The sequence below is a fragment of the Bifidobacterium longum subsp. infantis ATCC 15697 = JCM 1222 = DSM 20088 genome, from assembly GCF_000269965.1.
Taxonomy (GTDB): Bacteria; Actinomycetota; Actinomycetes; order Actinomycetales; family Bifidobacteriaceae; genus Bifidobacterium; species Bifidobacterium infantis.
Window position 1 is genome coordinate 691,406 of record NC_017219.1, and the last position, 115,343, is coordinate 806,748.

General features: G+C 59.1%; 93 protein-coding genes and 10 pseudogenes (2 of these 103 running past the window's edge). 69 read left to right on the plus strand and 34 right to left on the minus strand.

The annotated features are described in order from the left end of the window. A protein-coding gene (locus BLIJ_RS03105) for a hypothetical protein (RefSeq protein ID WP_012577009.1) crosses the window boundary here: on the plus strand, positions 1-475 show its 3' end. The gene continues 698 nt to the left of window position 1, outside the view; the window shows 475 of its 1,173 coding nt (coding positions 699-1,173); its start codon lies off the left edge, out of view; its stop codon occupies positions 473-475. A 19-nt stretch (positions 476-494) separates the two neighbouring features. Here BLIJ_RS03105 and BLIJ_RS03110 read toward each other — a convergent pair whose 3' ends face one another. Beyond that, positions 495-797: an exodeoxyribonuclease VII small subunit gene (locus tag BLIJ_RS03110; RefSeq protein ID WP_012577010.1), complete on the minus strand. Its 303-nt coding sequence runs from the start codon at positions 795-797 to the stop codon at positions 495-497. 51 nt (positions 798-848) lie between these two features. After that, positions 849-2,219, minus strand: a complete 1,371-nt coding sequence (gene xseA, locus BLIJ_RS03115; RefSeq protein WP_041981736.1) for an exodeoxyribonuclease VII large subunit — start codon at positions 2,217-2,219, stop codon at positions 849-851. 466 nt (positions 2,220-2,685) lie between these two features. Between xseA and nrdD the strand changes: the two genes are divergently transcribed. From nrdD to BLIJ_RS14555, 12 genes and pseudogenes are all read left to right on the plus strand, one after another. Continuing rightward, a complete protein-coding gene (gene nrdD, locus BLIJ_RS03120; RefSeq protein ID WP_012577012.1) occupies positions 2,686-5,094 on the plus strand; it encodes an anaerobic ribonucleoside-triphosphate reductase in 2,409 nt (802 codons plus the stop codon). A gap of 154 nt (positions 5,095-5,248) precedes the next feature. Further along, the gene (nrdG, locus tag BLIJ_RS03125) at positions 5,249-5,977 is read left to right on the plus strand and encodes an anaerobic ribonucleoside-triphosphate reductase activating protein (protein WP_012577013.1); all 729 of its coding nucleotides are present in this window, start codon (positions 5,249-5,251) and stop codon (positions 5,975-5,977) included. A 228-nt stretch (positions 5,978-6,205) separates the two neighbouring features. Beyond that, a complete protein-coding gene (locus tag BLIJ_RS03130; RefSeq protein WP_012577014.1) occupies positions 6,206-11,320 on the plus strand; it encodes an acyl-CoA dehydratase activase-related protein in 5,115 nt (1,704 codons plus the stop codon). Positions 11,321-11,532: 212 nt separating this feature from the next. Further along, positions 11,533-12,120: an IS607 family transposase gene (locus BLIJ_RS03135; RefSeq protein ID WP_012577015.1), complete on the plus strand. Its 588-nt coding sequence runs from the start codon at positions 11,533-11,535 to the stop codon at positions 12,118-12,120. Beyond that, on the plus strand, positions 12,113-13,417 hold the full coding sequence (tnpB, locus tag BLIJ_RS03140; RefSeq protein WP_012577016.1) for an IS607 family element RNA-guided endonuclease TnpB: 1,305 nt from the start codon (positions 12,113-12,115) through the stop codon (positions 13,415-13,417). Before BLIJ_RS03135 ends, tnpB begins: the two co-directional genes overlap by 8 nt. Positions 13,418-13,554: 137 nt before the next feature. Continuing rightward, a complete protein-coding gene (locus BLIJ_RS03145; protein ID WP_012577017.1) occupies positions 13,555-14,832 on the plus strand; it encodes a glutamate-cysteine ligase family protein in 1,278 nt (425 codons plus the stop codon). 138 nt (positions 14,833-14,970) lie between these two features. Further along, a pseudogene (locus BLIJ_RS03150) lies at positions 14,971-15,385 on the plus strand (glycoside hydrolase family 3 C-terminal domain-containing protein); the annotation flags it as partial. Between the two features lie 112 nt (positions 15,386-15,497). Beyond that, positions 15,498-15,785 carry a nucleotidyltransferase family protein gene (locus BLIJ_RS03155; protein WP_012577018.1) on the plus strand — a complete coding sequence of 96 codons (288 nt, stop codon included), beginning with the start codon at positions 15,498-15,500 and terminating at the stop codon, positions 15,783-15,785. Next, positions 15,772-16,173, plus strand: a complete 402-nt coding sequence (locus tag BLIJ_RS03160) for a nucleotidyltransferase substrate binding protein (RefSeq protein ID WP_012577019.1) — start codon at positions 15,772-15,774, stop codon at positions 16,171-16,173. Before BLIJ_RS03155 ends, BLIJ_RS03160 begins: the two co-directional genes overlap by 14 nt. Positions 16,174-16,183: 10 nt before the next feature. Beyond that, the gene (locus BLIJ_RS03165) at positions 16,184-17,389 is read left to right on the plus strand and encodes a glycoside hydrolase family 5 protein (RefSeq protein WP_012577020.1); all 1,206 of its coding nucleotides are present in this window, start codon (positions 16,184-16,186) and stop codon (positions 17,387-17,389) included. A gap of 527 nt (positions 17,390-17,916) precedes the next feature. Then, positions 17,917-19,272, plus strand: a complete 1,356-nt coding sequence (locus BLIJ_RS03170; protein ID WP_012576493.1) for an IS3-like element ISBlo11 family transposase — start codon at positions 17,917-17,919, stop codon at positions 19,270-19,272. A 42-nt stretch (positions 19,273-19,314) separates the two neighbouring features. Beyond that, a pseudogene (locus tag BLIJ_RS14555) lies at positions 19,315-19,695 on the plus strand (hypothetical protein); the annotation flags it as partial. Positions 19,696-20,025: 330 nt separating this feature from the next. Here BLIJ_RS14555 and BLIJ_RS03175 read toward each other — a convergent pair. Further along, positions 20,026-20,613 carry a TetR/AcrR family transcriptional regulator gene (locus tag BLIJ_RS03175; RefSeq protein ID WP_012577022.1) on the minus strand — a complete coding sequence of 196 codons (588 nt, stop codon included), beginning with the start codon at positions 20,611-20,613 and terminating at the stop codon, positions 20,026-20,028. A 216-nt stretch (positions 20,614-20,829) separates the two neighbouring features. On the opposite strand from BLIJ_RS03175, the gene BLIJ_RS03180 reads away from it, so the two are divergent. From BLIJ_RS03180 to BLIJ_RS03280, 24 genes and pseudogenes are all read left to right on the plus strand, one after another. Next, the gene (locus BLIJ_RS03180; RefSeq protein WP_012577023.1) at positions 20,830-23,100 is read left to right on the plus strand and encodes an exo-alpha-(1->6)-L-arabinopyranosidase; all 2,271 of its coding nucleotides are present in this window, start codon (positions 20,830-20,832) and stop codon (positions 23,098-23,100) included. A gap of 258 nt (positions 23,101-23,358) precedes the next feature. Then, positions 23,359-25,584: an NAD-dependent epimerase/dehydratase family protein gene (locus tag BLIJ_RS03185; protein ID WP_014484650.1), complete on the plus strand. Its 2,226-nt coding sequence runs from the start codon at positions 23,359-23,361 to the stop codon at positions 25,582-25,584. Then, positions 25,581-26,495: a hypothetical protein gene (locus BLIJ_RS03190; protein ID WP_012577025.1), complete on the plus strand. Its 915-nt coding sequence runs from the start codon at positions 25,581-25,583 to the stop codon at positions 26,493-26,495. The genes BLIJ_RS03185 and BLIJ_RS03190 overlap by 4 nt, the downstream gene beginning before the upstream one ends. 80 nt (positions 26,496-26,575) lie before the next feature. Next, on the plus strand, positions 26,576-28,369 hold the full coding sequence (locus tag BLIJ_RS03195; RefSeq protein WP_231837858.1) for a DUF2194 domain-containing protein: 1,794 nt from the start codon (positions 26,576-26,578) through the stop codon (positions 28,367-28,369). Beyond that, positions 28,366-29,784 (plus strand): GT4 family glycosyltransferase PelF, encoded by a 1,419-nt coding sequence (pelF, locus tag BLIJ_RS03200; protein ID WP_012577027.1) that lies wholly within the window; start codon positions 28,366-28,368, stop codon positions 29,782-29,784. Before BLIJ_RS03195 ends, pelF begins: the two co-directional genes overlap by 4 nt. Before the next feature lies 1 nt (position 29,785). After that, positions 29,786-31,324, plus strand: a complete 1,539-nt coding sequence (gene pelG, locus BLIJ_RS03205; RefSeq protein ID WP_014484651.1) for an exopolysaccharide Pel transporter PelG — start codon at positions 29,786-29,788, stop codon at positions 31,322-31,324. 8 nt (positions 31,325-31,332) lie between these two features. Beyond that, on the plus strand, positions 31,333-31,491 hold the full coding sequence (locus BLIJ_RS14935) for a hypothetical protein (protein ID WP_231837859.1): 159 nt from the start codon (positions 31,333-31,335) through the stop codon (positions 31,489-31,491). 43 nt (positions 31,492-31,534) lie between these two features. Beyond that, positions 31,535-33,139, plus strand: coding sequence for a CotH kinase family protein (locus BLIJ_RS03210; protein WP_231837860.1), 1,605 nt, complete (start codon positions 31,535-31,537; stop codon positions 33,137-33,139). After that, positions 33,132-33,956 carry a polyphosphate polymerase domain-containing protein gene (locus tag BLIJ_RS03215; protein ID WP_012577030.1) on the plus strand — a complete coding sequence of 275 codons (825 nt, stop codon included), beginning with the start codon at positions 33,132-33,134 and terminating at the stop codon, positions 33,954-33,956. The genes BLIJ_RS03210 and BLIJ_RS03215 overlap by 8 nt, the downstream gene beginning before the upstream one ends. A 92-nt stretch (positions 33,957-34,048) precedes the next feature. Continuing rightward, positions 34,049-34,714, plus strand: a complete 666-nt coding sequence (locus BLIJ_RS03220) for a DUF4956 domain-containing protein (RefSeq protein ID WP_012577031.1) — start codon at positions 34,049-34,051, stop codon at positions 34,712-34,714. 33 nt (positions 34,715-34,747) lie between these two features. Continuing rightward, positions 34,748-36,916: a GGDEF domain-containing protein gene (locus tag BLIJ_RS03225; RefSeq protein ID WP_012577032.1), complete on the plus strand. Its 2,169-nt coding sequence runs from the start codon at positions 34,748-34,750 to the stop codon at positions 36,914-36,916. A 210-nt stretch (positions 36,917-37,126) separates the two neighbouring features. Next, a pseudogene (locus tag BLIJ_RS14190) lies at positions 37,127-37,225 on the plus strand (MarR family winged helix-turn-helix transcriptional regulator); the annotation flags it as partial. Next, complete coding sequence (locus BLIJ_RS03230) at positions 37,222-39,180, plus strand: ABC transporter ATP-binding protein (protein WP_012577033.1); 1,959 nt, start codon at positions 37,222-37,224, stop codon at positions 39,178-39,180. The pseudogene BLIJ_RS14190 and the gene BLIJ_RS03230, both read left to right, overlap by 4 nt. After that, positions 39,177-41,192 (plus strand): ABC transporter ATP-binding protein, encoded by a 2,016-nt coding sequence (locus BLIJ_RS03235; RefSeq protein ID WP_012577034.1) that lies wholly within the window; start codon positions 39,177-39,179, stop codon positions 41,190-41,192. The genes BLIJ_RS03230 and BLIJ_RS03235 overlap by 4 nt, the downstream gene beginning before the upstream one ends. A 179-nt stretch (positions 41,193-41,371) precedes the next feature. Continuing rightward, the gene (locus BLIJ_RS03240; RefSeq protein WP_012577035.1) at positions 41,372-42,412 is read left to right on the plus strand and encodes a LacI family DNA-binding transcriptional regulator; all 1,041 of its coding nucleotides are present in this window, start codon (positions 41,372-41,374) and stop codon (positions 42,410-42,412) included. Positions 42,413-42,580: 168 nt separating this feature from the next. Further along, on the plus strand, positions 42,581-43,519 hold the full coding sequence (gene uriH / locus BLIJ_RS03245) for a uridine-preferring nucleoside hydrolase UriH (protein WP_012577036.1): 939 nt from the start codon (positions 42,581-42,583) through the stop codon (positions 43,517-43,519). A gap of 39 nt (positions 43,520-43,558) precedes the next feature. After that, positions 43,559-44,974, plus strand: a complete 1,416-nt coding sequence (gene uriT, locus BLIJ_RS03250) for a uridine transporter UriT (RefSeq protein ID WP_012577037.1) — start codon at positions 43,559-43,561, stop codon at positions 44,972-44,974. A 2-nt stretch (positions 44,975-44,976) separates the two neighbouring features. Further along, positions 44,977-45,171, plus strand: a pseudogene (locus BLIJ_RS15350) (ribokinase); the annotation flags it as partial. Positions 45,172-45,240: 69 nt separating this feature from the next. Next, a complete protein-coding gene (locus BLIJ_RS03255; RefSeq protein WP_012577038.1) occupies positions 45,241-46,221 on the plus strand; it encodes a ribokinase in 981 nt (326 codons plus the stop codon). A gap of 251 nt (positions 46,222-46,472) precedes the next feature. After that, complete coding sequence (locus BLIJ_RS03260) at positions 46,473-47,483, plus strand: LacI family DNA-binding transcriptional regulator (protein ID WP_012577039.1); 1,011 nt, start codon at positions 46,473-46,475, stop codon at positions 47,481-47,483. Between the two features lie 272 nt (positions 47,484-47,755). Next, entirely contained in the window at positions 47,756-48,490 is a 735-nt protein-coding gene (locus BLIJ_RS03265; RefSeq protein ID WP_231837878.1) for a FadR/GntR family transcriptional regulator, read from the plus strand. Positions 48,491-48,630: 140 nt separating this feature from the next. After that, a complete protein-coding gene (locus BLIJ_RS03270) occupies positions 48,631-49,542 on the plus strand; it encodes a DUF4862 family protein (RefSeq protein WP_012577041.1) in 912 nt (303 codons plus the stop codon). Further along, positions 49,539-50,483, plus strand: coding sequence for an ROK family protein (locus BLIJ_RS03275; RefSeq protein WP_012577042.1), 945 nt, complete (start codon positions 49,539-49,541; stop codon positions 50,481-50,483). Before BLIJ_RS03270 ends, BLIJ_RS03275 begins: the two co-directional genes overlap by 4 nt. Before the next feature lie 59 nt (positions 50,484-50,542). Then, the gene (locus BLIJ_RS03280; protein ID WP_012577043.1) at positions 50,543-51,226 is read left to right on the plus strand and encodes an N-acetylmannosamine-6-phosphate 2-epimerase; all 684 of its coding nucleotides are present in this window, start codon (positions 50,543-50,545) and stop codon (positions 51,224-51,226) included. Positions 51,227-51,283: 57 nt separating this feature from the next. Here the strand turns inward: BLIJ_RS03280 and BLIJ_RS03285 are convergent, their stop codons facing one another. Then, positions 51,284-53,566 (minus strand): sialidase family protein, encoded by a 2,283-nt coding sequence (locus BLIJ_RS03285; protein WP_012577044.1) that lies wholly within the window; start codon positions 53,564-53,566, stop codon positions 51,284-51,286. Positions 53,567-53,897: 331 nt separating this feature from the next. On the opposite strand from BLIJ_RS03285, the gene BLIJ_RS03290 reads away from it, so the two are divergent. The 5 genes from BLIJ_RS03290 (at position 53,898) to BLIJ_RS03310 (ending at position 60,686) form a co-directional block, all read left to right on the plus strand. Further along, positions 53,898-55,466 (plus strand): ABC transporter substrate-binding protein, encoded by a 1,569-nt coding sequence (locus BLIJ_RS03290; protein WP_012577045.1) that lies wholly within the window; start codon positions 53,898-53,900, stop codon positions 55,464-55,466. A 151-nt stretch (positions 55,467-55,617) separates the two neighbouring features. Then, the gene (locus BLIJ_RS03295; protein WP_012577046.1) at positions 55,618-56,574 is read left to right on the plus strand and encodes an ABC transporter permease; all 957 of its coding nucleotides are present in this window, start codon (positions 55,618-55,620) and stop codon (positions 56,572-56,574) included. A gap of 1 nt (position 56,575) precedes the next feature. Beyond that, the gene (locus BLIJ_RS03300) at positions 56,576-58,720 is read left to right on the plus strand and encodes a dipeptide/oligopeptide/nickel ABC transporter permease/ATP-binding protein (RefSeq protein ID WP_012577047.1); all 2,145 of its coding nucleotides are present in this window, start codon (positions 56,576-56,578) and stop codon (positions 58,718-58,720) included. After that, on the plus strand, positions 58,717-59,571 hold the full coding sequence (locus BLIJ_RS03305; RefSeq protein ID WP_012577048.1) for an ABC transporter ATP-binding protein: 855 nt from the start codon (positions 58,717-58,719) through the stop codon (positions 59,569-59,571). The genes BLIJ_RS03300 and BLIJ_RS03305 overlap by 4 nt, the downstream gene beginning before the upstream one ends. Before the next feature lie 146 nt (positions 59,572-59,717). Next, the gene (locus BLIJ_RS03310) at positions 59,718-60,686 is read left to right on the plus strand and encodes a dihydrodipicolinate synthase family protein (RefSeq protein WP_012577049.1); all 969 of its coding nucleotides are present in this window, start codon (positions 59,718-59,720) and stop codon (positions 60,684-60,686) included. 68 nt (positions 60,687-60,754) lie between these two features. Here BLIJ_RS03310 and BLIJ_RS03315 read toward each other — a convergent pair whose 3' ends face one another. After that, on the minus strand, positions 60,755-61,966 hold the full coding sequence (locus BLIJ_RS03315; protein ID WP_012577050.1) for a MalY/PatB family protein: 1,212 nt from the start codon (positions 61,964-61,966) through the stop codon (positions 60,755-60,757). A 516-nt stretch (positions 61,967-62,482) separates the two neighbouring features. Here BLIJ_RS03315 and ileS point away from each other — a divergent pair. From ileS to BLIJ_RS13420, 5 genes are all read left to right on the plus strand, one after another. Then, positions 62,483-65,794 carry a mupirocin-resistant isoleucine--tRNA ligase gene (ileS, locus tag BLIJ_RS03320; protein ID WP_012577051.1) on the plus strand — a complete coding sequence of 1,104 codons (3,312 nt, stop codon included), beginning with the start codon at positions 62,483-62,485 and terminating at the stop codon, positions 65,792-65,794. A 448-nt stretch (positions 65,795-66,242) separates the two neighbouring features. After that, the gene (locus BLIJ_RS03325) at positions 66,243-66,608 is read left to right on the plus strand and encodes an ABC transporter permease subunit (RefSeq protein ID WP_012577052.1); all 366 of its coding nucleotides are present in this window, start codon (positions 66,243-66,245) and stop codon (positions 66,606-66,608) included. Beyond that, positions 66,596-67,522, plus strand: a complete 927-nt coding sequence (locus BLIJ_RS03330) for an ABC transporter permease (RefSeq protein WP_012577053.1) — start codon at positions 66,596-66,598, stop codon at positions 67,520-67,522. The genes BLIJ_RS03325 and BLIJ_RS03330 overlap by 13 nt, the downstream gene beginning before the upstream one ends. After that, positions 67,519-68,637 (plus strand): ABC transporter ATP-binding protein, encoded by a 1,119-nt coding sequence (locus BLIJ_RS03335; RefSeq protein WP_012577054.1) that lies wholly within the window; start codon positions 67,519-67,521, stop codon positions 68,635-68,637. Before BLIJ_RS03330 ends, BLIJ_RS03335 begins: the two co-directional genes overlap by 4 nt. Before the next feature lie 70 nt (positions 68,638-68,707). Then, complete coding sequence (locus tag BLIJ_RS13420) at positions 68,708-69,535, plus strand: alkaline phosphatase family protein (protein ID WP_012577055.1); 828 nt, start codon at positions 68,708-68,710, stop codon at positions 69,533-69,535. A gap of 135 nt (positions 69,536-69,670) precedes the next feature. Here the strand turns inward: BLIJ_RS13420 and BLIJ_RS03340 are convergent. The 4 genes and pseudogenes from BLIJ_RS03340 to BLIJ_RS03355 form a co-directional block, all read right to left on the minus strand. Further along, positions 69,671-70,045: pseudogene (locus BLIJ_RS03340) on the minus strand (transposase); the annotation flags it as partial. A 121-nt stretch (positions 70,046-70,166) separates the two neighbouring features. Beyond that, positions 70,167-70,655 (minus strand): helix-turn-helix domain-containing protein, encoded by a 489-nt coding sequence (locus BLIJ_RS03345; protein WP_012577057.1) that lies wholly within the window; start codon positions 70,653-70,655, stop codon positions 70,167-70,169. Positions 70,656-70,741: 86 nt separating this feature from the next. Continuing rightward, positions 70,742-70,971 (minus strand): annotated as a pseudogene (locus tag BLIJ_RS15355) (IS3 family transposase); the annotation flags it as partial. A 165-nt stretch (positions 70,972-71,136) separates the two neighbouring features. Then, positions 71,137-72,597, minus strand: a complete 1,461-nt coding sequence (locus BLIJ_RS03355) for an MFS transporter (RefSeq protein ID WP_014484664.1) — start codon at positions 72,595-72,597, stop codon at positions 71,137-71,139. A 580-nt stretch (positions 72,598-73,177) separates the two neighbouring features. Between BLIJ_RS03355 and BLIJ_RS13005 the strand changes: the two genes are divergently transcribed. From BLIJ_RS13005 to BLIJ_RS03365, 3 genes and pseudogenes are all read left to right on the plus strand, one after another. Continuing rightward, positions 73,178-73,423: a hypothetical protein gene (locus BLIJ_RS13005; RefSeq protein ID WP_014484666.1), complete on the plus strand. Its 246-nt coding sequence runs from the start codon at positions 73,178-73,180 to the stop codon at positions 73,421-73,423. Positions 73,424-73,438: 15 nt separating this feature from the next. Next, positions 73,439-74,446 (plus strand): annotated as a pseudogene (locus BLIJ_RS13430) (MFS transporter); the annotation flags it as partial. A 222-nt stretch (positions 74,447-74,668) separates the two neighbouring features. Further along, a complete protein-coding gene (locus tag BLIJ_RS03365; protein ID WP_012577061.1) occupies positions 74,669-75,688 on the plus strand; it encodes a LacI family DNA-binding transcriptional regulator in 1,020 nt (339 codons plus the stop codon). Positions 75,689-75,698: 10 nt separating this feature from the next. Here the strand turns inward: BLIJ_RS03365 and BLIJ_RS03370 are convergent, their stop codons facing one another. From BLIJ_RS03370 to BLIJ_RS03400, 7 genes and pseudogenes are all read right to left on the minus strand, one after another. Further along, positions 75,699-76,712: a LacI family DNA-binding transcriptional regulator gene (locus BLIJ_RS03370; RefSeq protein WP_012577062.1), complete on the minus strand. Its 1,014-nt coding sequence runs from the start codon at positions 76,710-76,712 to the stop codon at positions 75,699-75,701. A gap of 179 nt (positions 76,713-76,891) precedes the next feature. Then, positions 76,892-78,337, minus strand: coding sequence for an NADP-dependent phosphogluconate dehydrogenase (gene gnd / locus BLIJ_RS03375; RefSeq protein ID WP_197535190.1), 1,446 nt, complete (start codon positions 78,335-78,337; stop codon positions 76,892-76,894). Positions 78,338-78,421: 84 nt separating this feature from the next. Then, a pseudogene (locus BLIJ_RS14825) lies at positions 78,422-78,901 on the minus strand (gluconokinase); the annotation flags it as partial. 74 nt (positions 78,902-78,975) lie between these two features. Next, positions 78,976-80,223: a D-mannonate dehydratase ManD gene (gene manD / locus BLIJ_RS03385; protein ID WP_012577064.1), complete on the minus strand. Its 1,248-nt coding sequence runs from the start codon at positions 80,221-80,223 to the stop codon at positions 78,976-78,978. A 102-nt stretch (positions 80,224-80,325) separates the two neighbouring features. Continuing rightward, positions 80,326-81,720 (minus strand): mannitol dehydrogenase family protein, encoded by a 1,395-nt coding sequence (locus tag BLIJ_RS03390; RefSeq protein WP_012577065.1) that lies wholly within the window; start codon positions 81,718-81,720, stop codon positions 80,326-80,328. 35 nt (positions 81,721-81,755) lie between these two features. Next, entirely contained in the window at positions 81,756-83,186 is a 1,431-nt protein-coding gene (uxaC, locus tag BLIJ_RS03395; RefSeq protein ID WP_012577066.1) for a glucuronate isomerase, read from the minus strand. Positions 83,187-83,215: 29 nt separating this feature from the next. Beyond that, entirely contained in the window at positions 83,216-83,689 is a 474-nt protein-coding gene (locus BLIJ_RS03400) for an HIT family protein (RefSeq protein WP_227485082.1), read from the minus strand. A 211-nt stretch (positions 83,690-83,900) separates the two neighbouring features. Here BLIJ_RS03400 and BLIJ_RS14195 point away from each other — a divergent pair. The 7 genes and pseudogenes from BLIJ_RS14195 to istB form a co-directional block, all read left to right on the plus strand. Continuing rightward, positions 83,901-84,026: pseudogene (locus tag BLIJ_RS14195) on the plus strand (transposase-like zinc-binding domain-containing protein); the annotation flags it as partial. A 66-nt stretch (positions 84,027-84,092) separates the two neighbouring features. Next, positions 84,093-84,380, plus strand: a complete 288-nt coding sequence (locus BLIJ_RS14940; protein ID WP_012577068.1) for a transposase — start codon at positions 84,093-84,095, stop codon at positions 84,378-84,380. A gap of 51 nt (positions 84,381-84,431) precedes the next feature. After that, the gene (locus BLIJ_RS14945) at positions 84,432-84,689 is read left to right on the plus strand and encodes a hypothetical protein (protein ID WP_231837861.1); all 258 of its coding nucleotides are present in this window, start codon (positions 84,432-84,434) and stop codon (positions 84,687-84,689) included. Next, positions 84,637-85,218 carry an integrase core domain-containing protein gene (locus tag BLIJ_RS14950; RefSeq protein WP_014484670.1) on the plus strand — a complete coding sequence of 194 codons (582 nt, stop codon included), beginning with the start codon at positions 84,637-84,639 and terminating at the stop codon, positions 85,216-85,218. Before BLIJ_RS14945 ends, BLIJ_RS14950 begins: the two co-directional genes overlap by 53 nt. A gap of 57 nt (positions 85,219-85,275) precedes the next feature. Continuing rightward, positions 85,276-85,587 (plus strand): hypothetical protein, encoded by a 312-nt coding sequence (locus tag BLIJ_RS14830; RefSeq protein WP_179106685.1) that lies wholly within the window; start codon positions 85,276-85,278, stop codon positions 85,585-85,587. Between the two features lie 14 nt (positions 85,588-85,601). Continuing rightward, the gene (locus tag BLIJ_RS14835; RefSeq protein WP_014484672.1) at positions 85,602-86,234 is read left to right on the plus strand and encodes a Mu transposase domain-containing protein; all 633 of its coding nucleotides are present in this window, start codon (positions 85,602-85,604) and stop codon (positions 86,232-86,234) included. After that, positions 86,231-87,013 carry an IS21-like element helper ATPase IstB gene (gene istB / locus BLIJ_RS03425; RefSeq protein WP_012577071.1) on the plus strand — a complete coding sequence of 261 codons (783 nt, stop codon included), beginning with the start codon at positions 86,231-86,233 and terminating at the stop codon, positions 87,011-87,013. The genes BLIJ_RS14835 and istB overlap by 4 nt, the downstream gene beginning before the upstream one ends. A 254-nt stretch (positions 87,014-87,267) precedes the next feature. Here istB and BLIJ_RS03430 read toward each other — a convergent pair whose 3' ends face one another. From BLIJ_RS03430 to BLIJ_RS03435, 3 genes are all read right to left on the minus strand, one after another. Then, the gene (locus tag BLIJ_RS03430; RefSeq protein WP_012577072.1) at positions 87,268-87,702 is read right to left on the minus strand and encodes a hypothetical protein; all 435 of its coding nucleotides are present in this window, start codon (positions 87,700-87,702) and stop codon (positions 87,268-87,270) included. A gap of 257 nt (positions 87,703-87,959) precedes the next feature. Further along, entirely contained in the window at positions 87,960-88,070 is a 111-nt protein-coding gene (locus BLIJ_RS13440; RefSeq protein WP_227485085.1) for an arsenate reductase/protein-tyrosine-phosphatase family protein, read from the minus strand. A gap of 181 nt (positions 88,071-88,251) precedes the next feature. After that, positions 88,252-88,635 carry a hypothetical protein gene (locus BLIJ_RS03435; protein ID WP_012577073.1) on the minus strand — a complete coding sequence of 128 codons (384 nt, stop codon included), beginning with the start codon at positions 88,633-88,635 and terminating at the stop codon, positions 88,252-88,254. Positions 88,636-88,657: 22 nt separating this feature from the next. Here BLIJ_RS03435 and BLIJ_RS14955 point away from each other — a divergent pair, with 22 nt between their 5' ends. Both BLIJ_RS14955 and BLIJ_RS14960 read left to right on the plus strand, forming a co-directional pair. Continuing rightward, a complete protein-coding gene (locus BLIJ_RS14955) occupies positions 88,658-89,017 on the plus strand; it encodes a hypothetical protein (protein WP_014484675.1) in 360 nt (119 codons plus the stop codon). 39 nt (positions 89,018-89,056) lie between these two features. After that, positions 89,057-89,272 (plus strand): hypothetical protein, encoded by a 216-nt coding sequence (locus BLIJ_RS14960; RefSeq protein WP_049756433.1) that lies wholly within the window; start codon positions 89,057-89,059, stop codon positions 89,270-89,272. 117 nt (positions 89,273-89,389) lie between these two features. Here the strand turns inward: BLIJ_RS14960 and BLIJ_RS03445 are convergent, their stop codons facing one another. The 3 genes from BLIJ_RS03445 to purB form a co-directional block, all read right to left on the minus strand. Continuing rightward, positions 89,390-89,671 carry an HU family DNA-binding protein gene (locus BLIJ_RS03445; RefSeq protein ID WP_007053170.1) on the minus strand — a complete coding sequence of 94 codons (282 nt, stop codon included), beginning with the start codon at positions 89,669-89,671 and terminating at the stop codon, positions 89,390-89,392. A 154-nt stretch (positions 89,672-89,825) separates the two neighbouring features. Beyond that, the gene (locus BLIJ_RS03450; RefSeq protein ID WP_012577074.1) at positions 89,826-92,387 is read right to left on the minus strand and encodes a lysylphosphatidylglycerol synthase transmembrane domain-containing protein; all 2,562 of its coding nucleotides are present in this window, start codon (positions 92,385-92,387) and stop codon (positions 89,826-89,828) included. A 113-nt stretch (positions 92,388-92,500) separates the two neighbouring features. After that, complete coding sequence (gene purB / locus BLIJ_RS03455) at positions 92,501-93,937, minus strand: adenylosuccinate lyase (RefSeq protein WP_012577075.1); 1,437 nt, start codon at positions 93,935-93,937, stop codon at positions 92,501-92,503. 74 nt (positions 93,938-94,011) lie between these two features. Here purB and BLIJ_RS14200 point away from each other — a divergent pair. Further along, positions 94,012-94,104: pseudogene (locus tag BLIJ_RS14200) on the plus strand (ECF transporter S component); the annotation flags it as partial. A 135-nt stretch (positions 94,105-94,239) separates the two neighbouring features. On the opposite strand, the gene BLIJ_RS03460 reads toward BLIJ_RS14200, so the two are convergent. The 10 genes from BLIJ_RS03460 to BLIJ_RS03510 form a co-directional block, all read right to left on the minus strand. Then, on the minus strand, positions 94,240-94,605 hold the full coding sequence (locus tag BLIJ_RS03460; RefSeq protein WP_012577076.1) for a hypothetical protein: 366 nt from the start codon (positions 94,603-94,605) through the stop codon (positions 94,240-94,242). Positions 94,606-94,925: 320 nt separating this feature from the next. Next, the gene (locus tag BLIJ_RS03470; protein ID WP_012577077.1) at positions 94,926-96,473 is read right to left on the minus strand and encodes an alpha/beta fold hydrolase; all 1,548 of its coding nucleotides are present in this window, start codon (positions 96,471-96,473) and stop codon (positions 94,926-94,928) included. Further along, complete coding sequence (locus tag BLIJ_RS03475) at positions 96,470-96,790, minus strand: hypothetical protein (RefSeq protein WP_014484677.1); 321 nt, start codon at positions 96,788-96,790, stop codon at positions 96,470-96,472. Before BLIJ_RS03475 ends, BLIJ_RS03470 begins: the two co-directional genes overlap by 4 nt. A gap of 268 nt (positions 96,791-97,058) precedes the next feature. Next, the gene (locus BLIJ_RS03480; protein ID WP_042988585.1) at positions 97,059-97,556 is read right to left on the minus strand and encodes a DUF6466 family protein; all 498 of its coding nucleotides are present in this window, start codon (positions 97,554-97,556) and stop codon (positions 97,059-97,061) included. 101 nt (positions 97,557-97,657) lie between these two features. After that, positions 97,658-98,689, minus strand: a complete 1,032-nt coding sequence (locus tag BLIJ_RS03485; RefSeq protein WP_012577080.1) for a vWA domain-containing protein — start codon at positions 98,687-98,689, stop codon at positions 97,658-97,660. Further along, positions 98,686-99,744 carry a vWA domain-containing protein gene (locus BLIJ_RS03490; protein ID WP_012577081.1) on the minus strand — a complete coding sequence of 353 codons (1,059 nt, stop codon included), beginning with the start codon at positions 99,742-99,744 and terminating at the stop codon, positions 98,686-98,688. Before BLIJ_RS03490 ends, BLIJ_RS03485 begins: the two co-directional genes overlap by 4 nt. Beyond that, complete coding sequence (locus tag BLIJ_RS03495; protein WP_014484679.1) at positions 99,741-100,295, minus strand: hypothetical protein; 555 nt, start codon at positions 100,293-100,295, stop codon at positions 99,741-99,743. The genes BLIJ_RS03490 and BLIJ_RS03495 overlap by 4 nt, the downstream gene beginning before the upstream one ends. Further along, positions 100,292-101,242: a DUF58 domain-containing protein gene (locus tag BLIJ_RS03500; protein WP_012577083.1), complete on the minus strand. Its 951-nt coding sequence runs from the start codon at positions 101,240-101,242 to the stop codon at positions 100,292-100,294. The genes BLIJ_RS03495 and BLIJ_RS03500 overlap by 4 nt, the downstream gene beginning before the upstream one ends. Further along, positions 101,239-102,318 carry an AAA family ATPase gene (locus BLIJ_RS03505; protein ID WP_012577084.1) on the minus strand — a complete coding sequence of 360 codons (1,080 nt, stop codon included), beginning with the start codon at positions 102,316-102,318 and terminating at the stop codon, positions 101,239-101,241. Before BLIJ_RS03505 ends, BLIJ_RS03500 begins: the two co-directional genes overlap by 4 nt. A 38-nt stretch (positions 102,319-102,356) precedes the next feature. Then, on the minus strand, positions 102,357-103,046 hold the full coding sequence (locus BLIJ_RS03510; protein ID WP_012577085.1) for a uracil-DNA glycosylase: 690 nt from the start codon (positions 103,044-103,046) through the stop codon (positions 102,357-102,359). 115 nt (positions 103,047-103,161) lie between these two features. On the opposite strand from BLIJ_RS03510, the gene BLIJ_RS03515 reads away from it, so the two are divergent. The 3 genes from BLIJ_RS03515 (at position 103,162) to groL (ending at position 106,177) form a co-directional block, all read left to right on the plus strand. Then, positions 103,162-103,845, plus strand: a complete 684-nt coding sequence (locus BLIJ_RS03515) for a LytR C-terminal domain-containing protein (protein ID WP_012577086.1) — start codon at positions 103,162-103,164, stop codon at positions 103,843-103,845. Between the two features lie 229 nt (positions 103,846-104,074). After that, a complete protein-coding gene (locus BLIJ_RS03520) occupies positions 104,075-104,314 on the plus strand; it encodes a cold-shock protein (RefSeq protein WP_007053186.1) in 240 nt (79 codons plus the stop codon). 237 nt (positions 104,315-104,551) lie between these two features. After that, on the plus strand, positions 104,552-106,177 hold the full coding sequence (gene groL / locus BLIJ_RS03525; RefSeq protein WP_012577087.1) for a chaperonin GroEL: 1,626 nt from the start codon (positions 104,552-104,554) through the stop codon (positions 106,175-106,177). Positions 106,178-106,366: 189 nt separating this feature from the next. Here groL and BLIJ_RS03530 read toward each other — a convergent pair whose 3' ends face one another. Next, positions 106,367-106,657 carry a WXG100 family type VII secretion target gene (locus BLIJ_RS03530; protein ID WP_007053189.1) on the minus strand — a complete coding sequence of 97 codons (291 nt, stop codon included), beginning with the start codon at positions 106,655-106,657 and terminating at the stop codon, positions 106,367-106,369. 215 nt (positions 106,658-106,872) lie between these two features. Between BLIJ_RS03530 and BLIJ_RS03535 the strand changes: the two genes are divergently transcribed. The 5 genes from BLIJ_RS03535 (at position 106,873) to BLIJ_RS03555 (ending at position 111,938) form a co-directional block, all read left to right on the plus strand. Then, on the plus strand, positions 106,873-107,538 hold the full coding sequence (locus BLIJ_RS03535; protein ID WP_014484680.1) for a TPM domain-containing protein: 666 nt from the start codon (positions 106,873-106,875) through the stop codon (positions 107,536-107,538). Beyond that, the gene (locus BLIJ_RS03540) at positions 107,531-108,262 is read left to right on the plus strand and encodes a response regulator transcription factor (protein ID WP_012577089.1); all 732 of its coding nucleotides are present in this window, start codon (positions 107,531-107,533) and stop codon (positions 108,260-108,262) included. The genes BLIJ_RS03535 and BLIJ_RS03540 overlap by 8 nt, the downstream gene beginning before the upstream one ends. 29 nt (positions 108,263-108,291) lie before the next feature. Continuing rightward, entirely contained in the window at positions 108,292-110,283 is a 1,992-nt protein-coding gene (locus tag BLIJ_RS03545; RefSeq protein ID WP_012577090.1) for a HAMP domain-containing sensor histidine kinase, read from the plus strand. Between the two features lie 69 nt (positions 110,284-110,352). After that, entirely contained in the window at positions 110,353-110,742 is a 390-nt protein-coding gene (locus BLIJ_RS03550; protein ID WP_007058573.1) for a cold-shock protein, read from the plus strand. A gap of 8 nt (positions 110,743-110,750) precedes the next feature. After that, positions 110,751-111,938, plus strand: a complete 1,188-nt coding sequence (locus tag BLIJ_RS03555) for a DUF3027 domain-containing protein (protein ID WP_012577091.1) — start codon at positions 110,751-110,753, stop codon at positions 111,936-111,938. A 174-nt stretch (positions 111,939-112,112) separates the two neighbouring features. On the opposite strand, the gene BLIJ_RS03560 is transcribed toward BLIJ_RS03555, so the two are convergent. Then, positions 112,113-113,078, minus strand: a complete 966-nt coding sequence (locus BLIJ_RS03560; RefSeq protein ID WP_012577092.1) for a universal stress protein — start codon at positions 113,076-113,078, stop codon at positions 112,113-112,115. A gap of 149 nt (positions 113,079-113,227) precedes the next feature. Between BLIJ_RS03560 and BLIJ_RS03565 the strand changes: the two genes are divergently transcribed. Next, positions 113,228-115,343, plus strand: the 5' portion of a protein-coding gene (locus BLIJ_RS03565; protein WP_012577093.1) for an ATP-dependent Clp protease ATP-binding subunit. The gene runs 470 nt beyond the window's last position; only the first 2,116 of its 2,586 coding nucleotides appear in the window; it begins with the start codon at positions 113,228-113,230; its stop codon lies off the right edge, out of view.

Consider the following 115,343-nt stretch of genomic DNA (forward strand, 5'->3'; position numbering starts at 1 on the left):
CACCGAACGCAAGATGATATGGCTGGACGCATGTCAGCAACTCGGCGTAAGTCGTGATATGGCAAATGCGGCGACCAACGATTTTCTGTTCCTTGATTTTCTTCTGCGCAACACCGACCGGCATTACAACAACTTCGGTCTCATCCGTGACGTCGAATCATTCGAGATTCGCCCGTCCCCGATTTTTGACAGCGGCGCCAGCCTGTGGAACGGCATGGACCCCGAAGCCATCACCAACGAAGACTACCCGGCGAAGCCGTTCTGGCTCGACGACTACGGCGATGCGGACAACGCCTACTGGCAGTTGGGACTTATCGACGATTGGGACCGTTATGATTTGGGGATGCTCGACGAGGTGCCTGAACTGATACGGGCACAGCTCGCCACCAACCGCCGGCTGTCCGCTGATGTGATTGACGCCATCTGCTCCGCCATGCAGGAGCGCATCGGCATCATCCGCAAGCTTGCACGATGATGCCGCGCCGGGAGGCAACTCAGTCGAGGTTGGACTGCGTGCCTGCGGTGGCTTCGTTGGCGGCTTGCTCGGCTTGTGCCTGGTCGAGCTTGGCGCGGACGTCGTTGAGCAGACCCTGGGCGCGCTTGGCCAAGGCCTCGCCGATTTCCCATTGACGCATCGACTGGTCAAGATTGAGGCCGCCGGTTTCCAGTGCCTGGACAGCCTGAATCAGCTTGTCGCGCGCCTCTTCATATGGCATCTGGGCGATGAGCTCGCGTTCCTTGTCCGCCAGGGACGAGGCGGGGTTGTTCTTGTCGGTGGATGCGGCGTTTTCGGTCATGATGTTCTCCTTATATATATATGGTATATATGCGTGGCTGCGTATGGAGTGTCACGCGGTTGCGGATGTGGTGGTTGCGGTAATGACACCCTTCTTCAAGGTGACGGTGATGTCATCCCCAGGGCTTACCTGCGAAGCATCGTCTAGTACGTGGCCATCGGAGGACTGCACCACCGCATAGCCTCGGTTCAATGTGGATTGCGGGCTGAGTGCGGTCAGTGAGGCGTGAGCTCGCTCGACGGTGAGCTGGGCATCGTCCACGATGCGTCGCAGGCCGATGTCAAGCCGCTGCAGGGAATCGTCGATTAGCCGCTGATGCGGTTCGAGCATGGTATGCGGTTGGGTCAGGCTTGGCCGGTTCGCATATCCCTCGATAAGTCGAATCTCGTTCTCCACGCGCGAACGGACCCGCAGTCGCATACGGTCGATGGCACCTTCGATGAGCTGCGACTGCTCACGCACATCCGGTACCACGCGCTTGGCCGCATCGGTGGGGGTGGAGGCTCTAAGATCGGCGACCAGATCCAGCAACGTCCAGTCATCCTCATGCCCGATGGAGGAGATTAATGGTGTGGTGCAGGCATACGCCGCACGAACCACACGCTCATCCGAGAAACCGATGAGATCCTCAAACGAGCCGCCGCCACGGGCCACGATGATCACATCCACGCTCGGGTCGGCATCGAGTTGTGCAATGGCCTGAACCACTTCGGCCGGGCATTGCTCGCCCTGAACATGCACATGGACCACCTTGAAGGTTACGGAAGGCCAACGAAGGTTCACATTGGTGATCACATCGCCTTCCGCACGTGCCTGAGGTGCGCAAATCAGGCCAATAGTCTTCGGAAACTCCGGGAGAGGCAGTTTGTGATCGGCATCGAACAGGCCCTCGCCCTTAAGCTGCTTGCGCAATTCGTCGATCATGGCCTTGAGGCTGCCACCGGCTCCGACCTTGAGAATCGTGTCCCCGCGCAACGACAGCGAAGTGCGCTTCATCCACAGGTTCGGTTTGCCATGAATCACCACGCGGTCGCCCTGAACGAACTGGCTGGCCGCGGCCGCGAACCTGCCGAAGCCATTGACTTCCATGGCGATATCCTCGAAGTCGTCGCGCAGCGTGATGTAGGCCGAGCCGGCGCGACGGGTATTGATCTGCGTGATCTGGCCGGTGACCCACGCGGACGGCCATCGTTCCACGGCACCGTAGAACTTCTGGCTCAGCACACTTACCGGCCACGGATTTTGCGCGCTGGTTTCAGCGGCGCGTGCAGGCAGCTGATCGATAGGGCGAGGCTCATTCGGCAGATTGATGGTGCCCTGATCAGGCGCGAAAGTGCCTTGACCCGGCTCAAAGCCAGCCGAGGCCAGTGAAGCGGCGGTCGGTGGACGGCCGGTAGATGGGTAGCCCATTGCAGTAGTCATGCACTCCACTATAAGTGCGTTGGTTGATGACGGTAAATATTTACCGTCGCCTGAAAACGGTGTGATGATGAATGCGAGAACCGTACGAAGCGATGTATCAGCCGATGATGGAGATGGTCTGGTGCATCAGAAGAAAGGAGTCATTATGGCGAAGAAACGGGTGCTATGAAGAGGAGTGAGATATGCGTTGCGCTGACGATTGAGAGTCGTCAGTGAGCTCGCTGTGCGACACGCGAGCAGAAAACAGTTACGCTAATCACACACTTGTGGTTTTGGCGGAAAATAGCCGAAAACCCTATAAATAGTTCGACACACCACTGTTGAGCACTAGATATAGTGGTGGGGATGCCGTATTCTTCTAGAGGTTCAAGAAAACGACATCAATGTAATTTCGTGTGGCCCACGTCGAGTGCGGCCAAAATGCGGAACTCAGGAGAGTGTTCGCCTTATAGGAAAGGGGTGCCCGATGGGTGCACAGGTGTTGGAGGAAATCGTCACCGATAACGAGACCAAGGTGGCCGCCAAGGCCTCCACCGTGCTCGTTGAGAAGCGTGATGGTCGTGTGGTCGACTTCGACCCCATCAACATCATCTCTGCGGTCAAGTCTGCTTTCGGTGACCTGAACAAGGAAGTCGGCCCCGAAGAAGATGCCATGATCCGTGGTTTCGCCAACCAAGTCGAAGGCGAAATCAAGGGGCGTTACGCCGGCCCCGCCAAGATCGAGGACATCCAGAACCTCGTGGAGCACGCCCTCATTGACGCCCACCTGTACGATGTGGCTCGCGCCTACACCAACTACCGTCTCGACAAGGACATTCAGCGTGCCAAGGCCACTGATGTCAACGAGGCCGTTTCCCGCTTCATCAACCACGACCCGACCCTGATTCACGAGAACGCGAACAAGGATTCCAACGTCTACTCCACCCAGCGTGATCTGCTGGCCGGTGCCGTGTCCAAGGCCGCCGCGTTCAACATGCTGCCGCCGGCGGTGTCCAACGCCCACATGAAGGGCGACATTCACTTCCACGATGCCGACTACTCGCCGTTCACTGCCCAGTCCAACTGCTCCTTGCCGAACTTCTGGGACATGTTGGCCAATGGCTTCACTCTTGGCAACGCTCCGATGGCTTCCCCGAAGTCCATCGCCATTGCGGCCACCCAGATTACCCAGATCATGAAGGACGTGGCCTCCAGCCAGTATGGTGGCCAGACCGCCAACCGTGCTGACGAGCATCTTGCCCAGTATGCCAAGAAGGATTACGAGAAGTTCCTCGAGGAAGCTCGTGAGACCATCCCCGACGGCATGCCGGTTGAATTCGCCCGTCGTCAGGTCGAGAGCGCCAAGAGGAACGAGCCCGCCAAGCTGCATTTCGGTTCCCGCGAACCGCTGCCGATGGACACCCCGTTCCACACCGATGTTGACGAACTTGAGCAGGAGCGTGAAATCCTCGCCAAGATTCGTACCCGCAAGGCCATCTATGATGCCATGCAGACCATGGAATACCAGATCAACTCCAACCGTGTGTCCAACGGCCAGACCCCGTTCGTGACTGTCGGCTTTGGTCTCGGCACCGACTGGTTCTCTCGTGAAGTGCAGCGCGCAATCCTGCTGAACCGTATTCGCGGCCTCGGCAAGGAACACCACACCGCCATCTTCCCGAAGCTCGTCTTTACTGTGCAGCACGGCGTGAACGCCGACCCGGGTGACCCGAACTACGATTTGAAGCAGCTCGCCCTCGAGTCCGCCACCAAGCGCATGTACCCGGATGTGGTGTTCTACGAGAACATCGTCAAGATCACAGGCTCCTTCAAGGCTCCGATGGGTTGCCGCTCCTTCCTGCAGGGTTGGATCAACCCGGAGACCGGCAAGGACGAGGAGGATGGCCGTATGAACCTCGGCGTGGTCACCGTCAATGTGCCGCGTATCGCCATCGAATCCCACGGTGACAAGGCTCGCTTCTGGAAGCTGTTCGAGGAGCGTATGGAAGTCGCCCATCAGGCCCTCCAGTTCCGCATCATGCGCTGCAAGGAAGCCACCCCGGTCAACGCCCCGACCCTGTTCCGCTTCGGTGCGTTCGGTCGTCTCGGTGCCAACGACAACGTGGACCAGCTGTTCAAGAACGAGCGTGCCACCGTGTCGCTCGGCTACATCGGCCTTGCCGAGACCACCGCGGTCTTCTACGGCAAGAACTGGATTCGCGACCACGGCTGGGATCCGGAAGGCAAGGAGTTCGCGCTGTCCATCGTCAAGCGCATGAACGAGCTGTGCAAGCAGTGGAGCAAAGCGGAGGGCTACCACTATTCCGTGTACTCCACTCCGGCTGAATCCCTGACCGACCGCTTCAACCGCATGGACCGTGAAAAGTTCGGCCGTATCGAAGGCGTGACTGACCACGACTTCTACACCAACTCCTTCCACTACCCGGTGTGGTTGCAGCCCACCCCGATGGAGAAGCTCAGCTACGAGAAGGACTTCCCGTACTACGCCTCCGGCGGCTTCATCAACTACTGCGAGTACCCGTGCCTGCAGGACAACCCGAAGGCGCTCGAAGCCGTGTGGGATTACGCCTACAACATCGGCATCGGCTACCTGGGCACCAACACCCCGATCGACCACTGCTTCGTGTGCGGCTTCCAGGGCGACTTTGAGCCGACCGAGGAAGGCTTCAAGTGCCCGGAGTGCGGTAACTCCAACCCGGACAAGTGCAACGTCACCAAGCGCACCTGCGGCTACCTCGGCAGCCCGGTCCAGCGCCCGATGGTGCATGGCCGTCACGAGGAGATCGCCCACCGAGTCAAGCACATGAGCGGCGAAACCGGTCGTGTGACGCTGGACGACGGCACCACTCGCGAGTGGTTCGAAGAGGCCAAGTAGGGTTATTCGTGAGTGGGCTCCCCTCTCTGAGGGGAGCTGTCAGCAAAGCTGACTGAGGGGAGTCCGAGGAGCTATTCCGAAGCTCCCCTCAGTCGCCTACGACGACAGCTCCCCCTCAAAGAGGGGAGCTAATGCTTTCCGCAAGGAGGGAATCATGCCGGAGTTGCATACGACCAAGCCCGAACCCAAGCGCCATGACTTTGCGGCCAGCGAGACCGGGCGTGGCCCCTCCGTACCCTCCAACGGTCTTGCCAACGATCCGAAAGCCGGTCAATGGGATGGCCGGCGCATGTCCAAGCGGATGATCGCCGACTACAAAACCTTCATTGTCACCGACGGAGAAGGCGTGCGCAACTCCCTTTACGTCTCCGGGTGCCCCTTCCACTGCGTCGACTGCTTCAACGCCTCCATCTGGGATTTCCAAGCCGGCCACGAATACACGCAAAAACTTGAAGACAAAATCATCGAAGATCTGAAAGCCCCATGGGTGCAAGGCATTACGTTCCTTGGCGGCGAGCCATTCCTCAACACTCCCGTGCTGGTGCCGCTCGCACAACGTATCCGCCAGGAATTCGGTCATACCAAAGATATCTGGTCGTGGACCGGCTACACATGGGAAGAACTCATGCGCCCCGGAGAAACCCCAGACAAGCTTGAATTGCTACATCTCATCGACATTCTCGTCGACGGCCGCTACCTCAGAGACCAGAAGGACTCGCTGCTGCAATTCCGCGGCTCCAGAAACCAGCGCATCCTCGATGTGCCCAAGTCTCTGGAAGCCGGCGAACCGGTCATCTGGGCCAAGCTCCACGATCAAGAACGAGATATCCCCGAAATCTATTTGAAAGACCGCGAAGCCGGCGAAGGCCAACAGGCCTCGTAGTAGCAGTTCTGGAATGCCGCACTCAGCAATATCGTTGGAACTGTTGGGGGAAAGGCCTTCCCGTGAGCGAAATCACTTCGCCTCGTGCCATGTTGGGCAGGTAATCGGACTAATATTCCAGAAGAAGTAGCCGGTCGAAGCCGTCCGCAGGGTATCTGCCAGCCGTCCCGAAACGGTTTCTGATGCCTCGTGGCGTGCACTCCCGGAAGTCGGAATTAAGAGGAACACATGGTTGACATCGTCACTGACGCGAGCGCAACGCCCGCCTCACAACTGAAGCCGCTGCGTGTGGGATTGGATATCGGCTCCACCACCGTCAAGGCCGTGGTGCTTGATCAGTCCGATTCCCTGAAAGACACCCTATTTTCCGATTACCGACGTCACCATGCCAATGTGCGTGCCACCGTTGCCGGTCTGCTCGTGGACATTCATAAAGAGCTCGTGGAACTAGGTCGAGGCGACGAGCCGATTCGCCTGTCCATCACCGGTTCCGGCGGCTTGGCGCTCGCCGATAACCTGCATGTGCCCTTCATCCAGGAGGTCATCGCCGAAACCGAGGCGATCGACAAGGAATACCCTCAGGCCGACGTCATCATCGAGCTCGGCGGCGAGGACGCCAAGATCACCTACCTGAAGCCCACGCCCGAACAGCGTATGAATGGTTCGTGCGCAGGCGGCACCGGCGCGTTCATCGACCAGATGTCCACGCTGCTTGACACCGACGCCGCAGGCCTCAACGAGATGGCCAAGAGCTACGAGAACCTGTATCCGATCGCCTCGCGTTGCGGCGTGTTCGCCAAAACCGATCTGCAGCCGCTGATCAACGACGGTGCGGCCAAGCCTGATCTCGCCGCCTCCATCTTCACCGCAGTGGCCACGCAGACCATTGCCGGCCTGGCTGCTGGCCGCCCGATCCACGGTACCGTCATCTTCCTCGGTGGCCCGCTGTTCTTCATGTCCGAACTGCGCGCCGCCTTCCAGCGTGCCCTTGAAGGCAAGGTCGACAAGTTCATCGTGCCGACCGACGCCCACCTGTATGTGGCCTACGGTTCGGCATTGCAGGCCGACATGGATTCCGACGATCAGGGCCACCATTTCGAGGCCCACACCTGCGATGAGATCCTCATGCGTCTGGACGAGCTGAAGAACCTGCCCTCCAACACACCCACCATGCCGCCGCTGTTCCCCACCGAGGCCGACCGCGAGGACTTCAACAAGCGCCACCACAAGGAACACATCCACATCGGCACCCTCGAAGGCGCGCATGGCCCGCACTTCCTGGGCATCGACGCCGGTTCCACCACCATCAAGGCCACGCTCGTCAATGACGACCGTGAAATCGTCTGGTCCAGCTACGCCAACAACGAAGGCAGCCCGCTGACCGCCGCCATCAACATCGTCAAGAAGATCCAATCCGAGCTGCCCGAAGGCGCATGGATCGCACGCTCCTGCGCCACCGGTTACGGCGAAGGCCTCATCACCACCGGCCTGCACCTGGACGAGGGCGTGGTGGAGACCATGGCCCACTATCGTGGTGCCGAAATGGTCAGCCCCGGCGTCACCGCCGTCATCGACATCGGCGGCCAGGATATGAAATATCTGGCCATCACTGACGGCGTCATCGACTCGATCGCCGTCAACGAAGCCTGCTCGTCCGGCTGCGGCTCGTTCCTGCAGACCTTCGCCATGTCCATGGGCCTGACGATTCAGGAATTCACGCAAAAGGCTCTGGCTTCCACCCATCCGGTGGACCTCGGTTCGCGCTGCACCGTGTTCATGAACTCCTCGGTCAAGCAGGCGCAGAAGGAAGGCGCCTCCATCGAGGACATCGCTGCCGGCCTATGCTACTCCGTGGTGCGCAACGCCCTGTACAAGGTCATCAAGTTGCGTGATTCCGGCGAACTCGGCGACACTGTGGTGGTCCAGGGCGGTACGTTCCTCAACGACGCCGTGCTGCGCGCCTTCGAGCTGCTCACCGAACGTCAGGTCACCCGCCCGAACATCGCCGGCCTCATGGGCGCGTTCGGCGCCGCCCTGACCGCCCGCATGCACTATCAGGATGAGGCCGACCACTTGGACGTGGTGGTTAAGGCCGATGGGTCCGAGGAACAGTCCGAGGCCGAGCCCGCACCCAAGTCCGAGCCCAAGGCCGCGGCCTTCAAGAAGACCGAGCCGGCCAAGCCCGAAGCCCATGTCGTTGTCGTGGACGGTGTGACTCACACCGCCAGCTCCATTCTGACCGGCGAAGCGCTCGACAACATGAGCATGACCGCCGAGCGTGACGTGTGCAAGCTGTGCCAGAACCACTGCAAGCTCACCATCACCACATTCTCCGACGGCTCGCGCTTCGTGACCGGCAACCGCTGCGAACGCGGCGGCGACGCCAAGAAGAAGCGTTCCGACCGTCCGAACCTGTACGACTACAAGTACAAGCGTTGCTTCGCCTACCGCCGTTTGACCGACAAGAAGGCCACTCGTGGCGAGATCGGCATTCCGCGCGCCCTCAATATGTACGAGAACTACCCGTTCTGGTTCACGCTGCTCACCACGCTGGGCTTCAAGGTGATGATCTCCGGCCGCAGCTCCCACGAGCTGTTCGAGACCGGCATCGAATCCATCGCCTCCGAAAACATCTGCTACCCGGCCAAGCTGGTGCACGGCCATATCAAGTGGCTGATCAACAAGGGCATCAAGACCATCTTCTACCCGTGCGTGAGCTACGAGGAGAACCTCGTGCCCAACACGGACAATCATTACAACTGCCCGGTTGTGGCCAACTATCCGCTCGTCGTCGGCGCCAACGTGCCTGAGCTGCGTGAAGACGGCGTGCGCTACATGCACCCGTACTTCAACCTCGCCAACCATGAGCTCATGGTTGACCGCATCGTCGAAGAGTTTGCGTGGGCCAACGTGACCCGCGAAGAGGCCGAAACCGCGGTCAAGGCCGCCTATGCCGAAGACAAGGTCTTCAAGCATGACGTGCAGCAGGAAGGTTTGACCGCGCTCGCCTATATGAAAGAGCACAACTGCCGAGGCATCGTGCTCGCCGGCCGTCCCTACCACATCGACCCCGAAATCAACCACGGCATCCCCGAAACCATCTGCTCGCTGGGCATGGTGGTACTCTCCGAGGATTCCATCTGCGAACTGCATCCGGGGGAGAAGCTCAACCTCACCGAATTCCGCTCGGAAGGCGAAGCCGACCCGCGTTCCAAGAACGCCGCCAGATTCCGCCATGTAGGCGACCGCACGGTCACCAAGATGCCGTTGCGCGTCACCAACCAGTGGGCCTACCACTCCCGTCTGTACGCGGCCGCACACTTCGTGGCCTCCTACCCGGGCCTCGAACTTGTGCAGCTCAATTCCTTCGGCTGTGGCCTTGACGCCATCACCACCGATCAGGTGGCCGAAATCCTGGCAGACAAGGCGGACGTGTACACGCTGCTGAAGATTGACGAGGTCTCCAACCTGGGTGCCGCCAAGATTCGACTGCGCTCGCTCAAGGCCGCCGTCGAGGAACGCGAAGCCAACAAGGCCCGCGAAGCCGCCGCGGCCAAGGCCATGGAAGACCAGCAGGCCGCCGCCGAACGCGCCGCCGAGGAAGCCAAGGTCAAGGCCGAGTCCGATTTGGAAGCTGCCAAGGCCGCGCTTGCCGAGGCTCAGGCCGCCGTCGAAGCCGCTCAGAAGAAGGTCGACGCCGAAGCGCAGGCCGTACACGATGCCGTCAAGGCATCTCAGGCCAGCACTGCGAAGGCCGTGCAAGGTCCCAAGCCCACCGGCTTCCGCAAGACCGGCCCCACCGCTCCCACCCCCGGCCGCCAGATTCTGCTCGACAGCACCATGGCCGCCAATCCGAAGCTCACCAAGGCCATGCGCGAGGCCTCCAAGCGTGCCGCCGAACGCGACCTGCAGGCCGCAGCCGCCAACAAGAACGGCACTTCGGACGGCACCACCGGCGTGACGAACGCCAAGAATGCCAAGAAGTCCGGCCACAACAACGCCACCATGTCCCGATACGCGCATCGTGAGAAGTTCGTCAAGGACATGAAGAAAAACTATACGATTGTTGGCCCTCAGATGAGCCCGATTCATATGTCCTTGGTCGAAGCGGTGATTCGTTCCGGTGGGTACAAGTTCGACATCCTGAAGCATGCGAGCCGTGGCGATGTGGAAACCGGCCTCAAATACGTGAACAATGACGCCTGCTACCCGGCCATCATGGTCGTCGGCCAGCTCATCGACGCGATTCTGGAAGGCAAATACGATCCCGAACATGTAGCGCTCGCCATCACCCAGACCGGCGGCATGTGCCGTGCGACCAACTATTTCGGCCTGATCCGCAAGGCCTTGGTCGATGCCGGCTACCCGCAGATTCCGGTCATCGCCATTTCTACCCAGGGCCTCGAAGACAACCCCGGCTTCAAGGCCACCCTGCCCCTGCTGCACCGTGCCATCAAGGCGCTGGTTCTGGGCGACTTGCTCATGAAGTGCCTCTACCGCGTACGCCCGTATGAGGTGGAGAAAGGTTCGGCCAACAAGCTGTACGAGCTGTGGGACGCCATCGTGCGTGAGACCATCGAGCATCACGGCTATTCCAAGACCGCAGCCAAGACGCCGAGCATCAAGAAGGGCTATCTGCCGTATAACGTGCTGGCCAAGGAGATCGTGAAGTCCTTCGACAATCTGCCGCTGCGTGATATTCCGCGCAAGGTGCGAGTCGGCGTGGTCGGCGAGATCCTCGTCAAGTACCAGCCGGACGCGAACAACCACGTGGTCGACGTCATCGAATCCCAGGATTGCGAGGCCGTAGTGCCCGGCATCATGGAATTCATGACCACCCGCCCCTACATCACCGACTGGAACGAGAAGAACCTCGGCATGGGTGGCAACAAGACGCTCTACGCCTTGATGCGCAAGGGTCTTGACCTGTACAACGCGCCTATCAAGGCCGCACTGGTCACCTCGCACGGCAAGTTCAAGCAGGACGAGCCGATGCCCGAACTGGTCAAGAAGGCTGCCGAGGTCACTTCCATCGGCGTGCAGGCCGGTGAGGGCTGGCTGCTGACGGCCGAGATTCTGGAGCTTATCGAACAAGGTTGCCCGAATGTGATTTGCGCGCAGCCGTTCGCCTGCCTGCCCAACCATGTGACCGGCCGTGGCATGTTCGGCAAGATTCGCCGCCTGCATCCGGAAGCCAACATCGTCTCCATCGATTACGATCCGGGTGCCTCCGAGGCCAATCAGCTCAACCGTATCAAGCTGATGATCGCCGCTGCCAAGAAGGCTCACAACGCCAAGTTCGCCGAGGCCGGCGAGCCGCAGGGCTTCACCTCCGCGGACTGATTTATGCTCTGGCTCGTCCGCAATTAAGGACGAGCTTCGCTCGCGACATGCTGGTTCGCCTATCGGCTCACCCTCGCCTACGGACAGCCCGCAGGGCTGTCCGCTTTACGGCTCGGCCTCTGTGAGGGGAGCTGTCGCGCAGCGACTGAGGGGTTATAGCCTGCTAGATTGATTATCTGCTTTAGTTTGTTTTCGTGTGATATAATTAAGTCATGCGTGTCAGGGAATGGGCGAGGCGTGAGGGCTTCAACGAGCAGACGGTGTGGCAGTGGTGTCGCGAGAACCGTATGCCCGTCCCGTTCGAGCGCATGAACACGGGCACGATTATCATCCACGACCCGAAATACGAGAACCAGCCCGCCGCCCCCACAGCGAACGGCAGGACGGTGTGTTACGCGCGTGTCAGCTCGTCCGACCAAAAGGACGATTTGCAACGTCAGGCCGACCGGTTGAAGGCGTTCGCCATCAACATGGGCGTCAAGAGCCCCGAGGTGGTCATGGAGACCGGTTCGGGCATGAACGACAAACGGCGCAAGCTCAACCGGCTATTGGCCGACCCGACCGTGGGCACGCTGATCGTGGAGCGCAGGGACAGGCTCGCCCGCATGAACGCGGGACTGGTGGAGAGCGCGTTGAAGGCGCAGGGACGCCGAATCATCGTGGTGGACGACACGGAGCTGGACGACGACTTGGTGCGCGACATGACCGAGGTGCTGACCTCGTTCTGCGCACGACTGTACGGGCGTCGTGCCGCCAAGCATAAGACGGATGCGGCGTTGAGGGCGGCGCGTGATGCTTGAGGCGGTCAAGGTGGCGCTCGACCCGACGCCACGGCAGGAACGACTCTTGGAGTCCCATGCCGGTGCGGCGCGGTTCGCGTACAACGCGGGACTGGCGCACGTCAAGGACATGCTTGAACGGCAGGAGAAGCCGGAATGGTCGTACTACGCGCTGCGCAGGTGGTGGAACGCCAACAAGGACGCCCTCGCCGTCAGCATGGAGACCGGCAAGCCGTGGTGGCCGGAGAACAGCAAGGAGTCGTACAACAGCGGCCTCGAATCATTGGCCGACGCGCTGAAGAACTTCTCCAAGTCCCGCAAGGGGCAGCGGAAAGGCCGCAGGATGGGCTTCCCACGTTTCAAATCCAAGGACAAGGCGGTTCCCGGATTCGCGTACACGACGGGCTCGTTTGGTCTCATTGACTGTGACCCTTATGCGCTGCGGCTCCCGAAGATAGGCCGCGTGCATTGCATGGAGAACGTATCCAAGCGGGTGGATGGCGCGAAGGTGCTGCGCATGAGCGTATCCCGGCATGCGGGACGCTGGATGGCGAGTTTGACCGTCGAGCGCAAGGATGGTCCGATGCCCACGCCGCTGAAAGGTGGTAGTGTCGGCATCGATTTGGGTGTGAAACAGCTCGCCACACTGTCAGACGGCACCATCATCCGCAATCCACGCGCGTTGGACTCGAACCTCAGACGATTGAGGCGGGAACAGAAGAATCTGAGCCGCAAACGGAAAGGCTCCAACCGCCGCCGCGAGGCGAGAACGAGGGTCGCGCGTCTGCACGCCCGCGTGGCGGACCTACGCCGCGACCTACTGGACAAGACCACCACCATGCTCGCCCGCACCTACGCGGACATCAGCATCGAGGACTTGAACGTGGCGGGCATGGTGAGAAACCATAGGCTCGCCCGCTCGGTAGAGGACGCCGCGTTCGCGGAGTTCCGCCGACAGCTCGAATACAAGACCGCACGCACCGGCGCGAGGCTCCACGTCATCGACCGCTGGTATCCAAGCAGCAAGACATGCTCGAACTGCGGGACGGTGAAAGCCAAACTGTCCCTGTCCGAACGTGTCTACCATTGCGAGGAGTGCGGGCTTGTCATCGACCGCGATCTGAACGCGGCCATCAACATCCAAGTCGCCGGGAGTGCCCCGGAGACGTTAAACGCGCGTGGAGGAAGCGGAAGACGGGCTGACGCATCGCGTCGGGCAACGCGGCATCCTGTGAAACGCGAACCAAGCGGCGGCGTAAGCCGTGTGAGGCTTGGAGCTGGCCTCGGCAATGAGGCCATGCAGATGACTTCGCTCTAGCGACAAGCTAAAACAAAGTCATCTACAACGGAGTCTCTAGAGCGAGAAACCGGGCCGGAGCCTGCTATCGGTTTTTCGTATAGCGTATTGCGGGCTTTCGGGCACGCGCGCCGGCCGGCTCGAATACGATACAAAGCATGGTTACTCCCCGAATCAGTTACGCGCACCTGCTCGCCAAGCCGAACCCCAAGCACGTCGAAAGCCTACTCAAGTTCTTTGAGAACGGTCGCTCCCAGCGTGGCGCCGGTGGCTTCGGTGTGGAGATCGAGCACCTGCCCGTGCACAACAGCGACGACACTGCCGTAAGCTACTACGAGCCGAATGGCATCGAGGCATTGCTCAAACGCCTGGCTCCGTACTACGACGAGGAGAAGGAATACTGGGAGAACGGCCATCTGGTGGGTCTCGGCCGTTCCGGCGTCGCCGTTTCTCTCGAGCCCGGCGGACAGGTGGAAACCTCGATCGGCATTTTGAAGAAGCCGAGCGACCTAAGTACGCTGTACTCCAAGTTTCGTCGAGAGCTCGCCCCGATTCTTGACGATCTCGACTTCCGACTGGTCAACTACGGTTACCAGCCCAAATCCAGCTTTGCGGATGTGCCGGTCAACCCCAAGGATCGCTACGATGCAATGACCGACTACCTCGGCCGCGTGGGTCAGTTCGGCCCATGCATGATGCGTTGCTCCGCCTCCACTCAGGTCAGCATCGACTACGTGGACGAGCGCGATTCCATCGAAAAACTGCGGTTGGGCACCGTCATCGGTCCGATTCTGGCGTACTTCTTCCGCAACACCCCGTATTTTGAGGGTGAGACGAACCCATGGCCGTTGCTGCGCCAGCGCATGTGGGATTATCTCGACTTCCAGCGCACCAATGTGCTGCCGGGCCTGTTCGACCCGCGCTATGGGTGGGAGGATTACGCCATCGACGTGCTGTCCACGCCGCTCATGTTCGCTGACCTGACCCATACCCCTGAAGCTGTGGCTTCTGGAGCAAGCCCCAAGGAACTGCATCGCCCGGCGTTCCGTGAGAACGCGGGGGAGGTGTACCCGGACCGCGAACTCAACCCGTACGAGATCAACCACATCATCTCCACGCACTTCAATGACGTACGTCTGAAGAACTTCATCGAACTGCGTCACTGGGATTCACTGCCGATTGAGCGTGCCGAGCGTCTGACGGAGATTGTGTCCTCTCTGTTCTACGTGCCTGAGCACCGTGAACGTCTGGAAAGCTACTTCGAGGGCATCAGCGAGGAAGAGGTGTTCGAAGCCAAGGCCAACATCCAGGCCCACGGTCGCGAGGCTTCGCCATACGGCCAGCCGCTCGATTTCTGGAAGGAATTCCTGGGGCTCGAAGGCCTTTTGTCCGACATTCCCGGCGATCTGAAGCACCCCGACGTGTTCCAGGAGTAAGCGAAGAAGCATATACAGAAAAATCTATTGCGCGATATCGGTGTCGAAGGCATGACAGAATGTTATGTTTTGGCACCGTTTTGCATATCCGGCCAAGGATATTGGATGTGGTTGCGCATGGGAGTGAGGAGAATGCGGATAGATGGACAGCCTCGAGACATGATTACCACCGTGCTCGACGGCCTGATCCAGCTCGCCGCCGACGATTGCGAGGTCGTCTACTCGCGCGGCGCGAACGTCATCGACCTCGTGCCCGACCCCGCAGGCGAGTTCTACTCGGACGGCCAGCCCCGCCCGAAAATCGGCGTTTCCGCCGCCGTTGATCAAGCAATGATCGACGAAGCCGTGGCCAACGCTCCCCAGTCCGATCTGATCGTGGCCGTGGTCGGCGACGTGGTCCAGCTGGTCGGCGAAACCTGCTCCACCGCCACGCTCGAACTACTCGGTGGCCAGAACGCCTTGCTCGACGCGTTCGCCGCTGTGTCTGAAAGAAACCGGCAAGTCGATGGTCACCGTGCTCATCAGCTCCAAGCCGCAGGTGTTGCCCGCCTCCCGCAACTGCGTCGCCGCGTTCGGGTGGTTCGGGCTCCGTGCGGTGAGTGGGCCGCGGCCGTATGATGGAAGCGCGGGTGGTCCGGGATTTTCTGCATACGGCGGGAGGCGTCATGGTTTCTATCGAGAACGTGTACGAACAGATTCGTACATTCGCCGCTGATGCCGGCGCTCGCAAGGTCGTGCTGTTCGGTTCTCGAGCAAAGGGTGTGAACCGGCCTAAAAGCGATATCGATCTTGCCGTGGCCGGTTGCCCCGATTTCAATCGCTTGGAGCAGAACCTTCAGGACAATCTGTGGTCACTGCTTAAAGTTGATGTCATTAATCTGGATGAGCCGATTTCTTCATCGCTGAGGGCGGAGATTGAGCGTAGCGGAAAGGTATTGTATGAAAAAATATGAGAATTACGTTTCCGCACTGAAGTCGCTGCGCAAGGCTCCCGAACAGGATCTCAGCAATGATTTCATCCAGAGCGGCATTATTGACAAGTTCGGGTTGCAGTTCGAGCTTGGTTGGAAACTGTTCAAGGCGCTGCTGGCTTATGAGGGAGACCCTGTTTCCGCTTCCGGCTCTCCGCGAGATGTGCTCAAAACCGCTTTTCAATACTATGATTTCATGGACGAATCGTTGTGGCTGCGCATGCTGCGCGATCGCAATGATTCTGCTCATATCTATGATGAAGAACGAGATCGGCGTCTTGTGGACGCCATCATCGCTGATTACATCCCCGAGTTTGAGCGTGCAAATCAGGGGTTGGTCGCTCGCTACGGTGAAGCATTGAACGATTAGCGTGACAGGTATGGCATCGGGCGCGCTGGGTGTTGGCGAACGAATTAATGGGGTGAACCTCGGCAATTGGCTGGTGCTGGAGCGGTGGATGAAGCCGGGGATTTTTGCCGCCAGCGGCGAGGCGGACGAGATCTGGCTGCATCGGGCTACGAAGTCGGCTGAGCTGGAGGCTTTGCTGACGCGGCATCGCGACACGTATATTACCGAGGCCGATTTCCGGAACATTGCCGCACATGGCTGCAATCTGGTGCGTATTCCAGTGCCGTATTTCGTGTTCGGGGATGTGCCCGGTCACCCGGGCTGTACCGAGTATCTGGACAGAGCGTTCGACTGGGCCGAGCGGGCCGGGCTCAAGATTCTTATCGACCTGCACACGGTGCCCGGCTCGCAGAACGGATTCGATAACGGCGGCCTCACCGGCGTGGTGCGCTGGCATCGTAGCCTGCGAGCGGTCGCCTATGCGCTGGATGTGCTGGTCCGTCTGGCTCGCCGGTATCGCGACCACGCGGCGCTGTTCGGTATCGAAGTGCTGAATGAGCCGATTGACTGGCTGACGTATGCCATGTCACCATCGAGCAGGCAGGCGAAAGACCGGTCCGAAGCGCGAGGAAGCGGGCCTATTCCGATGGCGTTCCTCAAGCGTTTCTACCGCGAGACATACCACCGGTTGCGCCCGATTCTGGCAGGGAATCAAGTCATCGTGTTCCATGACGGCTTCCGACTGGGCCGTTGGCGGGACTGGTTCGTGCGCGAGGGCATGCGGGGCGTCATGCTCGATACGCATGTCTATATGGTCATGGCCGAGCAATTCCCGCTGTTCCGTCTGATCCCGGATCGGTGGCTGATGGGCTGGTATCGCTTGTTTGTGCGCTGGAACGAACGCCGCATCCGCCGGGCCGCGCGCTATGCGCCGGTGATTGTAGGGGAGTGGTGCGTGGCTAATGGTCTGGTAAATCGGGTGGTCGATAAGCGTACAGGCGATGGTGGCCGCTCCAAGGAAAACGCCATGCACAGTGCATCTATCAGAGGCTCTATTTACCGCGAGGTCGCCGCCATGCAACGCAAGGCATGGAACGTGTCCGCCGGGCAAATCTATTGGAGCTACCAATTACGTGGTAATCGTGATTTCTTGCCTACCATCGACCCGCAATCCGACACGTCACGCCTCGACCCCTGGGATCTCACTCACGTTTGGCACGCCGGTTGGATGGCGTAATGAGAACGAAATCGCTCTCTGAGGGCATGATTCGAAACAATTGTGTAAGGTAGAGAGTGAGCTTCGTGACCCGGCCTATCCTTTGCGGCGGGGTGGGTTGCGGGTTCGAGATGAGAGGTCAGCTGCCGCTGGCACCTGATTCGTCTGCGCAGACGAATACCGCGAGAGCAGGGTGCCTAGCCCAGTGACTGGGTGATACGGTTAGGCCAACCGAAGTCGCTACTGATTCCACTTCGCTGGAAGTGGATGATAGTCATGCAGAAGACTGTAAAACATGGCTTTTCATCTCAGGGGGGACATCTGGCTCAGATGTCCCCCCTTATTTTTCGGCAAAGGGGGAGCCGTGAATATAACAAAGATGAAAGAGTATGCATTGGCGCAAGCTCATGCTGCGGCTCTCCTGTACCATGAACGACTTGAAGGTCGGGCAACAAGAATTCACTGCGAAGATGGTTTGGCTCTTGTCATAGTTTGGGAGGGGATGCGGACGGAAAGTTGGACGCTTGGGCGTCCGGATTGGAGTCCGCATGTTTTCGATGGAGGATCGGCGCAGGGCCGTTGACCTGTATTTCACGGAGGGCATGACCATCAGGAAGGTCATTGCCGAGCTTGGTTACCCGTCCGAGGGCGCGCTGGTGAAATGGGTTCGCGAGGACCCGCGTTACACGGGCGCGTGCAGGCGTTCGTATACGCTGGAATGCAAGACGAATGCGGCCAGACGCGCGCTCGAGGGCGAGCCCCTCGCCCGCGTGGCGCGCGACGCGGGTTGCACGCCGACGAGCGTGTACCAGTGGATGCGCCGCTACCGGAGCGAGGGGATACTGGGACTGATGGACAGGAGAAACGCGCCGATGCCGGCCGAACCGATGCCCGCGGCCGGCGATGACGTGGAGGAGCTGCGCCGGCAGGTGGAGGTCCTGCGGCTGGAGAACGCGGTGATGCGGGAGACGATCGATGTTTTAAAAGCCGACGACCCGCGCCTCGACCCGTCCATGCTGACGAACAGGGAGAGGACGCGGGTCGTCGACGCGATCAGGGGTGAATTCGGCCTGGCGGCCTGTCTGAAGGCCGTGGGGCTGAAACGCAGCACCTACTATTACGAGCGCGGCGCGATCGCCGCGGGCGACAGGTACGCCGTGCTGCGGGCCCGCGTCGCCGGCCTGTTCGAGCAGGGTGGGCGCGCATGGGGATACCGGACCATCCACCGCATGCTGCGCCTTGACGAGTCCGACCCGATCGTCGTCTCGGAGAAGGTCGTCAGGCGGATCATGCGCGAGGGGGCCATGCGGCCCGTGTACCTGAAGCGGCCGAAGCGGTGGAGCTCCTACGCCGGCGAGATCGGCGAGGCCCCGGCGAACCTCGTGGAGCGGGACTTCCACGCCGACGCGCCGAACATGCTGTGGGTCACGGACGTCACCCAGTTCACCATGGACGGGTACAAGTGCTGGCTTTCCCCGGTGGTCGACTGCTTCGACGGGATGGTGGTCTCCTGGACCTTGTCGCGCTCCCCGAACGCCGACATGGCGAACCGGATGCTCCTTGACGCGGTCGCCACGCTCAGGGACGGGGAACATCCAATCATCCATTCCGACCGCGGCTGCCACTACCGGTGGGACGAATGGATCCGCATCTGCGAGGAGCACGGGCTGATCCGGTCGATGAGCGCCAAGGGATGCAGCCCGGACAACGCGGCCGCCGAGGGGTTCTTCGGCAGGCTCAAGAACGAGTTATTCTACGGGCGGGACTGGAGGGGCGTGGGCTACGAGGAGTTCCGCGAACGCCTGGCCGCCTACCTGACCCACTACAATGAAACCAGGATCAAGAAGTCACTGGACTGGATGAGCCCCGTGCAATACCGCAGAAGTCTTGGACTGGCCGCCTGACCGTCCAAAAAAACATCCGCACCCCCGGATGAGGGAAATTTTGCTCATTTATGTGGCTTGGATTATTATCTGGATGATTCCAAGCGACGCCGTCTTCCTCCTAGAAAGCTCTATGAGGATTTGCTTAAGGGACGCAGAATCTCACCTAAGCGAGTGAGTCCTCATGGTGATGTGCAATGGTTGAAGAAGAAGGCAGATGTCCTGACTGATGCCATGGATATGTCAAAGGTGACACATGTCGTAGTGTCAGGCAATAGCAGAATCGTGTTGTATGCAGGCAATGAGGTCTGGTGCATCGGTCTTGGTCGTATGCGTGATGAACGGTATTATCCGCAATCATTGATAAAGAAATCCTTCGATGAAGTGCGAAAAACAGGTACTATCGCACATACCGTGGCCGCAGTCGAAACGTTGAAGCTCTGAATAATTGCGACGCTGCGCTGTGCCGAACCGGTGTTTGGCGACGCTAAGTTGCCAAGCCCTGGCAAGATGGCGACGCTGGCGGGATTCCAGCGTCGCCAAACTGCCGGTTCTTGGCAGGTTGACGCCACTGAATGGCGTCTGTACGGTGCTAGTCTGCCAAGGACTGGCAGCTTGGCGCAATTACTGGTGCTGAGTGATGCCAAACTGCCAGCGTTTGGCAGATTGGCACCGCTCGGGACAGCGGCAGTCGTGGTTACAGCCGCATTTACTTGATCGCGGCAAACCATCATCGCTGATCCGGAGCGTCCTCTGACATCGCAGCCGCACCAATTAGCGATATCCCTCCCAAAGGGGCAAAGGCATCAGAACATCCTCGCAATCGGCCCACATGGTATTGAGATCTTGGCCGGGGGCGCGCAGCCAGCGCAGCTGGAGGCCGTCCATCATCGAGAATCCGGCCTGCAGCACATGTCCGACATTGACGCCTTCCGGCACGGCCCAGTTGATGTTGAGCGCCGTGGTGACCGTGCGGCGCTCGCGGTCGGCGAAATAATCGTGCGCGGGGTGGGCCGGGTCGAGCGCCTCGGCGCTCAGCGTGGAGAACATATGCACCAACGCGGGCCTCTTGTTGTTCACAGCCACCACCTGACGCCACATATCCGCGATAAGCGGGCGCTCCTGGGCGACCATCGCGGCGTTGATCGATTCGGTGATCCGGTCGTATTTCTCGGTCAGCGCCAGCTTGAGCAGTCCCTCCTTGCTGCCCACGTAATGCAGCACGCCGGCCTTGGTGAGTCCCACTTCGGTGGCGATGCGTTGCAGAGACGTGCCGTAATAGCCAAGTTTGCCAAACGATTTGACGGCGGCGTCGAGAATCGCGGTACGGCGATCGGTGTCTGTGTGAGAGGGGTCGTTCATACAGGCAACCTTACGGTCGGTTAGTAGTGATTCCAAATGATTTCGGTGTGTTGTGACACAGATTTTGATAATCTACCTACCAGCCGGTTGGTCGAGAGAAAACGGCAGTCGAGATTCGTGGAGGAACCTCGAACAACAGCCAGACAGTCCGGCCGAATCGGAGCCAACGCATATCGGACAACCGCACAACTCAAGAAACTCAAGGAAAGAGGAATCATGAGCGAGTCCACCTACCCGTCCGTCAAGGATTTGACTCTTGAAGAGAAGGCATCCCTCACCTCGGGCGGCGACTCCTGGCATCTGCAGGGCGTGGAGTCCAAAGGCATCCCAGGCTACATGATCACTGACGGCCCCCACGGCCTCAGGAAATCCCTGGCCTCCAGCACCGGCGAAACCGATCTGAACAACTCCGTGCCCGCCACCTGCTTCCCGCCGGCGGCCGGCCTGTCCAGCTCCTGGAATCCGGAACTCATCCACAAGGTCGGCGAGGCGATGGCCGAGGAGTGCATCCAGGAAAAGGTGGCTGTGATTCTTGGCCCCGGCGTCAATATCAAGCGCAACCCGCTCGGCGGTCGCTGTTTCGAGTACTGGTCCGAAGACCCGTATCTCGCCGGCCATGAGGCGGTCGGCATCGTCGCCGGCGTGCAGTCCAAGGGCGTGGGCACCTCGCTCAAGCACTTCGCCGCCAACAACCAGGAGACCGACCGTCTGCGCGTCGATGCCCGCATCAGCCAGCGCGCCCTGCGTGAGATCTACCTGCCGGCCTTCGAACACATCGTCAAGACCGCCCAGCCGTGGACCATCATGTGCTCCTACAACCGTATCAACGGCGTGCACTCCGCCCAGAATCACTGGCTGCTGACCGACGTGCTGCGCGACGAATGGGGCTTCGAGGGCATCGTCATGTCCGACTGGGGCGCCGACCATGACCGCGTGGCCTCCCTGAACGCCGGCCTCAACCTGGAAATGCCGCCGAGCTACACCGACGACCAGATTGTCTACGCCGCCCGCGACGGCCGCATCGCCCCCGCCCAGCTCGACCGCATGGCCCAGGGCATGATCGACCTCATCAACAAGGCCTGCGCCGCGATGAGCATCGACGGCTACCGTTTCGACGTGGACGCGCACGACGAAGTGGCCCACCAGGCCGCCATCGAATCCATCGTCCTGCTCAAGAACGACGATGCGATTCTTCCGTTGAACGCCGACCCTGCCGCGGCCCGGAAGATCGCCGTCATCGGCGAATTCGCCCGCACCCCGCGCTACCAGGGCGGCGGCTCCTCCCATATCACCCCCACCAAGATGACCAGCTTCCTCGACACGCTCGCCGAACGCGGCATCAAGGCCGACTTCGCCCCCGGCTTCACGCTCGATCTGGAACCGGCCGACCCGGCCCTCGAATCCGAAGCCGTGGAAACCGCCAAGAACGCCGACGTGGTCCTCATGTTCCTGGGCCTGCCGGAAGCCGCGGAATCCGAGGGCTTCGACCGCGACACCCTCGACATGCCCGCCAAGCAGATCGCCCTGCTCGAACAGGTCGCCGCCGCGAACCAGAACGTCGTGGTCGTGCTGTCCAACGGCTCCGTGGTCTCCGTGGCCCCGTGGGCCAAGAACGCCAAGGGTATCCTCGAATCCTGGCTGCTCGGCCAGTCCGGTGGCCCGGCGCTCGCCGATGTGATCTTCGGCCAGGTCAGCCCGTCCGGCAAGCTCGCCCAGTCGATTCCGCTGGACATCAACGATGACCCGAGCATGCTGAACTGGCCGGGCGAGGAAGGCCACGTCGACTACGGCGAGGGCGTGTTCGTCGGCTACCGCTACTACGACACCTACGGCAAGTCTGTGGACTACCCGTTCGGCTACGGCCTGAGCTACGCCACATTCGAGATCGCTGACGTCGCCGCCGCCAAGACCGGCGCGAACACCGCCACCGTGACCGCCACCGTGACCGCCACCGTGACCAACACCTCCGATGTGGACGCCGCCGAAACCGTGCAGGTGTATGTGGCTCCGGGCAAGGCCGACGTGGCCCGCCCGAAGCATGAACTCAAGGGCTTCACCAAGGTGTTCCTCAAGGCCGGCGAATCCAAGAGTGTGACCATCGACCTCGATGAACGCGCGTTCGCCTACTGGTCTGAGAAGTACAACGACTGGCACGTGGAGTCCGGCGAATACGCCATCGAAGTGGGCGTGAGCTCCCGCGACATTGCCGACACCGTTGTCGTGACCCTCGAAGGCGATGGCAAGAGCCAGCCGCTCACCGAATGGTCCACCTACGGCGAATGGGAGGCTGATCCGTTCGGTGCCAAGATCGTGGCCGCCGTGGCCGCCGCCGGCGAGGCCGGCGAGCTGACGAAGCTGCCCGACAACGCCATGATGCGCATATTCCTCAACTCCATGCCGATCAACTCGCTGTCCACCCTGCTGGGCGAAGGCGGCAAGAAGATCGCCAAGTTCATGGTCGACGAGTACGCCAAGCTCGCGAAGTAAGGGCTGAAGCGAGGCAATCGCACGGCGTAAGAAACCCCCGTTGAGGGGGATTTTGTCTGTTAACGGATTACACTGGAATACCGTAAGGCAGGGACAATGGAGGGTTTGTGGACAGAACTATGCCATACCCCCGTTTAGGGAAGTATTCACGGGGGGGGGCGTTCCCGGCGACAACACCCCCGGATCATCAACGACAGGGCAGGAAAGTCATACCAGGACCGGCGACCCGGCCCCGACCATCGAGGCGGCCTACCAAACATGGTAATGGGGTGGCAGCATGAAGTGCTTTTGGTCGGTGATACCGATTTCATTACCCAACAGTGGATTCAGCATGCCTTTCCCCGAGACCATGTGGTGATAGCGGAACGAGAAGGTACCGTAGGCGGCAATGACCGTCTCAGAATCGTCAACATGTCTGGCGCCAACACCCTTGCCGAAACCATTACTACATACGAATTTGATCGCATCGTATTCTTTTCCGAAAATCTGACCCCACGCAGTGACCGGGACGGCGATCTGGGAGCATTGCGAAGACTTCTGCATGCCATTCGCAACAGGCAAACGCAAATGCTGATGGTCAGCGGCCCCGAATCTGAATTCATCTATCCGGAAAACGCCGACGTACGCGATACCAGCAAAAGCCAGATGTCTCGAGCGTTGGAAGAACTCTGCCTGTACTACGCACGCACCTACCGTCTGGAAGCGAAAATCATTCGCTGCCCATACCTGTATGCACCCGAACGCAATGGGGCAACCGCATATTTCGGCAGGCTGTTCGAACAGGCGTCAGCAGGGTCGATCTCATTCCGTGAACGCGAACAGCAGCAGACATGCTTTCTCTGCGCCGACGATCTTGCCGAACTGATCTACCGCATGTTCGACGATTGGACCGCCGAAAGCGAAGTATTCCACGTGCCCAACGTGTTCAACTTCACATACGGTGATTTGGCTGATGTGATCAGCGCGGCATTTCCCGGATTGTCGGTGACTTTTGGCGAAGACAGGCCCCAAAGTTACCCGGCAGACGACCATGCGCTGCGCTTGCGTTATGGCTGGTCGCCACGATACTCGCTCAAACAGGATCTTCCCCTGGTGCTGCAACGCTGGAAAGAGGCGCGTGCGCGGGAACAGTCCGAAAAGCACCCGATCTGGGATTTTCTGCGTAACCATTCGAAACCATGGATCGTATTCGAAATCTGCGTCACGTTCATACTGGAGGAACTGCTTCGCACCGCGGTACACGGCGACAGTCAGCTGGGAACCGTGGATTTGCGCCTGTTTTTCGTGGTGATCGTCGGCACGATGTACGGAATGAACGCAGGCGTGTTCGCGGCCGCGCTCGCATGTGCCGGCATGGCGTTGTCGTACGCGTCGAACGGCGCGTCATTCGCTCCACTGTTTTACGACACGTCGAACTGGCTTGCGTTCGTAGTGTATTTCGTTGCCGGCGCAGTATGCGGATACGTGCAGATGCGCAATCGCGAAAACCTGCGATTCATGCGTGACGAAAACAGTTTGCTGCGTGAACGACTCGCGTTCCTGCGTGACCTGTACCACGATGTGCTTGATGATCGTCGTATGCTGCGCGGACAGATTATCGGCAGGCGCGACAGTTTCGGCAAAATGTATGCGATGACCCGTGAATTGGACGAAGTGCTGCCTCGAAAGCTGTATCACGCGGCCATTCGCATTATGCAAGATACGTTGGGCGGCGATAGTTTCGGTATTTACCGAATCGATAATGGTGGTCGTTTCGCACGTTTGGTGGCCGCGAGTCCGCAGGCCGAATCCTTATTCAGTAAATCGGTGCTGCTTGAGAATTATGCCAACATTGTCACGGCCTTGGATCATGACGGATTGTGGGTAAACCGCAATCTTGAACAAAACCTTCCAATGTATGCGGCGGGCGTGCATGCCGATGGCAAGCTGGCCGTGGTGATTGTGCTTGCCAAAGCGCAGCCCGACCAAATGAACCTGTACTTCCAGAACCTGTTCACCATCATGTGCGGCTTGGTGCAATCCGCGATGGTGCGTGCCTTCGATTATGAGAATGTTGCGCGGCAGACGATGCTGGTGCCCGGCACGGAATTCTTGAACACTCAGGCGTTCCTGCCCAAAGTGCTGGCTGCAAACGAGCTCAAGTACGATCATATGAGCAATCATCTGCTGTTGCGTGTGGAAGGCGCCTGGCAAGACGATGGTAGCCGCCTGAGGGGAGCCCTTCGTCAAACGGATGAGGCCGGTGTACTGCAGGACGGCAATGTGTATGTGCTCATGAATCAGGTCAGCGAGCATGAGCTGCCGATCATCAACGGTCGTTTGACCCAGGCTGGATTGCATGCGAAGTTGGTTTCAGTCCACGAGGAAGATTCGTTGCTGGCTGAGGCTTCGGAACAAGTAGCTGCCGAGTCGCAAGCGGATGAAACGCCGCGCAGTGACGCTGCGCCGAATGACTCCGCATCGCATGAAGGTGGCGCAGCATGAATGCGACGGTGATGGCGATGCTGCTTATCGCCGTGCATGTAATGATATGCGTGCTGCTGTGCGTATTGTCTCGTGTTGGCGTGCTTCGTGTGGAGGGGCGACTGCTTCCTTTCATGCTGCTGGTGCCATTGTGGGGGCCGTTATGTGTGCTGTTGCTGCATGCGAGCACGCTGATTCGCTCTGGCGAGCACACGGTTCCGGGGCTTGAGCAAATGCGTGTGGATGATGAGGAGCGTCGAAGCATTCTCGTTGGGGAACGAGCCGATTTCGCCAATACAGTGCCGTTGGAAGAGGCGTTGATCGTCAATGATTCGAGTCAGCGGCGCAGTCTGGTGATGTCCATTCTCAACGATAATCCCAGCCGTTATATCGATGTGCTGTCGCAGGCCCGACTGAATGAGGATGTGGAAGTCGTGCATTACGCGGCTACCGCCTTGGCGCAGATCAGTGCCAAGGAAGATCTTGCATTGCAGCGCTGCCGTAACGATTATCTGCAGCATCGAAATTCCGAAACGATGTTGGAACGGTATTGCGATGCGCTGGAACGATATGTCAATTCCGGTATTGCGCAAGGATACGCTTTGCAGTTGCAGAAACAACGATATGCCGAAGTGTTGCAGGAACGACTTCGCCAACATGGCGATTATCACGTTGCGTGCCGTCTTGCGCAAATGCAGATTGATCTTGGACTTTTTGATGATGCCGCACACACCGTTGACGGCGCTATGGAACGGTGGCCGGATCAAGGCGATGTATGGCTGATGCGTCTGCGACTCGATGCCGCACGCAATGATGGCGATGCGTTGCATCAAACCGTTCAGCAGATCGAAAGCAAACATATTTATCTCGGTGGCCAGGGAAGACGAGCTCTGCGGTTCTGGACTGGAACCAAGGAGGTTGAACGCGCATGACCAGAGGATTCCTGTCAGACGTGTTGGCCAAGTGGAAGCGATTCCGCTGGCAAGGTCTGGTCAAAGTCTGGGCCATGTTCATGGCCATCGCTTTGGTGTTGCTGGTGGAGAGCCTGGGCGTGCATTACGGTGCAACGCGGTTCGACATCACCTACTTGGATCGAGACAAAGCCATTCCAGCAGCCGACGCCATCGCTGGCGAAAAAGCCACGAACCTTTTGGTGATCGACAGTTCGCAGGAGGGTGTCTCCGATGCTGAAAGCATGCTTGACCGTGTGCTTCTTGACATGAAAGTGCCCACTGTCACCGTCGATCTTGCGCAAGGTGACGAGATTCCTACGTTGAAGCAGTATCAGACGATGGTGATTGCCATGCCCGACTTGGATCCGTTGGGCGAACATGTGCTGCAGATCATGCAATGGGTCAAAAAGGGCGGCGGCGTCATGTTCGCCATGACCCCGGAGAAAACCGGCTATCTGGATGTGATCGGCCCGCAGATCGGCATTGAATCGTCCGCATACAAATATGTGGTGACTGAGGGCATCACACCGTCCAAGGATTTTATGTTGGGTGGCGGTCAGACATACATGTTCAGTGACCCGTTCAAATCGTCGCTGAGCGTCACGTTGAATGATCGTGCACAGGTGGAGGCGGTCAGCAGCAATGGCAGAACGCCATTGGTGTGGAGGAGCTCGGTGGAGTCAGGAACGGCTGTGATGTGCAATATCGGCATTTACGTCAAGATGGTTCGAGGATTTTACGCTTCGGCGTTCAGTCTGCTCAGTTCCGCCATGGCCTATCCGGTGATTAACAGCGCGGCTTTCTACCTGGACGATTTTCCGTCTCCAGTACCGTCTGGCAATGGCAAATACATCAAACGTGACTACAACATGAGCATTTCCGAATTCTATTCTCAAGTATGGTGGCCAGATTTGGTGCGTCTTGCGGAACGGTACGGTATTCGTTTCACCGGTGTGATGATTGAGAATTACGGCGATGACACCAAGAATGATCCTGTACGGCAGACGGACAACACACAATTCGAGTATTACGGAGGATTGCTGCTTCGGCAAAACGGCGAAATCGGATATCACGGGTACAACCATCAGCCGTTGGTGTTGCCGAATACGGATTACGGCAACGAATACACGTACGTGCAATGGCCGAATCGTAAAGCCATCGTCGATTCGTTGAACGAACTGATTGCCTTTCAAAAGACAGTGCTTCCCGCTGCGACATCGTCGGTCTATGTGCCGCCGTCCAATATTCTTTCCAGTGAAGGCCGCCAAATCATCGGTGAGGATGTGCCTCAGATTCGTGCCATCGCCAGCATGGCCTTTCCTCCCGACAGTTCTCTGGAGTATGTGCAGGAGTTCGGCGTGGCAGCCGATGGTGTGGTTGAAGCTCCCCGTATTGTGTCGGGAAGCATGGTGAATAATTCATACATGCGTCTTGCCGCGGTTTCCGAACTGAACATGCACTATGTGAGCACGCACTTCATGCATCCCGACGATCTGCTTGATGAAGATCGTGGCGCGAAAGAAGGTTGGGAAACCTATCGCAAGGGATTAGAAGATTATTTGGATTGGTTGGAACAGTCGGCTCCGTCCATTCGTATGCAGACTGGAACGGAATGCGCTGCGGCGGTGCAGCGATTCTCAGGATTGACGGTTTCGATGGCAACGTCCGATGATAGTTGGGATTTGCATCTTGGCAACCTTATCGATCAGGGCTGGCTCATGTTCCGTGCGAACAATGGCACGCCTGGCAGGGTTCGTGGCGGAAGCCTCACCAAGCTGACCGGGAATCTGTATCTGCTCAAAGCCACGAGCGCCACGGTTCATATCGAACGCAAGACCGGGGGAGAGGCATGAGAATCTGCCTGGTTTTGGAAGGATGCTACCCGTACGTGCATGGTGGCGTGTCCACGTGGATGCATAGTTATATCGAAGCGATGAAAGAGCACGAGTTCGTATTGTGGGTGATCGGCGCCAAAGCCGAAGACCGCGGCAAATTCGTATATGACCTGCCCGGCAATGTGGTGGAAGTGCATGAGGTGTTCCTCGACGACGCCTTGCGTCTGAGCGGTGAACGAGCGCAAGTGTCGTTCACCGAGGGGGAATTGCGGTCATTGCGCGAACTGGTGAATCTTGGCAGCCCGGACTGGGATGTGCTTTTCAACCTGTTCCACACAAGAGGCGTGCATCCGCTTTCGTTCCTGCAAAGCCGTGAATTCATCGACCTGTTTACGCAAATCTGCATGGAAGAATATCCGTATGTGGCCTATGCCGACGCTTTCCATACTGTGCGCTCCATGTTGCTGCCGGTGTTGTACTTGATGGGCGGCGAAGTGCCGGAAGCGCAGATATACCATGCGATTTCCACCGGATATGGCGGATTGCTGGCTTGTTTGGGCGGTTCCATCAACCATGCGCCGGTATTGCTTACGGAACATGGCATTTATACGCGCGAACGTGAAGAGGAGATTATTTCCGCCGAATGGGTGTTGCCGGCTTTCCGTCCGCGTTGGATTCGTTTCTTCTACATGCTTTCAGAACATATCTACCAGCGTGCATGGCGTGTCACTAGTTTGTTCGGTCGTGCCCGTCTTATCCAAATCGGTATGGGTGCTCCCGCCGATGCCTGCCAGGTTATTCCCAATGGCATTCAATACGAACGTTTTTGTGATATTCCCCTGAAGCCCGATGACGGTTGGGTCGATATCGGTGCGGTGGTGCGCATGGCTCCCATCAAAGACGTGAAGACCCTGATTCACGCGTTTCATGGGCTTTCATCTCGTGTTGACAACGTTCGCCTGCATATTCTCGGCGGTGTTGACGATCAGGAGTATGCCGACGAATGCCATGAGCTTGTGGAGCAGTTGGGTGTGCGCAATCTTGAGTTCACAGGACGTGTGAACGTGGTCGAATACATGCGCAAGCTTGATTTCACCGTGTTGACCAGCATTTCCGAAGGCCAACCATTGTCGGTGTTGGAATCGTTCGCAGCCGCACGCCCGTGCGTGACCACTGATGTTGGCTGTTGCCGTGAGCTTTTGGAAGGCGAGGATGGCGACGATTTCGGCACTGCCGGCTTTTATGTGCCTCCCATGTACCGCGAAGGCTTAAGCGGGGCGATGGAACGCATGTGTTCCAGCCGTACGTTGCGTGAAACCATGGGGCAGATCGGCCGCAATCGTGTGAACGCCTATTACCGTCATGAGCGCATGCTTGACGATTATCGCAAGCTGTATGCCGATACCGCGGATCAGTTCGGATTGGAACGCTGATATGGCCGGTATTGGATTTGAACTGAAGAAACTGTTCCATCGTAGGGGCTTGATGGCGATGCTGCGAGCCTACGGCTATGCCGGCGTGATTTGCGCCGGCCCGATGCTGCTGGGCGTGCTTCTGCAGTTTGGCGTGCTGATCGTGAGCAGTTGGTGGCAGGTGGGCCGCCCCGACCGTGATCTGCTTGTATGCATGATCACATACACATTGCTCTCCTCGTTGGTATTGACAAGTTTTCTGTCGATGCCGGTCACACGTTTTTTGGCAGATATGCTGTTTGATCACGATGAGAAGATGATTCTGCCGTCGTTTGGGGGGTCTACCGGCATCATGTTGGTAGCGGGCGCGGTGTTGTACACGGTGTTTCTGCTGTTTTCTGGAGCCACGCTGATGCAGGGTGTGTTGTGTTTGTGGCTGTTTCTTGAAATGGTCGTCAACTGGAATGCGATGAGTTATTTGACGGCCATTAAAGATTACAAAAGCATTCTGTATTCTTTTGTTGCGGCGGTGCTGGTGGCGTTCGTCACGTCATGCGTGTTGCTTGCGTTGGCATGCCCTCCTGTGGAGTCGCTGTTGTTCGCAGTGGTGCTTGGCTATGGTGTGATGCTGGTGTGGGATGTACTCTTGTTGCATCGTTATTTTCCGCAAAGTCGTGAGCATCCGTGGCTGTTTCTGCAGTGGGTCGATCAGTTTCTGCCGTTGGCGTTGACCGGATTGTTCACCACTATCGGCCTGTTCGCCCATTTGGTGATCACTTGGTGTGGACCTCTTGGTATCAAGGTGAAGGGTTTGTTTTATGGTGCGCCATATTACGATGTGCCCGCCATGCTGGCGTTTTTGACGATTCTGATCACCACGGTGAATTTTGTGGTGTCGGTGGAGGTCAATTTCTACCCAACATATCGGTCGTATTACAGTTTGTTGAATGATGGAGGCACGGTCAAAGACATTACCGTCGCCGAAAACGAAATGCTGGCTGTGCTCAATCGAGAATTGCATTACACGGCATTGAAGCAATTGCTGGTGACCGCTGCCGTGATTTCGTTGGAAAAAACAGTGCTGAACGCGCTTCCTTTGGGTTTCAACGATGTGATGCACGGATATTTCCGTGTGCTCTGCGTGGGGTATGCCCTTTATGCGGTCGGCAACACCGTGATGCTGATTCTGCTGTATTTCACCGATTATTCCGGTGCGTTGACGGCATCGGCATTGTTTGCCGTTTCAACGGTTGTGTTCACGGTGATCAGTCAGTTTTTCACTACGACACTGTTCGGTTTCGGTTTCCTGATGGGCGCTTCGTTGTTTGCCATATACGCGACTTTCCGTCTCGCCTCATATACCGACAATCTTCCGTACCGAGTATTGGGGCAGCAGCCGATTGTGGCGCAAACAAAGCGGGGACGTTTCACGGAATTGGGCATACTGCTTGAACGTGGCGAACAGCGGATCGACCAATCATTGCATCGTCCAAGGCATGCACGGTCTTCTAACAAGGCGAATAATGCAGAAAACGGATGGCATAATCGGGAGGAATCGTAAATCATGACATGGTGGAATCGACGCAGCGCAAAAGCCATTACCGCGCTTGTCAAGCGGATAGCGGCATTGATGGCAATACTGACGGTGCTTTCCTGCGCCGGATGCGCGACCTCGACACCTGGCGAAAGCGGGCAATCGCAATCATCGGATTCGTCGCAGACGCATGAGCAAGTCAAGAAAAGCGCTGAACAAAGCATCGACGGCGCACACTTGCGTGACAACGAATCGTTATACAAGGTGTATGACGATAGCGGCGTGGAAACCATGTATTTGACGGTATCGCGCGGTAATTCGTCGGAAGGCACCGACCATAGCTGGAGTGAAATCAACCAATACTCCGCAGATGACTATACGGCCATGGGCGTTGAACGCTACAAGGTCAATGGTCTGCTGCAGGTGGGCGATGAGCAGGGTCCCGTCTCCGGCGAACTCGGCTTCGGCGAAAGCGCGCCGAACGCCACCGTGCAGATACGAGGCCAATCGTCAAGTAAATTTCAGCAGAAAAACTACAAGATCGAGTTGAAAAGCGGCAAAGGCAAGTGGCGTGGACAGCGCACCATCGCATTGAACAAACATGTGAACGATGGCTTGCGTTTCCGCAACAAAATGGCGTACGACCTTATCAAGGGCATTGACCAGATGATGGGCCTGCGCACGCAATTCGTGCACTTGTATGTGAAAGACGAGACCAGCGGATCGGATTCCTTCGACGATTACGGCCTGTACACGCAAGTCGAACAACTCAACAAAACCGCATTGCAGGCGCACGGACTCGACAAAAACGGCCAGTTGTACAAAGTCAATGATTTTGAATTCTATCGAGACGAAGATGTGATCAAACTTGCCGACGATCCCGACTACGATCAGACGAAATTTGAGAAAAAACTCGAAATCAAAGGCGACAACGACCATACCAAACTGATCGCCATGCTGAATGATCTCAATGATTATTCCGTGCCGATGAGCGAAATCCTCGGCAAATATTTCGATACCGAAAACATCGCATATTGGATGGCATTCCAATTGTTGACCGGCAATATCGACACGCAAAACCGTAATGTGTACCTATATAGTCCTACGAATTCGCATACTTTTTACCTGCTTGACTGGGACAACGACGGTATGCTCATGCGCAAGGAATATGAGATCAGGCAACGTGCCGACGGCCAAAGCTGGGAAAACGGCATCAGCAACTATTGGGGCAACATACTGTTACGACGTTGCCTGCAGACCAAGTCGTTCCGCACCGCGCTCGATAAAGCCGTCAACGACGAATACAAATACATGAGCGCCGGTCGCATCAATTCCATGGTGCGGCAGTATCGTTCCATCGTTGAGCCATACGTGCAGAAGATGCCCGACTCCATGCATGAGCCCCTGACGTCAAGCCAATACGACACGGTGGCAGACCAATTGCACAGCGAAATCGAGCAGAATTACCAGACGTACCAAACCGGATTCAACAAGCCCATGCCGTTCTATATCGGCAAGCCGACTCCCGCCAACGGCAAGCTTAGGCTCAACTGGGATGTGGCCTACGATTTCAACGATGAGGATCTGCGTTACGCCGTCACCGTGTCCAAGGACTATGCGGGCGACGACGTAGTGTTCTCGCAAAGAGATGTCGTGCTGCCGGAAGCCGTGATGGACATGCCTGACGAAGGCCAGTACTTCATCAAGGTGAGCGTGAGCAACGCGTCAGGCTACACACAAGACGCGTTCGACCATTACATCACCGACGGCAACAAGATTTACGGCACCAAATGCTTCTATGTGAAAGCCGACGGCAGCATTGTGGAGGATGCCAATGAGTAGCGGCCGCGGCAACCATGGCACGTCGCTGCTCGGCCGCATCGCGAACCGTGTCGGCGAAGAGCTTTCCGTTCCGCCGCGCACGGCCAAGGAACGGTTCCGTCATGAGCTCAAATATCTGATCTCATACGCGCAAAAAGCCGATTTGAATGTGCGCATGGCACCGCTGCTTGGCCTTGACAAGCATGCGGGTAATGGCGGCTATATGATTCGCAGCCTGTACTTCGACGATTATTGGAACACCGCGTATCAGGAAAAAGTCGACGGTGTGCTGCTGCGCAAGAAATACCGTATTCGCATCTACGATTACAGCGACCGCGTGATCAAACTGGAACGCAAACGCAAAAGCGACAGTTGGATTTACAAGGAGGATGCGCCGCTCACCCATGAGCAGTTCGACCGCATTCTTGCCGGCGATTACGAGTTTTTGCGCGACAGCGAGCATCAATTGTGCCGCGAGTTTTATGTGGAATGCATGTGCAATGTGTTGCGTCCGCGTGTGATCGTCGATTATGAGCGCGAACCGTGGATTCTTGACGCTGGTACCGTGCGTGTCACTTTCGATATGAATGTGCGTGCGGCGGTTGGAGGATTCGATATTTTCGACTCCACACTGCCGGTATTGCCCGTGCTTGAGCCTGGAAAACTGGTGATGGAAGTCAAATTCACTGAATTCCTGCCGCAGATGGTACGCGATCTGTTGCCGGGCAAAGCTCAGGAGTTGACGTCGGCTTCGAAATACGTGCTCTGTTATGACAAAGCCTCGTATTTGCGGGGATTCGGCTACTGGCAGGAAGGTTGGAGCGTGCCGAGCCTGTAAAGCCGAGCCTGTAATCAGCTGACATTTCGGCTGGCGTATCCCGAAACAATACACGTTACGAATCAAGGAAGTAACAGAGAAAGAGCAGCGTTATGAGCGTTAATGACATGATCAAAAAGTCGGTGCTGAAATCCTTCACCCAATACAATGTGCCCAAAATGGCGTTGGCATTGCTGGTGGCGTTGATCGTCGGCATCATCATCTACTACGTGTACCGCCGTTTCTACACGGGCGTGGTGTATTCGCGCAGTTTCGCGGTCACATTGGTGGGCATGTCCGTGCTCACCTGCATGGTCACGTTGTCCATCAGTACGAATATCGTGATTTCCCTAGGTATGGTCGGTGCGTTGTCGATTGTGCGTTACCGTACCGCGGTCAAGGATCCGATGGATTTGCTGTATTTGTTCTGGTCGATTACTTCAGGTATTGCGGCGGGTGCTGGCATGTATGTGCTGGTGATTGTGGCCGGATTGGTGATGATCGGCATGTTGGCGTTGTTCTATTCGCATCAGGACAAGGGTCGCGTGTACATTGCGGTGATCCATTATGTGGGCGATATGGTTGGCGATGAGATCACGCGCGCGTTCGGACGTACCAAATTCTTCGTCAAATCCAAAACCATGCGTAGCGAACGCACGGAAATGGCCGTTGAAGTGTTTTGCGACGACAAGGATATGACGTTCGCCGAACGTATCCGTGCGATTGACGGCGTCGAGGACGTCACACTGATACAGTACAACGGCGAATACCACGGATAGTTTTTTCGACGAGGGGAGGACCGAGTGACCGACATGCCAGAAATGGGCGGAATGCCGTCCGACAACGAGCTGGTGCCTTTCTTCACATTCGAAGACATCGATCATGCGCTCGAAAACGGCGAATTCTGCTGTTATCTGCAGCCTAAATGCAATGCGGAGACAGGAACCATTGTAGGAGCTGAGGCGTTGGTGCGCTGGAATCACCCCAAATATGGCGTGATTCCCCCAAGATGGTTCGTCCCGGTATTGGAAAGAGCCGGGCGTATCTGCCATGTGGATATGTTCGTATGGCGCTTCGTGGTTGAGATGCTGGGCAGATGGGAGCGTGAAGGACGCAATCTGGTACCGGTTTCCGTGAACGTGTCCATGATGGATATCGACCAGATGGATGTGGCCGACATGATCGGCGGACTGTTGAACGAATATGACGTCGACGCGCGTCTGTTGCGGGTGGAAATCACCGAAAGCACCGTGGCGAAAAACCTGTCCATGGTGAAGGACACCATCCGTAAACTGCATGCGAGAGGCATCGTGGTGCTGATGGATGATTTCGGTTCGGCATATTCCTCGCTGAACATGCTCAAAGACATTAATGTCGATATGATCAAACTGGACACGAAGTTCATCGAGCTGAGCAAGGAGAATGCCGGTAAAGGCGTGAAAATCATCCAATCCATAATTGTGATGGCTAAGAAGCTGCATCTGATGGTCATCGCCGAGGGCGCCCAGACCAAGGAACAGGTCGATTGGCTGGAAGCAGTCGGATGCGGATACATCCAAGGGTATTATTTCTACCCTCCACTGCCGGTGAAACGGATGGAAACGCTGTTGGCCGAGCGTGCCGACGGTCGGCACTATTGGGATATGCCGTGCGATTACCTGGATCGCGGTCATGTGACCGTCAACGGCCGGGTGCTGTTGGGAGTCTCCGCGTTGGCGGCCGACGCCTTTGAAATCCTGGCTGATGGTCTGGCGGAAATATCTCGGTTGAATGTGGCGACAGGCGAATACCGTGCCATCAAACGAGATGGGGTGATTCCCGATCCGGAAGTCGACGAATTCGGCGCCTACATGCGTGCGGTGACCGCCAGCCGGGTGGTGCATCCTGACGATGTCGGACGATTTCTCGCCGATCTGAATTTGTCTTCGATCCGGGAACGGCTATACAGGCAGGAAACCGTGCTGGGGATATACCGCAGCGAGATATTGGCCAAAACCGGCGTAGTCACATTCGCGGCGGTTCCCACTCACGCATGCTCCCCATCCGACCCTTGGGCTGTGGTGCTGGTCGGACGGAATCTGCCCATGGGACTATTGGCATGCAGTGATGCCGATAATTACCGCAGGGACTCGCTTACGGGACTACTCAACCGCAATGCCTACGATAACGATTTGGAGTGCATCCAGGCCCCGCATGACAAGCCGTTGACGGTGGTGTACGTCGACATGAATGGACTGCATGAAATCAACAACCATTTGGGACATGCCAAGGGCGATTCAGTGTTGTGCTGCCTTGCGAATGCGATGCGTGCCTGCTTCGGGGACGACAGGATCTACCGCATCGGAGGTGATGAGTTCGTGATTATCAGCTGCAACCATACAGTGAGCCAAAGTATGCGTCGGATGGCGCGTATGCGTCGGGATTTTCTGAAAGGTGATTGGGATATATCCGTAGGCATGGCCGAATCCGATGATGGAGGGGATCTTCCAGACCTCATCAAGCAGGCGGAAATCCGTATGCGCCAGGACAAGAAACAGCATTACGTCAATGGTGGAGGCAAACGCCAGCTCCGCATGCTCAACAACCAGCTTGAGAATATTCTGGTGCGCAATGGGGATGTGAGAATGCTGCTTGAATATCTGAATGTACGTTATCCGGTGTCATTTATCGTCAATCTGAATACCGATACGCAGCGTTCGATCATGGTGCCCGATTTCTTTCAGCGTATGCTTGATGGTCATGGCGGTTCCTTCCGCGAAGCATTACGTGAGTTTTGCTGTGTGAGGGTTGTTCCCGAATATCAAGAAGGTCTCCTGCGACTGCTTGACTACGATGTCGTCCGTAGCCGGCTCAAGTCGGAAGGTGCAGTGCAATGCGGTTACGTGAGGAACGACGGTGAGCGGTTCATGTTGACGATTCTTACCGACAGCAGATCCGCGGACGAGACCATGTGGGTGTTCGAACATAAGGTGCTGCCGTAGCGGAAGGCTCGAGACCCTCAGAGGCATAGCCCTGGGATTCCGCAACCTCGACACCACCATCACCAGAAGCCTGCTGCACGCCGGCGGCTTCAGGCACGCCATCCAAACCCGCCTCTGACACATGCCCCTACACGCCAAAATCGGAAAAGCTGGAAATACTACAACGCGCCGATTGTTGTATGTGCAACTTTTGTATATGGGTCTCTTGATTATGAATTTGAACATCAAACGCTCCCTCAGTCACCTGTGGTGATGGCTCCCGATCAAGACGGAGCGGAGGTTGCTGACACGAAGGAGGAGAACGAATGAGCGATACCGCAGAGGCAATCGCGCAGGCGCGCAAAGCCGTCGAACCGGACAAGCCCAAACATGTACTGCGCACGCTGGGCCATTCGATTCGTGAATACAAGAAAGCCAGCATCCTGGCTCCGGTGTTCGTGGCGGTCGAAGGTATTCTGGAAATCCTGATTCCGACCATCATGGCTTCGCTGATCGATGAGGGTATCACCGGTGGCAGCATGCCGGCCACCGTCAAGTTCGGCGTGATTCTGCTGGTGTGCGCGATGGTTTCGCTGGGTGCCGGCTTCCTGTCCGGAAAGTACGCGGCTGTGGCCGGCGCGGGCTTCGCCAAGAACCTGCGCAAGGACCAGTTCGAGAAGGTGCAGGGCTTCAGCTTCACCAACATCGACCGGTTCTCCACCGGTTCGATCGTGACCCGACTGACCACCGACGTGACGAACCTGCAGAACGCCTACATGATGATCATTCGTCTGGGCGTGCGTGCCCCGATCATGGTGGTCGTAGCCTGGCTGTTCTCGTTCCGTATCTCCCCGTCGATTTCCATGGTGTTCCTGGCCTGCATCCCGATTCTGGCCATCGGCCTGTGCGGTCTGGTCGTGCTCGTGCACCCCGTGTTCGAGCGCGTGTTTCACACCTACGATGCGTTGAACAACGTGGTCGACGAGAACCTGCAGGGCATCCGCGTGGTCAAGTCCTATAACCGCGAATCCTTCGAGGTCTCCAAGTTCGGCCGCATCTCCCAGCGCATCTTCAAGGACTTCACCAAGGCCGAACGCATCATGAGCTTCAACATGCCGATCATGATGGTGTGCGTCTACGCCTCGATGATTCTCATCGCATGGATGGGCGCGCGGCAGATCGTCGCTTCCGGCAATAATGCGGCGTTGGGCCTGTCCACCGGCGAGCTGACTTCGCTGGTCACCTATGCCATGCAGATTCTTATGGCCATAATGATGCTGTCCATGATTTTCGTCATGGTGATTATTTCTCAGGCTTCTGCCGAGCGTATCTGCCAGGTGCTGCAGGAGGAAAGCACGGTGCAGAACCCGGCTCACCCGGTGACTGACATGGCCGACGGCTCCATCGAATTCGACCACGTCACCTTCCGCTACTCCGACAGTTCCGAAAAGCCCGTGCTTGACGACATCAACCTGAAGATTCGTTCCGGCATGACCATCGGCATCGTCGGCGGTACTGGTTCGGCAAAGTCGTCTCTGGTACAGCTGGTGCCGCGACTGTACGACGTGAGCTCTGGCTCGCTCAAGGTCGGCGGCGTGGACGTGCGCGACTATGACATTGAGGCGCTGCGCGATCAGGTGGCCATGGTGTTGCAGAAGAACGTGCTGTTCTCCGGCACTATTGCCGAAAACCTCAGGTGGGGCGACCCGAATGCCACCGATGAGGAGATTCGCCATGCCGCGCAGCTCGCGCAGGCCGATGGATTCGTTCAGGAATTCCCCGATAAGTACGACACGTACATCGAGCAGGGCGGCGCCAATGTGTCCGGCGGACAGCGCCAGCGCCTGTGCATCGCCCGTGCGCTGCTGAAGAAGCCGAAGATTCTGATTCTCGACGATTCGACCAGCGCCGTCGATACCAAGACGGACAAGCTGATCCGCGCCGCATTCCACAACGAGATTCCGGACACCACGAAGATCATCATTGCCCAGCGCGTGGCCTCCGTGCAGGAATCCGACATGATTCTGGTGATGGATTCCGGCCGTATCATGGCCTCCGGCACGCACGAGGAACTGCTCACCACTTGTGATGAATACCGTTCCATTTACGAATCCCAGACCAAGAACCAGGCTAAGACCGAAGAACTGGCCGCTGCCGAACAGGCTGCTGAGTCATCTACCGCTGAGCCGTCCGAAACCGTGACGGTGACAGTGACCATGCCCACGGCCGATACCAGCGCAGTTGATACCAATGCAGCCGATACCCAGGAAGGAGAAGCACGATGAGCAACGACCAGAGTTTCAAGAATCGCGAGCCCGCCATGGGCAAAGCCGACCCCGGAACCATCAAGCGCATCTTCGGCTACATCTTCCAATACAAATTGCGCGTTATCGCCATCGTGGTGTGCATTTTGGTCGGTGCCGCCGCGCAGGCCGGATCCGCGCTGTTCCTCCAATCGCTGATTGACACTTACATCCTGCCGATGGTGGGGGAATCGAACCCCGACTGGGCTCCGTTGCTGCGCGCCATCAGTCTGATGGGCTGCCTGTATGTGGCTGGTATCGTGACATCCTGGGCTTGGCAGTGGCTGATCATCACCGTTGAACAGGGCACGCTCAAGAAGATTCGTGACGATATGTTCGCCCATCAGCAGAAGCTGCCGATTCGCTACTTCGACAGCCACGAGCACGGCGACATCATGAGCCACTACACCAACGACACCGATACGCTGCGCCAGGCCATCTCGCAGTCGTTCCCGCAGATGTTCTCCTCGATTATCTCCGCGGCCGCGGCGCTGCTGTCCATGCTGTGGCTGTCCATTCCGTTCACCGCGTTCGTAATCGTGTTCACCGTTCTGCTCTACTTCATCGTGCGCAAGATCGTGAGCCGCTCCGGCCGCTACTTCGTCAAGCAGCAGCAGTGGATCGGCGACGTGAACGCCTTCGTGGAGGAATCCGTCAACGGCCAGAAGGTCATCAAGGTCTTCAACCATGAGGACGCCACCCAGAAGACATTTGACGAAAAGAACGAGGAACTCTTCGAGGCGTCCGCCGAAGCGAACACCTGGGGCAACGCCACCATGCCGGTCGTCGGCAACATGGGCTACCTGCTCTACATCCTGCTCGCCATCGTCGGTGCCGCCGTCTCGCTGGCCGGCGTCAACGACATCGGCCTGACCGGCGTCAAGCCGCTCACCCTCGGCACGCTCGTCTCCCTGCTGACCCTATCCCGCTCGTTCATCAACCCGATCGGCCAGGTCTCCCAGCAGCTGACCATGGTGATGATGGCGCTCGCCGGCGCCTCCCGTATCTTCAAGCTGATGGACGAACCCATCGAGGAAGACAAGGGCACCGTGACGCTCGTCAACGTGGAACTTGGCGAGGATGGCCGCACCATGACCGAAGTCGACCACGAGACCGGCCACTGGGCATGGAAGCGTGAGGTCGGCGACGACGGTACGAGGTCTCTGAAGGCCGCAGAAAAGCTGCGCGGTTCCGCCTGCGAGGTGGCGATGAAGGCCAAGGAGCAGGCGATCACCTCGCCTGATGGGCGTTATACGCTGCTGCGCGGCGACGTGCGCTTCACCAACGTGACCTTCGGCTACAACCCGGACAAGCCGGTGCTGCACGACATCACCTGGTTCGCCAAGCCCGGCCAGAAGATCGCGCTCGTCGGCGCCACCGGTGCCGGCAAGACCACCGTGACCAACCTCATCAACCGGTTCTACGACATCCAGCAAGGTCAGATTCTATATGATGGCATCTCCGTGGCCGGCATCAAGAAGCCTGATTTGCGCAGGTCTTTGGGCATTGTGCTGCAGGACGTGAACCTGTTCACCGGTACCGTGATGGACAACATCCGTTACGGCCGCCTGAACGCCACCGATGAGGAATGCATCGAGGCCGCGCGTCTGGTCAATGCGGACAGCTTCATCCGCATGCTGCCCGAGGGATACAACACGGTGCTCGAAGGCGACGGTTCCGGCCTGTCCCAGGGCCAGCGCCAGCTGATTTCCATTGCCCGTGCGGCGGTGGCCGATCCGCCCGCGCTGATCCTTGACGAGGCCACGTCCTCGATTGATACGCGCACTGAAGAGGTTGTGCAAGCTGGTATGGATAACCTGATGAAGGGCCGTACGGTCTTCGTCATCGCCCACCGCCTGTCCACCGTGCGCAACTCCGATGTGATCATGGTGCTCGACCATGGCAACATCATCGAGCGCGGCTCGCATGACGAGCTGATCGCGCAGAAGGGCGAGTACTACCAGCTGTACACCGGCGCGGTGGAACTGGAGTAGCCGGTACGCCAGCAAAAACCGCACCTCGATTATCGGGTTGAAGCAATTCTCATCCGGTGGTTGAGGTGCGGTTTTCTATGTTGAGAGCCGTGTGTTGGCGCAGGATTACGAATATTGGCGGTGAAAAGAGTACATTTGAATTGTTGCTTTGACGATGTATCGGCCGCAAGGAGGGGACTATGGCGTTCGTGACGTTGAAGGATGTTGCTCAACGTGCCGGTGTGTCGGCTGCTGCTGTTTCCCAGATACTTCACAATAAAGGCCGCTTTTCTAGCGATACGCGACAGTTGGTGCTGAAAACTGTTGAGGAAATGGGGTATGTGCCCGATCAACGTGCTCGCTCCATGCGCTCGTCGGATACTAAGACTGTTGGCCTGCTGGTTCCTGATTTGCGCAATCCGTATTTCGCCGATCTGGTTGCTTCGATGGAGGATGAACTCTACCGGCATGGGGTCTCCACTCTGATTGGCACGTCTTCGGAAAGCGTGGAACGCCAGGATGTGTTTATCGAGAATCTTTTGGGCCAACGTATTGATGGGGCTATCGTCGTACCGCAGGGTGTGAAATCCCCCGGAGTGCAATCGTTGATACAACGAGACTTGCCGTTGGTGTTCGTTGATCGTCGCGTTCCCGGTGTCGAGTCGGTGCCGTTTGTGGTTTCTGATCCATATACGGGAATTCGTGAGGCTCTTGAAGAACTGGTGCGTCTGGGCCATCGACATGTGGGCTATATGTCTCATCCTTCGCTCGAATCGTTCAGTATTGACGAACGAGAGACCGCATTTCGGGAAGCTGCCGCCGATGTGCTTGCTGACGGCGATGGCGTTGTCGCAGCTTGCGACTCCACTTATGAATCGCGTGCCGCTGCGGTAGAGATGCTGCTGGGTGCAGGGGTGAGCGCAATATTGTGCGCATATTCGCCGGATGCGTTCACGGTGATTGGACTGCTGCATGACCGCGGGGTGGCGATTGGCGAACGCATGTCGTTGGTGTCGTTCGATGATATTTCGGCGTTTACCGTGATGACGCCGCGCATCGCCGTGATTTCCCAACAGGCGGATTTGATGGGGAAGCAGGGTGTGGAGCTATTGCTGCAACTCATCCGTTCGGGATCCATGGATGGCGGCATCACGCATTCCGTGCCCACGATGTTCATCAAACGCGAATCTGTGGGTGAGGTTAGTTCCGCGTCCGTCGCCAATCAATCAGCGGAAGTGTGATTCAAGCGGCTTCGAGAGGAATGCGCGGATACCTTTGACGCGCAGGTAGATGAGGCATTGACAATAGTGATTTAACGTCTTATCATCAAATAAGCTGATGATGAAACGTTAAATCATCAGAAGTCAGAGATGACCCAGCGGCTGTTATGGAAGCAAAGGAGCACTTTGATGGAAAAAATTATTCTGGATTGCGATCCCGGTCATGATGATGCCATGGCCATCATGCTTGCTGTAGGCAACCCCAAAATTGACCTAGTGGGTGTGACCACGGTGGGTGGCAATCAGAGCCTTGAAAAGGTGACGTACAACGCCCGGTCCGTTCTGGAAATGGCGAAGGCCACGGACATCCCGGTGCACGCCGGTTGCGATAGGCCCCTCGTCCGCAAGCAGGAGGTCGCCGCATCGATTCACGGCGAGACCGGTTTGGATGGCGTTGAATTGCCGGTTCCCACCCGTCCACTGGATTCCGGCCATGCCGTGAACTGGATTATCGATACGATTATGGCCAGCGAGCCGGGAACAATCACGCTTGTGCCGACCGGCCCTCTGACCAACATCGCCATGGCCGCCCGTATGGAGCCGCGCATCGTAGACCGCGTCAAGGAAGTCGTCCTGATGGGCGGCGGATACCACGTCGGCAATTGGAGCGCCGTAGCGGAATTCAACATCAAGGTGGATCCCGAGGCCGCGCACATCGTGTTCAACGAGCCGTGGAAGCTAACCATGGTTGGCCTTGATCTGACCCATCAGGCGCTGTGCACTCCGGAGGTTCAGCATCGCATTGATGCCATCGGCACTGATTCGTCGCACTTCGCCAGCGGACTTATGGACTTCTTCCGCAAGACCTATCGGGATAATCAGGACTTCATCGATCCGCCGGTGCATGATCCCTGCACGGTCGCCTATCTGATTGATCCGAGCGTGGTGTCGACTCGCCGTTGCCCGCTGGATGTCGAAATCCACGGTGACCTGACACTGGGCATGACCGTTGCCGACCTGCGTGGCCCGGAACCGTCCGCCGAGGAATGCCATACGCAGGTCGCGGTGAAACTCGACTTCGATAAGTTCTGGGATCTCATTGTCGATGCCATCGTTGCTATCGGCTGACGGGCGAAGAGGAATGCGTAAAAGGACAAGGGAATAGTCATGTCGACAGTCAGATCCGAAAAAATGCTTGATGAGGGCGGCAAGTCCATTGTCGCTTTGATGGCTGCGCTGATGGCGTCGGTCTTCGCTTTTCAGCTCAACGCTTCCATGCTTTCGCCGGCGCTTACCACTATGGAGCGCGGGCTGAACACCAGCAGTTCACAGATCAGTCTCACCCAGACGGTCTTCTTCACCGCATGTGCGCTGTTCTCACTGTTCCTGCCTCGACTGGGCGATCTCGCAGGCCGCAAGAAAGTATTGCTGGGCATGCTGAGCATCACCGCCATCGGCTGTGTGGTCTCGGCGTTGGCCGTGAATGTGCCCATGCTGATGGTCGGTCGCGTGATGCAGGGCGTATGCGGACCGGTGGTGCCGATGACGCTCATCATGCTGCACGCCAAGGTGACTGAGGACGCCAAATATGCGCGACTGATGTCGATTCTTACCTCGGTGAACGGCGGTATTGGCGGTGTTGACGCCATCCTCGGCGGCTGGCTTGCCGGCACGTTCGGCTTCCGTTCCGTGTTCTGGGTGATGGTCGGTGTCGCCGTGGTCGCAATCGTGCTGGTGTCGATGTTCGCCGATGAAAGCACGGCCAAAGAGACCCCGAAGATGGATTGGGCCGGTGCAATCGTTCTTGGCATCGCCTTCCTGGCAGCCTATCTGGCCATCAATGAAATACAGAAACTCGGCGACGCGAATTGGGTGCTCGTCGCTATCGAGGTGGTAGCGGCTGCGGTCGCCTTCGTGATCTTCTGGAAGGTCGAGAACCGCAATCCCGCACCGATGGTCACCACCCACTATCTCAAGCAGCCGCGCACCTGGGGCCTGCTGCTCACCACATTGCTCACCATGACCGGCGTGTTCGCCATCATGAACGGCGTTGTGCCGGCCTTGGCTCAGGACGGTAAGTTCGGCACCGGATTGGGAGCCGACGTGGTGTCGTTCGCCACGCTGACCCCATATGCTTTGGTTGGTCTGGTCTTCGGCGTGGTCGCCGGTGTGCTTGCCTCCCAGTTCGGTTACCATCGCATGCTCCGCGTGGGCATTCTGGTCAGCTTGGTCGGCGTGCTGTTCGGCGTATACGTTGCACACTTCCCGAGCGTATGGGCCTTGCTGGTTATCTCGGTGGTGCTCGGTGTGGCATACGCGGGCACGGCGAACATCATGCTCAACGGTTTGGGTATTGTGCTGTCGCCGGACGACAACCCAGGATACTTGCCCGGCCTCAATGCGGGCGCGTTCAACCTCGGCGCAGGCCTGAGCTACGCAGTGCTATATGCCGTGATGAACGCATTCGCGGGCTCCTCGGGCGGCACTGCCGGTTACTCGGCGGCAATGATCGCGTCGGCCGTGCTTCTGGGCCTTGCTCTGCTGGCTTCGTTCGCCATCCCCAAGCTTGAACGAGCTGCTTGACCAAAGGTGTGCGTAACGCGCTCGCCATCACCGAACTGTTCGGTCATCCGGAAGTCGAGGTTTACAAGGGTCTACCACATTCCAGCACCACCGATTCCTTCACCGTGGGCGAGATTTCCGCCTTCATCCACGGCGTCAACGGCATCGGTGATGTTGAAATTCCGGATTCTAGCCGTGCACCGGAAACCGAATCCGCCTCGTCATCCGCAAAAAGATCGGCGAGTGATCGTTGGCTCTATTCGTCAACGACAACGAAAGGAAATGCTATGACAGCATCTGACATTCTTGCGGCACTTGATCGAATCCAAGGCACGGTTTGCGTCGTCGGTTCGATGAATGCCGATTACACAGTGGTCACCGAGCGTCTGCCCGGACCGGGGGAGACTGTCACCGGCGGCCCGCTGCAAGTGTTACCCGGCGGCAAATCCGGCAACCAGGCTGCTGCTGCGGCACGTATTGGCGCCACTGTTCACATGTTTGGAGCGGTGGGTTCCGATGCCAATGCCGAGTTCCTGCTTGGTGCATTGCGAGAAGCCGGCGTGGATACCCAGCACGTGCGTCATGTACCGGGGGCCAGCGGTACCACAGTCATCACCGTGGACGCGAACGGAGAGAACACGATTGTCTACTCTCCGGGCTCCAATGCGCAGGTCAGTGTTGATTATATCGAGGCGATGCGCGGTGAATTGACTTCGGCGAATGTGCTTGGCCTGTGCTTGGAAAGCCCGATCGAGACCGTTACCGCGGCTGCGCGTATCGGGCATGAAGCCGGTGTGCCGGTACTGCTCAACAATTCACCGTTTACGCCGGTGCTGCCGGACGAGCTGGTGCAGCTTGCCGATATCCTGCTCGTCAACGAGCATGAGATGGCGCAGATGTTCGGTATCGCCGAACCCGAAGACGGCGACTGGTCCGGATTCGACTGGCTGGCTGCGGCCGATCGTATGCGGGAGCTCGGGTTCGACCGGGCGATTGTGACGCTCGGCGGTGATGGCTCGATGGTGCTGGATGCATCATGTGCTGTTGCTTCGGTGACCCGCATCGCACCGGTTCGGGTCGAAGCCGTGGACACCACCGGTTGCGGCGACTCGTTCATGGGTGCCGTGCTGGCAGGGCTGGCCTCAGGCTTTGAGCTGCGTGAAGCGGCTCAGCTGGCTTCGTTCGTTTCTGCATATGCGGCTACCGGTCTGGGTGCCCAAGCGTCTTACGGTTCCGCCGCCCAGATTCGTGAGCTATTTGTGCCCTGACCGGTTTTCGGTAGTTTCTCTCAATGGCCTCAACCCGCACGTCATATTCGTGCTGGTTGAGGCCATTGCATTAGGGGCCGCGTATATGAACAATCCCCGAGGCATTCGCCGACGAACTGCTAGAGTTAACCAACGAACAAGGGCGTTGCACTTCTCAATAGACAGCGGGATGACGTGAGTTACACTATGTAGTAAAGTAATTTACTGAAATACTGCGTATTGTTACGTACTGAGGCGTGGAAGGCTCAACTATGGTCACGATGAAGGAAATCGCACAGAGATCAGGCTTCTCGCAGGCCACGGTATCCCGGCTGCTCAATGGGGACCCGACATTGTCCGTCAAAGAGGAGACGCGACGGCGCATCATCGAGGTCAGCGAGCAGCTTGGCTACGCTACCGGATCACGCCGTATCGCATTGCCACGCCGTGTGGCCGTACTCGACAACGCCACCCGCGAGGAAGAACTGGCGGACGCCTATTTCGATGAACTGCGGTCCGTGCTTGGCGACAATGCCAGAGCCCAGCACATGGAACTCACGTCGTTTTCCCATATCGACAATCTGATTGCCAACGCCGGTGATTTCGACGGCTTCATCTCCATCGGACCGTCCGTACTCTCTTCGGATGGACTGTTGAAGCTCCACCTGGCATTGCCCCATGGCGTATTCATCGACATCAACCCGGCGCCCAGCCTGTTCGATTCGGTACAGCCGGACCTGGGGCAGACCATCCTGGAGGCCTTGGACGTGCTGATGGCCTCCGGCAAGCGCCGCATCGGCTACATCGGCGGCGCCGGCTTCACGATGGGCCTGCACGAATACCCCGAAGACGGCCGTCTGACCGCATTCCGCAACTGGACCGAGCGTCTGGGGCTGGATACGGAGGGGCTGATCTATGCGCAGGGCGCCTTCACCGTGGACACCGGACGTGTCCTAGGCCATCAGGCGGTCAAGGACCACCGCGACGACATGCCGGATGCGTTCATCGTGGCCGCCGATTCGATCGCGGTCGGCGTATTGCAGTCGTTCACCGCGGCGGGCGTGTTGGTACCGCGCGACACCAGCGTGATCAGCATCAACAACCAGTCCATCGCCCAATACACCTCGCCGACGCTGACCAGCTACGACATCGACCAGAACGAACTGGCCGACACGGCGATCACGATGCTCGCCGAGGCCATCTCCAGCAAACGCACGTTGCGGCACCACACGTTCATCTCCACCACCCTCGTGGTGCGGGACAGTTTCGTTCCCGTGCGATGAGCGTACGGACGGCCCCGCAACGCACGGCTGCGTGGTTGCCGATGGGGCGGTGCGGGCCTATGCTGGTGCGTGAAACGTCTGTCAGGGGCGGTTAATGTCGATCGCCCGGTATGTCCCTGTTGCGGGGTCGCCGACAACGAACGAGGATGGTGGGGCCGTGGGCGTCGCCGTCCCCGCGTCAGGTCGGTGTGCGTGACGGTGGTGGGGCGTCTTGACGGCGCGGTGCGATGGTTTTTGGAGGAACCGCAATGAGCAGTCAGGAGAACACGATCATGCGGCTGCAGCCCGGTGCGTTGCAGCAGCGGACGCCGATGCGCAGCCGCTGCGATGTGACGATGGACGCGATCAAATCGTATATTCTGCGGGAGCGGCTCCAGCCGGGCGATCTGCTGCCGACGGAGATCGAACTGTGCGAGGCCGTCGGCGCTTCGCGTTCGTCCGTGCGCGAAGCGGTGCGCAAGCTCGAAGGGCTCAACATCGTCAATGTCGAACACGGCAGGGGGACATTCGTCGGTTCGCTGTCCCTTGACCCCATGGTGGAGACGCTGGCGTTTCGCTCGATGGTGTCGGTGGGCAAGAACTTCGACGATCTGAAGGACGTCGTGGAGCTGAGGAGGTTCCTCGACCTCGGATGCGCGGATGAGGTGTGCGCGAAGGTCAAGGGGACGGAACAGCCCGAGCTCGATGCGCTCGTCGACGCCATGGTCTCGTCCGCCGAACGGGGCGAGGATTTCCTGTATGCCGACATCGACTTCCATATGGGACTGCTGGATCCGCTCGGCAACACCATCGCCAAGCAGATGGTGCATTCCCTGTGGCTCGTGCACATGGCCGTACTCCCGCAGATCGGCTTGGCGCCTTCGGAGAAGATGCTTGACACGGCCGAGGCGCACCGTCGCATGCTGGATGCGGCGATCGCCGGCGACGCCCAGATGTACCGTGAGGCCGTGCGCGAGCATTACCGGCCGATCGAATCGATACTGCGCGAACACCTCCCCGTGCGCTGACGCGTGGGCGCTGCGTGGGATCGGTCCACGATCCGTATGCGCCGCCCGACACGAGGCGCGGTGCACTGATATACATCAGATGTCTGATGTATAATCGGGGATGTACATGTCTCAACCATTTCATATTTCGAGGAGGAAATATGAAGCCGGAATTCATCGTTGGCGCGTATGCGTCGCTTCCGCAGGGGCGTCCGTCGCAGGAACTGTACTACATGCTGCTGGGCGAGCAGTCATGGGTCCGCGGGACGGAACTGCCGTTCCCCGGCGACCTTGCGAATGAGGACGACCGCCATTGGCTCGCCAAACACCTGCCCGCCCACTGGCACACGAACTCGGTCACGGCCATCCCCGGCACGATGCGGCGCATGAACGAGGATCCGTGGTTCGGACTCGCCAGCCCGCAGGAGGCCGGGCGCCGCGATGCGATCGGATTCTTCGAGGACCTGCGACGCGCCGTCGCCGACGTCGCGCGCGTCCGCGGCGCGCAGGACATCGCCTACATCGAACTGCACAGCGCACCAAGACGGGTCGCCGATGCCGATCGTATGGAGGAATCGTTGCGACTGCTCGCATCATGGGATTGGAGCGGCGCACGACTCGTCATCGAACATTGCGACCGTTACATAGACGGGCAGGAGCCGGAAAAGGGCTTCCTCCGCCTCGACGACGAGATCGCGTTGTGCAAGGAGCTGGGAATCGGACTGACCGTCAACTGGGGACGGTCCGCGGTCGAAGGCCGAAGCGCGCGGACCGCGCTGGAACACGTGCGCCGGTGCGCCGACGCCGACGCGCTTACCGGACTGATGTTCTCGGGAGCGGGGCCGAAGGAGACGATCTATGGATACCCGTGGATCGACGGACATCTGCCGATGAATCCGGACGAGCCGACATCGCTTATGGATGCGGATGCGATCGCCGAATGCATGCGCGCCGCAAACACGCAGAAACGGCCGATCGCCTATGTCGGCGCGAAGGTGTGCGTGCCACGGGACGCGACGCTCGACGAGCGCGTGCGCTACCTGTCGCACATCCATGAGGCGGTGGAACAATGAGCGATTTCCTCGCATTCGACATCGGAGGCACGAAGATCGCCAGCGGATTCGTCCGGCTGTCCGACGGCGATGCCGCTCCCACCGTGTTGCTGCGCGATGAGGAGCCGACACACGCCTCGCAGGGAGGCGACGCCGTGCGCGAGCGCATCGTCGCGTCCGCGCGCCGTCAGCTCGACCGCGCGCGTGCCCAAGGCATAGAGCCGTGCGGCATCGGCATCGCGGCCGCCGGCGTGCCCGACGGCGAGACCGGAGAGATCATCGCCGCGACGGATCTGCTCCCCGGATGGAAAGGCCAGCGGATCTACGATGCGTTCGGCGCGATCACCGATCTGCCGGTGCATATGGTCGGCGACGTCGTCGCGCATGGGCTCGGCGAAGCGCATTACGGCGCGGGGCGTGGCGCCCGTGTCCTCTTGTCGGTCGGCGTGGGCACCGGCATCGGCGGCGCGATCATCGTCGGCGGCGTGCCGTTCCTCGGCGCGCATGGCATGGCGGGACATGCCGGACATGTCGTGAGCGCTCTCGGTGCCGGGGTCCCGTGCTCGTGCGGAAGCGTCGAGGGGCATGTCGAACCGGTCGCAAGCGGCACCGGACTGGCGACGTTGTACAACATGCGCGCCGGTGGCGAACCGGTGCGCAATGGCGGCGACGTCGCCGCGCTTGCGGCGGATGGCGATGCGCTTGCCTCATCGGTCATCGAAGACAGCGCCCGGGCGCTCGGCGCGTGCATCGGAGGCATGGCGAATCTGGTGGATCCCGACGGCATCGTCGTCTCCGGGTCGGTCGTGAATGCGGGGCCGGTGTGGTGGGATGCGTTGCGCGATGGGTTCGCCCGTTCCGCATTGCCGTTGCTGCGCGATGTGCGGATGCGTGAGGGCGAGCTCGGCGGCGACGCGCCGCTCATCGGCGCGGCCGTCGCGTCCCGTCGCGTCGTCGGTTGATCGGGCCGTCGCGTTCGGGCGCGGCGGCCGGCATACTCTGTGCAAGGAAAGGATACATAATGATGAGCAGGAATCCGGTTATCGAACGTGTGAAAGGCGGACTCATCGTCAGCTGCCAGGCGTACCCCGGCGAACCGCTGCGCCACCCGGAGACGATGGCGCAGATGGCGATGGCGGCCGTCGAGGGCGGCGCGGTCGGCATCCGCTGTCAGGGACTCGCCGACATAGCAGCGATAAAGGGCCAGGTGGACGTGCCGGTCATCGGCATCTGGAAGGACGGTTCGCAAGGCGTGTACATCACGCCGACGCTGCGTCATGCGCGCTGTTGCGCGGCGGCGGGCGCGGACATCGTGGCCTTGGATGCGACGGGACGGCCGCGCCCGGACGGGCGGACCTATGCGCAGACCGTGCAGGCGTTGCATGATGAGGGCGTCACGGTCATGGCCGATTGCGGCAGCTTCGACGATGCGCGCCGCGCCGTCGATGCGGGCAGCGACATCATCTCGACGACGCTTTCCGGGTACACGGGCGAACGGGAGAAGACCGACGGCCCCGATCTCGAGTTGCTCGAGTACATGGTGTCGTCGTTCCCCGATACGCCTGTGCTGTGCGAGGGCCGCATCCATACGCCCGAACAGCTGCATGACGTGATGAGCCGCGGCGCGTGGGCGGCCGTCGTCGGCACGGCGATCACCCATCCGACGTCGATCACGCGCTGGTTCGCCGCCCGGCTCGACCATTAACGGCCGGTGGGGGCATGTTCGGGAACATGCGTCGCACACGTGTTCCCGAACACGCCCTCAGTGCGTTTCGGCCGCGCCGAATACGCTCAACGGCAGCGTGGTGAAGTACAATCCCGCGGTCTCGCGCTCCCAGAGTAATCCGAGTTCGCCGTCCGGCAGCATCGTCATGCACTGATAGCCGTAATGATAGGGGTTGATGCAGCGATGCGCCGCCCATGTGCGTGCGCCGTCCAGACTCAGCCGCAGCACCCCGTTGCCGCGATACGGCAGCATCTGGCTTGCGTTCGCGAACACCATCGTGTCCGATCGCGGCGCGCAGGCCACGGCGTTCGGTTGGCAGAAGATGTCGGGGACGTCTTTGTCGAAGTACAGGTCATCCCATGTCTCGCCGCCGTCGTGGCTGAGCGCGACGCCGATGCGCCCGGCATGGTTCTGGTTGCGGAAGAAGCACACGACGGTGCCATCCGCGCGCTCGACGAACACGGATTCGTGCGTGGTCGCGTCATCGTCCCGGATGTTCTTCGGGTCGACGGCGGTGCCGTTGACGATGCGGCCGTCGTTGATCATCGAACCACGTCGCCATGTGTCGCCGCCATCGTCGCTGATGAGCGCTCCGCCCGAGTAATGCTTGAGTGAGGCGCCGGTGCAGTAGAACGGGACGAGCAGACGCCCGCGATGTTCGGAGGCCTGGAGCTGGATGCCGTTGCCGGGCGAGACGCCCAGGAAGTGCATCCAATCCTCCTTGATCATGTGGTTGATGTTGCGTGGTGTGCTCCACGTCTCGCCGTCATCGTCGGAATGCAGTTCGATGATGAAGCTCGTGCGTTCGATGAGCAGTGATTCGTCGGGGTCAGCGCCCTCCTTGAGGTAGATGTTGCCCGAGGCCCGTCCCTCGTGCGTCACGTTGCCGTGCGCGTCGACCCGGTATCCGGTGCGCTCGCCGCCGCCGTCAAGCACCGTGCCGTCATCGGCGAGTACATAGCGTGTGCCTGCGCGATCGTACAGGCACGGTCGCCCGTGCCGGTCGACCCCGGTGCCGGGCGTGTTGTTCGGCAACCCGACGCCGCCGGCGAAGCGGTCGATGAGGACGGTGAGACGGCCATTGCGTTCGTCGCATACAAGACATGAGTCGATTGTGCACGCGCCGTCGACGCCTTCGCCCGGATTGGCGATCACGGTCTGCATGTCGAGCCAGGTGCGGCCACCGTCAAGCGACCTGCGCATGACGAAGTTGATGTGGTTCGGCGCGTCATTCGCAATCGCGGTGCGCTGGTCGGCGCCGGCGACGACCACGCCATGAGGGGTGCGGATGATCGAGGGGATGCGATAACTCACGGATCCGTGGTAACCCTTGTCGAACAGTGCGGTCGTCGTTAGCGCCGGTGCGTCCGAAAGCCTGCGGATCGCGCCGTCGGTGAGCGGGGTCGTGAAGACGCCGCCGTTGCGCACCTCGCCCATGAGCCTGACGCCTTCCGTGTTCTGCCCGATGGCCACCTCATCCAGTTGCGGCCAGTCGCCGAAGAACACCTGTCCCGCTTGATGCAGTTCGTGCCAGCCGTCGACGTACATGTCGATGGCGCCACGCGCGGAACGAATCGACAGATCATGCCATCGGCCGTCATCCCATGCGCCGCGCGCATGGTAGGTGGATGGCTCATACAGGCCATCCGCGGCCGTCATCGTGATGCCGTTGTCGTCGATCGAGACGGCGAGGCGTTCCTCGCCGCGCTCGCCGGCGGCGAGAAGCGTGCCGTACTGGCGGGGTCCGCGCACACGAAAATGCATGAAGATCGTGCCGGAACGTAGCGTGCGCACGCGGCGCACATCTCGCGGGGCGAGCTGGGCCGCGGCGAAGTCGATGTCCGGTGCGGGTCTCGGCGTCAAGGCGGCGATGCTTTCGGAGGTGAGGGGGATTGCATGCAGACGCATGTCGGTCACGTCGATGGACGGGCCCGCGAGGCGAATCGCGCCTTGGCCTGACCCCTCGGTTCCGGTGAGCGTCGTGGGGCACAGGTTCGCCGTGCCGCTGAAGCACTGGGAGCCGTCGAGGTAGACGCGCGTGCCGAACTCGCCGAATGTGAGCGCGAACGTGTGCATGGCGCCGTCGGCTATCCCCGTCGTGTCCTCGATGTCGAAATCGACGTGCTGTCGTGGCGTCGTCGCGCGCACGCGCAGAGCGTCATGTTCGATGGCGCATATGAGGAGCGGCGCGTCATTCGCCGATCCATTGACGGCATCGAAGATGCGGCCGTCCGCGTGTGCGCGGAATCTGCACGCGATCGTGCCTTCGGGTGAGGGGAATGTTCGCTGTGACCAGCTGATCGGGTTGGATGCTGCCATGGTCAATGACTCTCCTTTGAGCGGGCCCGTATATATGCCGTGCCATGAATGGGACATCTGAAGTCATGGTATCCAACCAACGGGAAACATCAGACGTCTGATTTCAATGGTAGCGCACGTCGGGGGATGCCGCACCTGCGTGGCGCGTGGTCGGCGACATGCGGGTCGGGATATTTGAAATAAGACGTCAGACGTCTTATCATTAAACCCAGTTCAGCCCAGAAACGGAGGCACGGCGGATTGGCGGTCCGGCCGGCCTGGACGATTGTCGATGTCGACCATCGTCGAGTTGGACGCACGATGACACATTCTCAACGATGAGGAGATCTCAATGGTCAAGATTAATGCAAGGGTCAGGGCGGCCGTGGCGGCCATCCTGGCCGGCGGCATGGTTGTCGCCATGGCCGGCTGCGGCGGCTCGTCCGCCACGGCCGGCGCCACCGGCACCTCGATTCCAGACACGATCACGACGGAAGTGGCATACGCGAGCCGTGACTTCATGCCGAACACGACGTCCGGAGCGCTGCCGATGTCGGCGAACTGGCATGTCGTCGAACCGCTGTACGCGCTTGACTACACGACTTACAAGACATTCCCGGCGCTCGCCAAAGGCGCGCCTCAGAAGGTCTCCGACACCGAGTACGTGATCACGCTGCGTGACGGCGCGAAGTTCTCCGATGGCACGCCCGTCAAGGCGTCCGATGTCGTGAGCTCCTACAAGCGCTCGACCGCCGAAGGCAGCCTGTTCATCTCGATGCTCGACTTCATCGACTCCGTCGAGGCGAAGGGCGACAACCAGGTGGACTTCAAGCTCAAGGAAGCCTTCCCGATGTTCGAAAAGCGTCTGGCGCTCATCCCGATCGTCCCGTCCGGCAAGTCGGACGCCGAACTCAAGAAGATGCCCACCGGTTCCGGGCCGTGGAAGTACACGGCGATCACCGACCGGCAGGTGAGCTTCGAGAAGAACGACGCCTACAACGGCAAGTATCCGGCCCAGACAAAGAAGATGGTCTGGAACGTCAACGTCGACGACACCGCGCGAGTCACCGCGATGCAGGCCGGCAAGACGGACGTCATGGAAAACGTGCCCGCGAAGGCGGTGCAGACGCTGACGTCCTCGGGTTCCGACATCCAGACGGTGCAGGGCTTCAACCAGGCGTTCATCATGTTCAACACGAAGAAGAAGCCGTTCGACGACCCCCGCGTGCGTCAGGCCGTGTTCTACTCGATCGACACGAAGAAGCTCATCGACAACCAGCTGTCCGGACAGGCGCAGACCGTCACGAGTTTCCTGCCCGAGAACTTCGCGAACTACCATAAGGCGAAGAACGTCTACACGAAGAACACCGCGAAGGCCAAGGAACTGCTGAAGGAAGCAGGCGTCAACGGTCCGATCAAGACCACGCTGTACACGACCGACCAGACCTGGGTCACGCAGCTCGCCCCACAGATCAAGAACGATCTTGCGGAATCAGGCATCGACGTGGATATCCAGTCGATGAAGTCGTCGGCGTTGTATCCGTCGATCACCGACAAGGACGGCGCTGACTTCTCGATGGTTCTCGCCCCGGGCGATCCCTCGGTCTTCGGCAACGACCCCGACCTGCTGATGAACTGGTGGTACGGAGACAACGTCTGGACCAAGCAGCGCACGTTCTGGAAGGGGTCGGAAGGCTATGACGAGCTGCACGACCTGATGGGCAAGGCCCTGTCCGCGTCGAGCGATGCCGAGCGCCAGGACTACTGGAACCAGTGCTTCGATCTGCTTTCCGAGCAGGTGCCGCTTTATCCGCTCTTCCACCGCAAGGTGAGCACGGCCGTCAAGAAGGGTGTCTTCGACGAATACAAGACGATGGGCACGACGGGTCTCAACCTGGTCCAGGCCAAAGTCGCACAGTGAGCCACGCAAAGGAGCGATGGCGCAGAACCCTTCCCTGACGATCTGATACCAAGACAGGCCCGTTCATCTCGTTCCCCTTCCCTCCGCGATCCGTGGACGGGCCCGTCTTCCCCATTCCCTTATTCCCGATTCTTTCACCATTGGACATATCATGAGTAATTTCCTCAGACTTCTCGGGCGCAGATTGATCGCCCTGCCGTTCATGGCATTCGGAGTCATCTTTCTCGTGTTCTTCCTGATGTCGTTCTCGAAGTACGATCCCGCAGTCGCCGCGCTCGGCGAGAACGCGACCGGCGCGCAGCTGGAGGCGTTTCGGCACGAGATGGGCTACGACAAGCCTTGGTGGTCGCAGTTCTGGTCCTATCTGGTCGGTCTGTGCCATGGCGACATGGGCGTGTACGGCGTCAACAAGGACTCCGTTTCCGAGCGTATAGGACAAGCGTTCCCGATCACACTGCAGCTCACGTTCATCGGACTGCTCATTGCGGTCGTCATCGCAATCATCTTCGGCGTGCTCGCCGCGCTCTACCGTGATACGTGGGTGGACCAGACGATCCGCGTCCTTTCGATCATCGCGATCGCGACGCCGTCGTTCTGGCTCGGCGTGCTGCTCATCTACGTGCTGCAGATCAAGCTCTCCTGGCTGCCCGGCGCGGGTCCGCTCGTCCCGTTCTCGCAGGATCCGGGTGCCTATCTCGAACGCATGGCCATGCCGACCTTTGCGCTTGGTCTGCCGGTCGCCGGCCAACTTACACGCATCATCCGCACGTCGATGGTCGAGGAGCTCGACAAGGACTACGTGCGCACCGCGATCGGCGCGGGCGTGCCGAAGGGCGTCGTCGTGGCGCGCAACGTCTTCCGCAACGCGCTCATCACGCCGATCACAACGTTGGGCATGAAAATCGGCTACCTGCTCGGAGGCGCTATCGTCATCGAAGTCATCTTCGCGCTCCCCGGCATGGGCACGGCGATGTTCGATGGCATCAACGGCAACGAGCCGACGCTCGTGCAAGGTGTAGTGCTCATCGTGGCGCTCTCGTTCATCATCATCAATATCGTGGTTGATCTGCTTTACGTGCTGATTAACCCGAGGATTAGGACGGTGTGAGATGCTGTTCGGACAAAACGAAGTTGTCAAGGCGGCGGCGACCAAACCCAAGGTCAGGTTCAACCGCTTCAACAAGATGACGTTGGGATCGAAGATCTCGTTCATCGTGATCCTGCTGCTCGTCGTCGCGGCGGTGTTTGCTCCGGTGATCACGCCGTACAGCCCGATGGCGATCACCGAAAGCTATCAGGCCCCGACGGGCGCCCACCTGTTCGGCACCGACAACCTTGGCCGTGACGTGCTCACGCGAGTCATCTTCGGTGCGCGATACTCGCTCGTCATCGGTTTGTCATCGATCGCGTTCGCGCTCGTCCTCGGCTCGATCATCGGTGCGATCGCCGCCGTGAGCCGCGCATGGGTCTCCGAAATCATCATGCGACTGATCGACATCGTCATGTCGATTCCCGGCATCGCGCTCGCCGCAGTGTTCGTGGCCGTGCTCGGCCAGTCGATGATCGGCATCATCATCTCGATCGGCGTTCTTTACGTTCCGCAGATCGCAAGAATCGTGCGCGCCAACATCATCAGCGAGTACGGCAAGGATTACGTCAGGGCGGTCATCGTCTCCGGCGCGCGTGCCCCGTGGATTCTCATCAAGCACGTCATGCGCAACATCGCGGCGCCGGTCATGGTGTTCACGACCCTATCCGTCGCCGACGCGATCGTCTTCGAAGCGTCGCTGAGCTTCATCAATGCCGGCATCCCCGAGCCGACGCCTACATGGGGCAACATCCTGTCGTCCGCGAAGGAAGGCGTCATCTTCGGGTATTGGTGGCAGGCGCTGTACCCCGGTCTTGCGATCATGATCACCGTACTGTGCCTGAACATCCTGTCCGAAGGCATAACCGACGCGATGGTGGCGGCCCCGACCGCCCCGGTCGAGAAGACCGCGGCCGACGTGGCTGCCGACCGCAAGGAAGACCGTCTGCTCACCGACCCGGTCGCGGCCTACGCCGAGCAGCATGATGCGCTCGTCGATTCGCTCACCAAGCTGCGCAACGCCGAACTCAAGCGCACCGATCGCCTTGAACCGTGGAGCACCGAACCTCCCGTGCTCGAGGTCAAGGATCTGTGCATCCAGTTCCCGCGCTACGGCGACGTCAACGTCGTCGACCACCTCAACTTCTCCGTACGCCCGGGGGAGACGATGGGTCTCGTCGGCGAGTCCGGCTGCGGCAAGTCGATCACCTCGCTCGCCATCATGGGCCTGCTCGACCCGAAGGCGAGAATCAGCGGCGAGATCCTGCTCAACGGCAGGAACCTCGTGGGATGCGACCAGCGCCAATACAATAAGATCCGCGGCCATGAGATCGCGATGATCTACCAGGATGCGCTGAGCTCGCTCAACCCGTCGATGCTCATCAAGACGCAGATGAAGCAGCTGACGAAGCGCGGCGGCACGCGCAGCGCCGAGGAACTGCTCGAACTCGTCGGCCTTGATCCCAAGCGCACGCTTGAATCGTATCCGCACGAGCTTTCCGGCGGCCAGCGCCAGCGTGTGCTTATCGCCATGGCGCTGACCCGTGACCCGAAGCTCATAATCGCCGACGAACCGACGACCGCACTTGACGTGACCGTGCAGAAGCAGGTCATCGATCTGCTCAACTCGCTGCGCAAGAAGCTCGGCTTCGCCATGGTCTTCGTTTCCCACGATCTCGCGCTCGTGGCCAAGGTCGCCCATTCGATCACCGTCATGTATGCGGGGCAGGTCGTCGAGCAGGGTTCGACGAAGGAGATCCTCACCGACCCCCGTCACGAGTACACCCGTGGCCTGCTTGGCGCCGTCACGTCGATCGAAGCGGGCGCCCCGCGTCTGCACCAGGTGCCCGGCACGGTTCCGAGCCCGATCGACTTCCCGAAGGGCGATCGCTTCGCTCCGCGCTCCTCGCATCCGGACGTCGGCCTCGACACGAGGCCGGTCATGGTCCGTGTGCCCGGCACATGGCACTTCTATGCGGCGCAGCCGGGCACCCCGTTGCCCGAACCGGCCAACTACACCCGTGCCGACGAACACATGCTCCAGGAGCCGGCCAAAGTGGAGAAGTCCTCCGAAGAGAACTCCGCGAGAGCCGCAGAAGCCGAGATCGGCGACATGACGATCACCGCTGCCGAAGACCCGCGGGACGGAAAGGAAGGCGCACGATGAGCGAACGCATCGATCTGACGAAACCCCATGAGAACAAGAACGTCCCGATCATCGAACTGAAGGACGCGAAGGTCGTGTTCACGACCCGTGCGGGTTCGGGCCTGTTCCACCGCAACAGGATCACCGCCGTCAACGGCGTGAATCTCAAGCTCATGCCGGGCAAGACGATTGGCATCGTCGGCGAGTCCGGCTGCGGCAAGTCGACGACGGCGAACGTGATGTGCGGACTGCAGTCGCTCACGTCCGGGCAGGTGCTGTTCAAAGGGCAGGACGTCACGCATCGCACCGCGAAGGAGCGCATGGAAATCGGCCGTGTCGTCTCGGTCGTCTTCCAGGATCCGGCGACCGCGCTGAACGCCCGCATGAGCGTTGCCGACCAGCTCATCGATCCGCTCGCCGTGCACCATCTCGGCGGCAAGAAGGAACGCGACAAGCGCGCCCATGAGCTGATCCGCATGGTCGGTCTGCCGTTCTCGGTGCTCGGCGCCCTCCCCGGGCAGCTTTCCGGCGGCCAGCGTCAGCGTGTGGCGATCGCACGCGCGCTTTCGCTCAACCCGGATGCGATCATCGCCGACGAGCCGACGAGCGCGCTCGACGTCTCGGTGCGCGCGCAGATTCTGAACCTGTTGAGCGATCTCAAACGTCGGCTCGGTTTGTCGATGGTCTTCATCAGTCACGACATCCAGACGATTCGCTACATCTCCGATGACGTCATCGTCATGAACCACGGCACGATCGTGGAACATGGCACCGCCGACGAGGTGATGCGCCATCCGGTCGACGACTACACGAGGACGCTCATGGCGGCCGCGCCGTCCTTGCTGCATCCAACGGCCGAGGAGTGCGCATAGCGGCACACACGTCTCCGGCGGCGCGCGTCTCACGCGGCGTGCGCCACCGGACCGACAACACCCATCCACCATCCGTATCAACACGCCGAGTACCACGTTCGACGATGGGCCGGCGCGCCATATCCCATACACACAAAGGATCAATCATGGCACAGCAATTCCACGGCGTCATTCCGCCGGCGGTCACCCCGCTCACCGCAGACCAGGAGCTCGACCTGCCGAGCTTCACCCGCTCGATCAACCGCATGATCGACGCCGGGGTCAACGGCATATTCACGCTCGGCTCGTCGGGCGAGGTCGCGTTCAGCACCGATGCCCGCCGCGAGGAGATCATTCGCGCGGCGATTGACATCGTCGACGGTCGTGTGCCGGTGTTCGTCGGCTGCATCGACACCGAAACGAACCGCGTGATCGAACATGCCCGCCAAGCCCGTGAGCTCGGCGCGTCGGCGATCGTCGCGACCGCGCCGTTTTATGCGCTCGGCGGCATGGCCGAAGTCGAACGGCACTTCCGTCTCATCCACGAGGCGGTTCCCGATCTGCCGCTGTTCGCCTACGATATTCCGGTGTGCGTGCACACGAAACTGCCCGGCGACATGCTCGTGCGTCTGGGACTCGACGGCGTTCTTGCGGGCGTCAAGGATTCCTCGAACGATGATGTCTCGTTCCGTTTCCTGGTCGATGACAACAACAAGGCGGGCCATCCGCTGACGCTGCTCACCGGGCAGGAGGTCGTCGTCGACGGCGCCTACATGGCCGGCGCGGACGGCTCCGTCCCCGGACTCGCGAATGTGGAGGCGACCGCATACGTGCGCATGTGGAACGCCTACCGGAAAGGCGATTGGGGTTCCGTGCGCACCGAACAGGACAAGATGGCGGCGCTCATGCGCATCACCAGCGTCGTGCAGGGTGTGCAGGGGTTCGGCGCCGGCGTCGGCGCATTCAAGACGGCGCTCGCGTTGCTCGGCGTCTTCGATACGAACCAGATGCCCAATCCGGTCGCGCCGCTCGCCGGCGAGAACGTCGAACGCATCGCCGCGGTGCTTAAGGACTGCGGACTGCCGCTCGCTCGCACGCCACTCGAAGTGAGCGAATCCACCGCCGTCAAGGGCTGAGGAAAGCCCCGGGCCGTGGGCTCGCCGCGATGTGCCGGCGCGTGGGATCCGACGCGCCGGCACATCGATCAGGCGTTGAACACGTACCGGTCAAGGCGGCGCATGGCCTCCTTGACGCGGCTCAAGGGCAATGCGAGATTGACGCGGATGCTGTAGGGGGCCTGGAACATGTCGCCGTCCTGCCATGCGACGCCCACATCCCAGCCGCGTTTCTCCAACTCAGGCAGGCTCAGGCCGTGGCGTTCGCACCACTGCTCGCAGTTGAGCAGCAGCATGTAGGTGCCTTCCGGTTTGGACAGACTCACGCCTTGGAAATGCCCGGTGATGTAGTCGTAGGCGTAATCGACGTTGCCGGTGAGCACCGCCTTCAATTCGTCGAGCCACTCATGGCCTTCGGGCCGGTAGGCGCCGATCAGCGCGTGCATGGAAAGCACGTTCATGTCGTTGTAGTGGCATTTCGAGCTTTTGGCCACGATGCGGTCCCGGAGCGTGGGATTGTAGATGATGTGGTAGCTTCCCACCAGTCCGGCGAGATTGAAGGTCTTGCTGGGCGCGTAGAACGCCACGGTCCTGTTGCGTGCGTCCTCGCTGACCGATTGGGTGGGGATGTGCTGGTGGTCGCCCAACGTCAGATCCGACCAGATTTCGTCGGAGATCACCACGCAGTCGTTGGCCCGGTACACCTCCATGGCCTTCTCGATCTCCCAACGCTCCCATACGCGCCCGCAGGGATTGTGGGGACTGCAGAAGACGGCCACGTGGATGTGATGCTCCTTGAGCTTCCTGTCCATATCCTCGTAATCCATGCGCCATACGCCGTGCTCGTCCAGCGTGAGCGGGCTGTGGACGATGCGGTAGCCGTTGTTTTCGATACTCCGGGTGAAACCGATATAGGTCGGGCTATGCAGCAGCACGCCGTCGCCGGGGGCGGCGAACGCGGTCAGCGCGCTGATCACGCCGCCCAGGACCCCGTTCTCGTAGCCGATCGCCTCCCGGGTCAATCCGGTGACCCTGTTGCGCGTGGACTGCCAGTCGATGATGGAGCCGTAATAGTCGTCGGTGGGGGAGAAGTACCCGTAGGCGGGATGCTTCGCCCGTTCGATGATGGCCTGCGGGATCGTGGGCACGGTCGGGAAGTTCATGTCCGCCACCCACATGGGGATGACGTCGAAACCCTCGCGTGGCGGGTCCGGCGCGAATCCCGGGTCGGTGCCCAGTCCGTCGACCGCGATCGAATCCATGCCATGCCTGTTCATGATGGACGTGAAATCATACGTCATTGTCCGACAATCCTTTCTCGGTCCGTGGTGGCTGGTCTCAATCTAAATCGGGCTCCTGACGGTGCCGTGGCCGTGGGCGGCGATTTGACCGCGTGACGTGTTACGATGTGCACCGTCACCAGACAGTGATCCGTTATCAGCGGGGAGTCTTCGGAAGAACGGCGGCAATCGCCCAGTAGAACCGACGGGATCGGCCCGAAACAGCCGAACACAAGCGGTCGCGCGGGTTCGCGGCCTCGAACGCAACGGTTCGGGGTGCGGCGGCCGACGCGATAAGCGAGGTGGTACCGCGGTGCGGGGCGCATATCGGCGCCCGTCATCGTCCTCGTAGGCAGGAACGTCAGGCATTGGCTGTTCCGGGCGGAACACGGTTGGTTCCGGCCACGAGACGATTGACGATCGGGTTCGCGGCCCGGCGTGACCTCCGTGGATCGGGCCGATGAACGTCGGCGCCCGGCGACGGCCATCAATGACGCTCCTGTAGGACCAGTGCACAGTACAAACAGGAGATTTACGGTGAGCGAAAACGTATATCCCAAGGCGAACGAGGGCGGCGAGACCGCGCACGTCGCGCCGAACCCCAGCTTCCCCGACATGGAGGAGACCGTTCTCGACTACTGGGACAAGGACGACACCTTCCAGAAGTCCATCGAACGCAACCCCTCCGGCGACCATAGCCAGAACGAATTCGTGTTCTTCGACGGCCCGCCCTTCGCGAACGGCCTGCCGCACTACGGCCACCTGCTGACCGGTTACGCCAAGGACGTGATTCCGCGCTATCAGACCATGAAGGGCCGCAAGGTCAACCGCGTATTCGGTTGGGATACCCACGGCCTGCCCGCCGAACTGGAGGCGCAGAAGGAACTCGGCATCGACTCGGTCGACCAGATCGAGAAGATGGGCATCGACAAGTTCAACGACGCCTGCCGCGCCTCCGTGCTGAAATACACCAACGAATGGCAGAACTACGTGCACCGTCAGGCGCGATGGGTGGACTTCGAGCACGGCTACAAGACCCTGAACATTCCATACATGGAATCCGTGATGTGGGCCTTCAAGCAGCTCTACGACAAGGGCCTGGCCTACCAGGGGTACCGCGTGCTGCCGTACTGCCCGAAGGACCGCACGCCGCTGAGCGCGCACGAGCTGCGCATGGACGCCGACGTCTATCAGGATCGCCAGGACACCACCGTGTCCGTGGCCGTGAAGATGCGCGACGAGGAGGACGCCTACGCCGTCTTCTGGACCACCACCCCGTGGACCGTGCCCACCAACTTCGCCATCGTGGTCGGCGCCGACATCGACTACGTCGAGGTGCGCCCGACCGAAGGCAGGTTCGCGGGCAAGAAGTTCTATCTCGGCAAGGACCTGCTGCCGCATTACGAGAAGGAACTCGGCGAGAACTACGAGGTCGTGCGCGAGCTCAAGGGCAACGAGCTGGAGGGGCGCCGCTACTACCCGGTCTTCCCGTACTTCTCGGGCGATGAGGCCGAATCCGAAGGCCATGTGCCCGGCCCGAACGGCTACACGATCTTCACCGCCGACTACGTCGACACCGTCGAAGGCACCGGTCTGGTCCATCAGGCCCCCTACGGCGAGGACGATATGACCACGTTGAACGCGCATGGCATCACGAGCACCGACGTGCTCGATGAGGGTTGCCGCTTCACCGCGCAATGCCCCGATTACGAAGGCGATTTCGTGTTCGACGCCAACCTGCCGATCCTGCGCAACCTGCGCGCCGGCGACGGACCGCTCGCCTCCATCCCGGAGGAACGCCGCGCGATCCTCTTCCAGGAGAAAAGCTACGTGCACTCCTACCCGCACTGCTGGCGTTGCGCCACCCCGTTGATCTACAAGCCGGTGTCCTCCTGGTTCGTGTCCGTGACCAAGATCAAGCCGCGTCTGCTGGAACTCAACCAGCAGATCAACTGGATTCCGGGCAACGTCAAGGACGGCCAGTTCGGCAAGTGGCTCGCCAACGCCCGCGACTGGTCCATCTCCCGCAACCGTTTCTGGGGCTCCCCGATTCCGGTGTGGGTCAGCGACGATCCGAAGCATCCGCGTGTGGACGTCTACGGTTCGCTCGAAGAGCTCAAGGCCGACTTCGGCGATTACCCGCGCGACAAGGACGGCAACATCAACATGCACCGTCCGTGGATCGACAACCTGGTTCGCGTCAACCCGGACGACCCGACCGGCAAGTCGCACATGCGCCGCATCAGCGACGTGCTGGACTGCTGGTTCGAGTCCGGTTCGATGTCGTTCGCGCAGTTCCATTACCCGTTCGAGAACAAGGAGAAGTTCGAGCAGCACTTCCCGGCCGACTACATCGTGGAGTACATCGGCCAGACCCGAGGCTGGTTCTACCTGTTGCACGTGATGGCGACCGCCCTGTTCGACCGGCCGGCGTTCAAGAACGTGATCTGCCACGGCATCGTGCTCGGCTCCGATGGCCAGAAGATGTCCAAGCACCTGCGCAACTATCCGGACGTGAACGGCGTGTTCGACAAGTACGGTTCCGACGCCATGCGCTGGTTCCTCATGTCTTCGCCGATCCTGCGAGGCGGCAACCTGATCGTCACCGCGGACGGCATCCGCGACACCGTGCGCCAGGTCATGCTGCCGGTGTGGAGCTCCTACTACTTCTTCACCCTGTACGCCAATGCGGCCAACGGCGGCGCCGGATTCGACGCCCGCCAGCTGCGTGCGGACGAGGTCGCCGGCCTGCCGGAGATGGACCGCTACCTGCTGGCCCGCACCCGTCGCCTGGTGTTGGCGGCCGAGAAGGCGCTGAACGAGTTCGCCATCTCCGACGCCTGCGATGCGGTCTGCGATTTCATCGATGTGCTCACCAACTGGTACATCCGCAACACCCGCGACCGCTTCTGGAACGAGGATGCCACCGCGTTCAACACGCTGTACACCGTGCTGGAGGCGTTCATGCGCGTGCTTGCGCCGCTGGCCCCGATGGAAGCCGAGTCCGTGTGGCGTGGTCTGACCGGTGGCGAGTCCGTGCACCTGGCCGATTGGCCGTTCGTGGTGGACGAGAAGACCGGTGAAGACACCGAACTCGGCCGTGTGCTGGTCGACGATCCGGCTCTGGTGGACGCGATGGAGAAGGTGCGTGAGGTCGTCTCCGGCACCCTGTCCCTGCGCAAGGCCGCCAAGATCCGCGTGCGCCAGCCCCTTTCCAAGCTCACCGTGGTGGCCGGGAACGTGGAGGCCGTCAAAGCCTACGACGAGCTGCTGAAGGCCGAGCTCAACATCAAGAACATCGAGTTCTCGACGCTGCAGGATGCCGCCGCCCACGGTCTGAAGATCGTGCACGAGCTGAAGGTGAACGCCCGCGCCGCCGGCCCGCGCCTCGGCAAGCAGGTCCAGTTCGCCATCAAGGCGTCCAAGTCCGGCGACTGGCATGTCGATGCGACGTCCGGCGCCCCCGTGGTGTCGACGCCGTCCGGCGATCTCGAGTTGGTCGAAGGCGAGTATGAGCTGATCAACCGTGTGGAGGAGGAGAACGCCACGGAGGCCGCCTCCTCGGTGTCCACCGCCCTGCCGACCGGTGGTTTCGCGATTCTCGACACGGCGCTTGACGCCGATCTGCTTGCCGAAGGCTATGCCCGCGACGCCATTCGCGCCATCCAGGACGCCCGCAAGGACGCCGGTCTGGACATCGCCGATCGCATCGCCCTGGTGCTGACCGTGCCGGCCGCCAATGTGGCCGATGTCGAGCAGTTCCGCGATCTGATCGCCCATGAGACGCTGGCCTCCTCCTTCGAGGTGAAGGAGGGCGCCGAGCTGGGTGTGGAGGTTGCCAAGGCGTGATGCCGTGGCGGACTGACCGCGCCTGATGCGTGGTGCACGGGCGCGTGGAATGCACGAAGTGGTCCCGCCGTTTAGCGGCGGGACCACTTTTTTGTTCCGTGGTATGCTATGAGGGTTGCGTCAGGTATTCGTTCAACTGTTCAATGCGGTCGGCATACAGATTTTGGACATGGCGTTTCTTCGCTCTCACATGATTAAAGATGTATTGTCGTCATTCGTTATTCCGGTTATCACGCAAATCCATCTCCGTTTTTAACTTCGTGTTTGGGGTTGGACATGATGTAATGTCGGGACTTACAGGGGCTTGCTTTCTGGTGTTCGTACAAAGACGAATAATTCACTGAGCATTTCAAGTGCTCAACACATGCAAACGGCTTTATTACTGGTTCATATGTTTGTTACTCACTATCCGCAATATGCGTTTTGAATTCACATTCAGATTCCTTTGATGGCTGTACTCATTATGCCGCCTATCTTAGGTTTAAAGAAAGAGTGGTCGGAGTCCTCCGCTGCATTGGGTGCCAGTGCCTTGCAGACGCTGATGCGTGTGACCATTCCAGTTCTGACACCCGCGATAATTGGCACTATGTTGCTTCTGTTTGCCAATGCCTTTGCTGCCTATGCTACTGCCTATGCACTCAGCGGAGGGTCGGCGAATCTTATTGCCATTATGGTGGGCGTCTTCCTGACAGGCAACGTATTTGTGGATGAGAATTTTGGTGCTGCGCTCATTGTCGGAATGATTGCCATCATCCTCGTGGCCTTCATCATGCGTTCTGTGCTTGAAAGGAGAACTGCGAAATGGCTGCAGTGACTACTGATTCGAAGGCCGTCTCGTCAGTAAAGTCGGAATCGCGGATTGGTGCCGAGACGAACCACGATTCCGCTAGTGGTGCCAAATGTTTTGCGGGAAATGCGTTTTCCGACGTTCGACGGAACCATCCGAGGTATGTGGGGCAGACAATAGTATTAAGCGTTTGCGCGGTGTTTTTCCTGTTACCTCTTCTCGCTTCGCTTTGGTTCGGAATCCATTTGCCCGGCACCTTCATCACTTTTGATCCGTTGATGGAGATTGTTCACATGCCTGGTATTGGTGAGTCGATTGCTCTCAGCATTGGACTGGCCTTAATGACGTGTCTGCTTTCTTTGGTGCTTATGTTGCCAACTTTGTTAATTTTACATTTAAAAGCACCGCAGATGTTGCCTGTGGCGGAGGGCTTCTCCGTGTTGCCATACGTAGTGCCTGCCATTGCCTTAGTCAGTGCTGTGGGGCCTTTGTATCGCATCATCCTGCCTCAGGCGTTAAATAGTCCGCTGGGCTTAGTTCCTCTCTATATGGTGGTGATAATGCCATTCGTGTACCGTTCCCTTGATGCGGGCATTCGGGTTGTTGATGTGCGCACGCTTTGGGATGCGAGTTCATCATTGGGGGCAGGTGCGGTTACCACGTTGGTGCGTGCCATCCTGCCTAACCTTCGCAGTGCCATCATGTCGGCATCGTTGTTGGGATGCGCAATTGTTTTAGGTGAATTTGCTATTGCTCAGCTTTTGCTCAAGACTACATTTCCTGTGATTCTTTCGCAGGTTGGTACTGCGCATCCGCACTCGGCTGCAGCGTTGGCCTTCATCACGATTATGGTCACATGGATACTGCTTGGACTGCTGTCAATGGTTGGAGGAACTGGCAAACATAAAACCGCACAATACAGTAGTAAGGAAAACAAATGACGACAGTTGCTGTGAGTTCTTTACCACAGGGGACATCCGTCACGTTGCGTAATGTGACTAAATCCTTCGGGACTACGAAGGTGCTCAATGGACTTGACCTCAATATTCATTCCGGTGAGTTAGTCGCATTGCTGGGACCTTCGGGTTGCGGCAAGAGTACGTTGCTGCGCATAATCGCTGGTTTTGAAGCCGCAGATCAGGGTTCAGTGTTACTGGATGATGTTGATGTGAGCGGTGTGCCGACAAATCGTCGTGACATCGGACTGGTGTTTCAAGCCTACTCGCTGTTCCCCCATTTGAACGCGGTCGAAAACGTCATGTATGGGCTCAGCATACGACATGTGGCCAAGACAGAGGCGAAAAGCAGCGCCGTTGAGCTACTGGCTAGTGTGGGGTTGGCTGATTACGCAGATCGTTATCCAGCGCAGCTATCAGGCGGTCAGCAACAGCGCGTGGCGTTGGCTCGTGCTTTGGCCACTAAACCGCGAGTTTTATTGCTCGACGAGCCCTTGTCGGCTCTTGATGCCAAGGTGCGTGTGCAGTTGCGGGACGAAATCCGTGCTTTGCAATTAGAAACTCATACCACGACCATAATGGTTACGCATGATCAAGAGGAAGCTCTTGTGATGGCCGACCGGATTGCTGTTATGTACAACGGACGCTTCGAACAAGTTGGAACGCCTGCAGAAATCTATCATTCGCCTGCCACTGCGTTTGTAGCAGGGTTTGTCGGATCTATGAATGTGCTGCCTGGCGTGTTGTCGACCGATGGAACGGCACAGACGATTGGTTGTCGCGTGCCTGTACACGCAGCAGCCGGTGCGGCGACGTTGAACCCCGGTCCTGTTGATGTGTTCGTCAGGCCGGAGGAGCTGCGTTTGCAAATTGCCAATGATGACCTCAATGATCACGATGCTGTATTGGGAACGGTTACATCAACTGTATTGCGTGGCGCATTCACCAGTGTAATGGTTGCCATGGGTGACGGATTGCATCTTCGTGTAGATTTGCCGTCGAAGGACGCACAGCTGTTCACTCCGGGATGCTCGGTAATGGTGAGGATTGCCGACGAGCCTATGTTATGCACAGCGCGAAGAGTCGAGTGTGTTGCTTAATTCCGCCTCTACCGATAAAAATCGTCACAACGAATTACGGAATCCGCGGGATTCTGCGAAAGGACTTTCTATGCAACAAAGACTTCTCCTTATTGGTGTGGACGGAGTACGCCTTGACATTGTGCGTAAAGAAAATCACGCACCGAATATTAATCGGATTCTCAATAATGGATCTTCGGCTGAAATGACAATGGAAGTGCCTACTATATCAGGGCCGGGATGGTCATCGATACTTACGGGCACCACTCATGCTCAGCATGGGGTGCAGGACAACACCTTCCGTGGAAATCGTTTATACGAGTGCCCCGATTTTCTGACACGTGCGGCTGTTGCTCATCCGATGATGAAAACGGTTGCCGCTTCAAGTTGGCCCCCATTGGTGGATCCTGCAGGTCCTGGTCCGGTTATTGCAACACGCAACGATCAGATTATCTCTTGTCATCACCGTTTGGTGGTACGCGATGGTGAGACGTATGGGTACCGTCTTGCCGACAGTGAAATTGCACGGTTTGCGGTGATATCAATATGTAATGATCCCGCCGATGTCTCCTTCATCTATCTTGGTGAGGTGGATGAGGCTGGTCATTTGTATGGTGGTATTAGCGAGGAATACGAATCCGCGCTATCCCGTGTGGATGAGCATGTCGGTGAAATACTTGATGCAGTCGAACGTCGTTCGTCCAATTATCCGGACGAGGATTGGTTGGTGTGCATTACGACTGATCATGGACATCTTGACGAAGGTGGGCACGGCGGTGCCGATCCGGTACTACGGCGTTCCTTCTTTGGCGCATTGCGATTAGGAGCTCGCTCAAGTGATCAGTACTCGTTTGAGTCCATGCGTCCTGAACAGATTGCCGGATGGATGTTGCGACACCTTGACACACCGATTCGGTGAAAGACGGTATCGGTGACCTTATAGCGGCTGGACTTCCAGCCGCTATATTTGTTACGGTGTGTCTTGAGAAACGGGCCACTGTCTCTGTACTTCGCCTTACGATAAAGATGACCTAACTTATTCACGGGCACTACCGTCGCCCCACAGAAGTTGGCTGATGTCGTCCACGCGGCGCGTGGAGACGCCGGCCATGTACATCTCCATGAGCGCCTCCTCGACGCTTTCCTCACGTCGCCGGCAGCGCTCGATCACCTGGCTGCGGAACACCTCGCCCTTCAGCTTCGGGACCCGAAGGTTCAGCTTGCCGGCCTTGGCGGTCAGGTGGCGGTCGTAGTGGCCGGCGCGGAAGGCCTTCCTGTCGCCGCTTCTCTCGTATCTGGCGGCGTTGGCGATTTCGTCGACCTCCGCGTCAAGCATCAGGTCGATGGTTTGCTCGACCTTCTTGCGCACCATCCGGTCGAGCCTGGACTCGAACATGGCCTGATCGAACTGTATGATTTCCTTGGGCATGGTTCCCGGCCTCTTTCCATTCGCGGTTTTCATGTGTAAGCGACTGAAAATCGTACCAAAGCCGGGCCATGTCCTTTTCATCGGAACTCACAACCGAATCTGCGCAAGAAGACGGGCGTTATCAAGGTCGGCGCCTGGGTCTTTTTCTACGGACCTCCGCCACCTCCCGCATCAACGCGTTCTCCAACTCCAGCTCCTCGACCCTGCGACGCAAAGCCTCCGCGTCATCATCATCGGTTGCGGACGGCCGGCGACGGGGGTCCGCGGGCTTATTGCCCTGCGCGGCGTTCCCGTTTTGGGGCCGCAACGCGGCCATGCCGCCCTTGCGGTACGCCCTGACCCAGCCATGCACCGCGCCGACGCCCGCGCCGAGCCGTTCGGCGGCCTGTTTCTGCTGTATGCCGCCCAGCACCGGTTCGATCGCCTTCAGCCGTGTCTCCAGGGGGATGATGGGTTTGGCCATATGGCCAGCATACCGGGGATCCTTTGCCAGCCGGCGTTCCGGGCACTGCCTGGTCGGATAACCCAGGTGCTCCACCACCTGGGCCGTGGTCATCGGCGTGGTGAAATACAGGCCCACCGCACGCTCTCGTTCCTCAAGACTGAACATACGAAAAACCTTTCGCTCAGTCTCCAAGAAAACGTTCGCAGCCCCTTATCCCGCATTCGGCCTAACTTCTATTGAACAGACACACTTGCGATCGCATACCTGGCCATGACCTCCGTCTTGGTCATGCCGTTCTCGACGTGGTCGCGCGCGGCGGCGACCTTCGTCTCCCAGTCGTAGCGTCTGCCGCCGTTGCCTCCCATGACCGCCTCCTCGCCACCGGACCTGTACGTATGATCCATTTTTCCGCGGTCCGTCTGGGCATGGCAAGCCGTCTGGCGAGCGTGTCCCCGCCGGCTCCGGCCTTGATGGGTTCCAGCGCCTCGCGCCGGAACCCGTCGTCGTAGTGTTTCCTTCAATCCTCACGCATACGAAAGAACCGCACCTCCGATTATCGAATCTGAATTTCCTCAATCCAACAATCGGGGTGCGGTTCATTTTTTACCTACCACCTTCTTATATCAATCTTCAAGTGGAGAGGGAATCACTTCTTGACGGAAGAGGTCTCCGGCCACAGGGATTCATAAGGATGTCCGGTCAGTTCCTCGCAGACCAGACGCGCCTCATCGGACACATCCTTCTTATCTCCGCCATTTTCAAGACGCTCGATTTCGCTCTTCAGTACGGCGTGCGTATCGGCATCGAGGTAGATGTGCCTGGAGAGCCACAGAGCATACGCAATCAGCATCACGGTGCCCAAGAAGAAGATGAGCGTGATACTGAAACGTACCTGAGCTGGGGTGGTCTCGTAGTTCTTCATAGTCGCGGAGTTATAGCCTGTGAACTCCAGTAGAATGCCGGCGATCCAAGTGGCGATTGCTCCAGTGGACTTACGGAAGAAGGTCATCACGGATGCGTACAGACCGGCACGGTCGCCACGCGTCATGATGTAATCAACATCCGGCATGAACGGGAACAGGTTCCAAGGGGTGAATTCCAGCAGGGCTCGACCGCACTGGTAGACTAGCGAAGCGATGATGAAAATCCAGAACGGGTTGTGAATATTCAGCAGGTAGACCGCGATGTAGACTACCATTGCCGCGATGATGCTAATATAGCTCAGACGGAAAATGAACCTCGGGCCCTTCACCACCATGAGCTTCGTTGCGACGATGGTCACCGGAATACCGACGATGGATAGAGCTTGGAGCGTCCAAGGCCAGCTTTCTCCGGCACCGGTAATGCAGCACACAATGAAAGTCGGTAGCAAGGTGGAAAACAAATCTTTGCCGGTGAAGGACAACAGGTACACCGCAAGATGGGTGCGGAATGCCTTGTTATGGAAGGTCTCTGCGTATTCGTGAATGGAATTCTTGATGAAGTCGCTGATCTTCACCTTAGGCTGGTTTGTATGTTCCTCAATGAACTCGTCGGTAATTGGGCGTTCCCAGGTGCCGAAGGTGGAGATGGCGATGGCGATGACGAACAGGATGGTCCAAGCGATGCCTGCGACGAGGTATGCGTTGGGGTTGTTCGCCTGCTTAAGCACAGCAAGGATAATGAACACGATTGCAGTTCCGGTTGAGGAAATGACCATACGAGAACCGGACAGCACGGTACGTTCCTTGTAATCGCGAGTCATTTCCGTAGGCAGGCACTCCCACGGGACGATCAGCATGGCGATGATGATCTCCATCGCGACATAGACCGCAAGGTAGTACAGCCAGCTAGTGGACGAAATCCAGAATAGCGGGAACACACAGGTGAAGAGGATAAGACCTGTCACCAGGAAGAAATGACGGCGTCCGAACTTCTGTCCGAGCTTGGTCGTGTAGAAATTATCGGTGATGAGGCCAAGGAAAAGATTCCAGATGCAGTCCACGATACGGCCTGCTGCTGCGATGCTGCCAGCGATGACGGGATTGAAACCCTGAGCCAGTGTCAGGTAGGCGAAGATAACGCCGGAGACGATATTGTTCCAGCCGCCGCCCATCAAGTCGAGCATGCCGTAGTAAATTCCGCGTTTAATGTTAATTGGATGTGCCTTGTAAGGCCAATGTAAGGCGTTCGTTGCCATGTTTTTGTCTTTCTTTGTGTTGCACTACCGTTTTTCTCGTCATCTTTGTGAGTTTTAAACGGCTGTGCGGAAAAGGTAACAACCACAATGTATATAAGGATGTGAACGCGTGAAAAGAATTGCCTTTTTTTGCAATGAATGTCAGATTAGAACAATTTGGCATATTCTTTGTGACTGCAGGACTGTGCAGTGTAAATGCTATTTTTAACGGCTGAAATAGCTCAAGGGCAGACGACCGGTTGAATTGAGGTGAACGGGTTGAACGAAACTGCCTTCGAACGTAGATTCCGTCGTGCTGATATGAAGGATTTGCCAACCATACTGAGGAATCACGAGCATGCACGTGAATTGATGGCCGCCAATGGCAATCCGACGCAATGGGGGCACACGTTCCCACGTGGAGAAGTGGTTCGTAACGACATCGCAAAGCGGCGTACCCTTTCTTCGGCGGTGGCCAGCTCGCGCTGGTAGCCACCTATCTGGCCTTGTTCTGGACGCTTTTTGCGGAATGAACATCAGTATCGCGCAGGGAATCATCGGCACCAGCGCCATCATCAGCGCCATATCCGCGCTGATGTTCGGGGTGTTTGACGACAATCTATATCGATATCGGATAGGGCGTAGGTTCGGACGGCGTCATCTCATGTTGATGCTTATTGCGCCGTCGCTGCTCATCGGTGTATTGCTGTGGATTCCCGGATCGCCAGTGCCGCTGTACGCGTGCGTTTACGTGCTATGGGTGGTGCTGGCCTAGGCTTTTCAGGCGTGCTACAACCCGTTGCCTGGCGAAATGACGAAGGATTTCAGCCAGCGGACGAAGTTGTCGACCACCAGAATGTTCATTTCCACTTCTGCCACCACTTTCATACCACTCGCCGGAAGCTGGGCGTTGTCGATATACGGTGAGACCAAGGCGACCGCTTACATGGTAGTGGCCATAATCTCGACTTTGATGTTCTCCCGCGCCGTGGTGATTACCTGGAAACGCACGTGGGAGTTGACGCCCGATGAGGCCGGCTTTGGCGAATACGCCAACGGCACGGTGCATGAGTCACATCTTGGACTGCGCGGTTGGATTCGCCGCGTGGCGCATGTGATGCGTGAGTATGCCACGACGTTGCGCATCCGCGAATTCCGCAAGCATCTGACGATTTTCCTGTTGGTACAGACATCCTCTGATGTCTTCGGTCAAACGTTCCTGTTTTTTGTTTTGTATGACTGGAATAAAACGGCGGCCTTTGCGTCGCTGCTGTTGGGTTGTTCCATCGTATCGTTGCCGTTTATGCCGGCATTCGGCAAAGCGGTGGTGAGATTCGGCGTGCGAAAGCTTTATGCGTTCGGCCTTTGCCGGAATGCTGCTTGGCGTGGTTTGGCTGGCATTGGCATGGATTCTGACGGGTGTTCTGCCCGTTGCAGCATGGATGGCGCTGTCCGTTATCGCATCGTTGTGGTTCCTTGTATTCAAGGCGCTTGTCGGATACCTGCCATGGACGGTATTGGTGTTCATGCCGGATATCGATCAGATTGTTACGCGTCGGTATCGTTCGGCCACTTTTTCCAGTGTACAGTCTTCCCTCCGACAGCTTGGTTCGGGCATCGTCACCATCGGCGTTGGAATGGTTCTCGCCATGGTCGGATTCGATTCCTCCCTTCCCCAGCAGTCGTGGAAGGCGTCGATTGGTGTGGCTGTGGTTATGTTGGGCTTTTGCACTGTCTCGATGATCGTGTGCTGGATTGTGTCGTCACGTCTGATAATCAACCAACAGACCGATCTTGATGTTTTGCATGAGGTCGAACGTTTGCGTGCCGGGGGAGACAAGGCTGATGTTGATTCCTCTGTGCGGCGTACCGTGGAGCGGCTCACCGGTCTTCCATATGAGGAATGCTGGAAATAGCATGAGGAAATAAAAGCCGATGCAAAATCGCCTACGTCATTTCATATTCAGCATTTCGAAAACTATACTGCAGGAGATGCGTTTACCTAACAGGGGAGGGCAGTATGTCTAGGCGCAAAACATATCCCGGAATTGTCGATGTCGCACGTGAGGCGCAGGTGTCTCCTTCAACTGTTTCGCGGACTTTCTCCCGACCTGGTTACGTCAGCAAAGCCACTGCGAAACGAATTTTCGATGCCGCGAACCGTCTCGGATACCGGTCTAAGGAGATCGCGCCCGTCACGACCCTCGAGGTCAAGCATCATCTTATTCTGCTCATTGTCTCCGATATCAGCAATCCCGCGTTCGCGCAACTCATCCGCTGTATCCAGCATGAGTGCATGCGCGAGAACTACGGTCTGCTCATCGCCGACACGGAGGAGACCAAAATAAACGAGCGCGATAGTCTCCACGACTTCAACAATGTGGACGGCGTCGTGCTGGCGTCTTCCCGATTGAGTGACACCATGATTCGAAAATTCGCGCAACATCACAAAGTGGTCATGGTCAACCGCGAGGTGCGTGGCATACCATCCGTAATACCGGATTACTCGTCCAGCTTCGAATCCATGGTCGACCGTCTCATCGCGCTCGGCCATACCAGCATCACTTATCTCACCGGGCCGGAAGCCTCTTGGGCGGAAGGCATGCGCTGGCGCACGCTATTCGACGTGTGCAAAAGGAAGAACATGCCTTTGAAACGTCTTCCGGGCAAGTACCCGACTCTCCAAGCCGGTCAGGAGGCGTTCCGGAAGTTCATGAAGCAGCCCAGTTCCACTGCGATAATTACCTACAATGATCTGCAGGCAATGGGGTTCATCACCTCGGCGAGGCAGCACCACGTGGAAATCCCTGGGCGTTTTTCGGTGATCGGCATCGACGACACCCCGAATTGCACGCTTATTTCCCCCTCGCTCAGCAGCATACACATCGACCGTCGCGAGGCGGGAAAAACCGCGACCGCCATCTTGTTCGGTATGGTGAACGGCCGGAATCAATCGAACGCGGGCAAACAGGGCCTTTGGGAAATACCTACCAGCTTCATAGAACGGGATAGTATCGGCATTCCGCTTGCGGATTGTTAGCCCATAGCTTTCAATCTCGCCGGGGTCCGGTGCTGCCACGTGCGATGAAACGAGAGTCCAACATAATCGGTTTCAGCAATCGATGGAGGTTTCCTCCGCGCAGTCGACTGACCAATTCATCCACCGCCATTTTCCCTATCGTCGCACGATCGATATGAATCGTCGACAATGTCGGATTGACGATTCCGCTGATGGGAATGTCGTCGATTCCCACAACAGACACCTTTTCGGGGACTTCCATTCCGTATTCCTCCAGCGCGGCCATGAAGCCGACGGCCATGATGTCGTTATAGGCGATCACCGCAGATGTGGCATGTTGCGAGAATTGTGGGAGACAGGCGAATCCTCCGCTGTAGGTGGGAGCGGAACATGGTATGCAGTTCAAAGCGATATCATTCTGTCGGCATATGCTGACCAGCGTCTCCTTCCTGACCATATTCTGCCATGAATCCGTTGGCCCTGATAAATAGGTTAGGGACTCATGCCCCAGGGAGCGCAACTCATGGACGGCCTGTTCCAGACCCGTACGAGTATCCGCAATCACCGATTTGATGCCTTGTACCGCCCGGTTGATAAGCACCAAGGATTTTATCTTCGCCATCTTCTTGATATTCGCGTCGGACAATCGCGACGAGACGAGTATGACGCCGGCAACGTACGCCTCCATCAGACCCAACATAATACGTTCGATCGAGCTCATCTCTTGCGAGTCGATGATCATTATCGAATATCCGTACTTCCGACACTGCTGCTGGATGCTCTTCACGAATTCCGCGTATACCGGGTTTCCAACGTCGTTGATCACCACGGCGATCAATTTGCTGGACTCGTCATGCGCGTATGCAGAACCTTTGCGCGGCACATAGCCGATTTCCTCCGCCACACGGTATATGGTCCTCAATGTATCGGCGTTGACGCGCTCAGGATGAGAAAAGGCTCGAGACACCGTGGCAACGGATATCCGAGCGGCTTTGGACACATCGCTCAGGCTAACGCGATGATGTGCCGGAAACTTATCATCCACAATTTCCCTTCCGATGATTTATCCCTTCACTTCGGTAGGGGGCTGCGTGATTATCTCCAAGAAAACGTCCGCAGCCCCTTATCCATAAAAGAAAACCGCATCTCGATTATCATCCGAATTTCTTCAGTCCGATAATCGGGGTACGGTTAAAAGCGTCAGCTTTTTATTTCCCTTTTACATCAGGCCTGCTGCTCTTCCGGGCGGTTCTGCTCAGCCCACAGCTTGTGGAAGACGCCGGGCGTATCCACGCGACCATAGGTGTGAGCTCCGAAGAAGTCACGCTGTGCCTGGGTCAGTGCAGTAGGCAGACGCTTCGAACGCAGTCCGTCGTAGTACGCCAAGGAGCTGGAGAAGACAGGCGTCGGAATGCCTGCGTCGATGGCCGCCTTGATGACTCGACGCCAAGACTCCTGCGCGTCGGCAAGGAACTTGGCGAAGTACGGATCGAGCGCCAGTGCCGCAGGATGGCCGTTGGTGTAGGCGTCGGTAATGCGGTTGAGGAACTTCGCACGAATGATGCAGCCTCCACGCCAGATCTTGGCGACGGCTCCCAGGTCGATGTTCCAGCCATACTGCTTGGCGCCATCCTCGATCTCGTTGAGTCCCTGAGAATAGGCGATGATCTTGGAAGCGAGCAATGCGCGACGCACGTCTTCGATGAAGGTCGCCTGGTCCCCCACGGTGATGGCATTGTTGGGGCCTGCAGGCGCGCTGTCCTGCGCGGCTTGCCTCAGCTCAGGATGGCTCGACAGCGCACGCGCGAACACAGCCTCTCCGATGCCGGTGACAGGGGAACCGAACTCCAGTGCGGTCTGCACCGTCCACGTACCAGTGCCCTTCATACCTGCGCGATCGACGACGACATCGACGAACGGCTTGCCGGTACGCTCGTCCTTCTCATGAAGGATATCGGCGGTGATCTCAATCAGATAGGAATCAAGATCGCCCTTGTTCCAATCGGCGAACACATCGCCAATCGCCTCGGGGGAAAGTCCCAGACCGCGACGCAGAATGTCGTAGGCTTCGCCGATGACCTGCATGTCGGCGTATTCGATGCCGTTGTGCACCATCTTGACGAAATGTCCGGCGCCATCGGTGCCGATATGCGTGACGCAAGGCTCACCGTCGACCTTGGCAGCGATGGATTCAAGAATCGGACCAAGGGTCTTCCACGATTCGGCGGTGCCTCCCGGCATAAGGGAAGGACCGTTCAGAGCGCCTTCCTCGCCACCGGACACGCCGCAACCGACGAAGTGGAATCCAGCGGCGCGCACTTCCTTCTCACGCTTGATGGTGTCCTTGAAGTAGGAGTTTCCACCGTCGACGATGATGTCGCCAGGCTCGAAGGCCTCTTCGAGCTGCTTGATCACGGCATCGGTCGGAGCTCCGGCCTTGACCATGATGATGGCGGTACGAGGACGTTGCAGGGAAGCGGCGAATTCCTCCATGGTCTTAGCAGGAATGAAATTGCCTTCGGTGCCGTGCTCGGCCAGCAGCTTTTCAGTACGCGAGTAATGGCGATTGAACAGTGCCACGGTGTTGCCGTGGTGGGCGAGATTGCGGGCCAGGTTGCTGCCCATTGCAGCGAGACCGATAACGCCGATGTTAGCTTGTGCTGTCATGATTGTATCCCCTTGCTGTTGCCGTTCGTTCAAATGAATGATATTGCTGAGAGCCAATCCCAATTGACTCAATGCCTCGTGGCATAGCACCTCTGGAGGCAAGTTGGAAATGAGCCGTATGCCGTGCTCATCAGCCTCGAGAGGCTCCAAAGTGTCAATCTGCGATTGCAGAAGCTCGACGGGCATGAAATGCTCACGCTGCGTCATACGTTCGGCGATATCGGTTTTATCGAGATCAAGCTCGACGAAAACGACTTGTGCGTTCGCCTCTCGTAGGATGTCGCGATATGCGCGTTTCAACGCGGAACAAGTGACGATGGTGTTGGCTCCCTTGCCTGCCTGCTCGGTGATCCAATCGCGTAGGCTGCGAAGCCAGGGCCAACGGTCCTCATCGGTCAGTGGATGACCAGAGGCCATTTTGTCGATATTGGCTTGGGGATGGAAATCGTCGGCTTCGGCATATGGCCATCCCAATTCGTTTACGAGTTCCTGAGCCATGGTCGTTTTACCGGTGCCTGTCACACCCATGACGATCAGACTGACGGGTTCGGCATTGGAATCAAGCATGGATTCTCCTTGAATGGAAAGGGCGATCAGACCCGAATACGTTCCAATCGCCCGATAATGAATCGGTGGCTAAATCACCACTCGTGCATGGTGCCGTCAAGCAGGCGGTCAACGGGGAGCGGAGCCGGCTGGTACGGATACTTCGCCGCAAGCTTCTCGTCGAAGTCGACGCCCAGCCCAGGCTTGTTGCCCGGGTGCAGATATCCATCCTTGAAGGTGTACGAAGTGTGGAACACCTCGAGAGTCTCCTCGGAATGCTTCATGTACTCCTGGATGCCGAAGTTCGGAATCGCTAGGTCAAGGTGCAGGTTCGCAGCCATGCCGACCGGGGAAACGTCGGTCGGACCGTGGAAGCCAGACTTGACACCAAAGAGCTCGGCGAAGGCCATGAGCTTCTTCATGTGGGTCAGACCACCGGTGTGGGTGACGGCGGAACGCACGTAGTCGATGAGCTGTTCCTTGATCAGGGTGATGTAATCGCTCCACGAGTTGATAATCTCGCCGATGGCGATAGGCGTGGTGGTGTGCTCACGCACGATGCGCAGGAATTCTTGATTCTCCTCGGCCGGAGTGGAGTCTTCCATCCAGAACAGGTCGTACGGCTCGAGCGACTTGCCGAAGCGAGCTGCCTGAATCGGGCTCAGACGGTGGTGGGAATCGTGCAGCAGGATGAGGTCCTTGCCGTACTTGTTACGAACTTCCTCGAACACTCCCGGAAGCGTGTTGAGGTAGGTGCGTGCGTCCCAAACCTCTTCGACCGGCACCGTGGTACGGCGGGCAGGCTCGTAGTCGTAACGCAGGCCCTTCTCGCCGGCGCCCTGCTGGGAGTTAGCGGAACCGGCGACACCGTAGGTGGACGGAATGCCCGGCAGAGCGAACTGAATACGGGTGGCCTTGAAGCCCATGTCGCGGTACATGTCGATGGAATCGAACAGGCTCGGGAAGTCCACACCGGAAGCGTGGGCGTAGGTCAGAATGCCGGTGCGGGAAGCGCCGCCCAGCAGCTCGTAAACCGGGACGCCGGCCTTCTTGGCCTTGATGTCCCACAGTGCCACATCCACAGCGGAGATGGCGGCCATGGTCACCGGTCCACGCTTCCAGTAAGCACCCTTGTACAGGTACTGCCAGATGTCCTCGATGTTGTCCTCATTCTTGCCGATAAGGCTCGGAGCGATGGTCTCTAGGTACTTCGCGGCGACGAGCTCACGTCCGTTCAGCGTGGCGTCACCAAGTCCAACGACGCCGTCAGTAGTGGTGATGCGGAAAACGACGAAATTACGTCCCGGGCTGGTCACGAAGACTTCAGCTTTTTCGATTGCCATGGTTATTCCTTCCTGTTATGACGCGGCGCGTCCGCGTCATAATCCCCACCTACGGCGAGGAAGCTTATGCTATCGGTTATTTGATTATGTTTATGGTTGTGGTCACGCGGCTGTCGCCGAAGACAGCTCGTTGACGAGTTCGCTCACCTTGTTGGTGAAAGTGGCGTTGGCGCCAAGATCCTTGTCCAGGTAGGACACGGCTGGGGTGACGTCATCGTTGACGGCAAGTTTCCTCACCTCGTCGAGATTCACGTCCTTGGCCTCCGTGTTTCCAAATCGACGCAGGAACACGATCCATGCGGCGACAGCACGTGCCGGAGCCGTGATGTCGCGACCGTCCGCAAGCGCGTGCTTGGCGACAGGCACGATTCGTACCGGCAGCTTTTGCGAACCATCGGTGGCGATTTGGAAAAGGTGATGGTGAATGCGCGGATTGGAGAATCGCTCCAACAGCTTGGCACGGTAGTCGTCACTGGAGACGGACAGGTATGATCCGGCCAGATCCCACCATTCATTCACCCATGCCCGCAGCTGCGGGTCAGCGATGGCCTCGGCCACCGACTCATGACCGAACAGCGGGCCGACATAGGCGAGAGTGGAATGCGAACCATTGAGCATCCACAGTTTGCGCTGCTCGTAGGGTTCCACATCATCCGTGATAACGGCACCGGCCTTGTCCCATGCAGGACGTCCCTTCGGGAAGTCGCCTCGGATGACCCATTCGAGGAACGGTTCCGTGCGCACCGGCGCCACGTCGTACCATCCCTCGTCCTGTGCCACGGTCTGCAGTTCGGCGTCGGTGGTGGCCGGCGTGATGCGGTCGACCATCGAAGTGGCCCATGCCACGTTGTCGCGAGTCCATTCCAGCAAGGTGGGGTCCACGGCCTCAATGGCCTGCTCGACGACGCGACGGAACGCGGCTCCGTTGCCTGCGAGGTTGTCGCAGGGAAGGATAGTGATCGCTCCGGCGTTTGCCGCGCGACGCGCCTCCAGCCCGGCCACAATGCGTGCAGGCACGGTGGCAAGTTCGGACACGTTCACATCGTTACGCAGTTTGGCGAGGTCCTCCGACACGTCGGTGTCGTTGACATCTAGATCACCGTGGGCGTTCCTTTTGTATCCAGCTTCGGTAACCGTGGAGGTGACGATGGACACGTTCGGATCCGCGAAGTACTTGTGCAGTGCCGCCATGTCGCCGCCCTCATGCATCGATGAAATCGAAGAGATGACTTCGAACGAATCGCCTTCCGGTGCCGAGGTGATCAGCGTGTAGACGTTGTCCTGAGGGGCCAGCTTGTCGACCATTCGGCGAGAACGTCCGGTGAAACCGGCGATGCCCCACTGCGCGGTGTCCGGCGCATGTTCCGTGTACCAGGCTTGATGCGCCCTGGTGAAATTGCCGATACCAAGATGGATGATGCGCACCGGCGCTGCGGCGCGGCCGTGCTCTGCGCGGTTCAATCTGGGCAATGACGTGAAATCATGTGTATCAGTCATATTTACTCCTTGAAATCAATAAAAGGTCGTTCGAGTCAGAGCTTGAACACGTCAGAAGGCTGACCGTCCACGGAACGAATGGCGATCTGCTCGCCTTCCTCATAACTCAACCGGTGGTCGGCGACCAGACCGGAGATGTAACGTGCGGTCAGACGACGGTTCATGTCGTGGCGGGCGGGGATGGAGCACAGCGCACGGGTGTCATCGATGAATCCCGACAGCTTGGCGAAACCAGCGTACGGAACGACATCCTCGTAGTAGCGCAGAATCGGCTCAGGCGCATCCAGGAACCACCACGGGGCTCCGATGTACAGCGCCGGGTAGTATGCCGCCATTGGAGCGAGCTCGCGGGAGTATGCGGTCTCATCCATGGTGAATGCCACAAGGTGGAAATCAGGATTCTCGCCGTATTCGTTGAGCATGGGGCGCAGCCAGTGAGCCCAATCAGCCGGCATCGGGCAATCCGCTCCACAGTCCGGACCGTAGTTGACGAGCTGCTTGCGGTAGTGGTTGCGCATCACGCCGGGGTGCAAGGTCATTACCAGACCGTCGTCCTGCGCGAGCTTTGCCTGGTCGTTGAGCAGATGGGCGTGCAGCTTGCGTGCCTCATCGGAAGTCAGGCTGCCACTACGAGCCTTGGTGTACAAGCGAATCGCCACATCATCCGACAGGCGTGTGGTGTCGCCGGACCAATTGACTTCGTCAAGCGAAGGATCCACACCGTAATCGGCGGCGACTGCGCCATGCTGCTTGAAGAACAGACGACGACGGCGCATGGCCTCTACGAATCCTTCATAAGTGGCGGTGTTTACGCCAGCCGATTCACCCAGCTGGTCGCAGAGCTGAGCCCAATCCACACGATCGACCGCAAGGTAGCGATCCGGACGGAAACACGGTGCAAGACGCGCCGGGAAATTGGCGTCGGCGCGCACCTTATCGTGCAGGACCAGGTCATCGGTGGGGTCATCGGTGGTGGAGATGAAGCCGATGTTGAAACGCTTCACAAGCTTGCGGGTGGTGAAATCGTCGGAGGCAAGGAGCTCGTTGAGCTCATCGTAGATGCTGTCTGCGGTGTCTTCATTGAGTGGCTTGTTGATGCCGAACACATTGGACAGCGAATCCTCCATCCAGTAACGCATCGGCGTGCCAGCATAGGCATACCAGTACTTTCCAAGGAGGCGGAAGGCGTTGCGAGATTGTTCTTCGGTGAAGTTCTTCTGGCCCACACCCAGCTCGCTGAAAGGAACACTATGTCCGTGCATGATACGGGTCACGTAGTGATCAGGAGTGATGAATAGATCGGTGGGGTTCTTGAAATGCTTGTCTTCCGCGAACCAGTCGATAGGGACGTGTCCGTGAGGGGAGATGATGGGACGATCCTTGATTGCCTCGTACAGTCGACGTGCGATTAAACGTTGTTCCGGATCCGTTGGGAATAGGCGATCTTCATTGAGCGCGGATACCATTGTAACTACTCCTTAAAATAGAGGCTTATTCACAGATGCTGGATGATGGCTTTCGCCAATTCCTGATATTGCGATTCGTCGAGGTGGACGCGATCGGGGTTCATTGCGAACACCGTCTTCCACTCAAAGCCGTCCCGATACTTGGGGCACAGGTGGAAGTGCAGGTGGTGCCCGTCGTCTCCGTAGGCGCCGTAGTTGATTTTGTCCGGGTGGAAGGCCGCGTGCAAGGCTTTTGCCACATGGTTCACGTCATTCAGGAAAGCCTCACGTTCCTCATCGGATAGGTCCACGATTTCGGAAACATGATGTTTCGAGGCAACAATGACACGTCCCTTATGACTTTGTTCCTTGAACAGCACAAGCTTCGAAGCTGGCAGTTCGGCAATTATGATGCCGAACGCGTCCAAGGCCTCGCCTTCATCGCAGTAGGCGCAAAGTTGTTTCTCTGGCTCTGGCATATCTCGTCCTTTGAGAGTTGCTGCAACGATGTGGCTGTTGGCCACATTGCTGTGTTCGTTTGCAAGTTCTTTTTCAATATATGCGTGGGTCGGAGTGATCAGTGCCGTTTTGCATTTATTTGCTCGAGTTCTAAATAGGGTCTATAGGAACTTTTGTGGTGCTTATGATCGAGGTCCGGCCTTGTACGAGTAGGCGTGTCGGCATGCCTTTTTCCCGCGTGGAAAATGATGCACTCCCGGTGGTGGGCTGGATGGTGTGAGAACGCCATCCAGCAAAGCGAAGAAATGCCCGGTATGCGGGCGTGCGATGAAGAAGAACGGACAGACCGGCAAGGGCACGCAACGATGGAGATGCCGGGCCTGCCGGCTGAGCTCGACGATGGTGGATTGGCTACAATGTATTAGACAGTCCTATGGGGGACGATTGACATGAGGTTGGAGGCCGACGATGGCCGACCCGAAGCATCCCCGCCACTACGAGGAGTCGTTCAAGCGGCAGATCGTGCAGCTTTACGAGAACGGCAAGCCGGCGCGCGAGATCAAGGACGAGTACGACATCTCGCATTCCACGCTGCACCGTTGGGTCCAGGGCATCCGCAACGGCGGCTCCACCCGGGCCGCGGACAACCGCACGCCTGAGCGGAACGAGCCGGTCGAGCTGCGCAAGCGCAACAGACAGTTGGAGATGGAGGTGGACGTTTCAGAACAAGCGGCGCCGGTATTCGCACGAAAGTAGCAGTGATACGGGCCAACGGCCGCCCGCTGCCCGGTATCGGCGCGATGCGGGATGCTGAGCGTTCCCCGCTCCACCTACTACTGGATGACCGAACATCCCGAAGCCGAGCGGGTGGATCCGATCGCCGGCGACGTGCACGCGGTCCGGTGCGACAGCCATGAGCGTTACGGCGCCAGGAAGATCAAGGCCGCGCCTGGAGCGGAGGGGCGTCATCACCTCCAGAAGGCGCATCGTCGACATCATGAAACGGCGGGGCATGACGAGCGCGTACGCGCGCAGAACGTTCAAACCACACAGGACGCGGGTTAACGAGGCCAGGCTCGCGAACATCATCGACCGCGAGTTCGACGGCTACGAGCCGCGCACCCGCCTGGCCAGTGACCTGACGTACGTGCGCGTCGGCGGCAAGTGGGCGTACGCGTGCCTGCTGTCCGGCCTGGCGAACAGGAGCATCGCCGGCCACAGCGCCGACACGGGCCGCACCGCCGACCTGGTCATGGCCGCGTTCGCCACGCTCGGCTTCCCCCTGACCGAGGTGGAGATGTTCCACACGGACCGGGGCGGCGGGTTCGACAACGCGAAAATCGTCGGGCTGCTCGATGTGTTCGACATCGGAGGATCGCCGTCGCGCAGGGGCGACCCGTACGACAACGCCGTGGTCGAATCCACCAACAGGCTCCTGAAGAAGGAGCTCATATACCGGAACCACTACACCAGCCTGGAACAACTACGCTCCGACCTCAACGACTATGTGTGGTGGTCCGACGACCAAAGACTCCACTCCACCCTCGGATACCGGAGTCCGAAGGAATTCACCGAACAGGGACTCGTCCTCTAAGAACCTGTCCAACACACCGTTGCCAATCCAGAATGCCTGTGCCACGGGCTGCTTTCGGTGTTCGGACATGTCGGCGGGATGCCGCCCGTGCTCGTGCTCGACAACGCCACCGGTGCGGGTCACCGTGACGCGAAAGGCCATGTGACGCTCGCCACGGTGTTCGACGCGTTCCTTTCCCGCCACAGGATCGAGGCCAGGTTCCGCAACCCGTATTCCGGCAACGAGAAGGGCGACGTGGAGAACGCGGTCGGGTTCCCGCGCCGCGACCTCATGGTCCCGCCCCTGGAGGCCGAGTCCCACGGGCAACCCGCCCGCGTCATGCTCGGACGCCGCGACGAACCGGCCCGGAGCCGATCCATTACAAGCTGATGGACGTGCCCGTCATGGAATGCTTCGACGAGGACCGGAAGGCGTTGACGCCCCTGCCGTCCACGCGTTTCGACCCGATCCGGTGGGAAAGCGGGAAGGCAGGCAAATACGGTCGCATCGGCATCGACCCCAACCGGTACCTCGCCGGCGGCGAGTGGCATGGCAGGCGACTCCCGGCCGCGGTCAGGCGGGACAGCGTGCGGATCGCCGACCCCAAGTCGGGCGAAGTGGTCGCCGAATACCCCAGGCAGTACGGCAGGACTGCCGGCACGCTGCAGGATCCCGCGCTGGTGATGCCGATGCTCGCCGCCCGCCCGGGCTCATGGAGGGAGACGCCGATACGCCCGGATTTCCCCGAGGACGTGCGCGAATGGCTCGACCAGGCCGGCAGGCAACGGTTGCGCGACAGTCTCAGGGCCATCGCCCAGGCCGCGGAAGCGGCGGGCTTCGACAACGCCATGCTCGCCGCGTCCGACTCGATCGGGTTGCGGCCCGATGCCAGGCCCGCGGACACGGACCTGGTGTCGCTCGCCCTGCGCCACCGGGACGGCGACTGGGACGAGGCAAGCGACCAGGGTCCTGACCTGACCGGCCACGACCGGTTCATCACCGGGACCGGGCCGGAAGGCAAGGAGGAGACGCGATGAGCAGGAGACCTGATCCCAGGATCCCCGAGACCAGGCGCCGCCGGGCCGGCACCATCGCCAAAAGCGAACGCGTCATGGCCATGAGCCGGCACCTGACCCTCACGCGCGGCGTCCTGGCCGACCACCTCGCCCAAGCCACGCCCGCCCAACTCGACTTCATCGAGTCCTGGTTCGAGGCCGAGCCCGCCAGCCGGGAGCAATCCAAACGCGCGCGGCTGCTCAAGGCGGCCGGGTTCCCCAACGCGAAGGGTCTTGACGGCTACGACTGGTCGGACCTCAGGATGCCGCCGGACTGGGGGCGCGTCCAGCTCGAGAGCCTGGAGTTCGTCGGCAAAAGCGAGGACCTCGTGCCCTACGGTCCGGTCGGCACCGGCAAAAGCCACCTCGCCGTCGCCCCGGGAAGGCTCGCATGCATGAACGCCATGCCCGTCAGGTTCTTCACCGCCTCCGGCCTGCTCATGCGCCTGAGGCGCGCGAAACAGGAGAACCGGCTCGACGGGGAACTCGCGGCCATCGGCAAAGCCAGGCTCCTGATCATCGACGAATTCGGCCACATGCCCGTCGACGAGGAAGGCAGCAGGCTCCTGTTCCAGGCCGTATCCGACTCATACGAGACCAGGAGCATCATCTACACCACGAACATCGAATTCAGCGGATGGGGCCGCGTGCTCGGCGACAAGAACATGGCCGCCGCGCTCATCGACCGCACCGTCCACCACGGACGCATGATCAGGTTCGAGGGCGAATCCTACAGACGGACCCACGCCCTCATGCAATAACAAAACAACCAAAACCAGACGAAACCAGCCGACGGTAACCCGGTAAAAAATTGACCGGTAACCCGGACAGCCACCCACGGTAAAACGGCACACCAGCGCTTGACAAAACACAATATATGAAAACCGGTGATGCCGACCCATTTCAGGTCGGCATCACCGGTTTCCATAAAACGCCGTATTCGTGAAAGTCATTCAAAAATACAAGCCGAATTCCTGATCTGCCGATGACGGCAATCAAGGATAATCACCTGAGATCAGGCGGCCTTTTTGCGGCCGCGGCGCTTCATGGTGCCGGCGGTGGCGTTGGCCACGTCGAAGATCACGGTCTTGCTTTCGGGGTAGGCGGTACCGTTGACGGACTGGTAGGCGATTTCGCCTTCCGGTGCCTCGGGCAGAGTGAGGTATGCCTTCACTGCTTCAATGAGCGTGGCTTCCTTGACGCTTACCGAAGCGGCCTGCTTGCCTTCGGGCTTGCTGAACTTGATGGCGTTGCCGGCCTTGGCGGTGGTCGGGGTCACGGCGATCTGCCTGGTCTTGTCGTTGATCAGCACCTTGACGTACGCCGGGAATCCGAGCGCTTCAGCGGTGGCTTTGTTGAAACGAATGGCGGAATCGGTGACGGTCAGAACGGTCTTGCCCACCGGCTTGACCAGCTGAACCTCTTCGAATCCCTGAAGCAATGAAGCCATAATTGCTCTCCTTATTGCATTGGTCACGTGTCTTTTTACGTCGCTAATTGTAGCCAGCTAATTCCGTATTATACAAATCCATGCATGCATGATTGCATAATTGAAGAACATTTGACCTGCGTATTGCGCTCCTCGAATAGCGCTGATTCAGCCAATGCCAAGGAAAAGGGGAAACGGGAACCCGCGATATCAGCCGTATTGAACATAGAAGTATGCAATTTCAGCATCGCGATGGCTGACCGGTCTTTTTGCCGGCTCTATTTGCCGCTCTGCAAGCCAATTCCTCGGTCGGCAAGCTTGGCTCGGGTGTAGTATTCGGCCATCACGGAACGGCATTGATTGCCGGTGCATACATACATGATCTGCATAACGACGTCCCTTCTCAAGTGTTGCGAGCATTCCCTCGTATATTCCAGTGAGCATTCCTCGTGAATATGCGTGCGTTATGTACCGTAGCAATAACATGGAAAAACCGGGAATCATCGACTCCCGGTTCAGTGGTATTCGCGAACTATGCTTCAGCGTCTACCGTCCATTATGTCAGTCACGTCAGCGACGAGTGGTGCTCTTGCGGGCGGCGAACAGGGCGATGCCCGCGGCGGCAAGCAACGCAATGGCCACACCGTACGGTGCGATGGCCACACCGGTGTCGGCGGTGGTGGTAGTCGTGGTACCGGACTGGTCACCGGTTCCGGTTGCCGGAACCTGAATGGTGGCGGTCTTGGTACCGGATACAGCGCCAACAGCCGTGACCGCGATGGTCTTGCCGGCCTGGCTGGCCTTGAACGTGTACAGCAAAGTCAAGGAACCATCTGCCTTGGCAGTGAACGTCTTGGATACTGCAGCGATCTGCTGGACGTCGGCGACGATGGCACCATCGTAGTGCACGGTGACGGATTCGTTCGGTTGGAATGTGCCTGCAGGGAACGTCACGGTAGCGGTGGTGCCGCTGTAAGTGGACCATTATCTGACGCACGGGCGGCGGGCGAGCCGCACGATGCGCCGGTTGGGGTATCCGAGCAAGGCGCTGCCGGCCGCGTGGATCGACGAGCTCGCGCCCGGCGAACGCCGTGTCAGGCGCGGCCCGGTCCCCGACGGGCCCAAACGCGAGGCCGTGCTCAGGGTCGCGTCCGGCGAGATGACGTCGCGGCAGGCGGCCGCCGGTCTGGGAGTGGATTCCTCGGTCGTGAGAAACCGGAGACGGCAACTGCTAGGCGAGAGGAAAGGGACCGCGGTGGCGAAGGACGAACCAGAACGCGAGGCCGGCGCGCCGCAGACGGATCCGGACGTCCTACGCGGCGAGATCGCCGCGTAGGACGCCGACCTGGAGCGGTTGCGCGCCGAATGCCGGGCGATGGAGATCAGGCTGGCGATCATGAAGGGGTCGGCGGAGCTGGTGGGAAAAGAGCCGGGCGCAGACCCGGACAACCTGACAAGCCGGGAAAAGACGATCCCGGTCAAAAAGGCCGGTGAGGAGCCGCACGTCAATGCCGAGAGCCTGCTGGCCGAGGTCGGCATCGCGCGCAGCACGTACCACTGCCGGCTCGGAACGAAGATAAAACGTTGCTGAAGCACCACAGAGGTTCCTATAGCCCCCCGTCTAAGCACTGCAACAAAAAGACCCCGACCATCTCGGTCGGGGTCTTTGTCGTCAGTAATGCTCGAAGTAATCGCTACGAGCAGAAGGTCACTCGGTGACGGCCTTCTTCAGCAGGGAGCCGGCGGAGATGCGAACGCCGTAGGAAGCCGGAATGTCAATCTGCTCGCCAGTACGCGGGTTGCGGCCAGTGCGAGCGGCGCGCTTGACGCGCTCAGCGGAGAACAGGCCGGTGAGCTTCAGGCCTTCGCCGGACTTCATAGCCTCGACGAACACATCCTGGAAGGCGTTAACAGCAGCCTCGGCCTGAGCCTTGGTCAGGTTGGACTTCTGGGCGATCTTCGAGACGAGATCAGACTTGTTGTATGCCATAAAGCATCCTTCTTGGGTCAGGGGGCGAGCACTTTTGCTTCGTCCACGTTTTCATCAATGATACTAGCGCATGTTCCTGCGAAAACCCGCATCGTATAAGGCTTTTCACATCTATTTCGTGTTCTGAAGCCCAGGATGGACAAAAACGGACAGATCAGACGAGGTTATGACGGTCGAGCCACTTCATAGCGGCTGCGCCCAGAGGAATTCGTAGCCAATAGAACACCACGCGATGCAGCAACGTGGCGGATAGAGCTACGCCCTGAGGCACACCGACCGCCACGAATGCGAAAGTCAACGCGGCTTCCACACCGCCCAAACCACCGGGGGTGGGCACCGCGGAACCCAACGCATAGGCCAGCATGAAGACGAACGTCGTTTCAATCGGATTCGATGAATAACCGAACGCTTGCAAGGCCGCCCAGAAAGCGAGCCCAGTGGTCGTGTTCTGGAACAGTGCGCCCAGGCAGCTGACCGTGAGCTGTCGGGGCTGGGAAAGCACGTCCAGCAGCTGGTTGATATACGTCTTGGCCAGCGGCATAAGACGACGGGTCACCCAGTGGCGCAACGGCGGAATCATCATCGCAATGGACAACACCACAACCACTACGCCCAGCACAAGGACCAACGTATTCGTCGGAATCGCGCCGGAGAACATATTGCGGCCGGTGAATAGGCCAATCAACACCAGCATGGAGAAGTACACGGCGTAATACACCACGAGCGCGGCGCTCATGATTGCGGTGGCCGGGGTGTTGCGATAGCCGGATCTGCGCAGAAACTGCAGGTTGACGAACGCGGGCCCCACGCCGGCCGGCATGGATACCGTGGCAAAGCCGCCGGCAACCTGACTCATGAACACGCCCGTGTTATCTCGCTTGCTGCGATCCATGAGAGCGCCGAGCGAAATCGACGATCCGATCCAGCCGCAGGCACCGAACGCGAGCGTTACCACCGCCATCAACGGGTTGGCGTTGGTCAGCGCGGTTATGATTTCTTCGGGCTTCAACTGGGTGAAGACCACGACCACAGCCACGATGACCAGCAGCATGGTGATCATCGAACGCCAGGAGAAGCGGGCAAGCGTCACCGGCTCGGCGGATTCGGCGGTCTCCTCATCAATTATGGTGTTGATGTGGTCTCGCAGTTCCTTGAGCAGCTGCTTGTCCCATGTGACCAATGCGCGTGTGGGGGAGGGAACCGCGACTTTCTGGATGAACGGGGCCAGCGCGGTCAACGTCGTGTCGCCCCAAGATTCACGGGCAGCCGCGACTGCAGGTTTCACGCCGATCAACGCGGCGAACAGCGCAAGCAACTGGACCTTGTCAAGCGCGGTATTGGCCGGGCCGGAAGCGTTGTCGCCATTCAGCCAGCCGGCGATAACCGCAGTGCCATCTTCAAGCCTAGCGAGCGTATCAGGCGTGATGCGCCGGTGCGTATATCCACGGCGATTCGCCACAGACAGATATCGCATATATGCTACGGCGTCCGCCTGGGTGAGCGTGTTCAGATTGGCGGGCATCTCGATGGTGTGCGCATCCAGCACCAGAATCGCGGACTCGTCCGTATCGGCGATGCCGTAGGGGGCGGGCGCAGGCAGTTTGATATTGTGCAGGCCGAGCAGCATGGCAAAGTGATGCTGAACGGCGTCGCGCACGGAACGATCGCGTCGAATGGACACGCTGGTAAAACGTACCCAATCCCAGAGTTGCTTCAGATAGCCGACGGTATGGGTTTGCGCGTCGATGACGGAAACGATGAACCGGCGGTTATTCGAGGTCTCCACATCGTAGATGCGTGAGCCTTCCGCCAAATCGTCATCCAAAGTGGCAGACAATGAGCCATGGCCGATTCCGGGCTCCTGATGCCGGATGAGTGAGGTGGTCTCTAATCCGATGCTTGAGAGCACCGCGACGAGATCTTTGCCCCACACGCCTTTATTCTGCGTGCCGACCACGAATCGAATAAGCATGCCCACCGTGCGACCGGCGGCCATCGAAACCAGCATGCCGGTAACCGAATGCCACGAAAGCACCACCATCACCGCGGCGATGGCATACAGGATATTCCAACTCCATTTGACCGTGGAGCGGGTACGGCGTGGCCCGGCGGCGGTCAGGAAGGACGCCATGCCGGCGTAGATGTCGGGCAACAGCTCGGAACCGTATGAGGTGGCGGCTGAGACCAGTGCCATTGGCAGGGCGGCATCGTTCAGACTACTGATTGCCGTCGATATGACCCACACAATGCCGTATCCGGCAAACATGGCCAGCGCGGACACCGCAGCCTGCAGCCATTCCCGGGCCAGTAGCAATTGAGCGAGCACGATGATCACGATGACGATGGTGGCCAGCTGCGTCAGTACGGTGGAGGGGAAAGCGGCCAGCCAGTTGATGGCTTGGGCGGCGGTATGCGCGTCGGATTCGACGCCGCGCGTCATGCCGCCCAGATATACGGCGAACACCATAACCACGGCGGCCATCAATAGCGACAGACTGGCTCGGGTCAGGTCGCCGAAGTCGCGCGTGCGGCGCGGGGCGATGTCGTCGATGTATGGTCCGGAATCGTTGCTGCCGTCGGTTGTCGAGCTGTCCGTTCCGCTGACAGCAAAACTGGCCGACCGGCCGTCACCAGAGGCGATCGGCCGGTCGGTAGTGGAGGAGGTCGCCTTGTCCGGGCGATCTTCCGTAGTGGACTGATCCTGTTCAGTAGTCATGAAATGGTTACCTGACGTCTGTCCTTGTTCGGTTCAGTTTGCGGTTCGGTTTGTGACTCAGCGCAGTAGTGTGGTGGATGCGAGGGATTCGAGGGACTCGCATCGCACCTATCTCAACGGTCGAAAGCGACGAGCTGGCTGGCCACACCGGTGTAGGTGGCGGGGGTCAGAGCCTTCAAGCGAGCGGCGGTTTCCGGGTCGAAGGACTGCTGGTCGATGAACTGCTCGACCTGCTCCTTGTCGATGGAGTGGCCGCGCATAAGCTCCTTGACCTTCTCGTACGGTTTGTCCATGCCGGGCAGGCCCTTGAGCTCGCAGGCGCGCATGGCGGTCTGGATCGGCTCGCCAAGCACCTCCCAGTTCTCATCCAGCTCACGCTCGATGACGTGGGTGTTCGGGTGGATGGACTCAAGGCCGCCCATGAGGTTGGTCAGGGCGAGCAAGGAGTAGCCGAGCGCGGAACCGATGTTGCGCTGGGTGGTCGAATCGGTCAGATCGCGCTGCCAACGGGATTCCACCAGCGTGGCGGAGAGGGTGTCGAGCAGCGAGCAGCTGATCTCGAAGTTGGCTTCGGCGTTCTCGAAACGAATCGGGTTGACCTTGTGCGGCATGGTGGAGGAGCCGGTGGCACCCTTGACCGGCACCTGGGCGAACACGCCGCGGGAGATGTACATCCACACGTCCACGCACAGGTTGTGCATGATGCGGTTGGCGTGGGAGACGGTGGAGTACAGCTCGGCCTGCCAGTCGTGGCTTTCGATCTGCGTGGTCAGCGGGTTCCAGGTCAGGCCCATGCGGTTGGCGACGAATTCGCGGGAGACGGCGACCCAGTCGACATCCGGGCATGCGGCCAGGTGGGCGCCGAACGTGCCGGTCGCGCCGTTGATCTTGCCCAAGTACTCCTGGTTTTCGATGTGCTTGAGCTGACGGTTCAGACGGTAGACGTAGACGGCGAGCTCCTTGCCGAGCGTGGTCGGCGTGGCCGGCTGGCCGTGGGTGAGGGAGAGCAGCGGCATATCCTTGAATTCCTCGGCCTTGCCGGCGAGGTGGTCGATGATGCGCTTGAACTCCGGGGTCCACACGTTTTCCATCGCGTTCTTGACGCAACGGGCGATGGAGAGGTTGTTGATGTCTTCGGACGTGCAGGCGAAGTGCACGAGGGTCTTCAGCTCGTCGTTGATGTTGGCCAGCTCGGCCGGAGCCTTGTCGATCTGATCGTCGATGTAGTACTCCACGGCCTTCACATCGTGGTGGGTGATGGCCTCATGAGCGGCGTGCTGCTTGATGCCTTCGGCGCCGAAGTCCTCGGGAATGGCGCGCAGGAAGGCCTGCTCTTCGGCAGTGAACGGCTTGACGCCGTCAACGATCGGCTGGTTGCCGTTGCCCTCAAAGCCGTTGGCCAGAAGAATCATCCATTCGACTTCGACACGCATGCGTTCGCGGTTCAGGGCAGGTTCGCTCATGTATTCGACGAGCGGAGCGGTGGCCTTGTGGTAACGGCCGTCGAGCGGGGTCAATGCGATTGCGGGGGAAATATCGGTAAGCTTCATAACCTCCAAGGGTACTTCCAGCCGTGAACCGAGCGGCTATACTGTGGTGCGGCGTTCCCGCCCGAGCCGTACAGGTCATGGCCTGGTATCTGATGCTGGCCATCGCCAAAACCGGTGTGCTCGACCGCCTCGCATCCGGCCGCGCACTCATCGAGCGACGCGCCTGACACTCTTTGCGCGCCACTTTCCCGGGAATGTTGCGCTGATAGAGGGGTTCTCGGGCATGCTAGCGCAACAAGCCCGGGAAAGTGGCGCTAGCCGCGTCTCTGCGGTGATTGCATTGTGGGGTAGCCGATTGATTGCTAAGCATTGACAAGTTGATGTGCTCGTTGCCGTGAGACCCCGAGTATATCGCCTATTTGCTGTAGGGCGAGACCCATGCCATGTAGTTCTTGTGCCGCGGCGCGGGTTTCCCGCGCTGCGTTCGATCTGCATTCCGCTTCTTCCTTCCGCAGTCGCCGAGCTTCATCAAGATGCGCTTGTACGGATTGCGGCAATTTTGTCTCTATGGTGAGTGCGAAATCAGCATCTTGTGTCATGACGGTGATAAGGTCGCGTGCCATACTTTCAATCTCTGCTGTTGTTCGTGCCTGCGTGAAACCGATACCGGGAATCTCAAGAATCCAGTATTTTTCGCCAGGACGAACGATGACCTGATATGTTTTCACTGCTGATACCAGCCTTTCCCGAGTTTGGCTTCTGCTTCTTTGCAAATAATGTCCGCGAGGTTGTTGTCGATTTCGTTATGACGTGGGATGGGAATCATAAGTCCATCGAGTTGGAATATCTCATGACTCCCTCCTTGCCTGATACTTTCAAACGTAACATTCTTGCGTTTTGCCGCTTGCTTCATCAGTTTGATGAGCTATCTCCTGCTCGTCATTATATTGTTAACTCCTTTCTTGACAATTCTGTCAAGTGTGGTATTTACTTTTAACCGCCGAACGCTGAACTCGGTGGTTCGCTCGCCAGTGGCAATGGTCGCGGACTAGGTCATGCGGCCTTGGTAGTAGCGGGTTTCCTTGAGTTCGCCGTTGATGACTTCCTGAAAATGCGCTTCGTGGCGTTGCACGGCGGGGGAGCCGAGATCGGTGGCGTTCTGATAAGCAGCCTGATGGTACTTAATCCAATGCGACAACTCTCTGCCGTTGGTCGAACCAGCCACGGGTGCGGCGTCATATGGGGTCAGACCGGTGATGGGCGTCGCGCCGGGAGTGCATGAGCTGTCCGAATGCACTGTGGATGGTGTTGCCGCGGGCGCGGGCGATACATGCCCTTGTACGGTGAGCCAGTTATCGGTGACCGGGTTGGCGGAACCATCCAGTGCGGCGACCAGTTCATCATCGATCTCCACGCTGGTGACCCATGTGCGTTGCGGAATCGGATGATTGGCCACCGGCGATCCGGCTGTCACCACATGCTCGATGGTATATTCCTCCGCCCAATCCGAGGCAAGCGTGGCGGCAACGATGCCACCTTGGGAGTGACCGATCAGTGCCACGGGCTCGTCCTTGCCGATGCCTGCCTGACGCATCGCCTCGGCAACCATGCGAGCGCTGTCCGCTTTCCTGCGGCGTTCCTGATCGGCGCTCATCAGTTCCACGTTCTGCGCCCAGCCGAATGGTGAGTCAGGCTGTCCATCGGTACCCGGGATGGTGACCAGCCAGGAGTTGGTTCCATCAGCCCGTTCATAGCGTTGAATGGCGATGGTCCCATATTCGAGTCCGCTGTTCAGCTCGATTTTGCCGAGCCGCTCTTCGGCGAGTCTGCGCAGATTCTCCATTGACTCGGCCACCGATCCGCTTGCGCGGACGACGTCGGCATTCGCCTGCACCTCGCGTACTTCCAGATGATTGCCTTGGATGATGTCTTTCGCTGGTCCGGAGAAATTGGCGATTTTTCCCGCAGCCTTGTTGACCTCATCGGTGTGCGCAATGCTCTTGCCGATAGGTACGCCGCCAATGATTCCGCCCGCGCCGCTAAGCACTCCTTCCTGGAACGGATAGCTGAACGTGGACATCCATGCCGGGTTCGGTTTGCCGTCAATAGCCCAGCCGGCCAGAAAGCCGCCCGCCGCCGCAGCGGCAACACCCACCGCGGCATATCCCGGTTTGGCCTGTGTGCCGGCCTGCAATAATTCGGTAAACATGCGCCGAGCCGTCATCTCCGCCTGAGAATACAGAGAGTGTGCGCGAATCAGCAGATCGGCCGCGCCACGCAGGTCATCGCTCAACCGCTGGCATGCCGTTGCATGGTCATAACACCGATTGCCCAGCGCGGCATATGGTGCAGTGACATGGCCGGGAACAACGGCGCTCGGATCGCCCGACTGCAAGGTGACGCACATCGGCGCACTATGCCGATGTGACTGTAACTGTAATGCGGCCGATTCCCAAGCCGTGGCTATGGCCGCAAATCCTGCCGCCTCGTCATCGAGAGCCTTGGCTATGGCGGCATATTCTTCAAGAGTGGCTGGCGCATATCCCACTCCGCCGTAAACGGACGATTCCACCTGCCAGTAATCGTGCTCGCTCATGATGACCCCCAAGCCAATCGGTGGGTGGTCTCCATGTCTTGCGCGAGACTGGCCGAATACTGTGCGGTGCGACTGAGCCGCGATCGGAATAGATCGGCGGCTTTACCGGTCCACACGATGTTGCGGGAGCGGTTCACGGCCACCGCCGTCTGGTCCGATTGCGCCAGTGTGGCCGCACGCTGGACGGACACGAGGTCGCGACTACGCTGTACCGCCGCATGGCAAGGGCAAGTGCCGTAATCGAACGGCGTCACCGTATTGCCGGCAAAGCCGCCGGTGGGATCGATGGGTGCTGGGTTGCTGGTGTAGGTATTCATATATCCAGCTAAAAGGACAGGACTCATGCTTGTCCAGCCGGGACGACCAATGTGGTTCTAGCTTGCCGATTTTGGGCGAAGTTATTCACAAGTGTTGTGTATAGCCGTAACGATTATCCACAAATAGCCTGTTTGGACATGCCTCGGATCAGCCATGGGCTATCGAAAATTGGACAAACGCCAAAGCCGACAGCCGAAACCGGGAAACAGCCGCGATAAAGCCATGACCCGTGAGGGTGTGAGAAAAAGAGCAACCGTGAACGATTGCTCACCACGGCTTGGTAGCCCCGGTACCCTTGTTCTGCGTCGCCTTCTGCTCGGATTGGGTGGTGTTCGACTGGGTATCGGTGGATTGCTGATTGGCCTTCATCAGCTCCTCGACCTGCTTCTTCTGCTCGTCGGTCAACGCGCCGCCCTTTTTTGCATTGGATGAGGAACTCTCGGATTGCTGTGCCGACTGGGCTTGCCCGGAACCGGAACCGCTGTTCTGCGCCTCGGCCTGTTTCAGGGTGATCTTCGTCAGCTCGGAAGAAATCGAAGCATTGGTGTCGATGGCGTCCTTGACTTGCGGCAACAGAAGCGTGCGCATTCGCCCGGCCTCGGCGAATTGCGCATCGGTCTGCTGCTGTTGCGCCTTGAGCGTGTTGATATCAGTCGACTCGTCCTGAGCCGCTTTGATATTGGCGTTCAATGATGCGGTGGCCTGATTGAACGTAATCGAAGCGGACAGGTTTACTGACGCCACGCCGGCAACCAGCAGCAGCAATACGGCGCCACAAGCCAGGACGATACGTGCCCAAAGCGGGCATTTCGCCCGCATCCGAATATTCGCCGAGCCATCGTTCTCGTGGATTTCGTTACTGTTCCTCACAGCAGCCTCCTTGAGGTTGCGATCCATGCACCGACTTCCATGGCAAGCAATATCGCCAACGTAATGGCCAACGGCCATACCACCGGCGTGGTGCGTGTGCGCTCCTTGACCGTGGTGGTCATGCGCCATTGCTTCGACGACCTGGCCGAAACCACATCCGCCAAAGTCTGTGAAGCGTTTACGGCCACATATGTGCCGCTGATCTCGTCGGCAATGTCTTTGAGGTTCTTCTCATCCATCTTGGAGATGCCGGGTTCGCCGGTATCCGGGTCGATCACCCAGTGGTCCGTGGTATTGGAATCTCCGGCGCTGACGCCATCGGCGATGACGGGAATCTTGCCGCCCTCGGTCGAGCCGACGCCCACGGTAAACCCATCATTGAGATACTGGCGCAGTGACGAGAACGTACGGCGCTTCACATTCGAGGTCTGTTCGCCATCAGTGATGAGGTACAGCACAATCGCATCATCCGGGTGCGCTTCACGAATCGACTTCGCGGTCAGCAGCAATTGATCGATCGGAGCATCCAGACTGGAGCCCGCCGACACGGATGTGGCTTCCACCGCCAACGTGTTGGCCCAATTATCGATGGCCGGCGCATCCGGGGTCAGCGGCACATCAAGCGTTCCCGAAGCACCGAACCGTAACGCCGCGAAACTGGCGTCCGGATAAGCGGCGGTCACATCATGCACGGCCTGACGTGCGGCATTGATGCGGGTAATGGTCTTCTCGGACCCGTATGTGGCATCGGCCACCGCCATCGACCCGGTGGTATCCACCGCCACGATGACATCGGTGGCATTGATGGCCTGTGAGGTGGTAGACGATACCACGCTGGGAGTCAGTACCATCACCGCTACGATGAGCAGCATAAACGTACGACGTATGCAAGCCCACACGGTCTCGTCACTGGAAACACGGCGACGAACAAACAATACGATTTCGAGAATGGCCAGTACGGCGAGCCCGGCCGCCAGCAGTCCGTCGGCGACCCAGCCCAAGGCGGGGGAGAAGGTGAATCCGTTCATCGCCTCAACCTCCATGCACATACGATCCAGATAATGAGTATCACGGCCAGAGCAAGCGTCCACAGACCGGGAGCGTCCACCATTGAGGATTTCGCCTTGTTCTCCACATCCGTATCTCTACGCGACTGAATATCCCGTACCAGCTCATCTATTGACGCGCCATTCGATTGGGTGAGGAAGATGCCTCCATGCGACTCGATCGCGGACTTCATATCCGTTGTGGTTTGGTCCGATTCACTGGCTTTCGGCCCGGAATACAGGCCGTCCACGGTGATTTTGGTCTGCTGGGTCAAGTCCAACGCTTCGGTCAGCGAATAGGTGGGTTTGCCCGACACGACGTTGTCGGTGGCCAGCACGATGGATGCCGCACGCTGACGGTCGGCATTCGCATGATTGGCTTCGCCATAAGCGAAACCGGGGAGCATCGCCGCGCAAGACACCACGCCGTCGCCAATCAAGGAGGTGGCGTCCTTGCGGTTCTGCGTGCCTTCGAGCCAATTGGCGATGTCCTGATATTCGGCATCGGACATCTTATCGACGTCATCCTGCGACTCGACGCCTTTCAGCGCCTTGCTGGCGGAGGTCAACTGTTTGGTGACCAGTTCGTAGTCGTCGGTCAGCGGGAACACCGTGCGTGAGGTCGAGTTGAAGATACTCAAACCGATACGTTCCCCCTCGAAATGCTTGACCAGTTCCAAATAGGTATCGATGACCTCGCGATCATAGGGGAGCGTGGATCCCGACACATCCAGACACAGGACGATATCTCGGCTGGAAGCGCGTTCGTCACCGGCATCCACTTGGCTGGGGCGAGCCACCAGCACAATGGCCAGCGCCAGCGCAAGCACCAGCACGCTGATGGCGAGACGGCCCAAAGCGCGCCATTGACGGAACAGACGGGAAGCGTGCTCGGTATTGAGATCGTCGTCCATCGAGAATACAGGGGTGTCGTCGGCGGCGTTACGGCGGGCGAACACGACAATCAGCACGATAATCGCCAGCGCCGCCAAGACGCCGGCCAGAGCGGCCCAAGGCCAATGCCATGCCAGCATCATGAACGCCACCTTTCCACCAGATTCGCCACCCACTCGGCGGCCTGCTGCACGCTGGTCGTCTGGGCGATTCGGTTGCGGGCATCATCGGCAAATTCCGGTGGATACAACGCGCTAATGGTCTGCTTCAATGCGTCCAATCCTTGGCGATTCGCGGGCGTGCGATTCAGGTACGCCAAATCGGTCAGCGTACTGGAACTAAGCTCCCTGCCTGATGCGGCACCGGCGAAATCACGGGCGATGACGGCCAATTCGACGAAAGCCTCATGCCGGGGCAGTGTTCCGGATTCATGACGGGCCACCACATCGTCGATGCGGGCACGCCACTCGGCCTTGGAGCTGGCATTGCTATGAGCGCCACGCGCACGGTCGCTGTTCCGAGGTTTGCGTGCGGGGCGAGCCAGCATGATGATCAACGCGATCAGACCTACCGCCAGCAACAGGCATGCGACGATGGCCATCACCAGGGGAGTGGTCAAGGCCAACGACTCCACGGGCCTGAGATCGCCGGGATCAGTGGCGAGCGGGATGATGGGGAACATGCTGTGCATCATAGATCACCCGCCAAAGTCAGTCCGACCAGTTCGGGTGCAGTGCCCAGTCTATTGCGTGTGGTGCGGGCCAATGCCCGGGACACCAGGGCGACGAAACGATCGAACATGGATTCGCTGGACGCGGCTCGAATGATATGGGAACCGGCACGGGTGAGCTCCTGTTCCAAAGCCGCGGCCATATACGCGCGATGAGTATCGACCTCGGCCGCTGCCTTGGCGTTGCACAGGAATGCCGGCACACGCCGTGCACTCAAGCCATCGGTGGGAGCGTGACGGGATGAGACGGCCTTGAACGGATTCATCGTCGCCACATCGATCAGCACCATCGGATGGGTGCGGGTAATACGACGGATCGTGGTGATATGCCGCTCCTCCATCGCATGCTCATCGGTGGCCAATACGATCAATGCCTCGCGATCCTTGATACGGCGCGCATATTCCAGCAGTGCGTCGATATTACGGTGATGATCCCAATCACGGTCAAGCGCCTTGTCCAGCGTGCGTTCGAACTGTGCGAACCCACCGTTGAACGGCACGCGGGTGATGCTGGACTCATCGCCGAACACCAGCGAAATATCGTCCGACCGGCGCAATGACAGGGCGGCGAACATTCGCAGCGCATTGGCGGCAACCTGCCATGCGCGTTCTCCGGAAGGGCATACGCCAGTCATCTCCAGGCCAACGTCCATCAGCAACCAGACCCGTGACGTCGACAGGCGCTCGCGCTCGACCACCATGGGGCGGCCTTGGCGGGCGCTGGTCTTCCAATCGATAAGACGGGATTCGTCACCTGGCTCATAGGCATGCACATCCATCGCATCGCCGCTGCCGCCACGACGCCCGGATGCGTGTTCGCCCTCCAGCACGCCCAAAGCCTTCCTTACTGTAGGCAGGCTCAGCTGAGTGCCAAGGGCCTCGATCTTCTTGCGAACGGAATCGGAACTCACGGAACAGGAACCGTTTCGACGATCTTGTCGGCGATCTGATCGCTGACCACGCCATCGGCCAGTGCCTCGAACGTCAGCATAATACGGTGGCGCAGCACCTCATGAGCGAACGCCTTGAGATCCTCGGGCACCACATAGTCGCGCCCGGACAGCAATGCCTTCGCCTGGCCGATGCGGGTCAAGGCGATGGTGGCGCGCGGCGAGGCACCCAAACGCACCAAGGATGACAGTCCCTTGATGGGGCGGGAGCCGGCACCTCGTGACGTGGCGGTGATATCGACCGCATAACGCATGATCGCGTCGGAAACATGCACGCGGCGTGCCGCCTTGCGCAAAAAATCAACGTCGGACACGGAAATGCGTTCGCCGGTGATGGTGTCGGGACCGATCATGTCGGAGCCACGGCGGGTGAGCATGGCCAGCATCCGAGCCTCTTCGTCGGGCGAAGGATAGGTCATGACGGCCTTCATCATGAAACGATCCATCTGGGCTTCGGGCAGGTTGAACGTGCCCTCCTCCTCAATCGGATTCTCGGTGGCGATCACCATGAACGGCTTGGGCAAGGCGATACGCTGCCCGCCGACGGTCGTGGCACCCTCGGCCATGGCCTCAAGCATGGCGGACTGGGTTTTGGCATTCGAGCGGTTGATCTCGTCCAGCAGTACGAAATTGGCGTGAATCGGGCCGATCTGCGTGGTGAACTTCTGCGACGCAAAATCGAAGACCTGCGTGCCCACCAGATCGGATGGCATGAGATCAGGAGTGCACTGCACGCGTTTGAACGAGCCGGATACGCAGGTGGCTAGTGTCTGGGCGGCCGTGGTCTTGGCCAAGCCCGGCACGGATTCGATAAGAATATGCCCGCCGGCCACCAAGGTCACGATAAGCGATTCGCGCAGATTATCCTGACCCACCAGTGTCTGGGCGAATCTCGCCCGAATGATGTCGGCCAGGATACGTGCGCGCTTGGCGTCATCGGCACCCAGCTGAGCCGACACGCCGGGCGCGGGAACGGTGACCGGTCGTGCGGCGGTGGTCTGCGAAGGTATGTTCGGTTGCGTGGGGAACAAAGTCATGTCCCCACTGTAACTACTTACAATGACTGTTGGTCTGTCTAAAGAGTCCAATCCACCGGTTCGGCACCCATGGTGACTAGGGCTTGATTGGCTCTGGAGAATGGTTTGGAGCCGAAGAATCCGCGGGAAGCGGACAGCGGACTCGGGTGAGGCGATTTGATAATGAAGGCATTGGTCAGCAATGGCTCGAGGCTTTGCGCATTACGCCCCCAGAGAATCGCCACCAGCGGCTTGGGCTTGCCATCGGCGTCCGTGCGCGCGTTCAACGCACGAATCGCGGCCTCGGTGACTTCCTCCCAGCCTTTGCCCTGATGCGAATTCGGCCGCCCGACGCCGACGGTCAGACATCTGTTGAGCAACATCACCCCACGTTCCGTCCACGGTGTCAGATCGCCATTGGTGGGCATGGGCGCCCCAAGGTCGTCAACCAATTCCTTATAAATATTGACCAGGCTTTTCGGCAGCGGGTGAACATTCGGCGCCACGCAGAAGCTCAAGCCCACCGGGTGACCCGGGGTCGGGTAGGGGTCCTGGCCGACAATCAGCACCTTGATGGAATCGAACGGGATGGTGAACGCGCGCAGAATATTGTGGCTTGCCGGCAGCCACGGGCGTCCGGCGGCGTTTTCCGCACGAAGAAAATCGCCCATATGGTGGATGGTGGGCTCCACGTCGGCCAAGGCATGGGCCCACCCCGGCTCTACCAGTTCGCTCAATGGTTTGATCATGACTCACCACTGTAGTCAAACGTGCATATCCGGTGCACGGGGCGTGGTGTGGTGGACTGATGAGTTGTTTGCCGATTACACTCATGGGTAGTTTTGACAGGAAGAAAGGGCGATTATGGCACGCGACACGATGACCTACGAATCCTATGAACCGGATTCCTTCGACAATCCTCCGAAGGGGCCGGTGGGAGTTCACCGTGGCGCTCGTTCGGTAGTGGCCCGCCTCTGCCCGTTCATCGTCGTTATTCTGGTGGCCGCACTGTGCGGTGTCGGGGCCTGGGCATGGATTTCCGGGGGATACAAGAATGTAATAGGAGGATCGTCCCAGACGGCGACCACGTCCAAGTCCGATTCGTCCAGCAAGGCTGAGACCAAGAACAGCACCAAGGATGATTCCTCGTCCACTTCGGCCGATTCGTCCAAGGACTCGACTTCGGATTCGGCAAAGTCCGATACCGACAGTGACACGACATCCTCGAATGAGAATCAAAACTCCGATCAGCAGTCTCAGCAGTCCGGAGCCACCGCGACTGTGAATAAGGCCACGCAGGTGCGTGTGGTCAACGCCACAGGAATCCAAGGATATGCAGGTCAGCAGGCCGATGTGCTGCAGACCGCCGGTTACACCAGCGTCGAGGCGACCAATCCGCGCGGCACATTGCCGGCTTCTTCCGTGGTATGGTATCAGAATGAAGCCGATAAAGCCACCGCCGAAGATGTGGCGACCACGCTTGGCATTTCGGCTGTGGAGCAGGTGCAAGGACTCGCCGTTCCCATTACGGTGGTGCTGCTCAACTAGCGTTGTTGATGCGCCCCTTATATCGGCGTGAAATACATCGAAAACTGTGAGCGTTCTCGCGTCTATGGAATAATTCGTACCGAAAATGTGCCGCTGCGGTTGGGATTGTTCCCTCGTCGCTGTACAATCGTCATCTAGTCGCGAGGTAGGGGGAGCGCGATGAGGTTCTTTTTACGTTCCCTATAGGTTTTGTGTCGCGACGCCTAAGGGAACAAAGGAAAGACCAGATATGGCACAAGGTACCGTGAAGTTCTTCCTTGCCAAGAAGGGGTTCGGGTTTATCCAGCCGGACGACGGCGGCGAGGACGTTTTCGTGCACTACGCGGAAATCAAGGACGACGGCAGCACCAATAAGTTCAAGATGCTGTACGAAGGCGATCGCGTGGAGTATACGCCCGCTTCGTCCGGCAAAGGCACGCAGGCAAAGGATGTTGTCAAGCTGTCTTCGGGTGAAGCCCGCTCCGAGTGAGCAACACGCACGCAAGGATGTGCATTGAAGGCCCTGACCGTTTCGACGGTTGGGGCTTTTTCATGCCCAAAGCGCAATCGCCGCCGATGATGTTGGCACTCGGCGGTCGCGAGTGCTAATGTCTGGGTTAGCACTCGGAGGTCGAGAGTGATAATCGACAGCTGACGGCTGGTCGTCACGACTCGACGCTTGCGAGTGATAACCGGTATACCTAGCCATTTGGAGGAATACGCAACCATGGCAAAGATCATCTCTTATGATGAGGAAGCCCGTCAGGGCATGCTGGAGGGCCTTGACAAGCTCGCCAACACCGTCAAGGTCACCTTGGGCCCGAAGGGCCGCAACGTCGTGCTCGACAAGACCTACGGCGCTCCGACCATCACCAACGATGGTGTGTCCATCGCCAAGGAAATCGACCTTGAAGACCCGTACGAGCGCATCGGCGCCGAGCTGGTCAAGGAAGTCGCCAAGAAGACCGACGACGTCGCCGGTGACGGCACCACCACTGCGACCGTGCTTGCTCAGTCCCTGGTTCACGAGGGTCTGAAGAACGTGGTCGCCGGCTCCAACCCGATCGCCCTGCGTCGCGGCATCGAGAAGGCCACCGAGGTCATCGTCAAGGAACTCGTCGCTGCCGCCAAGGACGTCGAGACCAAGGACCAGATCGCCGCTACCGCCACCATCTCCGCCGCCGACCCTGAGGTCGGCGAGAAGATCGCTGAGGCTCTGGACAAGGTCGGCCAGGACGGCGTTGTGACCGTTGAAGACAACAACCGCTTCGGCCTGGACCTCGACTTCACCGAGGGCATGCGTTTCGACAAGGGCTACATCGCCCCGTACTTCGTCACCAACGCTGACGACCAGACCGCAGTGCTCGAAGATCCGTACATTCTGCTGACCTCCGGCAAGGTCTCCTCCCAGCAGGACATCGTGCACGTGGCCGAGCTGGTCATGAAGACCGGCAAGCCGCTGCTGATCATCGCTGAGGACGTCGATGGCGAAGCACTGCCGACCCTGATCCTGAACAACATCCGTGGCACCTTCAAGTCCTGCGCCGTCAAGGCCCCGGGCTTTGGCGACCGTCGCAAGGCCATGCTGCAGGATATGGCCATCCTGACCGGTGCTCAGGTTGTCTCCGACGAACTGGGCCTGAAGCTCGAGTCCGTCGACACCTCCGTGCTCGGCCATGCCAAGAAGGTCATCGTCTCCAAGGACGAGACCACCATCGTTCAGGGCGCTGGCTCCAAGGAAGACATCGACGCTCGCGTGGCCCAGATCCGCGCTGAGATCGAGAACACCGACTCCGATTACGACCGTGAGAAGCTGCAGGAGCGTCTGGCCAAGCTGGCCGGCGGCGTGGCTGTCATCAAGGTCGGCGCTGCCACCGAGGTTGAGGCCAAGGAGCGCAAGCACCGCATCGAAGATGCCGTGCGTAACGCCAAGGCCGCCATCGAGGAAGGCCTGCTGCCCGGCGGTGGCGTGGCCCTCGTTCAGGCTGCTGCCAAGGCCGAGAAGGCTGAGGCCGTCACCTCCCTGACCGGCGAAGAGGCTACCGGTGCCGCCATCGTGTTCCGCGCCATCGAGGCCCCGATCAAGCAGATCGCCGAGAACGCCGGCGTGTCCGGTGACGTGGTCATCAACACCGTCCGCTCCCTGCCTGATGGCGAAGGCTTCAACGCCGCCACCGACACCTACGAAGACCTGCTGGCCGCCGGTGTGACCGACCCGGTCAAGGTGACCCGCTCCGCTCTGCAGAACGCCGCCTCCATCGCTGGTCTGTTCCTGACCACCGAGGCCGTCGTTGCCAACAAGCCAGAGCCGAAGCCTGCTGCCCCGGCCGCCGGTGCCGACATGGGCTACTGATCCGCAAACGATCGCTAGCTGATTGAGCTGAAAGGGGATTCCTTCGGGAGTCCCCTTTTTTGTATTCTGGTTCCCCTCTTTGAGGGGAGCTGTCGAACGCAGTGCGACTGAGTGGGGAGCTACGGTGTAGGGATACTCCCCTCAGTCTCGCTTCACGATCCAGCTCACCTCCGGGGGAGAGCCAAGAAACTAGCTGGCAAACAGGCGCGAAGCTTGGATTTCGGCGTCAGCGTACACGGTGGAGGCTTGCGTCAGCGAGCGTTGGATGGACTCGAGTGAGGCCTCCATCTGCTGTTGGGCCGCACGCCACTGTTCGGCTACCGCGGTGAACTGGGTGGCCGCCGAACCTCGCCATGCGTCCTGCAAGGCATTGAGATTGGTGTACATGCCGCCCACGGCCTGCCTGATTTGCGAGATCGAAGTGGCCACTGCGGCCGAGGATGATTGGATTCGCTCGGAATCTACCTGATATTGGGGCATCGTTGCTCCTTTTCTAGAGGGTTAATGGTATGTATGGCGGCCGCTTGCCAATACCGGCCGCTAAGGTGGAGGATATGTCAACAACGAATCGGGCAGACGGAAAAACAACTATTGTGGTCCTAGCTTCGGAGCCGTCCTGTTCGGCCTGCGGGAATATGGTCCGAAAATGGCTTGTTTGCGCCATTTGCGCCCTTGCTGCAGTAGCGATGAACGCAATGTGGATAACCGCAAATGCCTATGGGGATAACTCGGGCGACAGCTCTGACAGCTCCAGCAGCAGCACCGACAGCGGCGTGACCATCACCGAGAACATCACGGATACGGAAAATCTCCTGGGCTCCCATGCGGCCAAAGTCACGGATGCCATCGCCAAAACCGAGAAGGAAACCGGTGTACACGTGCATCTGCTGTATCTTTCCAGTTTCAATAGTCAACAGAAACCGGAAGACTGGGCGGCAACCGTGATGGAGTCCATGAATCCCAAGCCGAACACAGTGATGCTTGCCGTGGCCTCGAATGACGGCAACCTGGTGGTCGTCGTGTCCAAGAACTCCGATAAGTGGCTTCTCGATAACAAAACCGTCGATAAGCTATCCGAAGCCGCACAGCAGCCGTTACTGGAAAACCCACCGAGCTGGTCTGGCGCGGCAACGGCAATGATGGATCAAATCGTGAAATCCAAAAAAGCCTCCACCTCATCGTCCACGGTGACCGTAGGCATAATCATCATGGGTGTGGTGTTGGTGGCGCTGGTCATCATCATCGTGGTCATGGTGGTGATTCGTCGGCGCAAGGAGATCAAGAAGGATTCCAAGGCCGAACTCCAAGATGACATTCAGGAAACGCCCAGAAGAGCACGACACTCTAGAAGGCATGAGTAAGCCTATTGAAGCATCGATTGTTGTTGTCGACGACGAGCCGTCCATCCGAGAACTGCTGGTCGCTTCCCTGCACTTCGCCGGATTCGAGGTAAACACCGCCGCTTCCGGTTCCGAAGCCATTGAGGTTATCGAAAAAGTGCAGCCTGATCTCATCGTGTTGGACGTCATGCTGCCTGACATCGATGGATTCACCGTCACCCGCCGTATCCGCCAGGAAGGCATTACCGCCCCTGTGCTGTTCCTCACCGCTCGTGACGACACCCAAGACAAGATCATGGGCCTGACCGTCGGCGGTGACGATTACGTCACCAAGCCGTTCAGCCTCGAGGAAGTCGTGGCTCGCATCCGCGCCATTCTGCGCCGTACCCGCGAACAGGTGGAAGATGACCCGATTATTCGCGTCGCCGACTTGGAAATCAACGAGGACTCCCACGACGTGACCCGTGCAGGGCAGCCGGTTGACCTGAGCCCTACCGAATACAAGCTGCTGCGCTACCTGATGGACAACGAGGGCCGAGTACTGTCCAAGGCACAGATTCTCGACCATGTCTGGCAATACGACTGGGGCGGCGACGCAGCCATCGTCGAATCGTACATCTCCTACCTGCGCAAGAAAGTCGACGGCATCGAGGTCGACGACGGCGAAGGCGGCAAGCGCAAGGTTACCCCGCTGATTGAAACCAAGCGCGGCATCGGATATATGATTCGCGAACCGAAGAACTAGTCGCCCCATCCATAACGCATCGTAATCTCATGAGTATCCCCGATAAGCAGTCAGGCGGCGTACCGCCGAGCAGCACGCCGAACGCCGCCCCGAACACGAATCCCATGCCTGCAATGCCGCCGTTCGCCGCCCATTTCCAAGAGCGGAACGAACGTAAGAAAAACATGCTGATGCGGCATATCGACCGTATCTCGTTGAGCAGCAAGCTGGTGGCCTGCACCATCGCCGTGCTGCTCATCGGCGTGTCGGTGATTTCCTTCTCCATCCGCGCGTTGGTGAACAACTACATGCTGCAGAAAACCGACACCCAGTTAAGCTCGCAAAGCCAGCTGGTGGTCAACAATATCGATCTGCTGTCAAGAAATGACTCATCGGGGCCGAACTCGTACTTTCTGCAGATTCAATATACCGACGGCACCAAAGACAAAGAGGGCAATCCTCTGGTCGTGACCCCGCTGATGCCGCAGATGCAGGACGGTATCGTATCGGTGCCGATTCTTCCTACCTATGGTGATACCAGTGGCATCACGCTCGGCCAGGCATTCACTACGCAGGCAGTGGCCAAGCAGATCATCACGGTGCAGTCCGACAGTGCGGACAGCCAGAACGATCCGGCCAACGGAAACTCCAATTCCTCTGACACCATCACCAAGGTACTGGCCAACCCCACTGTCAATGCCAACCATGCCGCCATCGTCACGGCGAGGGCGCCATGGCGTATTCTGCCGGTGACCTTCCAGCAAAACGGCAAGGACCGGGCCGTGGTGTACATCGGCTTGTCACTGGCCGACCAGATCGACACCGTCAACACACTCACCCGATACTGCATTGTGGTCGGCATCGCCGTGGTGCTGCTCGGCGGCTCCCTGTCCACGCTGATCATCCAGCACACGATGACGCCGCTGAAGCGCATCGAGAAAACCGCTGCAAAGATTGCCGCCGGCGACCTGAGCCAGCGTATTCCTTCCGCGCCGGAAAACACCGAGGTCGGCTCCCTGGCCGCCTCGCTGAACTCCATGCTCGCCCGAATAGAATCCAGTTTCCATGAGCAGGAGGAGACCACCGACAAGATGAAACGGTTCGTCTCCGACGCCAGCCATGAGCTGCGCACCCCGTTGGCCGCCATCCATGGCTATGCGGAGCTGTATAAGATGCAGCGCGATATGCCTGGTGCCTTGGAGCGTGCGGACGAGTCCATCGAACATATCGAACGGTCCAGCCAGCGCATGACGGTTCTTGTTGAGGATCTGCTGTCTTTGGCCCGTCTCGATGAGGGGCGCGGCATCGATGTGACCGGCACGGTGAAACTCTCGTCGCTGGTCACCGACGCCGTCGATGACTTGCATGCGCTCGACCCGGACCGTGCCGTTCGCCGCATGCAGATTTCCCTCGAACCGGCGCGCGATTTGAACCATCCCGCCGAATTCAACCTTGCCGAAGGCGATTGGCCCGAGGTTGTACTGCCCGGCGACGCCTCTCGACTGCGCCAGGTGGTGACCAACATCGTGGGCAACATCCACCGCTACACGCCTGCCGATTCGCCTGCCGAGGCCGCGCTCGGTGTGATGCCGGCCGCCATCGATCCAAGACAGCTCGCTCGCATGCCCGCCAGCGACGCGTCAATGCGGCGGTTCATCGACGCCGCCGAAGTAGGTGCCTCGATGCAGACCGGCTATCGATATGCCGTATTGCGTTTCGTGGACCATGGCCCCGGCGTGCCGCCTGAATCACGCTCGAAGATTTTCGAACGCTTCTACACCGCGGACCCGTCCCGTGCCCGAGAAAAGGGCGGTACCGGTTTGGGCATGGCCATCGCGCAATCCGTGGTCAAAGCACATCACGGCTTTATCTGCGCCACCGGCACCGATGGGGGAGGCCTGACCTTCACCGTGGTGCTGCCGATTGAGCAGATCGCCGCTCCTGAGCCCAAACAGTCCACCGGAAAAACCAAGGACGCCAAACAGAAGACTTCTTGGTTCAGCTCTGAGCGTAAGACTCAGGCGACTCAGCCCAAAGCGTGAGGTCAAGCCCTGTGAGGTAAACTGTACCTTCGGTTTACTATTTCCATTGAGGATTAAGGAAGGTTCGCAATGCCCACCGGTCGAGTTCGTTGGTTTGACGCAGCCAAGGGTTATGGCTTCATCACCAGTGAGGAAGGCAAGGACGTGTTCCTGCCGGCTCAGGCCCTACCCACTGGCGCCACCACGTTGCGCAAGGGGGCCAAGGTGGAGTATTCCGTGGTGGACGGCCGTCGTGGGCCGCAGGCCATGGATGTTCGCCTGATCGCCTCCGCTCCCAGCTTGGTCAAGGCCACCCGCCCGAAGGCGGATGACATGGCCGCCATCTGCGAGGACCTCATCAAGATGCTTGATGCGGCTGGCAATACGTTGCGCCGTCACCGTTACCCATCTGCTGCCGACAGCAAAAAGCTGGCCACGTTGCTGCGTGCGGTGGCGGATCAATTCGATGTACAGGACTGATCTGATCTATGACTGATACCACCGAAACCATCGTGACACCGGACCCTCACGCCATCGCGCGCGCCGTGCTGCTCGAAGTGGCCGACGAGAGCGATCAGGTGGGGGATTTCGTTACCTCATATGATCTTGAGGATCATGTCACTGACTTCCGCTTCGCCGCGAATATCCGTGGCTACGAAGGATGGCAATGGTCGGTGACGCTGTATCACGACGAGGAGATCGACTCCTGGACCGTCAGCGAATCCTCCTTGATCCCCACTGAGGGCGCGTTGATGCCGCCCAAGTGGATTCCTTGGAAGGATCGCCTTGAGCCCACGGATCTGGCTCCCACCGATTCGATCGGCACCGATCCGGATGACGAGCGCATCGAGGAAGGCGAAGTCGAGGAATCCTCGCTGCAGGATGTCAACGATGCCGTCGAGGCCTTCCGACTGACCCGCCGTCACGTGCTGACCTCGTTGGGGCGTGCGCAGGCTGCCAAGCGCTGGTATGAAGGTCCGCGAGGCCCCAAAGCGTTGAGCACCAAAACCGCCGAAGGCAACCTGTGCTCCACCTGTGGTTTCTTCGTGCCGCTCGCGGGCGAACTCGACCGTATGTTCGGCGTGTGCGCCAATAAGTGGAGTCCGGATGACGGCCGCGTGGTTTCCTTGGACCACGGCTGCGGTGAGCATTCCGAAATCGAACCTCCCGAGCCAAGCCAGCTGTGGGTGCAGTCCAAGCCTGCTTTCGACGATCTGCATATCGACGTGGTGGCCGACCGCCCGCGCAAGCAGGAGCCGGCTGCCCAGGACGAGGCCGAAGGCGAAACCGACAAGACAGGCGAGCCTGCCGGTGATGATATCGAAGCACAGAAGACTGTTGACGGGAACGCCGTCGATACCGAGCCCGCTGAGGAGGCGGCAGGCGATGGGACCTCGCAATCCCAGTCTGCCGGTGATGAGTCCGTTGCACAGAACGCATCCGATTCCGTTGTGGATGTTGATGCAGCTGATTCCAGCGACGAGTCCAAGTCTGATGCTGACGACGAGGCCACCGAAGAGGACATCCTCAACAACACCGTTGCCGATGATGATGAGGATGATGAGATGGACGACGAAGAGGATAACGTTCGTCCTTCAGACGATGTGACTCCTGAACTCGAAACCGTCATCGATCTCATTGAGCAGCTGCGCCAGAACAGGGCGGACGAGGAATAAAATAAACGCCAATCCTGCTCCCCAACAGCAGAATGTACTTTCGGATCAACTTATAGGTCTCAGCGAAGATGTTTCCTAAAAAGTAGATGGTGATGGGGTTGCAGGAATAAAGAATTCCTCCCTGCAAGCCCATCACCGAGGCGTGCGTTAGCACTCCATGCCGATTTCGGTGAATCAGTGCACCACGGTCACCGTGCATTCGGCGAAGTTCATGATCTGGCGGGACACCGATCCCAGGAAGTGCGCGTCCAGGCCGGACAGGCCACGCGAGCCGACCACCAGATGGCTGGCGTACCGCGATGCCGCGATCAGCCCCTTGGACGCGGGAATATGGAAGGCATTCGCGCTGACCTTGACGCCATCGGGAATCCGGGCCTTGGCCATCAGGTCAGAGAGAATCTCCTCGGCGCGGCGCTGACCGACCTTCACCGGTGCCACGGCGTTCTCATAGCCCGGAATAACGCCCAAATCCTTGAGCTGCCAGCAGAACATCACATGCAGCGGCGTGTCGTGCAGTCGTGCCTCTTCCAGCGCGAAGTCGAACGCGCGGCGGGAAGTCTCGGAACCATCCACACCAACCACCACCGGGCGGCGAGCCACCTCGACCACGGGCTGTGGCTGCGTGTAGTGGACCGGCTGGTCTCCTGGCGTCAGGGCATTGGCGATGGCATCGGTCACGGTCTCATCCTCGCTGCCGGCGATGCGCACCACGGTCACCGGCACTTCGGCGGCCTCGGCCAGCGAAGCGGACAGGGACCCCATGAACCAGCGGGCCACACGGCTCAGCGAGCGGCGGCCGACCACGATCTGCTGCGCATCATGGCCGATCTGCAGCAGGGCCGAAGTGCCGGAGGCCTTCACCGAGGTGAGCTTCAGATTCGCCGGATCGAAGTCGATGCCTGCAGCGGCCTTGTCGACCCACACACGCAGCTCGTTGGCAATATCGTGGCGGACCTTGGCCCAGGCCTCGTCGCTGTCCGGTTCGGACCCCATATCCCAGGAATGCGTCCAGCCAAACACGGCGTTGACGCTCTGACCGGTTAACGAAGCCTCCTCAAGCGCCCACTTCAGCGCGGCAAAGGATTCATCGGAACCATCCACGCCGACAACGATGTCGGGCTTGGTTGTCGCTTCACTCATTTCGAGCCTCCTTGTAATCGACTACGGGTGAATCTAGAACCAGCATATCGTTTTCTTATCCTCTTACGGCGCAATTCATGGAATCCGATGAATAAACGTCATCGTGAATCGGTAGAGTAAGACGGAATGTCAATTGAGGAAGGACAAGCATGTTCGAACGGTTTACCGACCGTGCACGGCGCGTGATCGTGTTGGCGCAGGAAGAGGCGAGGGCCCTTCAGCACAACTACATTGGCACCGAACACCTGCTGCTCGGCCTGATCCGCGAAGGTGAGGGCGTGGCCGCCAAGGCGCTCGCCTCGAAGGGCGTGGAGCTGGATGCCACCCGCAAGCAGGTCGAAGAGATGATCGGCAAGGGCAACGCGGCGCCGAACGGGCACATCCCCTTTACCCCGCACGCCAAGCAGGTGCTGGAGTTTTCGCTGCGTGAAGCCCTGCAGCTGGGCCACAGCTACATCGGCACCGAGCACATCCTGCTCGGATTGATCCGCGAAGGTGAGGGCGTGGGCACCCAGGTGCTCATCAAGATGGACGTCGATCTGGGCGAATTGCGCAGCGCGACCATCGATATGATCCGCGGCAACTCCGGCACTGGCGACGGCAAGGGCGAACTGGCCAATGCCGGCGGCGTGGCGGACAAGCAGAACAAGTCCGGTTCCGCCATCCTCGACCAATTCGGACGCAACCTGACCGCCGAAGCCGCCGAAGGCAAGCTGGACCCGGTCATCGGCCGTACCAACGAGATCGAACGCGTCATGGTCGTGCTTTCCCGACGCACCAAGAACAATCCGGTGCTGATCGGCGAACCGGGAGTGGGCAAGACCGCCGTGGTCGAAGGCTTGGCCCAGAAAATCCAAGCCGGCGACGTGCCGGAAACCCTGAAGGGCAAGCAGGTCTACTCGCTGGACCTCGGTTCCATGGTGGCCGGCTCCCGCTACCGTGGTGATTTCGAGGAGCGCCTGAAGAAGGTGCTGAAGGAGATCAAGACCCGCGGCGACATCGTGCTGTTCATCGACGAGATTCACACCATCGTGGGCGCCGGCTCGGCCGACGGCGCGCTGGGTGCCTCCGACATGTTGAAGCCGATGCTGGCCCGTGGCGAGCTCCAGACCATCGGTGCCACTACCACCGACGAGTACCGCAAGTACATCGAGAAGGACGCGGCTCTGGAACGTCGATTCCAGCCGATTCAGGTGCACGAGCCGACCATCGCCGAGACCATCGAGATCCTGAAGGGCCTGCGTTCCCGTTACGAGAACCACCACCACGTGACCATCACCGATGGCGCGCTGCAGTCCGCCGCAGAGCTGTCCAGCCGGTACATCCAGGACCGTAACCTGCCTGACAAGGCCATCGACCTGATCGATGAGGCCGGTGCACGCCTGCGCATCAAGCGCCTGACCGCCCCGCCTGAGCTCAAGGAACTCGACGAGAAGATCGCCAAGATCGCCGCCGACAAGGACGAGGCCATCAAGGGCCAGGACTTCGAGAAGGCCGCCGAACTGCGCGACAAGCAGGAGAAGCTGGAAGCCGATCGCAAGCAGAAGGAAGACTCCTGGCGCGAAGGCGAGTCCGACGTCAAGATGGTTGTGGACGAGGACGTGATCGCCGAGGTCATCAGTTCCACCACCGGTATCCCGGTGTTCAAGCTGACCCAGGCCGAGTCCAAGAAACTGCTCAGCATGGAGACGGAGCTGCACAAGCGCATCATCGGTCAGGATGAAGCGGTTTCCGCTTTGTCACGGTCCATCCGACGCACCCGCGTGGGATTGAAGGACCCGAAGCGCCCGTCCGGCTCGTTCATCTTCGCCGGCCCCACCGGCGTCGGCAAGACCGAGCTGGCCAAGACGCTCGCCGAGTTCCTGTTCGACGATGAGGACGCGCTGATTCGCGTGGACATGTCCGAGTTCTCCGAGAAGTACGCGGCTTCGCGACTCTTCGGCGCGCCTCCGGGATACGTCGGCTACGAGGAGGGCGGCGAGCTCACCGAAAAGGTGCGCCGCAAGCCGTTCTCCGTGGTGCTGTTCGACGAGATCGAAAAGGCTCATCCGGACATCTTCAACACGCTGCTGCAGGTGCTCGATGACGGCCACCTGACCGACGGTCAGGGCCGCAAGGTGGACTTCAAGAACACCATCATCATCCTGACCACCAACCTCGGTACGCGAGACATCGCCAAGGCCGCCAACACGGGCTTCAACCTGGGTGCCAACAACGAGTCCAGCTACCAGCGCATGAAGGACCAGGTCAGCTCCGAATTGAAGC

Excerpts from the sequence above, each read along its gene's own strand:
- uriT (WP_012577037.1), top strand. The coding sequence starts at position 43,559 with ATGTCGACAGTCAGATCCGAAAAAATGCTTGATGAGGGCGGCAAGTCC.
- BLIJ_RS03235 (WP_012577034.1), top strand. The coding sequence starts at position 39,177 with ATGAGCAACGACCAGAGTTTCAAGAATCGCGAGCCCGCCATGGGCAAA.
- BLIJ_RS14960 (WP_049756433.1), top strand. The coding sequence starts at position 89,057 with ATGGAGATCAGGCTGGCGATCATGAAGGGGTCGGCGGAGCTGGTGGGA.
- BLIJ_RS03505 (WP_012577084.1), bottom strand. The coding sequence starts at position 102,318 with ATGACTTTGTTCCCCACGCAACCGAACATACCTTCGCAGACCACCGCC.
- BLIJ_RS03180 (WP_012577023.1), top strand. The coding sequence starts at position 20,830 with ATGAGCGAGTCCACCTACCCGTCCGTCAAGGATTTGACTCTTGAAGAG.
- BLIJ_RS14835 (WP_014484672.1), top strand. The coding sequence starts at position 85,602 with ATGGAATGCTTCGACGAGGACCGGAAGGCGTTGACGCCCCTGCCGTCC.
- purB (WP_012577075.1), bottom strand. The coding sequence starts at position 93,937 with ATGAAGCTTACCGATATTTCCCCCGCAATCGCATTGACCCCGCTCGAC.
- istB (WP_012577071.1), top strand. The coding sequence starts at position 86,231 with ATGAGCAGGAGACCTGATCCCAGGATCCCCGAGACCAGGCGCCGCCGG.
- BLIJ_RS03130 (WP_012577014.1), top strand. The coding sequence starts at position 6,206 with ATGGTTGACATCGTCACTGACGCGAGCGCAACGCCCGCCTCACAACTG.
- BLIJ_RS03310 (WP_012577049.1), top strand. The coding sequence starts at position 59,718 with ATGGCACAGCAATTCCACGGCGTCATTCCGCCGGCGGTCACCCCGCTC.
- BLIJ_RS03300 (WP_012577047.1), top strand. The coding sequence starts at position 56,576 with ATGCTGTTCGGACAAAACGAAGTTGTCAAGGCGGCGGCGACCAAACCC.
- nrdG (WP_012577013.1), top strand. The coding sequence starts at position 5,249 with ATGCCGGAGTTGCATACGACCAAGCCCGAACCCAAGCGCCATGACTTT.
- BLIJ_RS03315 (WP_012577050.1), bottom strand. The coding sequence starts at position 61,966 with ATGACGTATGATTTCACGTCCATCATGAACAGGCATGGCATGGATTCG.
- BLIJ_RS03355 (WP_014484664.1), bottom strand. The coding sequence starts at position 72,597 with ATGCTCGACTTGATGGGCGGCGGCTGGAACAATATCGTCTCCGGCGTT.
- BLIJ_RS13440 (WP_227485085.1), bottom strand. The coding sequence starts at position 88,070 with ATGCAGATCATGTATGTATGCACCGGCAATCAATGCCGTTCCGTGATG.
- BLIJ_RS03520 (WP_007053186.1), top strand. The coding sequence starts at position 104,075 with ATGGCACAAGGTACCGTGAAGTTCTTCCTTGCCAAGAAGGGGTTCGGG.
- BLIJ_RS03135 (WP_012577015.1), top strand. The coding sequence starts at position 11,533 with ATGCGTGTCAGGGAATGGGCGAGGCGTGAGGGCTTCAACGAGCAGACG.
- BLIJ_RS03185 (WP_014484650.1), top strand. The coding sequence starts at position 23,359 with ATGGTAATGGGGTGGCAGCATGAAGTGCTTTTGGTCGGTGATACCGAT.
- BLIJ_RS03110 (WP_012577010.1), bottom strand. The coding sequence starts at position 797 with ATGACCGAAAACGCCGCATCCACCGACAAGAACAACCCCGCCTCGTCC.
- BLIJ_RS03255 (WP_012577038.1), top strand. The coding sequence starts at position 45,241 with ATGACAGCATCTGACATTCTTGCGGCACTTGATCGAATCCAAGGCACG.
- BLIJ_RS13005 (WP_014484666.1), top strand. The coding sequence starts at position 73,178 with ATGAACATCAGTATCGCGCAGGGAATCATCGGCACCAGCGCCATCATC.
- uxaC (WP_012577066.1), bottom strand. The coding sequence starts at position 83,186 with ATGGTATCCGCGCTCAATGAAGATCGCCTATTCCCAACGGATCCGGAA.
- BLIJ_RS03365 (WP_012577061.1), top strand. The coding sequence starts at position 74,669 with ATGTCTAGGCGCAAAACATATCCCGGAATTGTCGATGTCGCACGTGAG.
- BLIJ_RS03260 (WP_012577039.1), top strand. The coding sequence starts at position 46,473 with ATGGTCACGATGAAGGAAATCGCACAGAGATCAGGCTTCTCGCAGGCC.
- BLIJ_RS03225 (WP_012577032.1), top strand. The coding sequence starts at position 34,748 with ATGCCAGAAATGGGCGGAATGCCGTCCGACAACGAGCTGGTGCCTTTC.
- BLIJ_RS03530 (WP_007053189.1), bottom strand. The coding sequence starts at position 106,657 with ATGCCCCAATATCAGGTAGATTCCGAGCGAATCCAATCATCCTCGGCC.
- BLIJ_RS03220 (WP_012577031.1), top strand. The coding sequence starts at position 34,049 with ATGAGCGTTAATGACATGATCAAAAAGTCGGTGCTGAAATCCTTCACC.
- BLIJ_RS03215 (WP_012577030.1), top strand. The coding sequence starts at position 33,132 with ATGAGTAGCGGCCGCGGCAACCATGGCACGTCGCTGCTCGGCCGCATC.
- BLIJ_RS03170 (WP_012576493.1), top strand. The coding sequence starts at position 17,917 with ATGTTTTCGATGGAGGATCGGCGCAGGGCCGTTGACCTGTATTTCACG.
- BLIJ_RS03230 (WP_012577033.1), top strand. The coding sequence starts at position 37,222 with ATGAGCGATACCGCAGAGGCAATCGCGCAGGCGCGCAAAGCCGTCGAA.
- BLIJ_RS03485 (WP_012577080.1), bottom strand. The coding sequence starts at position 98,689 with ATGAACGGATTCACCTTCTCCCCCGCCTTGGGCTGGGTCGCCGACGGA.
- BLIJ_RS03490 (WP_012577081.1), bottom strand. The coding sequence starts at position 99,744 with ATGATGCTGGCATGGCATTGGCCTTGGGCCGCTCTGGCCGGCGTCTTG.
- BLIJ_RS03270 (WP_012577041.1), top strand. The coding sequence starts at position 48,631 with ATGAAGCCGGAATTCATCGTTGGCGCGTATGCGTCGCTTCCGCAGGGG.
- BLIJ_RS03345 (WP_012577057.1), bottom strand. The coding sequence starts at position 70,655 with ATGTTCAGTCTTGAGGAACGAGAGCGTGCGGTGGGCCTGTATTTCACC.
- BLIJ_RS14935 (WP_231837859.1), top strand. The coding sequence starts at position 31,333 with ATGGTGGAATCGACGCAGCGCAAAAGCCATTACCGCGCTTGTCAAGCG.
- BLIJ_RS03550 (WP_007058573.1), top strand. The coding sequence starts at position 110,353 with ATGCCCACCGGTCGAGTTCGTTGGTTTGACGCAGCCAAGGGTTATGGC.
- pelG (WP_014484651.1), top strand. The coding sequence starts at position 29,786 with ATGGCCGGTATTGGATTTGAACTGAAGAAACTGTTCCATCGTAGGGGC.
- BLIJ_RS03430 (WP_012577072.1), bottom strand. The coding sequence starts at position 87,702 with ATGGCTTCATTGCTTCAGGGATTCGAAGAGGTTCAGCTGGTCAAGCCG.
- xseA (WP_041981736.1), bottom strand. The coding sequence starts at position 2,219 with ATGACTACTGCAATGGGCTACCCATCTACCGGCCGTCCACCGACCGCC.
- BLIJ_RS03190 (WP_012577025.1), top strand. The coding sequence starts at position 25,581 with ATGAATGCGACGGTGATGGCGATGCTGCTTATCGCCGTGCATGTAATG.
- BLIJ_RS03390 (WP_012577065.1), bottom strand. The coding sequence starts at position 81,720 with ATGACTGATACACATGATTTCACGTCATTGCCCAGATTGAACCGCGCA.
- BLIJ_RS03560 (WP_012577092.1), bottom strand. The coding sequence starts at position 113,078 with ATGAGTGAAGCGACAACCAAGCCCGACATCGTTGTCGGCGTGGATGGT.
- BLIJ_RS14940 (WP_012577068.1), top strand. The coding sequence starts at position 84,093 with ATGGCCGACCCGAAGCATCCCCGCCACTACGAGGAGTCGTTCAAGCGG.
- BLIJ_RS03280 (WP_012577043.1), top strand. The coding sequence starts at position 50,543 with ATGATGAGCAGGAATCCGGTTATCGAACGTGTGAAAGGCGGACTCATC.
- uriH (WP_012577036.1), top strand. The coding sequence starts at position 42,581 with ATGGAAAAAATTATTCTGGATTGCGATCCCGGTCATGATGATGCCATG.
- BLIJ_RS03175 (WP_012577022.1), bottom strand. The coding sequence starts at position 20,613 with ATGAACGACCCCTCTCACACAGACACCGATCGCCGTACCGCGATTCTC.
- tnpB (WP_012577016.1), top strand. The coding sequence starts at position 12,113 with ATGCTTGAGGCGGTCAAGGTGGCGCTCGACCCGACGCCACGGCAGGAA.
- BLIJ_RS13420 (WP_012577055.1), top strand. The coding sequence starts at position 68,708 with ATGCAACAAAGACTTCTCCTTATTGGTGTGGACGGAGTACGCCTTGAC.
- BLIJ_RS03145 (WP_012577017.1), top strand. The coding sequence starts at position 13,555 with ATGGTTACTCCCCGAATCAGTTACGCGCACCTGCTCGCCAAGCCGAAC.
- BLIJ_RS03195 (WP_231837858.1), top strand. The coding sequence starts at position 26,576 with ATGGCCATCGCTTTGGTGTTGCTGGTGGAGAGCCTGGGCGTGCATTAC.
- BLIJ_RS03470 (WP_012577077.1), bottom strand. The coding sequence starts at position 96,473 with ATGAGCGAGCACGATTACTGGCAGGTGGAATCGTCCGTTTACGGCGGA.
- BLIJ_RS03335 (WP_012577054.1), top strand. The coding sequence starts at position 67,519 with ATGACGACAGTTGCTGTGAGTTCTTTACCACAGGGGACATCCGTCACG.
- BLIJ_RS03515 (WP_012577086.1), top strand. The coding sequence starts at position 103,162 with ATGGCACGCGACACGATGACCTACGAATCCTATGAACCGGATTCCTTC.
- BLIJ_RS03510 (WP_012577085.1), bottom strand. The coding sequence starts at position 103,046 with ATGATCAAACCATTGAGCGAACTGGTAGAGCCGGGGTGGGCCCATGCC.
- BLIJ_RS03540 (WP_012577089.1), top strand. The coding sequence starts at position 107,531 with ATGAGTAAGCCTATTGAAGCATCGATTGTTGTTGTCGACGACGAGCCG.
- BLIJ_RS14950 (WP_014484670.1), top strand. The coding sequence starts at position 84,637 with ATGACGAGCGCGTACGCGCGCAGAACGTTCAAACCACACAGGACGCGG.
- pelF (WP_012577027.1), top strand. The coding sequence starts at position 28,366 with ATGAGAATCTGCCTGGTTTTGGAAGGATGCTACCCGTACGTGCATGGT.
- BLIJ_RS03290 (WP_012577045.1), top strand. The coding sequence starts at position 53,898 with ATGGTCAAGATTAATGCAAGGGTCAGGGCGGCCGTGGCGGCCATCCTG.
- manD (WP_012577064.1), bottom strand. The coding sequence starts at position 80,223 with ATGGCAATCGAAAAAGCTGAAGTCTTCGTGACCAGCCCGGGACGTAAT.
- BLIJ_RS03545 (WP_012577090.1), top strand. The coding sequence starts at position 108,292 with ATGAGTATCCCCGATAAGCAGTCAGGCGGCGTACCGCCGAGCAGCACG.
- BLIJ_RS03475 (WP_014484677.1), bottom strand. The coding sequence starts at position 96,790 with ATGAATACCTACACCAGCAACCCAGCACCCATCGATCCCACCGGCGGC.
- BLIJ_RS03445 (WP_007053170.1), bottom strand. The coding sequence starts at position 89,671 with ATGGCATACAACAAGTCTGATCTCGTCTCGAAGATCGCCCAGAAGTCC.
- BLIJ_RS03240 (WP_012577035.1), top strand. The coding sequence starts at position 41,372 with ATGGCGTTCGTGACGTTGAAGGATGTTGCTCAACGTGCCGGTGTGTCG.
- BLIJ_RS03450 (WP_012577074.1), bottom strand. The coding sequence starts at position 92,387 with ATGACTACTGAACAGGATCAGTCCACTACGGAAGATCGCCCGGACAAG.
- BLIJ_RS03160 (WP_012577019.1), top strand. The coding sequence starts at position 15,772 with ATGAAAAAATATGAGAATTACGTTTCCGCACTGAAGTCGCTGCGCAAG.
- BLIJ_RS03325 (WP_012577052.1), top strand. The coding sequence starts at position 66,243 with ATGGCTGTACTCATTATGCCGCCTATCTTAGGTTTAAAGAAAGAGTGG.
- BLIJ_RS03555 (WP_012577091.1), top strand. The coding sequence starts at position 110,751 with ATGACTGATACCACCGAAACCATCGTGACACCGGACCCTCACGCCATC.
- BLIJ_RS03330 (WP_012577053.1), top strand. The coding sequence starts at position 66,596 with ATGGCTGCAGTGACTACTGATTCGAAGGCCGTCTCGTCAGTAAAGTCG.
- BLIJ_RS03155 (WP_012577018.1), top strand. The coding sequence starts at position 15,498 with ATGGTTTCTATCGAGAACGTGTACGAACAGATTCGTACATTCGCCGCT.
- BLIJ_RS03305 (WP_012577048.1), top strand. The coding sequence starts at position 58,717 with ATGAGCGAACGCATCGATCTGACGAAACCCCATGAGAACAAGAACGTC.
- BLIJ_RS03165 (WP_012577020.1), top strand. The coding sequence starts at position 16,184 with ATGGCATCGGGCGCGCTGGGTGTTGGCGAACGAATTAATGGGGTGAAC.
- BLIJ_RS03275 (WP_012577042.1), top strand. The coding sequence starts at position 49,539 with ATGAGCGATTTCCTCGCATTCGACATCGGAGGCACGAAGATCGCCAGC.
- BLIJ_RS03495 (WP_014484679.1), bottom strand. The coding sequence starts at position 100,295 with ATGATGCACAGCATGTTCCCCATCATCCCGCTCGCCACTGATCCCGGC.
- BLIJ_RS14945 (WP_231837861.1), top strand. The coding sequence starts at position 84,432 with ATGCTGAGCGTTCCCCGCTCCACCTACTACTGGATGACCGAACATCCC.
- BLIJ_RS03295 (WP_012577046.1), top strand. The coding sequence starts at position 55,618 with ATGAGTAATTTCCTCAGACTTCTCGGGCGCAGATTGATCGCCCTGCCG.
- BLIJ_RS03265 (WP_231837878.1), top strand. The coding sequence starts at position 47,756 with ATGCGGCTGCAGCCCGGTGCGTTGCAGCAGCGGACGCCGATGCGCAGC.
- BLIJ_RS03535 (WP_014484680.1), top strand. The coding sequence starts at position 106,873 with ATGTGGATAACCGCAAATGCCTATGGGGATAACTCGGGCGACAGCTCT.
- groL (WP_012577087.1), top strand. The coding sequence starts at position 104,552 with ATGGCAAAGATCATCTCTTATGATGAGGAAGCCCGTCAGGGCATGCTG.
- nrdD (WP_012577012.1), top strand. The coding sequence starts at position 2,686 with ATGGGTGCACAGGTGTTGGAGGAAATCGTCACCGATAACGAGACCAAG.
- BLIJ_RS03285 (WP_012577044.1), bottom strand. The coding sequence starts at position 53,566 with ATGGCAGCATCCAACCCGATCAGCTGGTCACAGCGAACATTCCCCTCA.